98 protein-coding genes, 3 rRNA genes and 3 riboswitches (2 of these 104 only partly in view) are annotated in these 115,343 nt (G+C 69.7%); of the genes, 62 read left to right on the top strand and 39 right to left on the bottom strand.

Features of this window, described 5'->3' with window-relative positions:
* From AMIS_RS01910 to AMIS_RS01920, 3 genes are all read right to left on the bottom strand, one after another.
* Nucleotides 1-344, bottom strand: the 5' portion of a protein-coding gene (locus AMIS_RS01910) for an MFS transporter (protein ID WP_014440497.1). Its footprint begins 850 nt before the window's first position; 344 of the gene's 1,194 nt are visible here — the first part of the coding sequence; the start codon lies at nt 342-344; the stop codon falls past the left edge of the window.
* A gap of 81 nt (nt 345-425) precedes the next feature.
* A complete protein-coding gene (locus tag AMIS_RS01915) occupies nt 426-1,055 on the bottom strand; it encodes a futalosine hydrolase (protein ID WP_014440498.1) in 630 nt (209 codons plus the stop codon).
* Nucleotides 1,052-2,980 (bottom strand): MFS transporter, encoded by a 1,929-nt coding sequence (locus AMIS_RS01920; RefSeq protein ID WP_157434712.1) that lies wholly within the window; start codon nt 2,978-2,980, stop codon nt 1,052-1,054. The genes AMIS_RS01915 and AMIS_RS01920 overlap by 4 nt, the downstream gene beginning before the upstream one ends.
* A gap of 53 nt (nt 2,981-3,033) precedes the next feature.
* Between AMIS_RS01920 and AMIS_RS01925 the strand changes: the two genes are divergently transcribed.
* A complete protein-coding gene (locus AMIS_RS01925; RefSeq protein ID WP_041829510.1) occupies nt 3,034-3,903 on the top strand; it encodes a DUF3027 domain-containing protein in 870 nt (289 codons plus the stop codon).
* 9 nt (nt 3,904-3,912) lie between these two features.
* Here the strand turns inward: AMIS_RS01925 and AMIS_RS01930 are convergent, their stop codons facing one another.
* Complete coding sequence (locus tag AMIS_RS01930) at nt 3,913-4,119, bottom strand: DUF2530 domain-containing protein (RefSeq protein ID WP_051042370.1); 207 nt, start codon at nt 4,117-4,119, stop codon at nt 3,913-3,915.
* 235 nt (nt 4,120-4,354) lie between these two features.
* Here AMIS_RS01930 and AMIS_RS01935 point away from each other — a divergent pair, with 235 nt between their 5' ends.
* From AMIS_RS01935 to AMIS_RS01950, 4 genes are all read left to right on the top strand, one after another.
* Entirely contained in the window at nt 4,355-5,791 is a 1,437-nt protein-coding gene (locus AMIS_RS01935; protein ID WP_014440502.1) for an NCS2 family permease, read from the top strand.
* Nucleotides 5,792-5,898: 107 nt separating this feature from the next.
* A complete protein-coding gene (locus AMIS_RS01940) occupies nt 5,899-6,348 on the top strand; it encodes a MarR family winged helix-turn-helix transcriptional regulator (protein ID WP_386934434.1) in 450 nt (149 codons plus the stop codon).
* 87 nt (nt 6,349-6,435) lie between these two features.
* Complete coding sequence (locus AMIS_RS01945) at nt 6,436-7,881, top strand: MFS transporter (RefSeq protein WP_157435227.1); 1,446 nt, start codon at nt 6,436-6,438, stop codon at nt 7,879-7,881.
* A gap of 95 nt (nt 7,882-7,976) precedes the next feature.
* Nucleotides 7,977-8,429 (top strand): hypothetical protein, encoded by a 453-nt coding sequence (locus AMIS_RS01950; protein ID WP_014440505.1) that lies wholly within the window; start codon nt 7,977-7,979, stop codon nt 8,427-8,429.
* 145 nt (nt 8,430-8,574) lie between these two features.
* On the opposite strand, the gene AMIS_RS01955 is transcribed toward AMIS_RS01950, so the two are convergent.
* The 4 genes from AMIS_RS01955 to AMIS_RS01970 form a co-directional block, all read right to left on the bottom strand.
* Nucleotides 8,575-9,090, bottom strand: coding sequence for a 2'-5' RNA ligase family protein (locus AMIS_RS01955; RefSeq protein WP_083888560.1), 516 nt, complete (start codon nt 9,088-9,090; stop codon nt 8,575-8,577).
* Complete coding sequence (gene sepH, locus AMIS_RS01960; RefSeq protein ID WP_014440507.1) at nt 9,039-10,106, bottom strand: septation protein SepH; 1,068 nt, start codon at nt 10,104-10,106, stop codon at nt 9,039-9,041. Before sepH ends, AMIS_RS01955 begins: the two co-directional genes overlap by 52 nt.
* A gap of 242 nt (nt 10,107-10,348) precedes the next feature.
* Nucleotides 10,349-11,473 carry a phosphoserine transaminase gene (gene serC / locus AMIS_RS01965; protein ID WP_014440508.1) on the bottom strand — a complete coding sequence of 375 codons (1,125 nt, stop codon included), beginning with the start codon at nt 11,471-11,473 and terminating at the stop codon, nt 10,349-10,351.
* Complete coding sequence (locus tag AMIS_RS01970) at nt 11,470-12,576, bottom strand: citrate synthase 2 (protein ID WP_014440509.1); 1,107 nt, start codon at nt 12,574-12,576, stop codon at nt 11,470-11,472. The genes serC and AMIS_RS01970 overlap by 4 nt, the downstream gene beginning before the upstream one ends.
* Before the next feature lie 234 nt (nt 12,577-12,810).
* Between AMIS_RS01970 and pdxH the strand changes: the two genes are divergently transcribed.
* The 6 genes from pdxH to AMIS_RS02000 all read left to right on the top strand — a co-directional run bounded on the left by pdxH (nt 12,811) and on the right by AMIS_RS02000 (nt 17,445).
* Nucleotides 12,811-13,452 carry a pyridoxamine 5'-phosphate oxidase gene (gene pdxH / locus AMIS_RS01975; RefSeq protein ID WP_041830431.1) on the top strand — a complete coding sequence of 214 codons (642 nt, stop codon included), beginning with the start codon at nt 12,811-12,813 and terminating at the stop codon, nt 13,450-13,452.
* On the top strand, nt 13,425-14,735 hold the full coding sequence (locus AMIS_RS01980) for an MFS transporter (RefSeq protein ID WP_041829512.1): 1,311 nt from the start codon (nt 13,425-13,427) through the stop codon (nt 14,733-14,735). Before pdxH ends, AMIS_RS01980 begins: the two co-directional genes overlap by 28 nt.
* 10 nt (nt 14,736-14,745) lie before the next feature.
* Nucleotides 14,746-15,666, top strand: a complete 921-nt coding sequence (locus AMIS_RS01985) for an aldose 1-epimerase family protein (RefSeq protein WP_014440512.1) — start codon at nt 14,746-14,748, stop codon at nt 15,664-15,666.
* Entirely contained in the window at nt 15,666-16,274 is a 609-nt protein-coding gene (locus AMIS_RS01990) for a nitroreductase family protein (RefSeq protein ID WP_014440513.1), read from the top strand. Before AMIS_RS01985 ends, AMIS_RS01990 begins: the two co-directional genes overlap by 1 nt.
* Nucleotides 16,275-16,332: 58 nt before the next feature.
* A complete protein-coding gene (locus AMIS_RS01995; protein ID WP_014440514.1) occupies nt 16,333-16,629 on the top strand; it encodes a type II toxin-antitoxin system VapB family antitoxin in 297 nt (98 codons plus the stop codon).
* Nucleotides 16,630-16,710: 81 nt separating this feature from the next.
* On the top strand, nt 16,711-17,445 hold the full coding sequence (locus AMIS_RS02000) for a DUF4230 domain-containing protein (RefSeq protein ID WP_014440515.1): 735 nt from the start codon (nt 16,711-16,713) through the stop codon (nt 17,443-17,445).
* A gap of 8 nt (nt 17,446-17,453) precedes the next feature.
* Here AMIS_RS02000 and AMIS_RS02005 read toward each other — a convergent pair whose 3' ends face one another.
* Nucleotides 17,454-17,657, bottom strand: coding sequence for a PspC domain-containing protein (locus AMIS_RS02005; RefSeq protein WP_014440516.1), 204 nt, complete (start codon nt 17,655-17,657; stop codon nt 17,454-17,456).
* A 156-nt stretch (nt 17,658-17,813) separates the two neighbouring features.
* Between AMIS_RS02005 and AMIS_RS02010 the strand changes: the two genes are divergently transcribed.
* The 5 genes from AMIS_RS02010 to AMIS_RS02030 all read left to right on the top strand — a co-directional run bounded on the left by AMIS_RS02010 (nt 17,814) and on the right by AMIS_RS02030 (nt 25,455).
* On the top strand, nt 17,814-19,727 hold the full coding sequence (locus AMIS_RS02010) for a DUF5941 domain-containing protein (protein WP_014440517.1): 1,914 nt from the start codon (nt 17,814-17,816) through the stop codon (nt 19,725-19,727).
* Between the two features lie 625 nt (nt 19,728-20,352).
* On the top strand, nt 20,353-21,648 hold the full coding sequence (locus AMIS_RS02015) for an ABC transporter ATP-binding protein (RefSeq protein WP_014440518.1): 1,296 nt from the start codon (nt 20,353-20,355) through the stop codon (nt 21,646-21,648).
* A gap of 36 nt (nt 21,649-21,684) precedes the next feature.
* Nucleotides 21,685-22,212, top strand: a complete 528-nt coding sequence (locus AMIS_RS02020; RefSeq protein WP_231859208.1) for an ATP-binding protein — start codon at nt 21,685-21,687, stop codon at nt 22,210-22,212.
* Between the two features lie 91 nt (nt 22,213-22,303).
* Complete coding sequence (locus AMIS_RS02025) at nt 22,304-23,047, top strand: HAD family hydrolase (protein ID WP_014440520.1); 744 nt, start codon at nt 22,304-22,306, stop codon at nt 23,045-23,047.
* A 44-nt stretch (nt 23,048-23,091) separates the two neighbouring features.
* Nucleotides 23,092-25,455: a glycoside hydrolase family 65 protein gene (locus AMIS_RS02030; protein ID WP_014440521.1), complete on the top strand. Its 2,364-nt coding sequence runs from the start codon at nt 23,092-23,094 to the stop codon at nt 25,453-25,455.
* Nucleotides 25,456-25,520: 65 nt separating this feature from the next.
* Here AMIS_RS02030 and AMIS_RS02035 read toward each other — a convergent pair whose 3' ends face one another.
* Complete coding sequence (locus tag AMIS_RS02035) at nt 25,521-26,537, bottom strand: coiled-coil domain-containing protein (RefSeq protein WP_014440522.1); 1,017 nt, start codon at nt 26,535-26,537, stop codon at nt 25,521-25,523.
* Between the two features lie 6 nt (nt 26,538-26,543).
* A riboswitch (cyclic di-AMP (ydaO/yuaA leader) is annotated at nt 26,544-26,676 on the bottom strand.
* 207 nt (nt 26,677-26,883) lie between these two features.
* Nucleotides 26,884-27,023, top strand: a riboswitch (cyclic di-AMP (ydaO/yuaA leader).
* 3 nt (nt 27,024-27,026) lie between these two features.
* Between AMIS_RS02035 and AMIS_RS02040 the strand changes: the two genes are divergently transcribed.
* Nucleotides 27,027-28,040, top strand: a complete 1,014-nt coding sequence (locus tag AMIS_RS02040) for a coiled-coil domain-containing protein (RefSeq protein ID WP_014440523.1) — start codon at nt 27,027-27,029, stop codon at nt 28,038-28,040.
* A gap of 28 nt (nt 28,041-28,068) precedes the next feature.
* Here AMIS_RS02040 and AMIS_RS02045 read toward each other — a convergent pair whose 3' ends face one another.
* Both AMIS_RS02045 and AMIS_RS02050 read right to left on the bottom strand, forming a co-directional pair.
* Complete coding sequence (locus AMIS_RS02045; RefSeq protein WP_014440524.1) at nt 28,069-28,842, bottom strand: ABC transporter ATP-binding protein; 774 nt, start codon at nt 28,840-28,842, stop codon at nt 28,069-28,071.
* On the bottom strand, nt 28,835-29,731 hold the full coding sequence (locus AMIS_RS02050) for an ABC transporter permease (RefSeq protein WP_014440525.1): 897 nt from the start codon (nt 29,729-29,731) through the stop codon (nt 28,835-28,837). Before AMIS_RS02050 ends, AMIS_RS02045 begins: the two co-directional genes overlap by 8 nt.
* 223 nt (nt 29,732-29,954) lie before the next feature.
* On the opposite strand from AMIS_RS02050, the gene AMIS_RS02055 reads away from it, so the two are divergent.
* The 3 genes from AMIS_RS02055 (at nt 29,955) to AMIS_RS02065 (ending at nt 31,604) form a co-directional block, all read left to right on the top strand.
* Complete coding sequence (locus AMIS_RS02055; RefSeq protein ID WP_051041793.1) at nt 29,955-30,521, top strand: TetR/AcrR family transcriptional regulator; 567 nt, start codon at nt 29,955-29,957, stop codon at nt 30,519-30,521.
* 103 nt (nt 30,522-30,624) lie between these two features.
* Nucleotides 30,625-30,984, top strand: coding sequence for an Atu4866 domain-containing protein (locus tag AMIS_RS02060; protein ID WP_014440527.1), 360 nt, complete (start codon nt 30,625-30,627; stop codon nt 30,982-30,984).
* 59 nt (nt 30,985-31,043) lie between these two features.
* The gene (locus AMIS_RS02065; protein WP_014440528.1) at nt 31,044-31,604 is read left to right on the top strand and encodes a hypothetical protein; all 561 of its coding nucleotides are present in this window, start codon (nt 31,044-31,046) and stop codon (nt 31,602-31,604) included.
* 88 nt (nt 31,605-31,692) lie between these two features.
* Here the strand turns inward: AMIS_RS02065 and AMIS_RS02070 are convergent, their stop codons facing one another.
* Nucleotides 31,693-32,163 (bottom strand): cysteine dioxygenase, encoded by a 471-nt coding sequence (locus AMIS_RS02070; RefSeq protein WP_041829513.1) that lies wholly within the window; start codon nt 32,161-32,163, stop codon nt 31,693-31,695.
* Between the two features lie 382 nt (nt 32,164-32,545).
* Here AMIS_RS02070 and AMIS_RS02075 point away from each other — a divergent pair, with 382 nt between their 5' ends.
* The 3 genes from AMIS_RS02075 to AMIS_RS02085 all read left to right on the top strand — a co-directional run bounded on the left by AMIS_RS02075 (nt 32,546) and on the right by AMIS_RS02085 (nt 35,082).
* On the top strand, nt 32,546-33,631 hold the full coding sequence (locus AMIS_RS02075) for a neprosin family prolyl endopeptidase (RefSeq protein ID WP_231859209.1): 1,086 nt from the start codon (nt 32,546-32,548) through the stop codon (nt 33,629-33,631).
* A gap of 136 nt (nt 33,632-33,767) precedes the next feature.
* Complete coding sequence (locus AMIS_RS02080; RefSeq protein WP_014440531.1) at nt 33,768-34,289, top strand: sigma-70 family RNA polymerase sigma factor; 522 nt, start codon at nt 33,768-33,770, stop codon at nt 34,287-34,289.
* 73 nt (nt 34,290-34,362) lie between these two features.
* On the top strand, nt 34,363-35,082 hold the full coding sequence (locus AMIS_RS02085; RefSeq protein WP_014440532.1) for a zf-HC2 domain-containing protein: 720 nt from the start codon (nt 34,363-34,365) through the stop codon (nt 35,080-35,082).
* A gap of 9 nt (nt 35,083-35,091) precedes the next feature.
* On the opposite strand, the gene AMIS_RS02090 is transcribed toward AMIS_RS02085, so the two are convergent.
* Nucleotides 35,092-36,540: a DHA2 family efflux MFS transporter permease subunit gene (locus AMIS_RS02090; protein ID WP_014440533.1), complete on the bottom strand. Its 1,449-nt coding sequence runs from the start codon at nt 36,538-36,540 to the stop codon at nt 35,092-35,094.
* Nucleotides 36,541-36,583: 43 nt separating this feature from the next.
* Nucleotides 36,584-37,060, bottom strand: a complete 477-nt coding sequence (locus AMIS_RS02095) for a response regulator transcription factor (RefSeq protein WP_014440534.1) — start codon at nt 37,058-37,060, stop codon at nt 36,584-36,586.
* 274 nt (nt 37,061-37,334) lie between these two features.
* Between AMIS_RS02095 and AMIS_RS02100 the strand changes: the two genes are divergently transcribed.
* On the top strand, nt 37,335-38,342 hold the full coding sequence (locus AMIS_RS02100) for an NADPH:quinone reductase (RefSeq protein ID WP_014440535.1): 1,008 nt from the start codon (nt 37,335-37,337) through the stop codon (nt 38,340-38,342).
* On the opposite strand, the gene AMIS_RS02105 is transcribed toward AMIS_RS02100, so the two are convergent.
* From AMIS_RS02105 to pseB, 6 genes are read right to left on the bottom strand one after another with little or no spacing between them, the layout of a single operon-like run.
* Nucleotides 38,320-39,327 (bottom strand): PseG/SpsG family protein, encoded by a 1,008-nt coding sequence (locus tag AMIS_RS02105; protein WP_014440536.1) that lies wholly within the window; start codon nt 39,325-39,327, stop codon nt 38,320-38,322. The two genes, AMIS_RS02100 and AMIS_RS02105, sit on opposite strands and share 23 nt — an antisense overlap.
* Nucleotides 39,324-40,049, bottom strand: coding sequence for a cytidylyltransferase domain-containing protein (locus AMIS_RS02110; protein WP_014440537.1), 726 nt, complete (start codon nt 40,047-40,049; stop codon nt 39,324-39,326). The genes AMIS_RS02105 and AMIS_RS02110 overlap by 4 nt, the downstream gene beginning before the upstream one ends.
* On the bottom strand, nt 40,046-41,476 hold the full coding sequence (locus tag AMIS_RS02115) for a methyltransferase domain-containing protein (RefSeq protein WP_231859367.1): 1,431 nt from the start codon (nt 41,474-41,476) through the stop codon (nt 40,046-40,048). Before AMIS_RS02115 ends, AMIS_RS02110 begins: the two co-directional genes overlap by 4 nt.
* Nucleotides 41,477-41,481: 5 nt before the next feature.
* Complete coding sequence (locus tag AMIS_RS02120) at nt 41,482-42,318, bottom strand: hypothetical protein (protein WP_014440539.1); 837 nt, start codon at nt 42,316-42,318, stop codon at nt 41,482-41,484.
* Between the two features lie 3 nt (nt 42,319-42,321).
* A complete protein-coding gene (locus AMIS_RS02125) occupies nt 42,322-43,440 on the bottom strand; it encodes a DegT/DnrJ/EryC1/StrS family aminotransferase (protein ID WP_014440540.1) in 1,119 nt (372 codons plus the stop codon).
* Nucleotides 43,440-44,420 carry a UDP-N-acetylglucosamine 4,6-dehydratase (inverting) gene (gene pseB / locus AMIS_RS02130; protein WP_014440541.1) on the bottom strand — a complete coding sequence of 327 codons (981 nt, stop codon included), beginning with the start codon at nt 44,418-44,420 and terminating at the stop codon, nt 43,440-43,442. The genes AMIS_RS02125 and pseB overlap by 1 nt, the downstream gene beginning before the upstream one ends.
* A gap of 187 nt (nt 44,421-44,607) precedes the next feature.
* On the opposite strand from pseB, the gene AMIS_RS02135 reads away from it, so the two are divergent.
* From AMIS_RS02135 to AMIS_RS02175, 9 genes are all read left to right on the top strand, one after another.
* Nucleotides 44,608-44,850 (top strand): acyl carrier protein, encoded by a 243-nt coding sequence (locus tag AMIS_RS02135; RefSeq protein WP_014440542.1) that lies wholly within the window; start codon nt 44,608-44,610, stop codon nt 44,848-44,850.
* Entirely contained in the window at nt 44,847-45,578 is a 732-nt protein-coding gene (locus tag AMIS_RS02140) for an SDR family NAD(P)-dependent oxidoreductase (RefSeq protein ID WP_014440543.1), read from the top strand. The genes AMIS_RS02135 and AMIS_RS02140 overlap by 4 nt, the downstream gene beginning before the upstream one ends.
* Nucleotides 45,575-46,798 (top strand): AMP-binding protein, encoded by a 1,224-nt coding sequence (locus AMIS_RS02145; protein WP_014440544.1) that lies wholly within the window; start codon nt 45,575-45,577, stop codon nt 46,796-46,798. The genes AMIS_RS02140 and AMIS_RS02145 overlap by 4 nt, the downstream gene beginning before the upstream one ends.
* Complete coding sequence (locus AMIS_RS02150) at nt 46,795-47,829, top strand: LuxE/PaaK family acyltransferase (protein WP_014440545.1); 1,035 nt, start codon at nt 46,795-46,797, stop codon at nt 47,827-47,829. The genes AMIS_RS02145 and AMIS_RS02150 overlap by 4 nt, the downstream gene beginning before the upstream one ends.
* Nucleotides 47,826-49,016, top strand: coding sequence for an acyl-CoA reductase (locus tag AMIS_RS02155; RefSeq protein WP_014440546.1), 1,191 nt, complete (start codon nt 47,826-47,828; stop codon nt 49,014-49,016). Before AMIS_RS02150 ends, AMIS_RS02155 begins: the two co-directional genes overlap by 4 nt.
* Complete coding sequence (locus tag AMIS_RS02160) at nt 49,016-51,301, top strand: hypothetical protein (protein WP_014440547.1); 2,286 nt, start codon at nt 49,016-49,018, stop codon at nt 51,299-51,301. The genes AMIS_RS02155 and AMIS_RS02160 overlap by 1 nt, the downstream gene beginning before the upstream one ends.
* A 71-nt stretch (nt 51,302-51,372) precedes the next feature.
* Nucleotides 51,373-52,677, top strand: coding sequence for a sensor histidine kinase (locus tag AMIS_RS02165; RefSeq protein ID WP_041829515.1), 1,305 nt, complete (start codon nt 51,373-51,375; stop codon nt 52,675-52,677).
* 12 nt (nt 52,678-52,689) lie between these two features.
* A complete protein-coding gene (locus tag AMIS_RS02170) occupies nt 52,690-53,334 on the top strand; it encodes a response regulator (protein WP_014440549.1) in 645 nt (214 codons plus the stop codon).
* Nucleotides 53,335-53,405: 71 nt separating this feature from the next.
* Entirely contained in the window at nt 53,406-55,604 is a 2,199-nt protein-coding gene (locus tag AMIS_RS02175) for an MMPL family transporter (protein WP_014440550.1), read from the top strand.
* Nucleotides 55,605-55,792: 188 nt separating this feature from the next.
* Here the strand turns inward: AMIS_RS02175 and crcB are convergent, their stop codons facing one another.
* The 4 genes from crcB to AMIS_RS02195 all read right to left on the bottom strand — a co-directional run bounded on the left by crcB (nt 55,793) and on the right by AMIS_RS02195 (nt 60,767).
* Nucleotides 55,793-56,152 carry a fluoride efflux transporter CrcB gene (gene crcB / locus AMIS_RS02180; protein ID WP_014440551.1) on the bottom strand — a complete coding sequence of 120 codons (360 nt, stop codon included), beginning with the start codon at nt 56,150-56,152 and terminating at the stop codon, nt 55,793-55,795.
* A complete protein-coding gene (locus tag AMIS_RS02185; RefSeq protein WP_014440552.1) occupies nt 56,149-56,511 on the bottom strand; it encodes a fluoride efflux transporter FluC in 363 nt (120 codons plus the stop codon). Before AMIS_RS02185 ends, crcB begins: the two co-directional genes overlap by 4 nt.
* A gap of 242 nt (nt 56,512-56,753) precedes the next feature.
* Nucleotides 56,754-58,271: a calcium-binding protein gene (locus AMIS_RS44545; protein WP_014440553.1), complete on the bottom strand. Its 1,518-nt coding sequence runs from the start codon at nt 58,269-58,271 to the stop codon at nt 56,754-56,756.
* Nucleotides 58,272-58,421: 150 nt separating this feature from the next.
* Nucleotides 58,422-60,767: an exo-alpha-sialidase gene (locus AMIS_RS02195; protein WP_014440554.1), complete on the bottom strand. Its 2,346-nt coding sequence runs from the start codon at nt 60,765-60,767 to the stop codon at nt 58,422-58,424.
* A gap of 271 nt (nt 60,768-61,038) precedes the next feature.
* Between AMIS_RS02195 and AMIS_RS02200 the strand changes: the two genes are divergently transcribed.
* Genes AMIS_RS02200 through AMIS_RS02210 form a run of 3 tightly spaced genes read left to right on the top strand, consistent with a single transcriptional unit; the run spans nt 61,039 to nt 67,101 of the window.
* Complete coding sequence (locus AMIS_RS02200) at nt 61,039-66,171, top strand: polymorphic toxin-type HINT domain-containing protein (RefSeq protein WP_231859210.1); 5,133 nt, start codon at nt 61,039-61,041, stop codon at nt 66,169-66,171.
* A gap of 49 nt (nt 66,172-66,220) precedes the next feature.
* A complete protein-coding gene (locus AMIS_RS02205; RefSeq protein ID WP_014440556.1) occupies nt 66,221-66,715 on the top strand; it encodes a DUF6301 family protein in 495 nt (164 codons plus the stop codon).
* Nucleotides 66,712-67,101 carry a TY-Chap domain-containing protein gene (locus AMIS_RS02210; protein ID WP_014440557.1) on the top strand — a complete coding sequence of 130 codons (390 nt, stop codon included), beginning with the start codon at nt 66,712-66,714 and terminating at the stop codon, nt 67,099-67,101. Before AMIS_RS02205 ends, AMIS_RS02210 begins: the two co-directional genes overlap by 4 nt.
* A gap of 164 nt (nt 67,102-67,265) precedes the next feature.
* Here the strand turns inward: AMIS_RS02210 and AMIS_RS02215 are convergent, their stop codons facing one another.
* Nucleotides 67,266-69,308: a VCBS repeat-containing protein gene (locus AMIS_RS02215; protein WP_157434713.1), complete on the bottom strand. Its 2,043-nt coding sequence runs from the start codon at nt 69,306-69,308 to the stop codon at nt 67,266-67,268.
* Nucleotides 69,309-69,721: 413 nt separating this feature from the next.
* On the opposite strand from AMIS_RS02215, the gene AMIS_RS02220 reads away from it, so the two are divergent.
* Nucleotides 69,722-70,786 (top strand): ALF repeat-containing protein, encoded by a 1,065-nt coding sequence (locus tag AMIS_RS02220; protein WP_231859211.1) that lies wholly within the window; start codon nt 69,722-69,724, stop codon nt 70,784-70,786.
* A 71-nt stretch (nt 70,787-70,857) separates the two neighbouring features.
* On the opposite strand, the gene AMIS_RS02225 is transcribed toward AMIS_RS02220, so the two are convergent.
* From AMIS_RS02225 to AMIS_RS02255, 7 genes are all read right to left on the bottom strand, one after another.
* The gene (locus AMIS_RS02225) at nt 70,858-71,814 is read right to left on the bottom strand and encodes a right-handed parallel beta-helix repeat-containing protein (protein WP_014440560.1); all 957 of its coding nucleotides are present in this window, start codon (nt 71,812-71,814) and stop codon (nt 70,858-70,860) included.
* On the bottom strand, nt 71,811-72,746 hold the full coding sequence (locus AMIS_RS02230) for a hypothetical protein (RefSeq protein ID WP_157434714.1): 936 nt from the start codon (nt 72,744-72,746) through the stop codon (nt 71,811-71,813). Before AMIS_RS02230 ends, AMIS_RS02225 begins: the two co-directional genes overlap by 4 nt.
* Nucleotides 72,743-74,299, bottom strand: a complete 1,557-nt coding sequence (locus AMIS_RS02235) for a hypothetical protein (protein ID WP_014440562.1) — start codon at nt 74,297-74,299, stop codon at nt 72,743-72,745. Before AMIS_RS02235 ends, AMIS_RS02230 begins: the two co-directional genes overlap by 4 nt.
* Before the next feature lies 1 nt (nt 74,300).
* Nucleotides 74,301-75,317: a pseudaminic acid synthase gene (gene pseI / locus AMIS_RS02240; RefSeq protein WP_014440563.1), complete on the bottom strand. Its 1,017-nt coding sequence runs from the start codon at nt 75,315-75,317 to the stop codon at nt 74,301-74,303.
* Complete coding sequence (locus tag AMIS_RS02245; protein ID WP_014440564.1) at nt 75,314-75,766, bottom strand: GNAT family N-acetyltransferase; 453 nt, start codon at nt 75,764-75,766, stop codon at nt 75,314-75,316. Before AMIS_RS02245 ends, pseI begins: the two co-directional genes overlap by 4 nt.
* Nucleotides 75,767-75,770: 4 nt before the next feature.
* Nucleotides 75,771-76,832 carry a glycosyltransferase family 2 protein gene (locus AMIS_RS02250; RefSeq protein ID WP_014440565.1) on the bottom strand — a complete coding sequence of 354 codons (1,062 nt, stop codon included), beginning with the start codon at nt 76,830-76,832 and terminating at the stop codon, nt 75,771-75,773.
* A gap of 99 nt (nt 76,833-76,931) precedes the next feature.
* On the bottom strand, nt 76,932-79,202 hold the full coding sequence (locus AMIS_RS02255) for a putative bifunctional diguanylate cyclase/phosphodiesterase (protein WP_014440566.1): 2,271 nt from the start codon (nt 79,200-79,202) through the stop codon (nt 76,932-76,934).
* Between the two features lie 100 nt (nt 79,203-79,302).
* Here AMIS_RS02255 and AMIS_RS02260 point away from each other — a divergent pair, with 100 nt between their 5' ends.
* Nucleotides 79,303-80,841, top strand: a complete 1,539-nt coding sequence (locus AMIS_RS02260) for an APC family permease (RefSeq protein WP_231859212.1) — start codon at nt 79,303-79,305, stop codon at nt 80,839-80,841.
* Here AMIS_RS02260 and AMIS_RS02265 read toward each other — a convergent pair.
* Complete coding sequence (locus AMIS_RS02265) at nt 80,838-81,338, bottom strand: hypothetical protein (protein WP_157434717.1); 501 nt, start codon at nt 81,336-81,338, stop codon at nt 80,838-80,840. The two genes, AMIS_RS02260 and AMIS_RS02265, sit on opposite strands and share 4 nt — an antisense overlap.
* Before the next feature lie 260 nt (nt 81,339-81,598).
* Between AMIS_RS02265 and AMIS_RS02270 the strand changes: the two genes are divergently transcribed.
* From AMIS_RS02270 to AMIS_RS02295, 6 genes are all read left to right on the top strand, one after another.
* Nucleotides 81,599-83,185, top strand: a complete 1,587-nt coding sequence (locus tag AMIS_RS02270) for an alpha/beta hydrolase (RefSeq protein ID WP_014440569.1) — start codon at nt 81,599-81,601, stop codon at nt 83,183-83,185.
* Nucleotides 83,186-83,342: 157 nt separating this feature from the next.
* A complete protein-coding gene (locus tag AMIS_RS02275) occupies nt 83,343-83,930 on the top strand; it encodes a TMEM165/GDT1 family protein (protein WP_014440570.1) in 588 nt (195 codons plus the stop codon).
* Between the two features lie 12 nt (nt 83,931-83,942).
* A complete protein-coding gene (locus tag AMIS_RS02280; protein ID WP_014440571.1) occupies nt 83,943-85,154 on the top strand; it encodes a tetratricopeptide repeat protein in 1,212 nt (403 codons plus the stop codon).
* Nucleotides 85,155-85,313: 159 nt separating this feature from the next.
* Nucleotides 85,314-85,988 (top strand): tetratricopeptide repeat protein, encoded by a 675-nt coding sequence (locus AMIS_RS02285; RefSeq protein WP_014440572.1) that lies wholly within the window; start codon nt 85,314-85,316, stop codon nt 85,986-85,988.
* Nucleotides 85,989-85,997: 9 nt separating this feature from the next.
* A complete protein-coding gene (locus tag AMIS_RS02290; protein ID WP_014440573.1) occupies nt 85,998-86,384 on the top strand; it encodes a RidA family protein in 387 nt (128 codons plus the stop codon).
* Nucleotides 86,385-86,554: 170 nt separating this feature from the next.
* Nucleotides 86,555-87,181 carry a LamG-like jellyroll fold domain-containing protein gene (locus tag AMIS_RS02295; protein WP_157434718.1) on the top strand — a complete coding sequence of 209 codons (627 nt, stop codon included), beginning with the start codon at nt 86,555-86,557 and terminating at the stop codon, nt 87,179-87,181.
* Here AMIS_RS02295 and AMIS_RS02300 read toward each other — a convergent pair.
* Nucleotides 87,168-88,355, bottom strand: a complete 1,188-nt coding sequence (locus AMIS_RS02300; RefSeq protein WP_231859213.1) for a glycoside hydrolase family 18 protein — start codon at nt 88,353-88,355, stop codon at nt 87,168-87,170. The genes AMIS_RS02295 and AMIS_RS02300 overlap by 14 nt on opposite strands.
* A gap of 116 nt (nt 88,356-88,471) precedes the next feature.
* On the opposite strand from AMIS_RS02300, the gene AMIS_RS02305 reads away from it, so the two are divergent.
* Together AMIS_RS02305 and AMIS_RS02310 are read left to right on the top strand one after the other, a co-directional pair.
* Entirely contained in the window at nt 88,472-90,541 is a 2,070-nt protein-coding gene (locus tag AMIS_RS02305; RefSeq protein ID WP_014440576.1) for an alkaline phosphatase family protein, read from the top strand.
* 6 nt (nt 90,542-90,547) lie between these two features.
* Complete coding sequence (locus AMIS_RS02310; RefSeq protein WP_014440577.1) at nt 90,548-91,735, top strand: NHL repeat-containing protein; 1,188 nt, start codon at nt 90,548-90,550, stop codon at nt 91,733-91,735.
* On the opposite strand, the gene AMIS_RS02315 is transcribed toward AMIS_RS02310, so the two are convergent.
* Nucleotides 91,704-92,534 carry an SDR family NAD(P)-dependent oxidoreductase gene (locus tag AMIS_RS02315; RefSeq protein WP_014440578.1) on the bottom strand — a complete coding sequence of 277 codons (831 nt, stop codon included), beginning with the start codon at nt 92,532-92,534 and terminating at the stop codon, nt 91,704-91,706. The two genes, AMIS_RS02310 and AMIS_RS02315, sit on opposite strands and share 32 nt — an antisense overlap.
* Before the next feature lie 144 nt (nt 92,535-92,678).
* Between AMIS_RS02315 and AMIS_RS42235 the strand changes: the two genes are divergently transcribed.
* On the top strand, nt 92,679-93,869 hold the full coding sequence (locus AMIS_RS42235; protein WP_157434720.1) for a hypothetical protein: 1,191 nt from the start codon (nt 92,679-92,681) through the stop codon (nt 93,867-93,869).
* A gap of 98 nt (nt 93,870-93,967) precedes the next feature.
* On the opposite strand, the gene AMIS_RS02330 is transcribed toward AMIS_RS42235, so the two are convergent.
* Nucleotides 93,968-94,630, bottom strand: a complete 663-nt coding sequence (locus AMIS_RS02330; protein ID WP_014440582.1) for a DedA family protein — start codon at nt 94,628-94,630, stop codon at nt 93,968-93,970.
* Between the two features lie 340 nt (nt 94,631-94,970).
* Between AMIS_RS02330 and AMIS_RS02335 the strand changes: the two genes are divergently transcribed.
* The 6 genes from AMIS_RS02335 (at nt 94,971) to AMIS_RS02360 (ending at nt 103,887) form a co-directional block, all read left to right on the top strand.
* Nucleotides 94,971-95,789 carry an RNA polymerase sigma factor SigF gene (locus AMIS_RS02335; protein WP_041829519.1) on the top strand — a complete coding sequence of 273 codons (819 nt, stop codon included), beginning with the start codon at nt 94,971-94,973 and terminating at the stop codon, nt 95,787-95,789.
* Between the two features lie 167 nt (nt 95,790-95,956).
* A complete protein-coding gene (locus tag AMIS_RS40185; protein ID WP_157434721.1) occupies nt 95,957-96,481 on the top strand; it encodes an ATP-binding protein in 525 nt (174 codons plus the stop codon).
* Between the two features lie 545 nt (nt 96,482-97,026).
* Nucleotides 97,027-98,541, top strand: a 16S ribosomal RNA gene (locus tag AMIS_RS02345).
* A gap of 359 nt (nt 98,542-98,900) precedes the next feature.
* Nucleotides 98,901-102,021, top strand: a 23S ribosomal RNA gene (locus tag AMIS_RS02350).
* A 101-nt stretch (nt 102,022-102,122) separates the two neighbouring features.
* A 5S ribosomal RNA gene (gene rrf / locus AMIS_RS02355) occupies nt 102,123-102,239 on the top strand.
* The 16S, 23S and 5S rRNA genes sit together here, the layout of an rRNA operon.
* A 98-nt stretch (nt 102,240-102,337) precedes the next feature.
* Nucleotides 102,338-102,428: riboswitch (ZMP/ZTP riboswitch) on the top strand.
* A gap of 22 nt (nt 102,429-102,450) precedes the next feature.
* Nucleotides 102,451-103,887 (top strand): glycine hydroxymethyltransferase, encoded by a 1,437-nt coding sequence (locus tag AMIS_RS02360; RefSeq protein WP_014440585.1) that lies wholly within the window; start codon nt 102,451-102,453, stop codon nt 103,885-103,887.
* Between the two features lie 74 nt (nt 103,888-103,961).
* Here AMIS_RS02360 and AMIS_RS02365 read toward each other — a convergent pair whose 3' ends face one another.
* Complete coding sequence (locus AMIS_RS02365; protein ID WP_231859214.1) at nt 103,962-104,948, bottom strand: LacI family DNA-binding transcriptional regulator; 987 nt, start codon at nt 104,946-104,948, stop codon at nt 103,962-103,964.
* A 120-nt stretch (nt 104,949-105,068) separates the two neighbouring features.
* Here AMIS_RS02365 and AMIS_RS02370 point away from each other — a divergent pair, with 120 nt between their 5' ends.
* The 9 genes from AMIS_RS02370 to AMIS_RS02410 all read left to right on the top strand — a co-directional run bounded on the left by AMIS_RS02370 (nt 105,069) and on the right by AMIS_RS02410 (nt 114,803).
* On the top strand, nt 105,069-106,103 hold the full coding sequence (locus AMIS_RS02370) for a sugar ABC transporter substrate-binding protein (RefSeq protein WP_014440587.1): 1,035 nt from the start codon (nt 105,069-105,071) through the stop codon (nt 106,101-106,103).
* A gap of 3 nt (nt 106,104-106,106) precedes the next feature.
* A complete protein-coding gene (locus AMIS_RS02375; protein ID WP_014440588.1) occupies nt 106,107-107,120 on the top strand; it encodes an ABC transporter permease in 1,014 nt (337 codons plus the stop codon).
* A complete protein-coding gene (locus tag AMIS_RS02380) occupies nt 107,117-107,881 on the top strand; it encodes an ATP-binding cassette domain-containing protein (protein ID WP_014440589.1) in 765 nt (254 codons plus the stop codon). Before AMIS_RS02375 ends, AMIS_RS02380 begins: the two co-directional genes overlap by 4 nt.
* 11 nt (nt 107,882-107,892) lie before the next feature.
* Entirely contained in the window at nt 107,893-108,777 is an 885-nt protein-coding gene (locus tag AMIS_RS02385; RefSeq protein WP_041830438.1) for an NAD(P)H-binding protein, read from the top strand.
* 146 nt (nt 108,778-108,923) lie between these two features.
* Nucleotides 108,924-110,822, top strand: a complete 1,899-nt coding sequence (locus AMIS_RS02390; RefSeq protein ID WP_231859215.1) for a putative bifunctional diguanylate cyclase/phosphodiesterase — start codon at nt 108,924-108,926, stop codon at nt 110,820-110,822.
* The gene (locus tag AMIS_RS02395) at nt 110,819-111,709 is read left to right on the top strand and encodes an ABC transporter substrate-binding protein (RefSeq protein WP_014440592.1); all 891 of its coding nucleotides are present in this window, start codon (nt 110,819-110,821) and stop codon (nt 111,707-111,709) included. The genes AMIS_RS02390 and AMIS_RS02395 overlap by 4 nt, the downstream gene beginning before the upstream one ends.
* A 30-nt stretch (nt 111,710-111,739) precedes the next feature.
* Nucleotides 111,740-112,333 (top strand): TetR family transcriptional regulator, encoded by a 594-nt coding sequence (locus AMIS_RS02400; RefSeq protein ID WP_014440593.1) that lies wholly within the window; start codon nt 111,740-111,742, stop codon nt 112,331-112,333.
* 17 nt (nt 112,334-112,350) lie between these two features.
* The gene (locus AMIS_RS02405; RefSeq protein ID WP_014440594.1) at nt 112,351-113,238 is read left to right on the top strand and encodes an ABC transporter ATP-binding protein; all 888 of its coding nucleotides are present in this window, start codon (nt 112,351-112,353) and stop codon (nt 113,236-113,238) included.
* Nucleotides 113,235-114,803: an ABC transporter permease gene (locus tag AMIS_RS02410; protein ID WP_014440595.1), complete on the top strand. Its 1,569-nt coding sequence runs from the start codon at nt 113,235-113,237 to the stop codon at nt 114,801-114,803. The genes AMIS_RS02405 and AMIS_RS02410 overlap by 4 nt, the downstream gene beginning before the upstream one ends.
* Before the next feature lie 31 nt (nt 114,804-114,834).
* Here the strand turns inward: AMIS_RS02410 and AMIS_RS02415 are convergent, their stop codons facing one another.
* Nucleotides 114,835-115,343: the end of a Na+/H+ antiporter gene (locus AMIS_RS02415; protein ID WP_014440596.1), read on the bottom strand. Its footprint extends 1,144 nt past the window's final position; the window shows 509 of its 1,653 coding nt (coding positions 1,145-1,653); its start codon lies beyond the right edge, outside the window; its stop codon occupies nt 114,835-114,837.

A 115,343-nucleotide genomic window follows, 5' to 3' on the forward strand; every position in this document is an offset into this window, starting at 1 on the left:
AGGCCGACGCCGTAGGCCAGCAGGATGGCCGTGAACACCGCGTTCGGCGTGGCGAGAGTGGCCCCGGCCAGACCCGCCGAGACCAGCAGCAATCCGGAGGCGAGAGCGTACCGGCTGCCCCAGCGGGTGGCGATCCGGTCGGCCAGCATCGAACCGCCGGCCGCGGCCACGCAGACCAGCAGCAGGATCGCCGAGACGAACGTGTCGTCGATGCCCTGCCGGTCCTTGAACGCCGGGAGCGCGGTGACCACCGCGGCATAGCCAAGACCCTGAGCCGCGTAACCCGCGCCGATCAGCCGGGCCCGGGACGCGGCCGTCATCCCGGTACCGCTCTCGTCGTCCATCGTGCCTCGCTTCGCCGGGATGAAAGCGTGCTGTTCAGCGCAGCATGCCGCCCGAAAGTGACGAGGGCAACAGATTGACTGTTACGAAATGATCAGCGCGGGAGCGGCGGCCCGGAGCGCAGCGAACGCCTCGGCCATCCGCCACGCCGACCGGTCCCGCGGCCCCACCGCGTTCGAGATCGTCCGCAGCTCGGCGAAGGGCACGGAGGCAGCGGCGGCAGCGCTCGCCACCCCGAACCCCTCCATGGCTTCCGCGACCGCCTCCGGGAAGCGGTCCGCCAGCCGGTCCGCGGTCGCCTGCGTGCCGGTCACCGTGCTCAGCGTCAGGACATCGCCGGTGATCGCGTGCGGGAGGGTCGCGCTCAGGGCCTTGAGCAGCACCGGATCGCACTCCAGCACGCTGCTGCCGAACCCCAGCTCCTCCACCGGCAGGAACCCGTCCGGGGTCTCGGCACCCAGGTCAGCCGCGATGCTGCGGGTGGCGAGCACGGTGCCGCCGACCGGGACCCGACCGGCGAACCCACCGGCGATCCCGGCGCTGATCACGGCTCGGTAGGCGCCTGTCGCGAGCAGGCGCGCGGTTCCGGCGGCGGCGGCCGCCGGGCCGACGCCGACGGCGTCGACCACGATCAGATCGGGGTCGAGACCCGCGCGGATCGCTGCGGCCTCCGCGTCAACCGCGGTCACCACCAAGATTTTGTACGGGGTCACGAGTCCTCACCGGCATCAGGATCGACATCCCGCGAACCGTAACCCGTGCCGGAGGGCCGGTAGACGTGGTATCCCGGCGGCGCTCCGGCATTTGTCGGCCGGGGTGGTGTGGTGCCGCTGCCGTCGCCGCCGCGGTATCGAACCGTGGGCGGCTCCGCCTCGGCCTCCTCCCGCCGGGTGGGCCGCTCGGGTCGCGTGGGCCGCTCCGGGTGGGGCGGCGTCCACGTGGTCTCGGGTGGTGCGGCCGGCGCCTTCGCCTTGCGGCGGCCGAACCAGCGCTTCCGGCTGGGCGGCGGCTCGATGAGCGTCGTATCCGGCCCGCGCCGCCCGGCCGTGGTGTCGGCGTCGCGCTGGACGGCCGTGGTGTCGGTTTGACGCTGCGCGCCTGCGGGATCGGTCCGACGCTGCGCGCCTGCGGGATCAGTTCCGCGCTGCGCGCCTGCGGGGCCGGTTCCGCGCTGGCTGGGCGCCGCAGTGGCCGCCGACACGGGTGCGGTGTCGGCCCAGGGATCGACCGCTTCCATGACGGGCTCACGGGAGGGGTCGTCACCGCGTACCCCCGGGGGGTTGTCGGGACGGCCGGACAAGCGCTCGTTGTGCAATCGGGCGGCCGCCCACGCGGCGCGTGCCGCGGCGAGCACCGCCAGCAGCGCGGCGAGCCCGATGCCCATCCTGCCGGGAAGCGGGATGATGCCGAGGCCGCCGCCGGCCACCCAGGCCAGCATGAGCGCCGTCTCCGAGTGGGCGAACGCGGTGGCCCGCTGCTGCTCCGGGACGCGCTCCTGGATGCTGGCGTCGACCGCGAGCTTCGCGATGCCGCTGAAGATCGCGGTGAGCAGGGCCAGCAGGGTGACCATCGCGAGGTTGTAGAAGATCGTGGTGAGCACGGCGACGCCGGCGGTCACCACCAGACCGCTGGACTGCAGCGCGAGCGGCCGGCGGATGCGCAGACCGGTGCCGGCCGCGGTGGAGAGGAACGTGCCGACGGCGAGCGCGCCACCGACCACGCCGACTGCGGCGCCCCGGTTCAGCTCGAACCCGAGGAACGAGCTGGGCAGGTCGTTCCCCATGATCGCGAAAGTCAGGAAAAGCAGCAGGAAGCCGTAGAGAAGGCGCAGGCTGGAGCTGCCGATCAGGCTCGCCAGGACCAGGCGCTCGGCCAGCGGGCGGCCGGAGCCGGCGGTCCGGAAAACCGCACGCCACGCGCGCGGCATCTCCTCCGGCGGATCGGAGTCGGCGCGCGGCGGCAGCTTGAGCGCGATCACCACGCCGACCATGAAGATGATCGTGGCGACGCGCAGCGGCCACTGTGGCCCGAACTTGAACGCCAGCAGGCCGATCGGCGCCACCACGATGCCGGCGAACGTCCCGTACACACTGGCTCGCGCGCCCACCTGGGACAGGCCCACCCCGGCCGGGAGCAGGCGTGGCACGGCCGCTGATCGGGCCACGCCGTAGGCCCGGGAGAAGGCGAGCACGGCGAACGCGGCCGGATAGAGCCCCCAGCCGAGCAGGTTGTCCGACATCACGTAGGCGAGGAAGGCCCGGCCCAGCATCGTGACCGCCAGCGCGTAGCGCCGCCCGTGCCGGAAGTGGTCGAGCAGCGGCCCGACCACAGGCGCGAGGAGCGCGAACGGGACCATCGTGATGAGCAGGTAGAGCCCCACCTTGCTGCGGGCCTCGCCGAGCGGGACGCTGAAGATCGTCCCGGCGAGTCCGATGGCGATGAGCGCGTCGCCGGCGCAGGAGACGGCGTGCAGGTCGAACAGCCGGATCATGCCGACCTCGTTGGCGGCGCCGCGCGCCCGGGCCGTGCCGACCCGGCGGGTGGCCCAGGCGCTTCCGCGCATCGAGCCACGCACCACCAGCCGGACGGCCTTCACGCCGGTGCCGACGGTGCGTCCGAGTGTGGGAAGCAGCGGCATGACAACCATCCTGACTGATGCTCGCCCCTCCCGTCGCCCTCCACGCGCGGTATATGGGGACTCGTTGCGGTGCACCGGGTGGGGTAGGCAACAATGGGCGGGTGACCTCCAGGACTGCCGCCCGCGCCGCCCGACTCGACCAGGTCTGTGCCGATGCTGTCGGGGTGGCTCGTGGCGCCATCACCGAAGTGGACGCGAGTGACGTCGGTGAGCACCTCGAGGTGATCGCCGAGGGTGACCGGCTGGTGACCCATTTCTTCGAGAGCCACCTCGCCGGTTACCAGGGCTGGCGCTGGGCGGTCACGGTGACCCGGGTCCCGCGCAGCCGGCACGTGACGGTCTGCGAGACCGTGCTGCTGCCCGGCCCCGACGCGCTGCTCGCGCCCGGCTGGGTGCCGTGGAACGAGCGGGTCCAGCCCGGTGACCTCGGTGTCGGTGACCTCATGCCGACCGCGCCCGACGACGACCGGCTCGCTCCGGGCTATGTGCTCAGCGACGACCCGGCGATCGAGGAGGTCTCCTGGGAGCTCGGCCTGGGCCGTCCCCGGGTGATGTCCCGCGAGGGCCGGGCCGAGACCGCCCAGCGGTGGTATGACGGCGACGCCGGCCCGGAAGCGCCGATCTCCACCGCCGCCCCGCGCAACGCCCGCTGCGGCACCTGTGGCTTCTATCTGCCGCTGGCAGGTTCGATGCGCCCCATGTTCGGTGTCTGCGGCAACCTCTACGCGCCGGACGACGGCCGCGCGGTCAGCGCCGACCACGGCTGCGGCGCGCACTCCGAGGCGCTGCTCACCGCCCCTGAGCAGCCGGTCGAGGAGCTTCCCACGGTTTACGACGACAGCGAGGTCGAGGCCATGGCGGTCAGCCGTGGGCACGGCTCGGTGGAGTCGGGCGAGCCGGCCGAGGATTACGGCCACAGCTAGAGTCAGGTCCTAGTCGGTGACCCGGAACTCCGGGTGGGTCAGTGTGCGGCGGCGCTTGCGGTTCCGGTCGTGCACGACCATCGTCAGCGTGCCCGGGATGCCCCAGAGCAGGCCGGCCAGGCTGATCTCCACCCAGTGATCGGGCGCCCCGGCGAGCCAGGTGAGCAGCAGGGCGACGGCGAAGGCAGCCGTGCCGGCGAGGGCGAACGGGACCATCGGCGGGTCGAGCGGTTCGGGCCGCGGTTTCGTCCCGACCACCACGCCGAGAACCTCATCGGCTTTCGCGCTCTTCGTGGCGGGCGACAGGTCACTCACTCCGTCAGGGTACGACCATTACGCACCGCATCGGGAAGGCGCGTGAGAGTTGTAACATCACTCCGCTTTTACCGAGGTCATCAGGTTTGAGAGCATGCGGCCGTCCCCTCGTGTTGAGAGATCCCGGAAGGGTCGTATGTCCATAGCTACCGAGCCGACGAGCAAGTTCGATCGGTTCTTCGAGATAACCGCCCGCGGCTCGACCCTGAGCCGGGAGATCCGCGGTGGCATCGTCACGTTCTTCACGATGGCGTACATCGTCGTGCTGAACCCACTGATCCTCGCCGGGGGAACCGACTCCACCGGCGCGCAGCTGCCGATCGCCGCGCTGGCGGCCGGCACCGCGCTCGTCGCCGGTTTGATGACCATCCTGATGGGCGTGGTCGCACGCTTCCCGCTGGCGCTCGCCGCCGGCCTCGGCGTGAACGCGCTCGTCGCGTACGAGATCGCGCCCGAGATGACCTGGGCCGACGCGATGGGCCTGGTCGTCATCGAGGGTGTGCTGATCGCCATCCTGGTGCTGACCGGCCTGCGTACCGCCGTGTTCCGGGCGGTGCCGACCCAGCTGAAGACCGCGATCGGCGTGGGCATCGGTCTCTTCCTCATGATCATCGGCCTGGTGGACGCCGGGTTCGTGCACCGCGTGCCGGACGCCGCCAACACCACCGTCCCGGTCGAGCTGGGCATCGGCGGCAAGCTGATGACCTGGCCCTCGCTGGTCTTCGCGGTCGGCCTGCTCTTCACGCTGGTGCTCTTCGTCCGCAAGGTGAAGGGCGCCATCCTGATCGGCATCCTCGGCACCACCGTCCTGGCGATCATCGTCGAGGCGATCGCCGGGGTCGGCTCGGTCGTCACCAACCCGCACGGCTGGTCGCTCAACGTCCCGACGCTGCCCGACAAGATCATCGACACCCCTGACCTGTCGCTGATCGGGCAGTTCAACGTGCTGGACTCGTGGTCGACGGCCGGCTGGCTGGTCGTGCTGATGTTCATCTTCACGCTGCTGATCACCGACTTCTTCGACACCATGGGCACGATGGTCGCGGTCGGCCAGGAGGGTGAGCTCCTCGACAAGGAGGGCATGCCGCCGCGTACCCGGGAGATCCTGCTCGTCGACTCGGTGGCCGCGGCCGCCGGTGGCGCGGCCAGCGTCTCCAGCAACACGTCGTACGTGGAGAGCGCCTCCGGTGTCGGCGAGGGCGCGCGGACCGGCGTGGCCAGCCTGGTCACCGGTGTGCTGTTCCTGTTCGCGATGTTCTTCGCGCCGCTGGTCAAGGTGGTGCCGTTCGAGGCCGCGTCGACCGCGCTCGTGGTCGTCGGCTTCCTGATGATCAGCACGGTCACGAAGATCGACTGGACCGACTACACCATCGCGGTGCCGGCGTTCCTGACCGTCACGCTGATGCCGTTCACGTACTCGATCTCCAACGGCATCGGGGCCGGGGTCATCTCGTACGTGATCCTGAAGGCCTTCACCGGCAAGGCCCGGGAGATCCACCCCATCCTGTACGGGGTGGCCGCCCTGTTCGTGCTCTATTTCGCCCGGGGACCGCTGGAGTCCTGGGTTCTCTGAATCCTCGGTTGTGTTCCACCGTCACCGGTTGCGCTAGCGTGCCGGTGACGGTGGTCATACGGGTTATCCGATGTCGTTAGCCATGCTCATTAGCTAGGCTAAGTAACGTGATGGAGCGGGTGGTGACGACGGAACGCGCGACAGCGGAACCGCTTGCCAAAACGCTGCGGGACGCGATCACCCGGCTCGGCCGCCGGGTCCGGCAGGCCCGGCCGGTCGGCGATCTCACGTTCAGTCAGCTCTCCGCGCTGACCAGCCTCCAGCTGGCCGGCGAGCTGACCCCTCGTGAGCTCGCCGACGTGGAGCGGGTCCAGCCTCCGACGATGACCAAGATCGTCGGCAAGCTGGAGGACCGCGGGCTTGTCGCACGTAAAGCGCACCCCACCGACGGTCGCCAGGTCATCCTGGCCGCCACCGAGCAGGGGAAAGCCGTCTACGCGCAGTACGAGCAGGACCGTAACCAGTGGTTGGCACAGGCTCTCGACCGTTTGAGCCCGGAGGAACGGGAAACCCTTGCACACGCCGCGGAGATTCTGCAGCGCGTCGCACGGGGCTGACGCCCTTTCGTGTCGTTCCGCTTCGTCACACGACGATGACGCGTACGACGAAACGTTGGGGGCCCATTGAGCGCCACATTCCGGTCTCTGCAGGTTCGTAATTACCGCCTCTTCGCCGGCGGGCAGCTGGTGAAGCTGATCGGCGTGTGGATGATGTTCACGGCCCAGGACTGGCTGGTGCTGGAACTCTCCGACAACTCACCCGGCGCGCTGGGGACGGTGACGGCGCTCCAGTTCGTACCCGTCATGCTCCTCACCCTGGTGAGCGGCCGCCTGGCCGACCGTTACGACAAGCGCAAGCTGCTGGTCGCGGCGAACGCCGCCTTCGCGTTCTTCGCCGTCGCCTTCGCGGTGCTCGTCACCAGCGGCGTGGTCGAGCTCTGGCACGTCTACGTCTTCGCGCTCCTGCTCGGCATCGCCAACGCGGTCGAGACCCCGGTCCGGCAGGCCTTCGTCTCCGAGCTCGTCGAGCTCCCGCTGCTGCCGAACGCGCTCGCGCTCTCCGCGGCCACCTTCAACATCGCCCGGATCAGCGGACCGGCGCTGGCGGGCGTGCTGCTCGCGGTGCTCTCCACGCCCGGGGTCTTCCTGATCTCGACGGTGCTGTCGATCGCGCCGGTCTTCACCTACATCTGGATGCGGCCGGACGACCTCTACCGGTCGGCGCGGGTCAAGGGCGCTCAGGCCCGGGTCATCGACGGCCTGCGGTATGTCGGCAAGCGGCACGATCTGGTCCTGCCGATCTGCCTGATGGCCGTGATCGGCATGATCGGTTTCAACTTCCCGGTCACGCTGGCCGCCCTCGCAAAGATCAATTTCAACGCCGGTCCGTCGTCGTTCGGGCTGCTCACCACGTGTCTGGCGATCGGGGCGCTCGGTGGGGCGCTGGCCGGGACGCGGCGGCGGGCCCGGCCCGGGGTGTACCGGGTGATCGGCGCGGCGCTGCTCTTCGGCGTCTTCGAGGTGGCCGTCGGGTTCTCGCCCAACTTCCTGGTCGCGGCGATCCTGCTGGTCCCCACCGGGTTCTTCTCGATTTATCTGGCGCAGGGGGCGAACCACCGGGTGCAGATGGGCGTGGACGGGGAGTACCGCGGGCGGGTCATGGCCCTCTACGTGCTGGTCTTCCTGGGCACCACGCCGATCGGGGCGTCGCTGTCCGGCTGGTGGGGCGAGCACTTCGGGGTGCCGTCGAGCATCTGGGCGGCCGGGGTGGTCAGCTTCGTGGCCGCGGTGGGCGCGCTGGTGTGGCAGTTGCGGGTCAGTGGGGATCGGCTCGAGGTGCGCGACCGGCGGGTGCACGTGGTGAGCGCTCCGGCGCCGCCCTCGGGCGCGTCGCAGGGTGGGCATGCCGAGCCGGTGGCGGAAGCCGGCCCTTCGACGGAAGCCGGCCCTTCGACGGAAGCCGGCCCTTCGACGGAAGCCGGCCCTTCTACGGAGGCCGGTCCTTCAGCTGAGGCCGGCCCTTCGACTGAGGCCAAGTCGGCGGCGGAGGCCGGCCCCGCGGCGAAGGCCGAGCCCGTGGCCCGCGTCTGACGTGGCGTTTTGTGGCTTTTGGGCCCTGACGTTGGCAGTCCGAGTCCACCAAACGGGTATACCGGCTCCGACCGTCAGGCTCTAGCGTCGAACTCGTGGCGATCGCGCACATTGCTGTGCTTTCAGCGGCGTTGTCAGCGCTGCTGATGCTGCCCTGCGCGGCGGTGGCCGTGCTCGACCCCCAGACGCGCGGCGTGCGCCGCCTGCTCACCCGCGACGGCCGCCGGGAGCTGCGCTCCCTGCGCCGCCTGGACCGGGCCCTCCAGGTCCGCGACCCGGTCACCCCCACCGGTTCACCATCCATCGAGCAGATTGCGTACGACCTGCGCCGTCTCGACAAGCAGCGCCGCAGCGGCCCGACCCGCTACTCGGAGGTCTGGTCGGCGGCGGTGCTGAGCGCCTACGACGCCCGGCTGCAGCTCGCCTGCCGATGCCTGGGCCTGCCCGAACACCTGCAGCCGCTGACGGGCGTCGACCGTGAGATCGAGCGCCTGCGGGTGGAGGCGGAGCTGCAGGCGGCAGGCATGCTCCTGCGCACCCGCTCCTAGCCGCCCAGGGTCGCCGCCCGCGTGTGGATGTCGGGCACGCTCCGCACCTCGACTCCCCACGCAGCGCCGGAGTTCGGGTCGGCGGGGGAGGCCGAGGGACCGTGCCCGCGCCAACGGGATCCGGGGCGGAGGCGACCGAAGTCGATCAGGGCAGCGTCCACTCGCCGATCCGCGAATAGGTCCCCTCGGCGCTGCGGACCAGTGACACCCCGCGGACCCACCACTCCGGACCCGCGTAGTCCGCCAACCCGTTCAGGATCGACGCGGAGTACCGGTACGAGACCGTCAGGTGCGGCTGGAAGTCCCGGTCGTCGATCGGGAAGCCGGCCAGGCACCCGACCACTCGATCACGCAGCGCACCGAGCGAGGCCACGTCCCCGCCGAGGCCGGCCCAGACCACCGACCGGAACCGCCCGCCGCCGGTCAGCCGCAGCGTGAACGGGTCGCCGAGCGACGCCTGCCCCAGCGCCGGCGCGACCAGGGCCGGGTCGGCGTCGCCGAGGAATGCCAGCGTGACGTGCCACTTGTCGGCGCGGGACCGGATGCCGGGCACCGAGGACGCGAGATCCCGCCGGACGTCCTCCGGCGGGAAGATCGCGACGAACAGGCTCAGGAGGACTCCCGGGCGGCCGGGCCGCCCCCGAACAGCACGTCGTCCCAGCTGGGCAGACGCTTGCGCGGTTTGTTCTCCTCGGTCTCCGTGCTGGCCGGCGCGTTGCCCTGACCGACGGTGCGGCGCGGGCGCAGCACGGCCAGCGACGGCACCGCCGGAACCTCTTTCGGCAGATCGGCGTCGTCGTCGAACGCGGAACCGGCGCCACCGCCGAGCAGCGCCGCGGCGCCACCGGCGACCGGACGCCGGGCGGCCGGGGAGACCGGCTCAAGGCCGCGGCCGGAGCTGCCCTCGAGCGGCCGGTCGAGCGAGGCGAGCAGGGCGTCACGCCCGGCGCGGATCGGGTCGCGGTTGCGCGACGGCGAGGCGTCGGACGTGGTCGGCAGGCCGTGACCGCCGCGGGCCGGCTCGGAGCTGCGGGCCGGACCGGGCAGGCCGTGGCCGCCGCGCTCCGGGGCCGGCTCCTGGCCGAGGATCTGGGTGGGCCGCTCGGCGCACAGGTACTGCGCCATGTCGTCGTGCGGCGAGACCACCTGGCGGCCCTTGTCCAGGTCCCAGATGGCCTGGGCGGTGGCTTTGCCGGACGGCCAGGTCGCGACGATCCGCCAGGCGCCGTCGTCCTTGCGGAACGCGTCCCAGGAGATCTTCTCGGTGTCGATCCCGTGCTGCGCGAGCCGGCTGTCGACCACCTCGGCGAGCGGCTGGCCGGTGTCCGACGTCTTCAGCCGGGTGCGGCGGGCATGCTGCGCGAGCATGGCCCGCTCCTGCAGCACCGGACCGGCGTAGCGGAGCACGCGGTCGACCGGCACGCCGGCGATGCGGGCGACGTCCTCGGCGGACTCGCCGGAACGGATGCGTGACTGGATGTCGCGGGGGGACAGTGAGGGTGTCATCTCCGGTGACAGGACCGCCACCGCCGTCCCGGTGCCGGAGCTCTGGCCGCCTTCGGTCAGCACCCCGCTCACCCGGTCGTCGATGGGAAGCGCCAGGAGCCGGCCGACCTCATCGGCGAGCACCAGGGCCTGACCGTCCTCGGAGAGGGCGACGAAGCGTACCGGCCGCATGCGTTGCCTCCGTCTCGTCGCGTTGGCCTGATGTCCCGAGAGTCAGCTACCCGGGCGCGTTTCGGAACACGGTACGCGCCTTGGTCACCCTATGGGGGTAAGCCACGCCGTCGAACTCGCTGACCAGGGAAGATGATCTTCACTCTCTTCCATGACCAAACGCTATCTAAACCCAAAACCCATTTATTGGGTACGGGTGACGGGCCGTTCACCGCAATGAGGCCCGTCACCAGCAAGATTTCTTACAGTCGTTCCACCACGTGATCGATGCACGCGGTGAGAGCCGCCACATCCGTGGGATCGACGGTCGGGTAGAGCGCGACCCGGAGCTGGTTGCGGCCGAGCTTGCGGTACGGCTCGGTGTCCACCACGCCGTTCGCCCGGAGAACCTTCGCGATCGTCGCGGCGTCCACGCCCTCGGCGAAGTCGATCGTCGCGACCGCCGCGGAGCGCAGCGCCGGATCGGTCACGAACGGCTGGGCGAAATCGGACTTGTCGGCCCAGCCGTAGATCGCGGCGGCGCTCTCCGCGCTGCGCTTGACCGCCCAGGACAGGCCGCCCTGCGCGTTCATCCAGTCCACCTGTTCGGCGGCGAGGAAGACGGTGGCCAGCGCCGGCGTGTTGTACGTCTGCTCCAGACGGGACTGCTCGATCGCGGTCACCAGGTCGAGGAACTGCGGGATGTACCGCTTGCTCGCCTTGACCTCGTAGGCCCGCTCGATGGCGGCCGGCGACAGCAGGGCCAGCCAGATCCCGCCGTCCGAGCCGAGCGCCTTCTGCGGGGCCAGGTAGTAGACGTCGGTCTCGCGCACGTCGACGTCGAGGCTGCCGCCGCCGGACGTGGCGTCGGTGAGCAGCAGCGCGCCCGGGTCGGCGCCGGCCACCCTGCGGACCGGGACGGCCACGCCGGTGGAGGTCTCGTTCTGCACGGTGGCGTAGACGTCGACGCCGGCCTCGGCGGTCAGATAGGCGGCCTGCCCGGCGGGCGCCCGGTGCACGGTCGGCTCGGCCAGGAACGGCGCGTCGGTGACGGCCTGCACGAACTTGGCGCCGAACTCGCCGAACTCGGCGAACTGAGCCTTCTGGCGGACCAGCCCGAACGTGGCGACCTCCCAGAACGCGCTGGTGCCGCCGTTGGCGAGGATCACCTCGTACCCGTCGGGGATGGAGAAGAACTCGGCCAGGCCCCGGCGCAACCGGGCGACCTGGTCCTTCACCGTTTTCTGCCGGTGCGAGGTGCCCATGAAGGTGCGGGACACCGCGGAGAGCGCCTCGACGCCTTCCGGCCGGACCTTGCTCGGCCCGGAGCCGAACCGTCCGTCGACGGGTTTGATCGTGTCAGGAATCCGGATGTCAACCACGGTCACACATTATGCGTGAGGTGGCTCCAGCCCTCGACCTCCTGCGGCTTGCGGGGCGCCGGTCCGACGTACGCGAGGCCGGGGCGCAGGATCCGGCCGAGCCGTTTCTGCTCCAGGATGTGCGCGCTCCACCCGGCCACCCGGGCGCAGGTGAACATCGAGGTGAACATGTGCGCCGGCACCTCGGCGAAGTCGAGGACCACGGCAGACCAGAACTCCACGTTGGTGAAGAGGTACTTCTCCGGCCGGCGTTCCTGCAGTTCGGCGAGGGCGGCCGCCTCCAGCGCCTCGGCCACCTCGAAGCGAGGGGCGCTCAGGTCCTTGGCGATCCGGCGCAGCACCCGGGCACGCGGGTCCTCGGCCCGGTAGGCGCGGTGCCCGAAGCCCATCAGGCGTTCGCCGCGGTCGAGGACGTCCTTCACGTACGAGGTGGCGTCTCCGCTGCGTTCCACCCGTTCGAGCATCTGCAGCACCCGGGTGGGCGCGCCGCCGTGCAGCGGTCCGGAGAGCGCGCCGATCCCGGAGGAGATGCAGGCGGCCGCGTCCGCGCCGGTGGAGGCGACGATCCGGGCGGTGAACGTGGAGGCGTTCAGCCCGTGCTCGGCCGCCGCGATGAAGTACGCGTCGACGGCCTTGATGTGCCGCGGGTCCGGCTCGCCACGCCAGCGGCGCATGAACCGCTCCACGATGGTCTCGGCCTTGTCGATGTCCTTCTGCGGGACGGCCGGCAGGCCCAGCCCGCGGGCCGCCTGCGCCACGAACGAGAGCGCCGTCACCGACACCCGGGCCAGGTCGGAGCGGGTCTGCTCGTCGGTGATGTCGAAGAGCTGGGACAGGCCCCAGTACGGCGCCAGCATCGCGACCGCCGACTGCACGTCGACCCGGATGTCGCCGGAGTGCACCGGCACCGGGAAGGGCTCGGCCGGCGGCAGGCCGGGACCGAACTTCCCGTCCACGAGCAGGCCCCAGACGTTGCCGAACGAGACCTGGCCGATCAGATCCTCGATGTCGACTCCGCGGTACCGCAGCGCGGCGCCGGTCGGATCTGGCTCGGCGATCTCGGTCTCGAACGCGATGACGCCCTCGAGTCCCGGCTTGAAGTCGGACACGGCACTCCCTGGGAAACAGGACGGTGGAGCGGGTTTGCGGTGGGTGATTCATCTTGCCCGCCGGGTAACCGCCGGTCGAGGCGTCGCGGTTGTGCTCTCGGTGACACCCATCCTGGTTCAACTGACGTTTCGCCACCGGCGACTTACCGTCGTTTGCGTCTTGGGGTTACCTCCGATTTCTATACAGCGGTGAACGGAGCGCAAGTGGCCGAGGAAGCGCCGTCGCCGGCCGGGATGCGCCGCGACTACACCGAGTGGCCGTTGCTGCTCGAAGACGGGCTGGCCGGGGACTGGACCAGCCAGTTCGCGGCGTGGTTCGCCGACGCGACCACGTTCGGGTTGCCCGAGCCGAACGCGATGGTGCTCGCCACGGCCGACGCGGCGGGACGTCCGTCGGCCCGGACCGTGCTGCTCAAGGGTTATGACGCGAGCGGTTTCGTCTTTTTCACGAATTACGAGTCCCGCAAGGGCACGGAGCTGTTCGTCAACCCGTACGCGAGCCTGGTGTTTCCGTGGTTCCCCATGCAGCGGCAGGTGACCGTGGCGGGGGTGGTGGAGCGGGTGTCGCGCGCGGAGACCGAGGAGTACTTCCAGGCCCGGCCGCGCGGCTCGCAGCTCGGTGCCTGGGCCAGTCCGCAGTCCCGGGTGCTGACCGCCCGCGCCGACGTGGACGCGGGGCTGGCGGCGGCGGTCGCGCGGTTCGGCGAGGGGCCGATTCCGGCGCCGCCGCACTGGGGCGGGTTCCGGGTGATTCCGGACAGCGTGGAGTTCTGGCAGGGGCGGAGCAGCCGGCTGCACGATCGGCTGCGGTTCCGGCGCGACACCGTGCCGGGCGACGCGGACGGCAAATGGGTGGTCGAGAGGCTCGCCCCGTGAGCCAGGTCGCCGAGAAGAAGCCGAAATCCTGGATGATCGACACGCGGCCGCTGCGGGTGGTCGCGTACCGGCGGATGTGGATCGGCAACGGGGCCTCGTTCTTCGGGTTCCAGTTCACCGCCGTGGCCGTGCCGGTGGAGATGTACGCCATCACGGACTCGACCACCTGGGTCGGTCTGATCGGGGTGGCTGCCCTCGTACCGTTGCTGATCTTCGGTCTGTGGGGTGGCGCGGTCGCCGATGTGGTGGACCGGCGCCGGTTGCTGCTGGCCAGCTCCGTGATCACCTGGACGTCCACGCTCGGGCTGCTGGTGCAGGCGGTCGCCGGGTTGCACAGCCCGCATCTGCTGCTGGCGCTGACCGCCGTGCAGTCGGCCGGTTTCGCGATCAGCTCGCCGGCCCGCAACGCGATCATTCCGCGGATCGTCCCCGGTGACCTGGTACCGGCCGCCAACACGCTGAACTACACGACCACCACCGCCGGTGGCGTGCTCGGCCCGCTGGCCGCCGGCCTGATCATGGGGATCTGGTCGACGGAGGCGGGCGTCGAGGTGGCGTACGCGGTGGACGCCCTGCTCTTCACGATGACCTTCTGGGCCACCTGGCGCCTCCCGGCCATCCCGCCGATCGAGCGCGAGGAGGGCGACGAGAAGCCCTCGGCCGGACTGCGCGGCATCGCGGTCGGGCTTAAGTTCCTGGTCACCCAGCCAGTGCTGCTGCTCTCGTTCGCGATCGACCTGATCGCGATGATCTTCGCGATGCCCCGGGCGCTCTTCCCGGCGGTGGCCGAGAACCAGTTCGGCGGCGGATCCGCGGTGGGCTGGCTCTACAGCGCGATCGCGATCGGCTCGCTGCTCGGCGGTCTCACCTCCGGCTGGATCAGCCGGGTCCGGCGGCAGGGTCTGGCCCTGGTCGTCGCGGTGGTCGGCTGGGGTGTGGCGATCGGCTTCTCCGGCCTCGCCACCCACCTGTGGCTGATGGTCCTGCTGCTCGCCGTGGCGGGCGCGGCCGACCTGGTCAGCGCGGTCTACCGGCAATCGATCATGCAGACGTTCGCGCCGGACCGGCTGCGCGGGCGGCTGCAGGGCGTGTTCACCGTCGTGGTGGCCGGCGGTCCCCGGCTCGGTGACCTGCGCGCCGGTGCGACAGCCGACGTCACCGGCGTGACCGGCTCCTGGGCGGGCGGGGGATTCGTCGCGGCCGGCCTGGCCGTGGCACTGGCCGCCGTGTCTCCGGCACTGATCCGATACCGGCCCGCCTCCGAGAGTTCCGAGGACCGATAGTGTCGCGGGTATGAGCGCAGAGGCAGCCGCTAAATCCGGCATCCAGTGGTCGATCGAGGCAGACGGGCATCGTGCCGTCCTGACGGAGGTCGGCGGCACGCTGCGCGCCTATTCCGTCAACGGCGCCGAGCTGCTCGACGGCTTCGGCACCGACGAGATCGCACCGGGTTCCGCGGGTCAGATCCTCGCGCCGTGGCCGAACCGCATCCGGGACGGGCACTACCAGTTCGAGGGCCAGACCTACCAGCTGGCGCTGACCGAGCCGGCCCGGCACAACGCCATCCACGGCCTGGTCAACTGGTCGCGCTGGCGGCTCGCCGAGCAGTCCGCCGGCGCGGTGACCCTGGAGTACGAGCTGCCCGCCCAGGTGGGGTACCCGTGGTCGCTGGTGCTGCGCAGTCACTGGTCGGTCTCCGCGGACGGCCTGCGCTGCGTGCAGGACGTGGTGAACACCTCCGGCTCGAACGCGCCGTGGGGTTACTCCGTGCACCCCTACCTGCGGCTTGCGGGCGTGAGCGTGGACGACACGGTGCTGCACGTGCCGGCCCGGTCCCGGCTGCTCGCCGACAACCGGCTGCTGCCGCTCGGCGCGAACAAGGTGGCCGGCACCGAGTTCGACTACAACGAGCCGCGCCGGATCGGCAGCGCGGTGCTGGACACCACGTTCGGTGACATCGACTTCGACGCGGACGGGATCACCGCGGTGACCCTGTCCTCCGGGGATGCCGGCTCCAAGATCGTGGTCTGGGCGGACGACAAGTTCAAGTACTGGCAGGTCTTCACCGGTGACACGCTGCACGGCGAGCGGCACCGGCGCGCCGTCGCGGTGGAGCCGATGACGTGCCCGCCGGACGCGTTCCGCAGCGGGCGTGACCTGGTCGTGCTGGAGCCGGGTCAGACCTGGACGACGTCCTGGGGCATCCGGGCCTGATGGAGTTCGACGAGGTCGTCCGGCGGCGCCGGATGGTGCGGGGGTACGACCCTGACCGCCCGGTGCCGCCCGCGCTGGTGGACAAGATCATCAAGCATGGGCTGCGGGCGCCGTCGGCGGGTTTCTCGCAGGGCTGGAGCTTTCTGGTCCTGACGGCGGCAGCGGATCGTTCGCTGTTCTGGGGGACTCTGTCCTCGGGCTCGAACAGCTGGCTCGATCGGATGTCGACCGCGCCGCTGGTCATCGTCGCGTTGTCCAACAAGTCCGTATATATCGATAGATATGCGGAGGCGGACAAGGGATGGACGGATCGGGACGAGTCGCGCTGGCCCGTGCCGTACTGGGACATCGACACCGGATTCGCCTCGCTGCTCATGCACCTGACCGCGGTCAACGAGGGCCTCGGCTCGTGCTTCATCGGGCTGCCGGCCGACCGTGTCGGCGCGTTCAAGCAGGCCTTCGGCGTGCCCGAGGCATTTACCCCGATTGGCGCGCTGACCGTGGGGTACCGAGGTGACGACAAGAGGTCTCCGTCACTGAGGCGCGGCCACCGTCCGGTGGACGATGTGGTGCATCATGGCCGGTGGGCTTCGACCGGCGAGGTCTGACACTCGCGCGGTTACCCTGGCATGCGGTGGAACATTCTGACGGAAAGGGGCAGCCGCCGTGATCTTCAAAGCGGTCCGGGACGGAGCCCCGTACCCCGATCACCACACGACGCTGAAGGCGTGGGCGGAGATTCCGCCGCGACCGATCCGGCTCGCCGACCTGATCACCACGAAACGGGAGCTGGCGCTCGACAAGCTGCTCGCCGAGGACTCCACGTTCTACGGCGATCTCTTCCCGCACGTCGTGGAATATCACGGGGCGCTGTACCTGGAGGACGGGCTGCACCGGGCGCTGCGGGCGGCGCTGCAGCAGCGCAATCAGATCCACGCCCGTGTTCTCCTGGTGGAGGACTGATCCGACCGCCCTTTGATGGGCTGAAGGCTGTTCCTGGCTCTCCGGATGCGGATTGTCGTACCCCCTCCGTACCGTGGGGTTATGGCCAACTCACCGGATGTCGACGAACCGACCAGGGAGTACCCGGCCGTGCCCGATCAGGACGCGACGGCTGCTCCCACCGATGTTCGCCGGAGCGGCTTCGCCCGGCTGCTGATCTTCACGGGTTTCGTCTTCGCGCTGATGGTCGCGGGCTGCCTCGGCCTGCGGGCGATAAACGTGCTGCCGACGTTCGACAACCCGTTCTCCGATCAGACCGTCGACCGCAGCCAGCCCGTGCTGCTGCAGTCCATGCGGGACCTCAACCGTTACGTCGCGGCGGACGGCACCTTCCAGGTCATCGTCGATCTCCAGCAGGACAAGGAGAACATCCCGGACTTCCTGGTGAACCGGCGGACGCTCTTCGTCGGTTCCGGCACGGTCGAGGCCTACGTCGACTTCGGCGCCCTCAGCGGTGACGCGCTGAAAGTCGACGAGACCAAGAAAACGATCGAGCTGACGCTGCCGGCGCCGGCGCAGTCGACGGCCGCCCTCGACATGGCGAAAAGCTACGTCGTCGCCGAGGAGCGCGGGTTGCTCGACCGGATCGGCGACGCGTTCGGCGACGAGCCCAACAAGCAGCAGCGGGTCTATCAGCTGGCACAGGAGCGGATCACCGAGGCCGCCCGGTCCAGCGGGATGGACCAGCGGGCGAGAGACAACACCCAGCGGATGCTGGAGAGCCTCTTCGCCCGGCTGGGTTACACCACCGTGACGGTCACGTTCGCCAATCCCTGATCAGCGGGTCACTCGCTGGGCATCATCGCCCAGAGCACCAGGTAAGCGATGAACTGCGGGCCGGGGAGCAGGCAGGACAGCACGAACAGCAGCCGGACCGTGCCGGCTCCCAGGCCGAAGCGCTGGCCCAGGCCGGCGCAGACACCGGCGAACATGCGGTTGTGGCGGGGGCGGGTCAGAGTGCGGGTCTTGACGGCGCGGGACACGTTCATCCACTCCTTCTGCGGTGACCGTGGCGTTCTGCCACGACCACTTCGACGGTAGGTACGGAAACTTCGGCGGCCCTCGGCCTACAGGGGGATACCGGTGGTCCAGCTCCCGTAAGGGTGACCCGTACCCGGGTGACGCCCGCTGTTAACCTTTCGGCCGTGACGTTGGCCCTTCTCTACTCCCCGGCCGGAACCGCCCTTCCGGAGAGTGAGGCGGCCCAGCTCGCCGCGGAACTCGACGCCGCGCTGCGGGCAGCCGGCGCGTCCTCGGTCGTGCGGCTCGCTTCCGTGCCGGTGCACGCCGGCGCAGCGGGCTCCCCGTCCGCCTCGATCAACCAGCAGCATGGGGTCGCCCGGCTGCGGGAGCTGGTCCACCAGGCGCGCACCTCCGGTGAGCAACTGCTGATCTGCCCGGACAACCTGGTCGCACACCCCAGCCTGCTGTGGATGCTCGCCACCGAGCCGGCCGGCCGCAGCACCGTGCTGGTGATGGCCGACGCCGCCGGCGACCTCAAGGAGGACCGCGGGCGGATCGTGCCCGCCACGCCCGGCTCCGGGACCGCCCGCTTCCTCGGCGCGATGTGCGTCGCCCCCGCCGACCTGCCGCTGCTGGAGAAGGCCGCCGACCGGCCCGACCTGCTCGCCGCGCTGCTCGACGACGGCCTGGTCCCGATCGCCACCCGGCCCCGGACGCTGCGGGCCCAGCAGGTGCGCACCCCCGCCGAGCTGGTCTCGGCACGGGCGGCGGTCGCTGCGGTGGACGAGGACGCGGCTCGCCTCCGGCTCGCCGTCAAGGAACAGGACGACTTCTTCACGACGTACGCGGTGAGCAGCTGGTCGCCGATCGTCACCCGGGCAGCCGCCCGGCTGGGTCTGACCCCGACCGCGGTGACCGGGCTCTCGGTGCTGTTCGCGGGCGCCGCGGCCCTGGCGTTCTGGCAGGCGTCCCGGCCGCTGATGATCCTCGGCGGGATCCTGCTCTACCTCGGGTTCGTGCTCGACTGCGTGGACGGCCAGCTCGCCCGCTACACCCGGAACTTCGACGCGTTCGGCGGCTGGCTCGACACAATGGCCGACCGCGCCAAGGAGTACGCGGTCTACGCCGGTCTCGCGGCCGGGGCGGAACGGATCGGTCTGCCGTACGCCTGGCCCCTCGCCATCGCCGCGATCGTCCTGCAGACCGCCCGGCACATGACCGACACCTGGTACGGCGCCCTGCACGACGAGGCGGCCGCCCGGCCCGTCCAGCAGGCCACGGCCGGTGTCGGCGCCCGCCTCACCGCGGCCTCGGTCGCGGCGCAGAGCCAGCGCGGCTCACTGATCTACTGGGGCAAGAAGATCGTCGTCTTCCCGATCGGCGAACGCTGGGCCCTGATGTCCGTGCTGGCCGCGGTCACCAACGGCCGGATCGCGCTCGCCGCGGTGGTCGGGTTCGGTCTGCTCGCCGCCGCGTACACGCTGGCGCTGCGCTCGCTGCGGGCACTCTCCATGCGGGTCTCGGTGCTGGACACGGTCGACACGATGCGCCACCGCGACGACGGTCCGCTGGTGCGAGCCGTCCTCAGCCGGGTCGGCGCGGGACGCCCGCTTGCGCTTGCCGCGCTTTTCACCGGGTACGCCTTGGCTGCCGTCCTGGTGTTCCTCACCCTCGACCCGTCCCGCTATCCATGGCTGCTCGCCGTCGTGGCCGTCCCGGTCGTGCTCAGCGGCTTCCCGGCCCGCACCCGGCACGGCGGCGCCCTGGACTGGCTGGTGCCGGCCGCCCTGCGCGCCGCGGAGTACCTGGTCGTGGTCGCCGTCGGCCTCTACGGCTCGGTGCCGCCCGCGGTGGTGTTCCTGCTGCTGTTCACGCTCGCGCTGCGGCACTACGACCTGACCGCGCGGATGGAGAAGGGCGCCCCGGCGAGTGGGGCCGGTGGTGCGGTGCTCGGCTGGGACGGGCGGGCGCTGCTGCTGGCGCTGGCGGCCCTGCTGGGCTTCGCGACGGCGGGGACGGCGGTGCTGGCGGTGCTGGTGCTGGCGTCGTTCACCGTCACGGCAGTCCGAGACTGGCACGCAAGCCGCGCCCGCTGACCCGTTCCCGCTGACCCGTTCGCGCTGACCTGCTCGCGCTGCCCTGCGCCCGCTGACCCGTTCGCGCCGGCCTGCCCTCGCTGCCCTGCGCCCGCTGGCCCGCTCGCGCTGCCCAGCGCCCGCTGCTCTGCTCGCGCTGGCCTGCTCGCACTGATCGGTTCCGGTTTGGTCGGCCCCGGCCGGGTCGGCTCGGGCTGAGCGACTCCCTTCCTCGGGTCCGCCGCGAATCTTGGCGAGCGCTGGTCGTCTGGCGAGCGCTGGTCGTCTGGTGAGCGCTGGTCGTCCGGCGGGCGACTGGGAGCGCGGTGGGGTGGGGTTCGGCTGGAGGGGACGCCGGGGCCGGCGCCGGGATGCGCCGGCGGGAGGAGCGTCAGGTGTGGCGGTGGCGGGACCCGCCGGTGCGGTGGGGGAGTGCGAACGCGTACCGGATGGGTGTCGTTTTTTGCGCTTTCTTTGTGTGTACGTGCACAGTCGATCTCCCGGCGTTCAGATCTCGGTAATCGATTCATCACTATCCGCGAATGGCACTTTCGACCGATGGCAGGGCATTGACTCCACTCGCAGAGTTAGTGCCTGATTGCCGACCGTCGTGGGATCGGGATCACACGATCGCAGGAGGTTGACGGTGTCCACCGTCGCGCTCAAGAACGTCACCAAGATCTGGCCAGATGGCACCTATGCCGTCGACAACCTCGATCTCGAGGTCAACGACGGTGAGTTCATGGTGCTGCTCGGGCCCTCCGGTTGCGGGAAGTCGACCGTGCTCCGGATGATCGCCGGGCTGGAGGACCCCACCGAGGGGGACCTCCTGCTGAACGGCGAGCCGGTGCTCGATCTTCCGCCGCGGGAGCGCAGCATCGCGATGGTGTTTCAGGATTTTGCGCTCTATCCGCACATGACCGTGGGCGAGAACATCGGCTTCCCCCTGAAGCTGTCCGGCGTCGAGCCGTCCCCGCGGCAGGAGCGGGTGGACGCCATCGCCGGCGCGCTCGGCATCGGCGAGGTGCTCGGCCGGCGGCCCAGCCAGCTTTCCGGCGGGCAGCGGCAGCGGGTCGCGATGGGGCGGGCGATCGTGCGCCGCCCTGGGCTGTTCCTGATGGACGAGCCGCTTTCCAACCTGGACAGCGGGCTGCGCGCCGAACTGCGCGCGGAGATCTCCAGCATGACCCGGGAGCTGGGCGTCACGACCATGTACGTGACGCACGACCAGGCCGAGGCGCTCACCATGGCGGACCGTGTCGCGATCATGCGCAAGGGCGTGCTCCAGGACGTCGGCACGCCCACCGAGGTCTACCGCCGCCCGGCCACGCTCTACGTCGCGGCGTTCCTCGGCTCGCCCCGGATGAACCTGCTCGAGGCGTCCGTCTACGTCCACCTCGATCAGTACATCGTGCTCAACTTCGGCGACCAGAACCTCTACATGCCGTGGAACGACCCGCGGTCGCGCGCGGTGATGCGCTACCACGGCGAGCGCATCGTCGTCGGGATCCGGGCGGAGGCGCTCACCCCGGTCGCGCCGGACACCCAGGGGCACGTCCTGCAGGGCCGGATCCGCTATCTGGAGCACCACGGGCACGAGTCGCTGGCGTTCCTGGACGTCGGCGCGACGGCGATCGTGGTCGACGAGATGAGCAACCCGGTGCACACCCAGCCGCCGGTCGAGGGCGCGCTCAAGCGGATCGGCGGCGCGCTGCAGCGTCTGACACGCCCGGGACCCGTCGAGATCGATCCTCGGCCCACCGGACGGGTGAGTGTGCTCAACGACCCCGGCCGGCACCATCGGAAGCCGGCCGAGCTGTCGGTGCGGCTGGCGCCGTATCCGGCGGTGGGACCTGGGCATCCGCTGGCCATTTCGGTACGGATGGAAGCACTCCACTTCTTCGACGAGCGAGGTGACCGGATTGATGTCGGTTGGCGCTGAGTGCCGGATCAAGGCCACTTCCGGGCAGGATCACCGATGCCCCGTGCCACCGGTCGGCCACAGCGCGTAGGCTGCACGACGGTGGAGGACAGGATCGGCCAGAGCGTGCGTTCGGCTCCGGAGCGGGAGCCGAGGGCCGATGGTGTCCGCCAACCGGCCGGTCCGCTGCTCCTCGATCGTGCTTTCGGCCAGGAGGACATCACCGTTCTCCGGCACGAGGTGACCTCCCGGCTCGTCCCGCTCCCCTTGAGTGCCGATCGCCGGCATGGGTACATCCTGGCCGTCAACGAGGTCATCACCAACGTCGTGCTGCACGCGGGCGGCAACGGCCGGCTGGTGCTGCGCGTCGAGGACGGTTCGGTGTGGTGCGTCGTGACCGACTCCGGCCCGGGCATTCCCGGTGGTTACCTGGACGAGCCGCAGGCGCCGGAGGCCTTCGAGGTCGGCGGGCGCGGCCTGTGGCTGGCGCACCAGTTGTGCGACGACGTGACGACCGCGACCGGGCCTATCGGTACCTCGATCGGATTGCGCATCTCCTTGGATGGCACGCCGGATTCCCGATGAAACAGCAGGTTGAACGACCTGTGAACCATCACGTAAATGTGAAGAGGCCCTTCCGCTCTCGTCCCGCTTCGCGTCCGGCTACATTGGGCGCGTGCTCGGACTTCCTTCACAGGTGAACGTTTGCCTTTTCGATCTTGATGGCGTGCTGACGCAGACCGCGCTGGTGCACAACGCGGCGTGGAAACAGACGTTCGACTCGTTCTTGGAATCGTGGTCGGCCCGTCACGGTGTGCCATTCGTGCCGTTCGATTCAGGCGCCGATTATCACCAATATGTGGACGGCCGCCAGCGCGCCGACGGGGTGCGCACCTTCCTGGCCTCCCGGGGCATCACCCTGCCCGAGGGCACTCCTGACGACACCGGAGACCAGGAGACGGTCAACGGCGTCGGCAACCGCAAGAACGTGCTCGTGCTGCAGAAGATCAAGGAAGGCGCCGTCCAGGTCTACCCCGGATCGGTGGAGTACCTGAAGGCGGCCAAGGCGGCCGGGCTCCGGCGTGCGGTCGTCTCGGCGAGCGCCAACTGCAAGGACGTGCTGGAGGCCGCCGGCATCGCCGATCTCCTGGAGGTCCGGGTGGACGGCCTGGTCGCCCGGGAGCAGGGCCTGCCGGGCAAGCCCGCGCCGGACACCTTCCTGTACGCGGCGAAGCTGCTCGGCGTGGAGCCGGAGCACTGTGCCGTCTACGAGGACGCGCTGGCCGGTGTGGCGGCGGGACGGGCCGGCGGCTTCGGCATCGTCATCGGCGTCGACCGGGTGGGCCAGGCCGAGGCGCTGCGCACCAACGGCGCGGACGTGGTCGTGACCGACCTCGCCGAGCTCCTTACCGACAACTGACAGTAAATCTGACTCGACTTCTGAAGACCTCGAGAGGCACGACCGTGATCCGTGAACGGGCCTATCCCGTCGACCCATGGCATATCCGGGAGACCCGGCTGGACCTGGAGCTGCTGGCCCAGTCCGAGTCGGTGTTCGCGCTCTCCAACGGCCACATCGGGATACGCGGAAACCTGGACGAGGGCGAGCCGCACGGCCTGCCCGGCAGCTACCTGAACTCGTTCTACGAGCTGCGGCCGCTGCCGCACGCCGAGGGTGGGTACGGGTTCCCTGAGTCCGGCCAGACGATGGTGAACGTCACCAACGCCAAGCTGATGCGCCTGCTCGTCAACGACGAGCCGTTCGACGTGCGTTACGGCGAGCTGCGCTCCCACGAGCGCTGCCTGGACCTGCGGGCCGGCACCCTGGAGCGGGTGGTGGAGTGGGTCTCCCCGTCCGGTCAGGGCGTCCGGGTTCGCACTGTTCGTCTGGTCTCGTTCACACAGCGGGCCGTCGTCGCCTTCCTCTACGAGGTCGAGCCCCTGGAGGGCTCCGCCCGGCTGATCCTGCAGTCCGAGCTGGTGGCGAACGAGCAGCTGCCGCCGGTGAGCAAGGACCCCCGGGTGGCCGCCGTGCTGGACCGGCCGCTGCAGGCCGAGGAGATGATGGAGCAGCGCGCCGGCGGCATCCTGGTGCACCGCACCAAGGCCAGCGACCTGCGGATGGCCGCGGCCATGGAGCACCTGGTGGAGACGCCGGGCCGGCACGCCATCACCACCGAGGGCCACCCCGACTGGCTGCGCACCACCGTCGCCTGCCGGCTGGAGCCCGGCCAGAAACTGCAGGTGGTCAAGCTCGCGGCGTACGGCTGGTCCAGCATCCGCTCGCTGCCCGCCCTGCGTGACCAGGTCGGCGCCGCGCTGGCGAGTGCCCGCCTGGACGGCTGGGAGGGCCTGGTCCAGCAGCAGCGGGAGTACCTGGACGCCTTCTGGGACCACTCGGACGTCAAGGTCGAGGGTGACCCGGAGGTGCAGCAGGCGGTCCGGTTCGGCCTCTTCCACACCCTGCAGGCCGGCGCGCGGGCCGAGCAGCGCCCGATCGGCTCCAAGGGCCTCACCGGGCCGGGATACGACGGCCACACGTTCTGGGACTCCGAGACCTTCGTTCTGCCGGCTCTGACGTACACCCAGCCCTCCGCGGCGGCCGACGTGCTGCGCTGGCGGCACTCGACGCTGGACCTGGCCCGGGAGCGCGCGCAGACGCTCGGCCTGTCCGGTGCGGCGTTCCCGTGGCGGACGATCCGGGGGCAGGAGTGCTCCGGGTACTGGCCTGCGGGCACCGCGGGCTTCCACATCGGCGCGGACATCGCCGACGCGGTCCGGCGGTACGTGCAGGCCACCGGTGACTACGACTTCGAGCGTGAGGTCGGCCTGGAGCTGCTCGTCGAGACCGCCCGGTTGTGGCGCTCGCTGGGTCACCACGACCGGCACGGGCGCTTCCACATCGACGGCGTGACGGGTCCGGACGAGTACACCGCCGTGGTGAACGACAACATCTACACCAACCTGATGGCGCAGCAGAACCTGATGACCGCGGTCGAGGCCTGCAAGCGGCACCCGGACCTGGCTCGCAAGCTCGGGGTGGACGACGAGGAGGCGGCGTCCTGGCGGGATGCGGCGGCCGCGGTGCACATCCCGTACGACAAGGAGCTCGGCGTCCACCAGCAGTGCGAGGGCTTCACCCGGCTGCAGGAGTGGGACTTCGAGAACACCCCACCCGAGGGCTACCCGCTGCTGCTCAACTTCCCGTACTTCGATCTGTACCGCAAGCAGGTCATCAAGCAGGCCGACCTGGTCATGGCGATGTACATCCGGGGCGACGCGTTCACGCCGGAGGAGAAAGCGCGCAACTTCGCGTACTACGACGCCCGGACCGTCCGTGACTCGTCGCTGTCCGCGTGCATCCAGGCGGTTCTCGCGGCCGAGACCGGTCATCTGGAGCTGGCCCACGACTACCTGGGCGAGGCCGCCCTGATGGACCTGCACGACCTGCACCAGAACGCCCGGGACGGCGTGCACGTGGCGTCGCTGGCCGGTACCTGGATCTCGCTGGTCGCCGGTCTCGGCGGCATGCGGGACTTCAACGGGCAGCTGAGCTTCGCGCCGCGCCTGCCCAGCCGGATCAACAACCTGGAGTTCTCGCTGCTCTGGCGCGGTCTGCGGCTGCGGGTGAACGTGACGGCGGACGAGGTGACCTACTCGCTGCGCAACGGTGGCGGTTCGGCCCGGCTGACGCTCGTGCACCACGGCAAGGAGACCGAGGTCACCCAGGTGCGCCCGGTGACCATGCCGATCCCGCCGGCTCCTCCGGTGGGGTCCGCGCCGTCCCAGCCGCACGGGCGGGCGCCGGTGCGCCGCGCGGTGCACTGAGGCAACGAGAAAAGCCCCCGTCCTCAGCGTGAGGACGGGGGCTTTTCCGATGCCTGAGGCGTTCCCTAGAGCAGGGAGACGTGCACGTGGTCGGTGTGGTCACTGACGCCGTGGTACGCCTTCCAGCCCGACGCCGGGAACCAGATCTTCTTGTACCAGATGACGTAGTAGATCCCGAGCTCGTCGGCGTTACGCACCAGGAACGCCATGAGGTCGTTGCCGTACTTCATCATCTTGTCGTTGTGCGCCGACGAGAATCCGCTCTTCTGCAGCGACCAGTCACAGGCCCGGCCCTTGGGGTGCTCGAACGGCCCGCCGTCACGGTGGCAGCCGACGAACATGTCGAAGCCGGCCTTCTTGACCTCTTTGTACATGTGCAGCGTGCGCTTGGTGATGCAGCCGTTCGTCGTCGGGTCCTTCTGGTTGCAACCCTCCGGCGAGAAACCGCCGCTGGAGTTCCGCGGGGCCGGGTCGGCCTGCGGGGATTTCGCCACCACGAAGCCCTCGGTGAGGGCATTGCCGCCCACCAGTTGCAGGGCTTTCTCCGCGGAGTCCTTCTGCTTCTTCATGAGCGAGGCGTTCTTCTTCTGCGCCTTGACCTCGGCGTCGAGTTTCGCCTTGCTCTCGGCGACCGTGGCGATCGCCTCGTTCAGCTCGTGCAGTTTCTCGTCGTGCAGCTTGTTGATCTCCTCCAGGGAGATCGCCTTGTGCAGGAAGTCGTTCGACGAGTTCGCACCGAGCAGGAAGCCGACGGCGCTCAGGTTGCCCGTCACGTACTGCTCGCGGGCGATCGAGTTCACCTCGGGGATGAGCTTGTCGCGCCGGGTCTCCGCGGCCTTGATCTCGACGTTCAGCTTCGCCTGGGCCTTTGTGGACTTCGTCACGGCAGCCTTGGCCGAGACGTAGCGCCGGTTGGCCGCCTCGATGACGTCGGAGAGGTTGGCGTCGTCGTCCTCTTCCTCCGCGGTCGCGGACGAACCGTTCGGCTCGGCGGAGGCAGGGGTCACCGGCGCCACGAACAACGTCGTAGCCACCAGTGGTGCCAGGGCAAGCATCAGCCACCGGCGGGGACTTGCGGTCATCAACAGTTCCTTCCTAGTCACCGCCGACCGAGTTAGCTGACGGGTTCGGGACGGAAGCAATCCCTACCGCCCGAAGGCGGACTCACCCCACTGACTTGGTTCCCCGGCTCACCTCACGGTGATTAGGCGGCGGCCTGCCGGCTCCTCGGGGGCGGTGCCGTCCTGGCAGGACCGGCGACGAGTTTACCCGAGGAATGGCGCGGTATCAGGGCGGCGAGACGGCCAAAACTGTTACCAGGCAGCGACTTTCCGTAATCAAATCACCTCGCGTGTCCGGGTAATCGCGGAACGTACGAGAACTGTCGATCTGTTGATTGAGTGGGTATGGTCGGTTCCGGTTCCCACCCGGGGACCGCCGCCTAATCGCCCTCGCGGCGAGCCGGGGAACCATATTTCCTCGGGGTGAATCCGCCTTTTGAAGGTGGTAGGGATTGCTTCCGTCCCGAACCCGTCAGCTAACTCGGTCGGCGGCCGACGGAAGGATTCCTTGTGCAGCGAAAGACTGCGCGGCGATTGGCGGCCGTGATGGGGCTGCTCCTCGCCGTGTGCGGGCTGGCGGTCGTGGCGTCACCGGCCACCGCCGCTCCCGGTGACAACGGTGACGACGGCGAGGGCGGCTCCAAGTCTCTCGTCGAGCAGCTGGAGGACGCCTCTCGCGGTTACGTGGAGGCGAAGGCGAAGCTCAAGTCCTCCAAGAAGAAGCAGACCGAGCTGACGGCGGAGCTCAAGAAGCTGGACGCCCAGGTCGGCCCCCAGCAGGCGGCCCTCGACGAGATCGCCTCCCAGGCATACACGTCGGGCCGGATGGGCGGGATGAGCGCGCTCGTCAACGCGAGCGACACCGGCAGCTTCATCGACCGGACCATGATCCTGTCGACCGTCGCGGCCGATCAGAACGCCGCGATCGAGGAGCTCAAGACGACCCTCGACTCCCGGCGCAAGGCCAAGCTCACCCTCGACGCCACCATCAAGGACCAGCAGAAGCAGGTCAACGTGATGGCGAAGAAGAAGCTGCAGGCCGAGACCGCGCTGAAGAAGGCGAACCAGGGCGCCGACGCGTCGTCGTCGAGTGACGGCGGTGGCAGCGCCAAGGCCGATCCGGCGCCGAGCGGCTCAGGGTCCGGCTGCACCGAGAAGGACCCGACCAGCAGCGGCTGCCTCACCCCGCGCACCCTGCACGCGCTGAAGCAGGCCCAGAAGGACGGGTTCACCCGGTACGTGCACTGCTTCCGCGAGCAGAACAGCGGTGAGCACCCGAAGGGCCGGGCCTGCGACTTCGCGGCCGACAAGAACGGCTTCGGCGGGGACGCCACGGGTGCCAGCAAGACCTACGGCACCAACCTGGCGAACTACTTCATCAACAACGCGGACGCGCTCGACGTGCTCTACGTGATCTGGTACCGCCGGATCTGGCTGCCGAGCAGTGGCTGGAAGTCGTACAGCGGAGCGGGCGGCGACCCCTCCAGCGACCACACCAACCACGTGCATCTCTCGGTCCGCTAAAGATCAAAACCCCTCGGGGGTACGGGTCCTACTTGCGCATGTAGGACTCGTACTCCCGCATCACCTCGTCGGTGGGGCCGTCCGCCCGGATCAGGCCGGACTCCAGCCAGATGCACCTGTCGCAGGTGTCCCGGATCGACTGCTCACTGTGGCTGACCAGGAAGACCGTGCCGGCCTCGGCGCGCAGCTCACGCACCCGCGCCTCGCTCCGGCGGCGGAACTTGGCGTCACCCGTCGCCAGCGCCTCGTCGATCAGCAGCACGTCGTGCTGCTTCGCGGCGGCGATCGAGAACTTCAGACGGGCGGCCATGCCGGACGAGTAGGTCCGCATCGGCAGCGACGAGAAGTCGCCGCGCTCGTTGATGCCGGAGAACTCGATGATCCCGTCCTTCTTCTCCTTCACCTCGGCCGGTGACATGCCCATCGCGAGGCAGCCCAGCTCGACGTTGCGATCGCCGGGGAGCTCGTTCATCAGGGCCGCGTTCACGCCGAGCAGGGAGGGCTGGCCGGCCGCGTAGATCGCGCCCTTGGCCACCGGGAGCAGACCCGCGACCGCGCGCAGCAGGGTCGACTTGCCCGAGCCGTTGCTGCCGATCAGACCGATCGCCTCACCCCGGTACGCGGTGAAGCTCACACCTTTGACGGCGTGCACCTCGCGCACATTCGCCGATTTCGTACCGGTGACCATGCGCTTGAAGCTGGCGAGCGGGCTGCCCGTGCCCGGAGCGGCCGAGCCGAACACCTTGTAGATGATGTGGGCGTCGTCAGCGACGACGGTGGGGATGAGTTCGTTGTCAGCCACGGCCGTAGCCCTTCTCTCCGCGCCAGAAGTAGGTGAATCCGCCGATACCCACGACCACGCTCCACGCGAGCGCCTCGAGCCACAGCACGACCGGTGAGCCGGCCAGCGTGACGCCCTCCAGCAGCGCGTGGCGGAACAGCTCGATGAAGATCAGCATCGGGTTCGCCTCGACCAGGGCGAGCTGCCAGCCGTCGAGCTTGTCCTCGAAGAGGGTCACCGGGTAGAGGACGGCGGACCCGTACATCCAGAAGCGCATGATGAACGGGATCAGCTGCTTGATGTCGCGGTTCTTCGAGCCGTACCGCGCCATGAACATCGCCAGGCCGGTGTTGAAGAACGACTGCAGGGCCAGCAGCGGCAGCAGGAGCAGCCACTGCACGGTGATCGGCTCGCCGGTGATCAGGACGATGCCGATCAGCACGACCAGGGCCACCACGAAGTTCCGGATCTCCACCAGGGCGACCGAGAGGGGCAGGCTGGCCCGCGGGAAGTGCAGCGCCCGGATCAGGCCGAGGTTTCCGGTGATCGCGTTCTGTCCGCCCTGCACGATCGACTGGGTGAACTGGAAGACGAAGACACCGATGCAGAGGTACGCCGGGAAGTTGTCGACACCGCGGCTGGTTCCGATGATCACGCCGAAGATCAGGTAGTAGACCGCGGCGTTGATGATCGGTGTGAGCACCTGCCACACCGTGCCGAGCTTCGTGCTGCCCAGCGAAGACGTCATCTTCGCGCTGGCGTGTGCCCGGATGAAGTGCCGGTAGGACCACAGCTGACGCGTGTACTCGGGGAGGCTGGGAAGCCGCCCGGACGCCGTCAGGCCGTGTCGGCGAGCGAGCTCCTTGGGCGAGAGCCCGGTGCCGGTCTCGGCGACCGCCGTCTCTGGCATGGGGTGGTGCTCCGATCTAATCGGCCCGGCGGAGGCGGGGGGCTCCGGTGGCTTGCTCGAGGACACAGCTAGCAAGCATGACAGGCGCTCGCCGTCCCCGTTGGAACGGGTTCGTATCGACGTGCCAGAACGCTAGCTGACCAAACGGCGGAACGCAACCGTTACGTCGTAGCGTTATAGTGACTCTGTGGCGACAACTAAGCGCGCACCTGCCGGAGCGGCGGTGCTCCGAGGCGATATCACCGTGGCGATCCGTAACGCGGTGATGAACGAGTTGGCGGAAGTCGGCTATGGCCGATTGTCCATCGAGGCGGTGGCTCGCCGTGCGGGGGTGGGCAAGACCGCGATCTACCGGCGCTGGAGCAACAAGCTCGAGATGGTCATGGAGATCGTCTCGGACGTTGCCGAGCGCAAGGTGCCGCTTCCGGACACCGGGAGTTTCGCCGGCGATCTCGAGCTGCTCATGATGATCGTCAGCCGGGCGCTCCAGCACCGGATAGCGTCCCAGATCATCCCGGATCTGATGGCCGAGGCGGCCCGCAACCCGCAGATCGCCGAGACCCTCCAGCGGGCGCTCCGCACGCATCAGCAGGCTCTCGCCGAGAAATTGGTGGGCCAGGCAGTCGCACGCGGCGAGCTTCCCGAGGGTACGGATGCCGGCCTCGCCGTCGACATGATGCTCGGGCCGCTCTACTGGCGTCTCGCGATCGCGCGGGAGCCGGTCGCCGACGACTACCTGGAGAAGCTCGCGCTGGCGGTGACCGGGGCGCTGCGGGCCGCGCACCCGTAAGTCACCCGGTTCGCACCGGTTCGCAACTCAGGAACCGCTGGGAAGCGTCCCGCGACGGCCGAAGGAAGGGGCTGACCCCGACCGCCGTCCGAAAGTGGTGACGATGACCACCCCCAGCGAGCCCCACGTCGACTTCACCGTGCTCGACGCCGCCGCCCTGCTCGCGATCGCCATGGGCGGCGCCGCTGACGTGTCCGCGCGCCCGCTCAGCGGCACCCCGAAGGTGGTGCGGGATGCCGCCCTGGTGGGCGCCTGGCGCAGCCCGGACGGGACGGTCCAGCTGCGTCTGCACACCGACGGCACGTACGCGGGAGCGGTCGCCGGCCGCCGCCAGGCCGCCCGCGGCACCTACGACATCAAGGACGGCGACGTGGTGCTGCACGACGTCTCCGGCCTGAACACGCCGGTGCACGTCCTCGACGGCGAGCTGGAGATGGCCGGGCACCGGCTGCTCCCGGTCTGAACTCCTCAACCCCGGGCCTCCTTGGTCGATCAAGAGGAGACATCGACCCGGGGGGACGGATGCGCACTATCAAGATCGGTATTGCCCTGACGGCGCTGCCGCTGGTTCTCAGCGGCTGTGCGGCGCTCGGCCTCTCCGACGACTCCGGCGCCTCCACGGCGGTCCAGGAGAGCGGCGAGAGCTGGATGCAGGTGGACGCCGGTCAGGCGACGCCGAGCCCGGTCCCGACGCGGGGCAAGGCCGTCGTCACCGCCGAGCCCTCGGTCTCCGCGCCCACCCCGGACCCGAGCTGCACCAAGATCTGGCCGCGGACCGACCCGGTGTTCATCCCGGTCGAGGTCACGCCCGGCGCGGGCTCGCTCAAGGTCGAGTGGCCGACCCAGTACGACTCCGGCTACCGGGTCACGGCCGTGCCACAGGCGCTGGTCAGCGGCGCTCAGCCGGAACCGGAGTGGCAGACCGTGGCGGCCGGAACCGGCTGCTCGGTGAGTACCACGATCACCGGTTTGACCTCGGGCGCCGCGTACATCGTCTGGCTGGACGCCCCCAACACCGGGCACGACATCGACGGCACCCGGCACCTGTACAGCGGCCGGTCAGGAGTTGTCTACCCGAAGTGATGGGCCGCCGGCCAGGCGGCGAACCCGCCGGCCAGGCCGGTGGTCCGGTGGGCGCCGGGCGGAGGCGTGCCCGGATCGGGCGCGGCGGTCACCACTGCGCTCCCGCCCGCTCGACGGTGAGGACCTCGAGGCCGGCCGGGCCGAGCCGGTACTTCGTCATCGTGGTGAGCGCCGGGCCGTAGACGTGCACGCTGACCGCCGGCTGGGTGGACAGGTTGGTCATCCGGTGCACGTGGTGCTCGCCGAACCGGCGTCCGGTGCCTTCGCCGAGCTCGCGGGAGACGACCCGCGCCGTGCCGCCGCCGGTGCCGACCGTGTCCTCGGTCAGGGTGCCGCGGAAGACGTGGAACGCGCCGGCCGAGCCGCCGTGGTCGTGGATCTCGGTGCCCTGTCCCGGCAGCCAGGTGAGCAGCCACACCTCGTAGTCGTCAGTGACCGCGAGCCGGTGGTACCACCGTTCGTCCGCGTCGAAGCGGGGCGCCACCGGCCACCTTTCGGGCGAGGCGGCGAAGCCCTGCGCGATGGCGAGGTGATCGAGACGGACACCGACCGCGGTCATCAGATCGCTCCTTCTCATATATACTCCATTGGTCTAGTAGGTTTTACCACACGGATCACCACCTTGGTCCGCAGATGCGCAGAACCGTGACCCGAAAGAGCCTTGTCGGCCTTTGCCTCTTTCTCGAACTGGCGCGAAAAACTTCGTTCCGCAGTGGGTCCAACACGCTCTGTCGTGACATCTGGGTGTTCTGTCACCAGATCGGCCTACCCCTACCGGCGGAACGGCGGAATTGCTGCTCAGGGCCATACTCGCGGCATCGAGATGGCTATATGGTGAGTCCCGCCGCTCCACCGGCGCCGACATTCCCCCGGGCGCCATCCCCGCTGACGGTGCTCCTTCGACGACCCGAAGCTCTTGGCGATGTAACGAGGACGGACACGTGTTGAAGTCACGCCGCGGTCTTCTCGCGGCCGGTCTCACGGCAGCTGTGATCGGCACGATCGGCGTCGTGTCGACGCTGAACGCCGGCGCCGAGCAGATTCCCGGCGCCCCGGAGTCCGCCGCGGCGGCGTCCGAGCCGGCCCCGCAGGCGACCACCGAGGAGCCGCTCCTCACGCCGCCGGCGAAGCTGCCCTGGGGTGCGCGCCCGCACAGCATCCGGACCGGGCAGGACGGCGCCAGCAGCAAGTCGCTCAAGACGGCCGGCCTGATCGCGGCCGCGCCCGACGAGGAGAGCGAGGAGCGCGCCGAGGACCGCGCGCCGAAAGGCCGGACCTCACGCACCACGTTCGTGAAGTCGGAGAAGACCACGGTCCTGCCGCCGGAGCCGCCGGAGCCGCCGCCGACGTCGGACGCGAGCGCGCCGACCACCAAGCCGACGGTGAACTACCTCTACAGCGTGGGCTCGCAGGCCGCCGTCTCCGACGGGGCGTACGCGAGCCTGACGATCAGCAAGCCCACCCTCGCCAAGACCGATTACCACTCGCTCGCCGAGCTGGCCGTGCAGTCCGCGGACGGATCCCAGATCGTCGAGGTGGGCTGGACCGTCGACCGCACCGTGAACGGCGACGACGACCCGCACCTCTTCGTCTTCCACTGGGTCGACCGGAAGCCGACCTGCTACAACACGTGCGGCTTCGTGCAGTACAGCAAGAACATCTTCCCCGGTGACGTGCTGGCCCAGGACAAGTACGCGCGGTTCGGCATCCAGTTCTTCAACGACGCCTGGTGGATCGCGTTCGACAGCGAGTGGGTCGGTTACTTCCCCGGCAAGCTCTGGGGAGACGAGTTCACCAAGACCGGCCTCGTTCAGGTCTTCGGCGAGGTCGCCGCGGCCACTCCCAAGCCGTGCACCGAGATGGGCAACGGCCGGTCGGCCGAGGACTCCACGTCGGCCCGGGTCGGCAGCGTGTCCTACCTGAACGGTCCGGCCGTCGCGATGAACATCAGGGCCACCAGTGAGGTCTACGCGGTGTCCAAGCTGACCTCCCGGACGTTCCGGTACGGCGGGCCCGGCGTCTGCTGACACATCGCCCGCTGACGATGCCCGGTCCCTCGTACGAGGACCGGGCATCGATTGTTTTGGGGACAGCCGTGAACCGGTCCGCGTGCCACGATGTACATCCGGGTGGCCGGGCGGAACCCGAGGGGAGCTGGCGCCGATGAAGCGACGGGTGAGCCCCGACGAGCAGCTGATGACCGCGCTTTACACCGAGCACTACTCAGTCCTGATCAACTTTGTGTCCCGATACGTCTCGGACCGGCACAAAGCGGAGGACCTGGTGCAGGAAACTCTCCTGCGGGCCTGGAAGCACATCGACCATCTCGACCCGGAACCGGGCCGGACCAGGTCGTACCTGCTCACCATCGCTCGTAACGTGGTGACCAACGCGTGGCGCGCGGAACAGCGCAGGCCGCGGCTGGTCGCCGACGAGAACGCGGTCAATTCGGTGCCGTCGGCGGACAATGTGGATCAGATGGTGGAAGGCTGGCTGGTGGCCGAGGCGCTGGAGCGTCTCTCGCCGGAACATCGGGCGGTCATCCAGGCGATGTACTACGAAGGGCAGAGCGTGGCTGATGCGTCACGCAAGCTCTCGGTGCCGGAAGGCACGGTCAAATCGCGCGCGTACTACGCGGTCCGCGCGCTGCGCACCGTCTTCGAGGAGATGGGGATGCTTCGATGAGTGAGCGAAGTGAACTCATCCATGGGGCTCAGCTCGGAAAACACGAGGACCCGGAGCGAAGCGGAGGGGCATCGTGAGTGACCTTGACGAGCACGGCAGCCTGCATCGGCTGCTGGGTGGATATCTGCTCGGCGGTCTCGACGAGGCCGACACCGATCGCCTCGACGAGCATTTGCGGGACTGCGCGGACTGCCGGGCGGAACTGGACCGGCTCGCCCCCGTACCGGAAATGTTGCAACACCTGCCGGACGCGCGGCACTCCGGTGGTGGCGCTCCGCTCGCGGTCAGTCCGGCCGCGCGGCCGAGCCCGCAGAACATCGAAGGCCTGCTCAGCCGGATGCGAGCCGAGAAACACAAGGAAGTGCGGGTCAACCGGACCCGCTGGCTCGTCGCGGCAGCGGTCGTGCTGATCGCGGCCGCCGCGATCGGGTACGGGATCTTCACCGGTGGCCGGACGCCGCAGGGCCCGCCGGAAGCGCTGCCGAGCGCGGAGCTGATCACCGCTCGGTTCGAGGCGGCGCCGGGCAGCAGCCTGACCGGGACCGCGGCGATCACGCAGAAGAGCTGGGGCGTCGCCGTGGCGCTCGACGTGGCCCGGATGAGCGGCGACGCGCCGTTCCTGTGCGTGGTGCGGAACAAGGCGGGCGCGACCGAGCAGGCGGCGGTCTGGGGCGACACCCCGGACGGCAAGGCGAAGGTGAGCGGTGCCAGTTCGTTCCCGGTGAACGACGTCGAAGCCATCCTGATCACCGACAAGAGCGGCAAACTGATCGGCACCGCCCCGGTGGTGTGACGCCGGGGCTCACCGATGCACGGGCGGGGACGCCGGATCGCAGAACGTGTGAGCCGGCGTCCGTCGCGTGGGGGCACGACCCGGGACGGTCAGGTACGCCACGAGGCTGCCCGCCACCATCAGACCGGCGCAGATCAGCATCGTGCGCTGGTAGACCGGTTCGAGCGTGGCCGCCTCGGTGAGCGAACCCCCGCCGAGGCCGGCCGCCAGCGGCAGAACCGCCACGGCGAGCAGCCCGGCGGCCCGGGCGACGGCGTTGTTCACGCCCGACGCGATGCCGGCGTACGCGTCGTCGAGCGCACCCAGCGCCGTCGCCGTCAGCGGGGCCACCAGCAGCGTCAGCCCCAGCCCGAAGACCAGCACAGCGGGGAGGACACGCGTCCAGTACGGCGCGCCCGGCCCGATCGTGGACATCATCAGCAGCCCGGCGGCGCAGATCAGCGGGCCGGCGGTCATCGGGACGCGGGGACCGATCCGCTGGCCGAGCGCGCCCGCGCGGGCCGACAGGGTGAGCATCAGCAGGGTCATCGGCAGCAGGGCCAGACCCGCCGTCAGGGCCGGATATCCGGACACCACCTGGAGGTTCAGCACCAGCAGGAAGAACACTCCGCCGTTCGCGGCGTACACCAGGAAGGTCACCAGGTTCGCGCCGCTGAACGCCCGGGTGCGGAAGATCCGGATCGGCAGCATGGCATCCGCGGACCTGGCCTCGATCAGCACGAAGGCCGCCAGAGCGAGCACGCCGACGGCCAGCGAGAGGACCACGGCCGGGTCATCGGGCCCGGAGCTGGGCCAGGCCGTGAAGCCGTAGGTGAGGCCGCCGAGCCCGATCGCCGAGCTGAGGACCCCCGCCACGTCGATCCGGCGGGCGGCGTTCTGATCAGACGATTCGGGTACGTGCCGAGCCGTCATCGCGATCACCAGGGCCGCCGCCGGCACGTTGATCAGGAACAGCGCACGCCAGCTGCCGAGCTCCAGCAGCCAGCCGCCGAGCAGCGGGCCGAGCGCGCCACCGATGCCACCCAGCCCGGACCACGCGCCGATCGCCTTGGCCCGGTCCTCGGCCACGAACGAGGCCTCCAGGATCGCGAGCGCGCCGGGGGTGAGCAGCGCGCCGCCGACACCCTGCAGCACCCGGGCCGCGATCAGGATCTCGGCGTTCGGCGCCAGGCCGCAGAGCAGGGACGCGAGGGCGAACCAGGCCACGCCGGTCTGGAAGACGCGACGACGGCCGAAACGGTCACCGAGCGAGCCGCCGAGCAGGACCAGTGAGGCGAGGGAGAGGGCGTACCCGTTGACGATCCACTGCAGGCCGGACGCCTCGGCGCCGAGCTCCCGGGCGATCGTGGGCAGCGCCAGGTTGACGATCGTGGCGTCGATGAAGGCCAGGCTGGATCCGAGCACCATGGCCAGCAGGATCCAGCGGCCGGCGGGGGTGCCGTATCGAACCGGGGACATCCCGCGACCCTACGACGTGCCGGGCCGGGCGCGAGGCGGCAGGTCAGGCGATGCGGCGGATCGAGGCAGGCAGCTCTACCCGTTCGGGCACCGACTGCCGGGCCGCGAGCATCGCCATCCGCGCCGCCGACGCCGAGCGCAGGGCCGGTGCGGGACACTGCCGGAGCAGCGATTCGAGGCGGGCGGTCAGCTCGGCGCGGCTGAACGGTTTGGGCAGGTAGTCGTCGGCGCCCGCGTGCAGCGCCGTCATGATCTGCTGCCGCTGCACGTCCGCGCTGACCACCATGATCGGCAGCGATTCGATCCGCGGGTCGTTGCGGATCGTCCGGCAGAGGTCAATGCCGGACAATCCAGGCATCCGGACGTCGATCAGGGCGGCGTCCACCCCGCCCTCGGTCAGGGCGGAGAGGGCCTCGGCGGCGTCGGCGGCGGTCACCACGTCGTACCCGAGCCGGTGCAGCGCGAGGGTGAGCAGGTCCCGATGGTCTGCCTCGTCATCTGCGATCAACACGGTGGGCACGGCGGTACCTCCGAAGCGGTGAAGTGCTTGCACCTGTTGTTCGGCAATTGAGCCGCACCCCTGAGCCGGAAATAGGGATCCAGATACCCAAGATTTCGGCATATATGCGGGTTATCCACGCCACGCCGCTGGAGTCACGCGCCGATCCCGCAGCGCTGGAGCCACCCGGAGCAGCTGGTTCCCGCGCCTGCCCAGTCGGCTCCCCGTGCCGGCTCGCGGGCGTCCGCTGCCGCGAGGCGCCGGGTGCCCGAGTCGGAGAAATAGAGTGAGGGCCATGCGTGCTGCCGTTTTCTCCGAGCCCGGTCCCGCCGCGTCCGTTCTTCGCATCACCGACCGTGATCTGCCTCGGGTGTCCGCCGGCGAGGTGCGGGTCCGCATCGTCTTCTCCGCAGTGAACCCGACCGACACCGGCACCCGGGCCGGCCGTGGGGTTCCGGACGGTGTCTCGCCGCCGCGGGTGCCGCACCAGGACGGCGCCGGGGTGGTGGACGCGATCGGTGAGGGCGTGCGCGGCCTGGAGCCGGGTGACCGGGTCTGGGTCTGGGACGCCGGCTACGGCCGGGCGGACGGGACCGCCCAGGAGTACGTGGTGCTGCCCCGCCACCAGGTGGTCCGGATGGACGACCGGATCCCGCTGGAGGTCGGCGCCGCCCTGGGCATCCCGGCTCTGACCGCGCACCGCTGCCTGACCGTGGCTGCCGACGGGCCGCAGCGGCTCGCCCCGGGCGCGCTCGCGGGCCGGACGGTCCTGGTCGCGGGTGGCGCCGGCGCGGTCGGCAACGCGGCGATCCAGCTGGCCGCCTGGGCCGGCGCGACGGTGCTCACCACGGTCTCCTCGAAGGAGAAGGCCGAGCTGGCGTCCGCGGCCGGCGCCCACCGGGTGATCAACTACCGGGAGGAGGACGTCCGGGAGTCGATCGGTGGCGCCGCGCCGAACCTGATCGTCGAGGTGAGCGCCGCCAACCTGGAGCTGGATCTGGACGTGGTGGCGCCCGGCGGCAACATCGCGATCTACATGGGCGGCACGGTCAGCGTGCCGAGTTTCGCGGCGATGGTGAAGAACGTCAGCCTGGACTACGTGCTCACCTACACCACCACGCCCGGGGAGAAGGCGAACGCGGTGGCCGCGGTCGCGGAAGCGGTGAACGGGGGCGCGTTCCGGGTGGGTCCGGAGGCCGGTCTGCCGATTCTCCGGTTCCCGCTGGAGCGGATCGCCGAGGCCCATGAGGCGGTCGAGAACCACGCCGTGGGCAAGGTGATCATCGAGGTGACCGCGCTGTAGCCAGCAGGGCGTCGGCCACCCGCACGACGCCGAGGCCGTCCACCGCGGACCAGCCGCGCGTGGCGATCCCGGTCCGTGACTCGGGTGAGGTCAGCAGGGTTCGCAGGACGTCGGCGGAGGCAGGCTCGAACGCGCCGAGACGGCCCAGACCTGCGGCGTAGCCACGGGCGACGGTCCGCTCGTACCCCTGGATCTGGTTGTCGACCACCCAGATCAGGGCGGCGGCGCGGCCGAGGCAGAGCAGTTCCCAGGTGGACGTCCCGCTGGCGCTGATCACCAGGTCGGCGCTCATCAGGAGTTTCGGCAGGTGGTCGGTCGGGCCGATGATCTCGAAGTGCTGGCCCGGCCCGGCCTGGACGGCGAGCAGTTCGGCGCGCAGGCTCTCGTCGGCGGCGATCACGGTGGCGTCGAAGCCCGCCGCGGTCTCGGTGAGCAGGCGCGCCACCTGCGGCGCCGCGCGGTAGGCGTCGGTCCCTCCGAAAAATGCGACGACCTTCGGGGTACGGGTGGAAGCGTGCACAGGAGCAGAGGCCGGCCGGAGTTCCCGCACCGCCGAGCGCAGCAGCGCGTAGTCGAGCCCGGCCAGCCGCACGTCGCCGTCGTGGAGCACCGCGTCGAGGTTCTGGTCGACGTAGATGTCCGCGGACTGCCCGCGCGGGTCACCGTCCACGATGGCCAGCACCGGCAACCCGGCGGACCGGACCGCGGCGCTCTGCTGCGGCGGCAGCGTGTACGAGTCCACGACCAGCGCCGACAGCCCGAGTCGTTGCGCGGCGGCGACCAGGCCCACCGCGTCGTAGGGCGCCGGATGCCAGGGCAGTCCGCGCTGTTCCAGCTGCGCCTCGGCCCAGGCCACACCACCCAGGTCGGCCAGGAAGTGCACGTCGGCGCCGCGGGCGGTCAGCTCCTCGGCGAGGGCCACGCACCGCACCAGATGGCCGACCCCGGTACGCGGCCCGGCGTCGCACCGGATCCCGATGTTCACGCCTGGTCCAGTTCCTTCTGGCGCACGTGCGCGTTGAGCGCAGCGAGCTCGGGCTGCACGTCGAGCCAGCTCGCGAGGGTGCGGACGGCGACCGGCGCGTCGCCGAAGTGGTCGATCACCGCTTCGATCAGTTTCCAGTCGTCCTCGGTGTCGAGGGTGAGCCGCAGGTAGGACAGGTCCGGCTGAGCGGTCAGCCCGATGACGTCGAAGTCGGCCGGGTGCGAGTAGATGTACGACGTCACGTGCGTGCGGTGGTGGTCGTACGCCAATTTGTCGATTTCCTTGAGCACGGCGGCCCGGACCACCTCGACGTCCAGGCCGCGCGGCAGCGTCCGGGCGATCGAGGTGGTCAGGTAGTCGACGCCGGCCGCGGAGAAGACGCGTGCGGCCCGTGCGACCAGGTGCGGGTCGAGCAGCGGGCAGTCCGCGGTGAACCGCAGCACGGTGTCCGCGGACCGGGTCTCGAGCACGCCGAGGAACCGGGTCAGCACGTCGTCAACAGGCCCGCGGTGGCAGGCCACGCCGATCCGCGCGCACTCGTCGGCCACGGCGTCGTCGGCCGCCTCGATCGTGGTCGCGACGACCAGGTCGTCGAGGACCCCGCTGTCCCGCGCGGCGCGCACCACGCGGTCGAGGACGGTTCGCCCGCCGAGGCGGCGCAGCACCTTGCCGGGAAGCCGGGTGGAGCCCATCCGGGCCTGAATGATGCCGAGGGTGGTCATTGCTGTCCTTTGTGGAGTCGATGGCGCGCCTTGCGGGCGATGCCGAGCCCGGCCTTGGCGGCGCGATAGGCGAAGGAGCCGCTGAACGCGGCGATCTGGACCTTGGCGCGACCCAGTTCGGCGTCCCGCTTCTCCAGCTCGGTCTCGAAGAAGCTGCCGCGGGCCTCGGCGTCGGCGAGTCGCCGGCGCAGGTCGGTGAGCTGCTGTTCGTGGTCGCGGCGGGAGCCCGGTGCCGCGGCGGGCTCGGGAGCCGGGGGTGCGGCCTCCAGCCCGGCCGCCCCGGCCAGCACCTCGGTCAGCCGGGCCACGTCGGTGATGGCCGGCCAGGGGTGTGCGTAACCGCCGAGCGTGAGGGTGCTCGCGAAGCGGGCGAGCGCGTCCGGCTGCTCCGGCCGGGACTCGTCGAGCAGGGTGTATCTGTCGTCCTCCACCAGCACGTTGTCGGCGGTGGCGGCGGGAAGCGCGGCCGTCCAGCCGGTGAGCAGCCGCCGCAGCGCGGGCAGGTCGTGCCCGAGCGCCGCGGTGAGCAGCAGCTCCTCCAGCAGCCGTCCGGCCGGAAGGGAACCGGTGCCGGCCACGACCGTTCCGCCGCGCAGATAGCTGACCGGTGGCACCGGCACGACAGGCGTCGGCCGCCCGGCGAGCTGCGCGACGGCGAGCCAGGCGGGCGCCAGTTCGGCGCCGAGGCCGCGGCGGACCGCTGCGGAGGCCAGGCGGCGCGGGTCACTGAGGACGGCTTTTCCCTGGTACGCGGTAGCCACCGCCCCCGAGGCGAGCGCGGCGAGGGCGTCCAGTGGCCCGTAACGAAGGGTCTCCGGCGTGACCAGCAGGGACGGTTCGGCCTGGGACGGCCAGGCGGCGGCGAGACCGGAGACCGGCAGCCCTTCGGCGCCGAGCGCGGCGGCGAGCCGGTCCGGGCGGCCGGGCGCGGTGCCGAACTCGCCGAGCGGACGCCATTCCGCGGCCGTCGCGGCGCTGGTCAGCGCGGTGACCGTGCCCGGGTCGACGAGACGGTGCACACCCAGCTCGTTCTCCACGGTCAGCAGCAGGGTGCCGCCGGGGCGCAGCGCGCGCTTGAGCACGCGGACCGCCTCGGCCCAGTCGAGCTGCGGGCCCTCCGGCGAGCAGAGCCGGGAGGTGCCGTCGAGGGCGACCACGACGTCGTACCGGTCGGTGTCGGTGATCTTGGCGAGGGTGCCGCAGAGCACGGTGAAACCGCGGTCAGCGAGCGCTTCGGCGTCCGGCTGCGAGCGGACCAGGCAGGTCACGGTACGGCCGTCGGCCAGCGTGTCGAGCAGGCCGGTGTGGTGCGGGCCGGCGACCAGCACCCGGGTTCCGGTGGGCAGCCGTCCGAGCAGGTGACGGTAGAGCTCCCCGCCGACGGGCGCGCGCTGCTCGGCGTGCTCCGGCATCTCCCCGCCGATCATCCGGATCACCGCTGATCCCCCGTGGTCCAGCCGAGCGTGGCGCGCAGCTCGGCGGGGGAGGCCAGGTAGCCGTCACCGAGCTCGGCCAGCGCGATCCGGCGGGCGGTGCCTGGGTCGGGAGCGGTTCCGTGCAGCTCGGCCCACTCCCGCCGGATGCGCTCGGCGGTCGGCGCGTCCTCCTTGGCGAGCTGCATCGGGTTGCCGTAGACGGCCGGTTCGCAGCCGGCCGCCACGCCGTAGAAGACCGCGCTGCTCAGGCGGTTGGAGGCGACCCGCTTGTGCCGGCGCAGCTCGGCGAGCTGTTTGTGCAGGAATCGGGTGTCGGTACGCATGCGCATGTAACCCCGGTAACCGTGGCAGATCACCCGGCCGGCGCGCTCGTAGGCGGCTCGGATCCGGGCGTCGGAGTACTCGTGCCAGTACAGGCAGAACGTGATCGGGCCGGGCTCGGTCGCGACGATCTCGTCGATCAGCCGGCGGTGGTCGCCGTCGACCTTCTGGCCCTCCCAGCCGTGGAACGGATACCAGATCGTCCCGTCCCGTTCCGGCTGTTGTCCGTCCTCCGGCTGTTCGTCGTCCGCGAGGGAGTTCAGCAGGTAGAGGAAGGGCGAGCCGATCACCGTGGCCATCGGGCGGTTCATCGACCAGGCCCGCCGCCGCGTGCGCTCGGACCAGACGAAGATCGGCCGGCCGGGCGCGTACGGCGTACCGGCGCCCAGCCCGTCCACCACGTTCCAGCCGTGCTGCAGGTACCCGTCGATCCGCGGCGGATCGGCCGGGTCCAGCCCGCAGTACTCAGCGAGGACGTGGGCGTGCCCGTAGAAGTGGTTGCCGTGGTGCACCCGCTAGCTCCCGAGGATGCCGCGCAGCGTCTCGACCACACGGTCCTGGTCGTCGTCGCTGAGGTCGGCGAAGAGGGGCAGGGAGAGCTCCTCGGCGTAGAAGGCCTCCGCGTTGGGGCACATGCCCCGCCGGTATCCGAGGTCTTCGAAGACCGGGTGCCAGTAGACCGGGATGTAGTTCACCTGCACCCCGATGCCGGCCTCGCGCATCCGGTCGAACACCTCGCGGCGGCGGCCGTCCAGGACGCGCACCGGATAGAGGTGGCGCATCGGGTCGACCTCCGGCCGCTGCGTCGGCAGGCGCAGACCTGGCACGCCGGCGAGCAGCTCGTCGTAGCGTGCCGAGAGCTGCCGGCGCCGCTCCTTGAACGCGCCGAGCCGGCGCAGCTGGGCGCTGCCCAGAGCGGCGAGCACGTCCGGAAGCCGGTAGTTGAGGCCGAACTCCGGGACCTCGTACCACCAGGCGCCCTCGTCCGGGTTGCGGAAGTCCTCGCGGACCACGCCCACCGTCCGGAACGCGCGCAGGCGTGTGACCAGCTCCGGCCGGATCGACGCGACCGCGCCGCCCTCGCCGGTGGTGAAGTTCTTGGTCGGGAAGAACGAGAACGTGGTCAGGTCGGCGAGCGAGCCCACCGGCCGTCCCCGGTCCAGCGAGCCGATCGAGTGCGCGGCGTCGCCGAGGATCAGCGCGCCGCTGCTCTCGCCGACCTTGCGCAGCCGGTCGTAGTCGGCCGGGACACCGGCGTAGTCGACCGCGGCGATCACCCGGGTGCGCTCGGTGAGGGCGGCCTCCACGGCGGCCGGGTCGATGTTCGCGGACTCGTCCTCGATGTCCGCGAAGATCACCTTGGCGCCGAGCATGGCCGCGCCGGACGCCGTCGCGACGAACGTCATCGGCGTGGTGACCACCTCGTCGCCCCGCGTCACACCGGCCGCCGCGTACGCCGCGTGCAGCGCCGTGGTCCCGTTCGTGACCGTGACGCAGGGCGCGCCGGCGACCTTCTCCAGATCGGCCTCGAAGCCCGCCACCCGCGGCCCGGTGGTCAGCCAGTCGCTGCCCAGCGCCGCGACGACCGCCTCGACATCGGCGGCGTCGATCGACTGTCGTCCGTAGGGCAGCATCAGTTCTCCGCGAGCAGGGCGCGCATGTCGTCGACGGTGAGCCAGAGGTCGTTGTTGTCGGAGCGGTAGTTGAACCCGTCCGGGACCGGCTCGCCGCCCTCGGGCGCCTCGTAACCCCAGCTCGCGGCGACCGGCTGAACCACGTAACGGTCCTTGAAGCGCAGCGTCCGGCGGCTGTCGTCGGCGGCGATCATCTCTTCGTGCAGCTTCTCACCGGGCCGCATGCCCATCTCGTGGGTGGGCGCGTCCGGCGCGACGGCCTCGACCAGGTCGAGGATCCGCATGCTCGGGATCCGCGGCACGTAGAGCTCGCCGCCGCGCATCACGTCGAACGAGTCGACGACGAACTGCACTGCCTGGTCCAGGCTGATCCAGAAGCGGGTCATCCGCTTGTCGGTGATCGGCAGGCTCTTGCCCTCGGCGGCCAGCTTGCGGAAGAACGGGACGACCGAGCCGCGGCTGCCCATCACGTTGCCGTACCGAACCACGGCGAGCCGGGTCGGGTGGGTGGCGGCGTAGTGGTTGCCGGCGATCACGATCTTGTCGGCGGCCAGCTTGGTGGCGCCGTACAGGTTGATCGGGCTGGACGCCTTGTCGGTGGAGAGCGCGACGACCTTCTTCACCTCGGCGGTGATCGCGGCGTCGATGACGTTCTGGGTGCCGTTGATGTTGGTGGCGACGAACTCGGAGGGGTTGTACTCCGCGGTGTCGACCTGCTTGAGCGCGGCGGCGTGCACGACGTAGTCGATGCCGTGCATGGCCCGGGCCAGGCGCTCGCGGTCGCGGATGTCACCGATGAAGAACCGCAGCCGGGGGTCGTCGCCGAACATCTGGCGGACCTCGTACTGCTTCAGCTCGTCACGGGAGAACACGACGATGCGAGCCGGGTCGAGGTGGGTCAGCGCGTACTTCAGGAAGGCCTTGCCGAACGAACCGGTGGAGCCGGTGACAAGGATCGAGGAGCCGGCGATTTCAGACACGTTTTTCTCCGGGGGATCAGCGATAGGCCGGTACGAGCCGGAAGCATAACCAGAGGATCGCGCAATTCCAGACGCGCAGAGAAACGCCAATGCGAGTTCATTTTCAGTTAAGGCGGGATTGGTCGCGACGACCCGTCGACTGCGGGATTGTAGGACTCCTCTAACCACCCCCCATTGGAGTTAACCAGTGAGTGAGCTGCAGAGACTACGCGACGCGTTCCGTACCGCGCTCGATCTTCCGGCGGACGCGCCCGTGGACGACCTGCGCTACCAGGACAACGAGAAGTGGGATTCGCTGGCCCACATGTCGTTGGTCGCGGCGATCGAAGATGAATTCTCGGTAATGATCGACACTGATGATGTCATCGGAATGTCCAGTTTCGCCGAGGCCGTGCGAATCCTTGGTAAATACGGGGTGGACGTCAAGTGAGTGTCGCCCTGGTTACCGGGGCGTCGCGCGGCATCGGGCGGGCCACCGCGCATCGCCTCGCCGAGCAGGGGTACGACCTGGTCCTGCACGGGCACGGCGAAGCCGGCGTGACCGAGGCGGCCGAGTCGCTGGCCGCCAAGTTCGGCGTCACCGCGGTTGCCGCCGCCGGTGACATCGCCGACCCGCAGACCAGCAAGGCCCTGGTGCGGCTCGCGTTCGAGACGTTCAAGCGGCTCGACGCGCTCGTGATCAACGCGGGCACGCACGCGGCCGGCATGCTCGGGATGACCGCCGACGCCACGATCGAGCGGCTCTTCGCGGTGAACGCGGCGGGTGCGGCGTACACGCTGCAGAACGCGGTCCGGCTGCTGACCCGGTCGCCGGGCGCGTCGGTCGTGCTCACCGCGTCGATCACCGGGACGCACGGCGTCGCCGGTCAGGCCGTCTACGCCGCGTCCAAGGCCGCCGTGGCCGGGCTCGCCAAGTCGGCCGCCAAGGAGCTCGGCCCGCGCGGTGTGCGGGTCAACGCGGTCGCGCCCGGCTTCATCGCCACCGACATGCTGGACACCCTCGATGACGCCGGTCGCGCCGAGCGGATCGCCGGGACGGCCCTGGGCCGGCTCGGCGCCGCCGAGGACGTCGCCGACGTGATCGCCTTCCTCCTCTCCGACCAGGCCCGCTTCGTCACCGGACAGGTGATCGGAGTGGACGGGGGACTGACGCTGTGAACCTGTTGCACCCGGACGCCCGCGTCGTCGACGCGGCCACCGGCGACGTCCTCACGCGCGAGCTCGTCGACGGTTTCCGCGACGAGTTCGCCGGGGAGCGGCTGGCCTTCCTGCCGATGCCGACGACCGTCCCGGCCATCGCGAGATATCTGGCGGCGCTGCAGACGCGCACGCCCGTCGTGCTGCTCGACCCGGACGCCGACCACACCGAGCTGATCCAGCGGTACATGACCGACGAGGTGCACCCGGACCTGGCGCTGCTGCTCACCACGAGCGGCTCCACCGGCAACCCGAAACTGGTCCGGCTGTCCCGCTCGGCGGTGCTCGCCAACGCCGAGCAGGTGGCCGAGTCACTCGGCGTCACCGGCGACGACGTGGCGATCACGACGCTGCCGCTCTTCTACTCGTACGGGCTGTCGGTGCTCCACTCGCACCTGCTGCGCGGCGCCACGGTGGTGCTGGAGCGCACCGGGATCATGCAGCGCGATTTCTGGTCTGCGCTGGACGAGCACCGGGTCACGTCGATGGCGATGGTCCCGTACCAGTACGAGATGCTGCGCCGGCTGCGCTTCGATCCGGCGAAGCACCCGTCCCTGCGTACCCTCACGCAGGCCGGCGGCAGGCTCCGGGCCGAGCTGATCTCCGAGTTCGCCGCGAAGATGGACGCCGCGGGCGGCCGGTTCTTCGTGATGTACGGGCAGACCGAGGCCGCGCCCCGGATGGCGACCCTGCCGCCGGACCGGATCGCCGACAAGCTGGGCTCGGTCGGCCTCCCGATGCCCGGCGCCACCTTCACGATCGAGGACGACGAGGTCGTCTACCGCGGTCCCAACGTCATGATGGGGTACGCGGAGAGCGGCGCCGACCTGGCCCGCGGCGACGAGCTGGGCGGCGTGCTGCGCACCGGTGACCTGGGCCGGCTCGACGAGGAGGGCTTCCTCTTCATCACCGGCCGGCTCAAGCGGATGGGCAAGGTCTTCGGCGTCCGGATCAACCTGGACGACGTCGAGCGCGAGTTCCCGGTGTCCGCGGTGGCCGGCGACGACAAGCTGCACGTCTTCGCCGAGGGCATCACGGCGGACGACGCCCGCGCGCTGCGCACCAAGATCTCGGAATGGCTCGGCACCCACTTCACCGGGGTGGACGTGCGCCCGATCGAGGCGCTGCCCCTGCTGCCGAACGGCAAGACCGACTATCGGGCGCTGGAGGCGTCGCTGTGAGTGTCTTCACCCTGTCGCAGTCCGAGAAGGAATCCGTCCTGCTCAAGGAGCTCTCCGCTCTGACCGAGCATCACCGGGAGCGGTGCGAACCCTACGCTCGGATCCTTGACGCATCCGGCTTCGTGGCGGCCTCCGCGGTGTCGGAGCTGCCCTATCTGCCGGTCCGGCTCTTCAAGAACCTGGAGCTCAAGAGCATCCCGGACGACGAGGTGTTCAAGGTCCTGACGTCCAGCGGCACGACCGGCGAGGTCAGCCGGATCTACCTGGACAAGGCCGCCGCCGCCGAACAGCAGCGACGCCTGGCCGCCACGGTGCAGACCGTGCTCGGCCCGAAGCGTCTCCCGATGCTGCTCGTCGACACCAAGGCGATGCTCAAGGACCGCCGCTCGTTCAGCGCCCGTGGCGCCGGCGTGCTCGGCATGTCGACCTTCGGCCGGGACCACGTCTGGGCCCTCGACAACGACGGCGCCGTCGACCTCGACGCGATCCGTGGATTCCTGGAGAAGCACGGCGGCCAGCCGTTCCTGATCTTCGGCTTCACGTACCTGGTCTGGCTGCACCTGTACGAGGTGGCCCGGGACAACGGGCTCGACCTCGGCAACGGCATCCTGATCCACTCCGGCGGCTGGAAGAAGCTGATCGACCAGGCGGTCTCGCCGTCCGCTTTCCGGGAGGCGCTCGCCGGCGTCGGGCTGACCGACGTGCACAACTACTACGGCATGGTCGAGCAGATCGGCACGATCTTCCTGGAAGGGCCGTCGGGCGGCTCGCTGTACTGCCCGGACTTCGCGGACGTGGTGGTCCGCGACCCGGAGACCTGGGCGGAGCTTCCACCCGGGAAACCGGGCCTGCTGGAAGTGGTGAGCACGCTGCCGACCTCGTACCCCGGGCATGTGCTTCTGACCGAGGACCTCGGCGTGGTGCACGGGATCGACGACGGGGACTGGCCCGGAAAACGGTTCTCGGTTCTCGGCCGGCTGCCCCGCGCCGAGGCCCGGGGCTGCTCGGACACGTATCGGAGCGCGGCATGAGCGTCACCTTCAGATTCGGCACGCCGGGCGACCTGACCGCGCCCTCCGCGGACCGTCTCACCGTCGGCGACCCGCGGATCGTCGACTTCCTCGCGAAGCTGGCCCGCAAGCTGCTGGCGCCGGCCGTGGCCCGCAAGCACCCGGAGCTCGGCTCGCTCGGTTACTTCCTGCGCCCGGCCGAGCTGCACCGGGCCGTCGAGAAGATGCGGCGGGACGACGCGCTGATCTTCCCCCGGGGCAACGTCTTCCACCTGCCACCGGCCAACGTGGACACCATCTTCGTCTACTCCTGGGCGCTCTCCGCCCTGGCCGGCAACCACAACGTGGTGCGGATCTCGTCGCGGTCGGCAGGCGCGGCGGAGACGATCCTGGACGCTCTCGGCGAGGTCGCGGCGGACGCCGACCCGATCGTCGCGCGGACCCAGCGGATGGTCACCTACGGTCACGACGACGCGATCACCGGCGCGCTGAGCACGTGGTGCGACCTGCGGGTGATCTGGGGCGGCGACAACGCCGTGGACACGATCCGCAAGCTTCCGCTGCGGCCGTCCGCGCGGGACCTGACGTTCCCGGACCGTACGTCGTGGGCCGTGCTCTCGACGGCCGGTTGGCGCGCCGCCGACCCGGCTGCCCGGCGCGCGGCGGTGGTCGGCTTCGCCAACGACGCCTACTGGTTCGACCAGGCCGCCTGCTCGTCGCCGCGGACCGTCTTCCTGGTCGGCGGGGACGGTGACGAGGTTCGCGCCGAGTTCCTCACGCTGCTGCTCGAGGTGGTCGACGCCCGTGGCTGGGTCGTCGATCCGGCCATGGCGGTGGAGAAGCGGGTGAACGCGTACGGGCTGGCCGCGATCGGGGCCGCCGGGGCGCTGGACTTTCCGGACAACCGGATCACCGCGCTGACCCTGACCGGTACCGAGGCCGCGCCCCGCTACTGGATCGGCGCCGGGGCGTTCCCGTTCGCCGAGGCCGGCTCGCTGCTCGACCTGGTGCCGGCGATGAACCGGCAGGACCAGACCGTGAGCCACTTCGGGTTCACCCCGGCCGAGCTGCAGGCGTTCGCCACCGAGCTGGGCGGCCGGGGCGTGGACCGGATCGTGCCGTTCGGATCGGCGCTGACCTTCGGCGCGATCTGGGACGGGTACGACCTGCCGGCCGAGTTCACCCGGCTGACGGTGCTGCAGCCCTGATGACGACTCTTCTCGAAGCGGCGCCGGTGACTGCCCCGGCGCCGCACCGGGACCGGCGCCTCTGGGCGGTCGTCCCCTGGCTGCTTCCGGCGATCTCCGCGTTCTGGGTGCTGCATTACTACGCCACCCCGGACCGGGCGATCGCGATCTACGCGGTCTATCTGCTGCTCGCCGTCGTGGCGCCGGGCACGCTCGTCTTCCGGGCGGCGTTCGGCAGCCGGGGCAACCTCCCCGAGGATCTCGGGCTCGGGGCGGCCACCGGCCTGCTGGTGCTGCTCGCCGGCTGGGCGATCGCCGCCGCGACCGGGCTGCAAGCCCTGCTGATCGGCTGGCCGGCGCTGGTCATGGCGCTCTTCGCCGCGGTGCCGCGACTGCGCCGGCACTGGCGGACCGGTCCGGGCGAGCCGCTGCCGCTCGGCTGGTCGGCCGGGATGGCCGTGGTGGTGTTCCTGGTGACCGTCTGGGGCGCGACGGTCTTCCGTACCGTTCCGCTGCCGCCGTACACCGTCGAGCTGTACCCGGACCTCTACTACCACCTCGCGCTCGTGCACGAGATGACCCGCTCGATGCCGTTCCAGGTGCCGCAGCTGGCCGGCGAGACGCTGAAGTATCACTACCTGTCGGACGCCGACATCGCCACCGGCAGCATGATCACCGGAATCGAGCCGCAGCTGGTGTTCCTGCGGCTCTGGCTGATGCCGGTCGCGGCGATCGCGGTGCTGGTCTTCGCGGCGCTGGCCCGCAGCGTCAGCGGTCGCTGGTGGGTGGCGCCGATCGCGGCCACGATCGGGTTCGTCGGCCAGTCGATCACCGTCGGCAACGTCGCCAGCCCGCCCGGCATCGGACTCCCGATCACGCTGCTCAGCCCGTCGCAGACGTACGCGATGCCGTTGATCGGCCTGTTCGTCCTGGTCGCCGTGGACGTGCTGCGTGGCCGCCCGCTGCGCTGGGCCGGCTGGACGATGTTGCCGCTGCTGGCGCTGGCCTGCGCCGGCAGCAAGTCGAGCGTGCTGCCGCCGCTCGCGGCCGGTCTGCTGCTCGCCGGCGCGGTCACCCTGCTGATCACCCGGAAGGTCCCGTGGACCACCGTCGCGCTGCTCGGCGTGGTCGGCGCCGGCATGCTGGCCGGGCTGAAGCTCTTCGCCGGTGGCGGCGCGGGCACGCTGGAACCGCAGTTCCTGGCGACGATGCGGTGGTTCCTGCCCTACCAGGAGATCATCGGCATCCCCAACGACGTGCAGTGGGGCGGGCTGGTCCCGGACGGCCTGGAGACGGCGAGCACCGCGGCGCGCTGGTTCGTGGCCTGGGCGGTCATCTGGTGGTTGATCGTCCAGTCGCCGCGGCTGGTCGGGCTGGTGCTGCCACCCCGCAAGCTCCGGGACGACCCGGTGCCGTGGCTGCTCGGTGGCATCGTCATCGCCGGGGTGCTGGGCATGTGGCTGCTCTGGCACCCGTCGGCGAGCCAGATCTACTTCTTCAACGCGGTGCTGCCGTTCGGCGGGGTGCTGACCGCCTGGGCCCTCGCCGACCGGGTGCGCGCCTGGTGGGTCCCGGTGGCCGGTGCGGTCGCCGGCGGGCTCTGGGAGATCTTCGCGCCCGAGATGACCCTTCCGGCCGAGAAGACCGCCGGCGCGTGGGCGTGGGCGATGGCCGTGCCGCTGCTGCGCACCGCGGCTCTGGTCGCGGTGGTCGCGCTGGTCGCGGTGCTGATCTGGCGCGGACGCGCGGCCCGGGCGCTGCCCGTCGCGCTGATCGCCGCGATCGCCGCCGCGGGCACGGTGGGCGCGGTGTCCCGTACCGTCGAGGGCCTCGGCGAACCCCCCGCGGTCAAGGCCCGGGCCAACGTGGCGGTCACCGCGGCCGAGATGAAGGCCGCGCTCTGGCTCTACCGCAACGCCGGCGCGGACGATCTGGTCGCGACGAATGTGCACTGCATGCCGATGAAGACCAAACAGTGCAACGCCCGGGCGTTCTGGGTGGCCGGGCTGGGCGGGCACCGGACTCTCGTGGAGAGCTGGGCCTATACGGACCGGACGGTTGCCGCCAACGGGGTCAACGACCTGAAATACTTCTTCCAGCCGGCGCCCGACCCCGAGGTGTACGCCCTGAACCAGCGCGTCTTCGAAAAGGGTGACCCGGCGGACGTGGCTCGTCTGCGCGAGGAGTTCGGCGTGCGCTGGCTCTTCGCCGACACCGCCGCCGGCAAGGTCTCCGGACCGAAGCTGAAAGCCGTCGCCGAGGTCGCTCACCGAAGCGGAACGGTGACCATCTACCGGCTTTACTGAGGTTATCCCTACCGTCGATCGGGCGGTCCGCAGGATCGGAAGGGGTGGCGCCGATGCCTAGTGTCGATGGCATGACAACGACCTACGCCGGCGCCACCGCCGCACCCGCTCCTGCTCGGCGGTTCCTGCGCCAGCTGGGTGTCGATACGCAGTACGTTCTCCTGGGCTTCCCGATCGGCCTGATCACGCTGGTTCTCTGCATGACCGGGTTCGCGCTCGGGATCGGCACCGTGGTGATCTGGATCGGGGTGCCGATCATGGTTGCCACGCTGTTCATGTCACGGGGCTTCGCCGTCGTCGAGCGGGCCCGGATCGCCCCGGTCCTGGGCCGCGAGGTGACGCACCCGGTCTACCGCACGGCCCGGACCAGCGGGTTCTGGCGCCGGTCGATGGCGCCCCTGGGCGACGGCCAGGCCTGGCTCGACATGGTGCACGGGATCTTCCGGTTCATCCCCAGCACGATCGGTTTCAGCTTCGTCATCACCTGGTGGGCCTGCGCGATCGGCGGCCTCACCTACCCACTCTGGGACTGGACGCTGCCGCACCCGGAGAGCAACAACGAGCTGCCGGAACTCCTCGGCTTCGACGACAACGCGTTCACCCGGATCCTGTTCTACGTCGTGATCGGGCTGATCTTCTCGGCGACGCTCTACCCGGTCGTGCGGATGGCCGCCCTGCTCGAAGCCGCCTTCGGATACAGCCTGCTGAACGGCGTCGACCGGCTCCGGCGGGAAGTGGCGCAGGCGAACGCGGCCCGGGACGTGGCACAGGAGCAGCGGGCCGCAGCGGTCTCCGCCGAGGCGGTGGCGCTGCGCAAGCTGGAACGTGACATCCACGACGGCCCGCAGCAGCGGCTGGTCCGCCTCGCCATGGACCTGGGCCGCGCCGAGCAGCAGTTCACCACCGACCCGGACGCCGCCCGGGCCACCGTCGCCGAGGCGCTCAGCCAGACCCGGGAAACCCTCGACGAGCTGCGCGCCCTCTCCCGCGGCATCGCCCCGCCGATCCTGGTCGACCGGGGACTGCGGGCGGCACTGACCGCGCTGGCCGGCCGCTGCACGATCCCGGTCGACCTGGACGCGCCGCCGCTCGACCGGCTCGACCCGTCGATCGAGTCCACCGCGTACTTCGTGGTCGCCGAGGCGCTCACCAACGTCGCGAAGCACAGTCACGCCACCGAGGTCCAGGTGAGCGTGCAGCGTAACGACACCGGCCTGCTGGTGACCGTCGCCGACGACGGAGTGGGCGGTGCCAGCCTCGCCAAGGGCCACGGGCTCGCCGGTCTCGACGACCGGGTGCGGGCGGCCGGCGGGGTGCTCGCCGTGGTGAGCGCCGACGGGGAGGGAACGCGGCTCACCGCGGCATTGCCGATCTGACACGATGGCGGCATGCGGGTAGTGATCGCCGATGACGCGGTGCTTCTGAGAGAAGGCCTGGTCCGGCTCGTCGAGGAGAACGGCCACACCGTGGTGGCGGCCGTCGGTGACGGGCCGTCCCTGGTGGCGGCGGTCAAGCAACACCGTCCGGACGTCTCGATCGTGGACGTCCGGATGCCGCCGTCACACACCGACGAGGGGCTGCGGGCGGCGGTGGAGGCCCGTACGGCGATTCCCGGCAGCCCGGTGCTGGTGCTCTCCCAATACGTCGAGGTCTCGTACGCCGACGACCTGCTGGCCGACCGCCGCGGAGCCGTCGGCTATCTGCTCAAGGACCGGGTGGCGTTCGTCGCCGACTTCCTGGACGCGCTGAACCGGGTCGCCGAGGGCGGCACCGTGCTCGACCCCGAGGTGGTCGGCCAGCTGCTGGTCCGCCGGCGCCGCGACGATCCGCTGCGCAGCCTCACCCCGCGCGAGCGTGAGGTGCTCAGCTCGATGGCCGAGGGCCTGTCGAACACCGCGATCGCCCGGAAGATGGTCGTCACCGACGGAGCGGTGGAGAAGCACGTCCGCAACATCTTCACGAAGCTCGGCCTGCACCAGGACGAGGAGCAGCACCGGCGGGTGCTGGCGGTGCTGACCTACCTCCAGACGTAGGGCTAGCACTACCTCGGAACGGGGTGCACGCTGGATCGTCGGCCCACACCGCAATCAATAGCGTTTTCCCCATGGAGAACAGGGAAAACGTCAAAGGTTTCGCGGCTCGTGTCGCGATGTGGAGCGCCCGCCATCGCGCGCTCGCGATCATCGGATGGATCGCCTTCGTCGCCGCTACGGTGATGCTGAGTTCACTGGTCCCCACCGAGGAGGCCAACCACGCGCTGTCCGGCCACGGTGAGTCCGGCAAGGCCGACCGGATCGTCGAGGAGGCCGGCTTCCCGCCCCAGCCCTCCGGCGAGATGGTGCTGATCCAGAACCGGTCGGGCAGTGACCGGGTGACCGCTGCGGAGGAGGTCACCCGGGCGCTGTCGTCGGTCGCCGAGGTCGGCGAGGTGCAGGCGCCCATCCAGTCGGCCGACGGCCGGTCCACGCTCGTCACGTTTGACATCACCGGCGACCGGGAGACGGCGAGCGAGCGGGTCGGGCCGGCGCTCGACGCGGTGGCCGGGATCCAGGCCGCCCACCCGGAGCTCTACATCGCCGAGGCCGGCGACGCGAGCGGTGACAAGCTGATCGGCGACGAGCTGGAGGCCGGCCTGACCCGGCTGTCGATGCTCTCCATCCCGGTCACCCTCGGCATCCTGCTGGTTGCGTTCGGTGCCGTGGTGGCCGCGCTGCTCCCGGTCCTGCTGGCGATCATGTCGGTGGTCGCGGCGATCGGCCTGATGGCGGCGGCCAGCCGGTTCGCGCCGGTGGTCGACGAGACCACCCACGTGATGCTCTTGATCGGGCTCGCGGTCGGCGTCGACTACTGCCTCTTCTACATCCGCCGGGAACGCGACGAAAGGCGTAAGGGCGCCGACCCGCACCGGGCCCTGGCGATCGCGGCGCAGACCTCCGGACGCTCGATCTGGATCTCCGGCCTCACCGTGATCGTGGCGATGGCCGGCATGTTCTTCACCCAGGACGTCACGTTCGTCAGCTTCGCCACCGGCACCATCCTGGTGGTCGCGACCGCCGTGCTCGGATCGCTGACCGTGCTGCCCGCCCTGCTGTCGGCGCTCGGTGACCGGGTCGACGCGATCAAGATCCCTGGCCTCTACCGGCGTGACAGCAAGGGCCGCTTCTGGAACGGGCTGCTGAAGGTCGTACTCGCCAAGCCGTTGATCTCCGCGCTGGTCGCGGTGGCGGCGCTCGGCGTGATCGCGGCGCCGGCCCTGGAGATGAAGACCAAGGGCCAGCAGATCCAGGACGTGGCGCCGGACTCGCAGGTCGTGCAGGCTTTCCTGGCGATCGGGGAGGCGTTCCCGAGCAAGACCACGCCGGCTCGGGTCGTCGTGTCGGCCGACTCGGTGAAGACGCCGCAGTTCGAGGCGGCTCTAGAAGACTTCCGAGATGTCGCCCAGAAAACCGGCGGCAAGCTCGTCGAGCCGATCGACGTCGAGGTCAACCCGGCCGGCAACGTCGCCGTGGTCGCGGTCGGTCTCACCGGCAAGGAGGGGGACGCGGCCTCCCTCGCCGCGCTGAAACTGCTGCGTGACGACGTCGTGCCGGACACCTTCGGGCAGATCTCCGGCGCGACCACGCTGGTCACCGGCAACACCGCGGAGAGCGTCGACTACAACGAGCGCTACGACGAGAGCCTGCCGTACATCTTCGCCTTCGTCCTCGGGCTGGCGTTCATCCTGCTGCTCGTCTCGTTCCGCTCGGTCGTCGTCGCCCTCACCGGCGTGGTGCTCAACCTGATCTCGGTGGCGGCTGCCTACGGCATGCTGGTCTACGTCTTCCAGTACGGCCACTTCGAGAAGCAGCTCGACTTCGTCGCGGCCGGCGCGATCACCAACTGGATGCCGCTGTTCCTGTTCGTCATCCTGTTCGGCCTCTCGATGGACTACCACGTCTTCGTGGTCAGCCGGATCCGCGAGGGCCACGACCGCGGCCTGCCGATCCGTGAGGCGGTCCGCGAGGGCATCGGCACGACCGCCGGCGTCATCACCAGCGCGGCGGTGGTCATGGTGGCGGTCTTCGCCCTCTTCGCGACACTGCCCCTGCTCGCGACGAAGGAACTCGGCGTCGGCCTGGCCGCCGCGGTGCTACTGGACGCGACGCTGATCCGCGCGGTCCTGCTGCCGGCGGTGATGGCGCTGCTGGGCCGGGCGAACTGGTGGCTGCCGCGCGGCCTGCGCTGGCTGCCGGAAGTCGCCCACGAGCTGCCGGCGCCGTCGCAGCCGGCCGCCCGGGAGCCCGAGCTGACCCCCGTCGCCTGACGCTTCGCCGCCTCCTCGCCTCCTCGCCTCCCGCCCCCGCCTCCGCTCGCCACCGCCTCTTGTCCCGCCCCCGCCGCCCGTCGGTCGCCGCTTTCGCGGACCCTGGCGCGATCTTGGATGAAACTCCCCGTCGGGGTGGGGATGAGTGCTCAAGGTCGCTGGGGGCGGGGAGGGTGGGGGACGGTGGGTCAGGGCAGGGCGTGGGCCAGGGCTGTGCCGAGGTGGGCGGCGCCCAGGCCGGCCAGGACGCTGAGCAGGACGTAAGCGGCGGCGGCTGCCTGTTCGCCGCGGCGGGCCAGGGCGAGGGTTTCCCAGCTGAAGGTGGAGTACGTGGTCAGGGCGCCGCAGAAGCCGGTGCCGAGCAGTGCCACCAGGGCGGGTGAGAGCGGAAGGCCCAGGACCAGGCCGAGGATCAGGGAGCCGGTCACGTTGACGGTCAGCGTGCCCCACGGGTAGGCCGCGCCGAAGCGGGAGCGCAGGAAGCGGTCGGTGAGGTAGCGCAGCGGGGCTCCCACAGCGGCACCCAGCGCCACCAGCAAGGCGGTCACCGGCAACCGGCCCGGGCGGTACGCAGCGATCCCGCGGTGGCCGCACCGGCCCAGGCGGCGAGCAGGCAGCCGAGCAGGGTGGCGGCCAGGTAGGGCAGGCCTGCTGTCTCCACCTGCACGGTCGCGGTGGAGAAGGTGGTGTAACCGCCGAGCACGCCGGTGCCCAGGAGGAGACGGAGCATCCGGTGCTCGGTCCGGGTGTAGAGGACGCCGATGAGGAAGCAGCCGGTCACGTTGACCAGCCAGGTGGCCCACGGCGAACCGGACAGGACGGTGGAAACGGCCAGCCGCGCCAGGGCGCCGAGCGCGCCACCGGCCGAAACCGCGGCGATCGAGCGCCGGTCCAGGTCAAGGTCCATAGCTTCACCGACGGTAGCGCATCGGGTGCCGGCGGCCGGGGGGACGTGGCGGCGTCCGCCCCGGCCGGATCCGGGCGCTCAAGACCGGGAAGGCGGCACCGGCTGGGCGTTCTGACAGTCCACTGTAGGCGAGGATCTTGAAACGACCGTATCCGGCCCCGGCAAGTTTCCGGCGCGCAGTGCAGGGGTGCACCACGCCGGCCCGCCCGGCGCCGAGGCGGCCGCCGGGCGGACACGGGAGATCACCGCTCGCAGCCGACCAGGCTGTCCCGATCGATCCGGGCGGTGACGCACTTGTCGCCGGCAGGGGTGGCGTTGTCGCCACCGTCGAGCAGATTCGGCTCGTCCGTGGGACCGGTGGCACCCCGGACGACAAGGGTGTCGTCACCGGCCTCCCCGTACAGCTTCGCGCCGCCGGCGTACGCGGTCAGGGTGTCGTTGCCGCCCCGGCCGTGGAGGGTGGTGCTCAGGCCGCCGCCGGTGAAGACGTTGTCGGCCTCGTTGCCGATGAAGCTCACCGGTCCGGAACCGGTGCTGGCCTCGGCGCCCTCGAAGGAGCCGTCGATGATGTCGCCCTCGTTCAGCCCGGAGCCCGCCGCCGAGCCGTTGAGGTCGATCGAGATGGTCTCCCAGGCCTCCGGGTAGTACAGCATGTCGAAGCCGGTGCCGCCGCGCAGCGTGTCCTGCCCGTAGTAGGCCACGTCGTACACGCGGCCGTCCCCGGTCACCTTGTCGTTGCCGCTGCCGGCGTCGATCACGTCCTTGCCGTCCTCCCCCACGATGACGTCGTTGCCGCCGCGGGCGTTCACCACGTCGTCACCGGCGCCGGCGGAGATCTTCTCGGCGCGGTCGGTGCCGGTGATCCGGTCGCTGCCCCGGCCGCCGAGGAGAACCTCGAAGTCGGCGGCGAGGGTGTCGCGCTCGCCGGCGGCGCCGTCGTTGCCCGTGACGCCGTCCAGGGTGATGCTCACCCCGGTGGTCCGGGACGCGTAAGTGATGGTGTCCTCGCCGGTTCCGCCGCTGAGGTAGTCGGCGTCCGGCCCGGTGAACTGCCGGGCGACCACCCGGTCGACGCCGGCGCCGCCGTAGCTCCGGTCGCTGCCCGCGCCCGGGTCGAGGACGTCGTTGCCGGTGTCGCCGCTGAGGTAGTCGGTTCCGGTGTCCCCGGACAGGCCGTCGTTGCCGGCCCCGCCGTAGAGCTTGTCGTTGCCCGCGTGGCCGTTGAGGCTGTCGTTGCCGTCTCCGCCGTAAAGCCGGTCGTTGCCGGCGTTCCCGCTGAGGCTGTCGTTGCCGCCGAGGCCGTTCAAGTAGTCGTTGCCGAGGCCACCCAGCAGCCCGTCGACCGCCGAACCACCGGTCAGCTTGTCGTCGCCGGTGCCACCGTCGGCCGTCAGCCGGACGTTTGTGCGGTTGACGACGGTGTCGTTGCCCCAGCCGACCGCAATCCTGATGCCTGCCCAGCCGCGCGACGAGGAGCAGATCACCCTGGTGCGGTCGCCCTTGACGGCCTTGCAGCCCGTCCCGGCCTTGATCGCGACCCGGTCGTCGAGGACCAGCTTGCTGCCGGATCGGCTGATCGAGACGCTGTTCGTCTGGCTGGCGGCGGCGGTGTACGAGACGTGAGCGCCGGTCGAGTCGGTCACCACCCGGACGACGCCGCCGGTGGCGGCCTGGGCGGGCGCAGCGGTGAGACCGAGTGTGAGTGTCAGCGGGCCGAGCAGGGCCGCACCGGCCCCGGTCAGCCACTTGGAAGGTGACATCGTTTCTCCCCCCGTGGGCGTTGCTGTACCTCAGCACGCCGGGCGGACCGTAACAACCCGCCTTATCCACTGGCCGACATCGGCGTGACTCCACAGTGAACGGCGAAGCGCTTCGTGGGCTCTCCCGTCGCCGGGGGAGCCCACGGTCGCTCACGGCGTGAACAGGACGTCGTCCACCAGGTACTTGTCGCCGGTCGTGGCAGTGCCGTTGCTGGCGAAGCTGTAGCCGGAGAGCGCGGAGACTTTGTTGGTGTACGGCACGTTCGTCGCCACCGTCACCCCGTTGACCTGCAACGACGCCTTCGCTGTGTCGGCCGTGACCCGGATGGTCGACCAGGTGTTCTCGGTGACCGTTCCGGGACCGGCCAGCGTCACCCACTTGGTGCCGTCGTACCGGTTGATCCGCCCGTCCTGGGCGACTGCCAGGTGGTAGGCGTTGACCGTCTGCCCGGCGGCGTCCTTGCCCATCACGTCGAAGAGGAAGCCGAGCAGGCTGAGCGGCTTGAGCCGGAATTCCAGGCTCTTCGTCGCGCCCGCCGTCCCGGCCCAGTTCACCCGGGAGATCGCCTGCGCGTTGGTATCCACGATGACCAGTGCGGAGGCGCTGTCGTTGTCGGCCAGCTCAGGGGCGCGCTGCGTCTGCCAGCTCTGCACGATGTCGGTGAAGCCACGCGGGCGGTTGTTCACCGGGTCGTTCTCGAAAGAGTTGATCGAGGAGTAGAGCTCCAGCTCGTTCAGGAAGGAGCAGTTGTCGCCCAGGGCCGCATCGCACTTGTCCGACGCGTCCACCTCGACCTTGACGAACCGGGCGGTGGCGGAGAGCGGGAAGTACTCCATCGCCAGGTGGGTCCGGTTCGCTGCGGTCGCCACCGGGTTGCCCCAGTTGACACCGTCGGCCGAGAGGTAGACGCGGCCGGTGGACTGGCGGCCGTTGCGCAGGCTCAGGCCCACCTTGGTGAGCGGGTACGAACGGTCCAGGTTCAGCACGTACGTGCCGGCGCCGTTCGCGTTCACCGCGCTCGACCAGTACTCGGTGCTGCCGTCGAAGGCACCGTCGGCCCTGGCCCGCGGGTGTCCGGGTACGGAGGACGTCATGTCACCACCGACGGTGATCTTCCCCTTGCGGTACTTGGTGGCCAGGTCGATGCGGCCCACGTCCGGGGTGAGCACGTCGATCCAGCGCCGCCAGACCCGGGTCTGCTTGTCGATGGTGAACCGGTTCCCTGATGTCGTGGTGCACGCCCAGGTGACGTCGCAGTTGTCGCCGACCACGATGGCACGGTTCGCGGCGACGTAGTCCATGCCGCCGTAACCGGTGGAGCCGCGGTGCCGGTCACCATCGGTGGGACAGTTGCGGTAGGTCAGCTGGCCGACCCAGCCCGTGCCCTCGCCGTTGGTGGAGATGGCCACCCAGTTGTCCGGACGTCCGCCGCGCAGCACCAGCACGCCGTTCGGCATGAGTTTGAGGTCGGGTGCCACCCCTTCCAGCGCCTTTGTGGTGTCGTTCATCGGGTCGTAGCCGTACGGGAAGGACACGCTCAGGTCCTGCAGCGGCTTCCAGGTGGCGCCGTTGTCGGCTGAGGTCGTCCAGACCGGCGTGACGACGTCGTTCAGGGCGCCCGAGCTGTCCGCGGCGTGGTGCCGGATCACAGCGATCAGCTTGCCGTTCGGCAGCTGGGCGAGGCCTGTCTCGTTGTAGGAGTTCCCGGCGTCGTCCGGGGCAACGACGGCGCGCCGGACGAAGGTGCGCCCGCCATCGGTGCTCGCCTGCAACTGCACCCGGTAGCTGCCGCTGTCGGTGTACTTGCCGTAGACCGCCATCACGATGTCGCCGTTGGCCAGCTCCAGCGGAACGCTGGCGCTCCGGCCACCCTGCCAGTAGGAACCCATGTCGAAGAGGGCGTCCTCCGACGTCCAGGTCCGCCCCTCGTCGGTCGAGCGGTACGCGGTGAAGCGCACGTTCCGGCCGACGTTGTAGGGCGCGGCCTGCGTCTTGAAGGAGTACGCGAGCAGTGAGCCGTCCCGCAGCCGGATGGGGGCCGAGGGTGCCGCGCCGGCGCTCTCGTCAGCGTAGGTAGCGGCCGGGAAGGTCTCGCCGCCGTCCACCGACTCCACCTGGGCGACCTTTCCGTTGACGCTGGGTTCGTCGCGGGTCAGGCCGAACCGGGCATGCTGCCGGCGTACCGGCGTTCCGTCCCCGTTCACCGTGTCCAACCCGAGCACGCTCGGGAACGCCGCCTGCACCGGCGTGCTGCCGGCCGCGTCGTCGCCGGGCGGGTCCCACACGGTGCCGAACTCGCTGGCGCCGCCGACGTTGAGGGCGTATCCGGTGGGGGACTGCCCGTCGGAGCCCGCGGGCGTGCCGTTGACTGCGGTGGCGCAGGTCGGATCCTTCGTGGGTGCCGCGGTGGCCGGCGCAGCCGGTACGGCGCCGAACCCGGCCACCGCGATCGTCACCGTCGCGGCGGCCAGGGCCGATCGGGTCTTTCGCTGCATTGGTACTCCTCCCCGTGTGTTGCGTGACCGGGACGTTAGGTGACATCGATGGACGGCAAGTTAATGGTTGACGATATTTAAGGGTGACGGTCTTTTGGTTCGGTGTCGTACGTTAAACGGCCGTCCCGCGCCGTCAGGAGCGTGAACAGGTAAGACGTTGGAACGCTGCCCTTCGACGCCGGCGGCCGCTCCGATCCGCAGTGGACCTCTGCCGAGCGAGGCGAGATGTATCGCTTCGCAAGCGCATTGATTTTCGTACGTACGTGTGTTGATGTTGCGGGACGTCGAATTCGCTGGTGTGAATGGAATATCAGCCGCAGCAGTCCTGTGCTGGGGCCGGTATTCCATGCGGGTCGGCGCGAGGTTCGTGTTGTCTTCACGGGGAGAATTCATGTTCCGCGCCCTTCGGCGTTCATTTCCGGGACGTCACTCGTCGGCTGCCCGCACCGTACGAATTCGAGATGTCCTGACCGCGGCTCTCGCCGGTCTGCTCGTCCTCCTTCTGGTGCCCCAGGCAGCCGCGGCGCGGTCGCACGGGAAGACCGGGGTCACGTCGGGGCCGTTGACGATGGCGCAGCTCGTGGCGATGGAGCGGCAGCGCGAGGCGGAGCGGGAGCAGCGGCTGCTCGCCGCCAGTCCGGCGGACGACTTCGAGCTGAACAAGATGCTCATCCAGGACCTCGCCGACTATGACGAGGACCCCGAGGTCCGCGCCGCCGCGGCAGCGGTGCTCCGCACCGACGACCCGGTGGAGTTCGCGGCGTTCCTGGACAACGCGCTGCCGGTCTACCGGGCGGCGGCCGACCGGCGCAAGAAGCGGGTCGCCGAGGCGAATCGCGCGATCGTGCAGCGGTGGGCCGAGGAGGGTGGCCCGATCGTCCGCCAGCGCGCGGCAGCGGCGCTGGCCTCCAACAGCGACACGAAGATCGCCGACTTCGTCAACATCGGCAAGGCCGCCGCGGAGGCCGCTGACCAGCAGGCGGAAGTGAACGCCGCGGATCAGGCCAAGCTGATCCAAGCTCGCGTCGAGCAGATCGTGGCCGCCGGCGGCTACGAGGTACGCAGCGCCGGTCAGATGGCTCTGGACAGCGAGGACCCGGCCACGATCGCCGAGTTCTACAACGCCGGTTACCAGGCCGCGATGGCGCGCGACACCGAGGCGCAGAACCAGATCAAGGCCGCGCTGGAGGCCCGGGCCAAGGCGGTCGCGGATGTGGTCGATCTGGCCGCACGAGCGACCCAGGCGGCGCAGGCCCGTAAGACGATCATCGAGTCGAGTGTCGCGGCGACCAAGTCGCTGACGGTCACGGCGAACTCGATGTTCTTGTCGAACAAGTACTCCAAGCAGGCCGACGCGACCTACGCCGCGGACATCCCGATCCGTAAGGCGGGCGGGCAGACCCACACCGCCGACATCAGCCGCCTGCGCGCCGACGCGTGTGCCGAACTCACGGTCACGACGCGGAATGCGGACCAGGTGGCCGCCCACGCGGGCGTGGCGGGAACCGCTGCCGAGACCCTCGTGCGGACCGGTCTGTCGAACGGTGTCGCCTGGGCAGAGGTGGTCACGGCGCAGAAGGACGCCGCGGAAGCGGCGAAGTTCGCGGCGCAGACGGCCTGTAGTGCCACGCAGGCCACCGAGGCGGCGGCCAAGACCCTGGACGCCGACCGCAACGCCACCGTGGAAGCCGGCAACGCGGTCAAGTACCGCCAGGCCGCCGAGCGCGAGCAGGCGGCGGCGGCGAAGCTGGCGGACCAGGCGGAGAAGCTTGCCCTGGCGGCAGAGCAGGCCGAGGCGGACGCCCGCAAGGAACGGCTTCGCGCGGAGCAGGAAGCCCGCGAGGCGTGGGCGAAGGCCGACGACGCCAAGGCTCATTACGAGCGCGCGGTCGCCCAGCGCAACATCGCGCGGGAGCAGATGTCGATCGCCGTCTCCCAGATGGCGGTCGCTCGCGAAGCGGCGAGCCGGGCGGTCGAGCAGGAGAAGATCGCAGCGAGCAAGGGCGAGAAGGCGCGGCAGGCGTCCGACGAGCTCAACGCCTCGGCCAAGCGGTTCCAGACGCTGATGGGCGAGTCGACCCAGGCCGTGAAACGTGCTCAGCAGGCCGTCAAGGACCTCGACGCCAAGGAGTACGAGCACGCGACGCTCGAGCAGGAGGCGATCGCCAAGAAGGGCACCGCCGAGGGCGAACGGGCGGCCGCGCAGGCGAAGATCATCGAGGCTCAACTGCCCGGCGCCCGGAACGCGGCGTCATCAGCGAAGGCCGCCGCTGCCACGGCATCGGCCGCGGCGTCAGCCGCGTCGGCGGCCGCGGATCGTGCGGCGGCGGCCGCAGCCGCCGCTCGGGCTGAGGCAGACGCTGCCGCCGCGGCGGCAGCGGGGGCGCGCCGTGACGCCGAGGCGGCGGGCGCCGCGGCGGGCCGGGCGATCGCCGACGCGCAGCGGGCCAATGAACTCGCACGCCAATCGGTGAATGTGGCCCGCGCGGCGGTCAACCATGCCACCAAGTCGAAGGCGAACGCGGAGCTGACCAAGACAGCCGCCGACGCGTCGACGTACGAGGCGGGTATCGCGCAGTTCCAGAGCCGGCTCGCCGGCCGTACCGCGATCAACGCCCAGGTCAGCGCGATGGCGATCGCCGACCCGGCGGCGTCCGCGATCGACCTCGCCAGCTGGTACAGCGACACGGACAACGACGCCGCGATGGCGTTGGACATCGCCAACGAGGCGATGCTGGTCGGCGCGGAGCGGAGTGCCGCTGCGCAGCAGCACGCGGCCGACGCCGAGGCGGCCGCGGCGCACGCCGCCACGCAGGCACAACTGGCGCAGGCCCAGGTCAAGCCGGCGTATGAAGCAGCGGCGAAGGCGGCCAAGGACGCCGAACGGGCCATCAAGGCGAGCAAGCGGGCCATCGACGCCGCGACGCGGGCGGTCAAGGAGGCCGAGGGCGCCGTCACCGCGGCCAAGGACGCGACCAAGGCGGCGCAGAAGGCCGCCGGTTACGCCCAGGGCGCGCAGCGTATGGCGATCGAGGCCGGGCACGACGCGGCGGTCGCCCGCCAGGCTGCCAACGCCGCTCGCGGCTACGCCAGCACGGCGAATGCCGCTGCGAGGAACGCCGACAAGATCGCCAAGCAGATCGCGGCGACCTCCAAGAGCGCCAACCTCGTGTCGGAGTCGATGAAGAAGTCGGCCGCTGACATGAACACGTTGGCGACCACGCTGCGCGGCTCGGTCAAGGAGATGGCTGACGCCGAGGCCAAGGCCGAGATGACGGCGTGGGTCAAGGAGTGGACCGACTGGCTCAACAAGACGGTCGACAGCTGGGACTGGCTGCCCAAGGACGCCCGCGAATACCTCAAGGGCCTCGGGCAGGGCGTCATCGACGACCTCGGCGGCCTGTGGATCATGGGCAACTGCGGCAAGGAGCTGGTCACCCTCGACCCGTCGACGGCCTGCGGCATGCTCGTCGAGGGCATCAAGGAGCTGTTCAAGAACCCGGGCTCGCTGATCCACCTGGACGAGTGGAAGAACGGCGAGTACGCCAAGTTCTTCGGCCTGGTCACCTACGACGTCGCGACGATCGTGATCCCGACCAAGATCAGCAAGGTCGCGAAGGGTGTCGACCTGCTGCAGGACGGCCTGACCAAGAGCATCGCCAAGATGCTCTCCGGCGACCTGCTGCACGGCATCAAGAAGTTCGGCATGCCGAACATCAGCAACGCGCTGAAGGAACTCGGTTCGGTCAACCTCAGCAAGCTGATCGATCTCGACATCGACATGCCGAAGCACTTCAAGTTCGACGCGCCCGAGGTCAAGGCGATCAAGGACGTCATCGACGTGGGCGGCTTCTCCGCCCTCGAGAAGGCTCTCCGGAGCCTTGACGAACTCGACATCGACCTGGACCTCGGCGACGTCCTCAACGGTCTCCTCGAGTCGTGCAAGAAGACCAACAGCTTCGCCCCGGACACGCGGGTGTTGCTGGCCGGCGGTGCCACCAAGAAGATCGCGGCCATCCGCATCGGCGATCGGGTGCTGGCCACCGACCCGCTCACCGGGAAGACAGCGGCCGAAGAGGTCACGGCGCTGCACCGGAAGGTGGACGAGGAGTTCGCCGACGTCACGGTCGAGGAACGGGACGGCAGCCGAGCGACCATCCGGACGACGGCGCAGCACCCGTTCTGGAACGCCACGGAACGCCGGTGGAACTACGCTGCGGACCTGCAGTCCGGTGATGCCCTCCTGGCGCAGCGCGGTGCCGCCACCGTGGTCGGCGTGCGCCTGCACTCGGGCGCGCGGTACATGCACAACCTGACCGTGTCGGACCTGCACACGTACTACGTGCTGGCCGACCGGACGCCGGTCCTGGTGCACAACTGCGAAAGCGATGTGCCGCGATACGGCGAGGCTGACCTGCGCAGTGCCTATCCTCCGCGAACCTCCGAGCGGTACGGCCTGGAGCGGTTGCTCGGTCCGGACAACCGCTTCCACTTCCCGGGCGATCGAGAGGGCACGTTCCGCGACGCGCAAGGTGCCTTGAAGGACATCAAGACCGGCCAGGCGGTCACCGACGACAACCTGCCGAACACCAAGACGATCGACTTCCGTGCGAAGCCGGACGCGACATCGGTGGAGCGCCTCGTTCCGCAGGACAAAGGCCTCCCCGAATCGGTGCAGGATGCCGCGGACGCCCGAAATGCCATCGACGCGCAGCGCAAGATCATGTGGGATACGAAGCTGGCGCCCATCGCGGCCAAGCTGAAGTTGCACAAGATCGATGTCGACGAGTCCAGCCTCAGTCCGGACAACATGCCGAAGCTGCTGCAGAATGCGGAGGCGCACCTCGACGCCAAGGAACTCGGTGACCTGGGCACGGTCGGCCGCCAGTACAACTTGCTGGCCACGACCCTTCGCCAGCGGAGTGAGGACCTCGGCACCGCGGGTGGCGCCTACGTCGCCCGCATGGAGTACTCGAGCGCCAAGACGGTCACCCAAGGCACTGGCCTCCGCGGAACCCCCGACAACCTCGACCGGATCCTGTTCGAGGACAACGGCCTCAACAGCAGAATCATCGTGATCGAGGAGAAGGGCGCCGGCAGCGGCCTGGGTTCCCGCATGGTCGACAACCCGGACCCGAACGGCCCGAAGAAGCTGCGAGCAGAGCAGATGAGCACCGAATACCTACGACACTTCCTGCAGAAGGACAACAAGCTCGGGCCCCTGCTCAGCGCAAACCCGACCTTGCGCAACAAGTTCCAGCAGGTCCTCAACGGCAAGAACCCGGACCAGATCGTCTACCTGCGCGCCACGACGTCACCAGCCGGCGTGGTGACGGTGACGCGGTACCTCATCGACGGTGAAAGACTCGGCTTGGGCTCGATCTCCGTTGCCGGAACCCCGTAGAGCAGGATTGCGGTAGCAGGACTCGACCGACATTCGGCAAGGAGATCACATGGCAAGCTGGCTGAAAGCCGACCCCGGAGCGGTCCGGTCCATGCTGGCCGGCATGAGGGACACGCAATGGTCTTGGCAGGAGACCGACGTCGACGATCTGTGCCGGCGGATGGGCTGGACCTTGCTGGATGTGGTCGCAGGCACCATAGCTGTCGCGGACGCCGGCTTGGGTGTGCCCGGACGTCAGGTCCGGTTCTTGATCCGTGACGGGTACGTCGACGACATCTGTGTCCGGATCACCGAGCTCGTCCAGGAAGACGGACGCGACAGAGACCGTTTCGTCGGCGACGCCTTCGCCGATGCCGCCGCCGAAGGTGTGGCGGCATTCGGCGAACCGACTGTTCGGAAGCACACGAAGCTGCCGACGGTACGTTGGCGACTGGACGACGCCTCCACGGTTCTGGTCGAGAACCTCGAGAACATCGTGACGGTCACGTGGGCGAGCAACAGGTTCCAGGACCAATGGGACGAGGTCACCGAGGCACTGGCGTGAATGCATCGTCGTGGGCGGAGCTGACCGAGCAGCTCGCCGACCGTCTTCCGCGGTTGGAGCTCGGCGACGTCGTCATCCTGGAGGCGCCCGGTAACCGATACACCGAACTCTTCCAGCTGACGGACGGGCTCGCGCTGGATGCGGTCTCCAACACCTTCCTGCCGCCGGAAGGTCAGCTCGCCGCCGAGCAGGAGGCCGCGATGCGGGCGAAGGGCTGGCAGCCACCGGACGAGCCGGACCAGCCCAACTGGTGGCTGCTGTTTCGGAAGTGGCCGCTGCACAGCCGTGACGCCACGAGGATCGCGGAGCTGATGGTGTCGACGTTGCACGATGTCTACGGCGTCACCGGCCCGTCCGAGGTCGAGGTGCGCGCTTTCAAGCAGTGAGGAATCCGCCCCGGACGGGAGCCCCCGGTCGGAAACTCGACCGGGGGCTCCCGTCTGTCACGATCGCAGCAACACCTTCCATACGCTCAGGGTCTGCCCCGAGGAACACGGGACAGACCCTGAGCCGAACGTGGAGCGCTGGTGGTACTGCCCGCCGCGCGGGTCTAGCAGTTGTTACCGATCAGGACGCCGTTGCGGCTGACACCGCCGAGCTTGACCTCGTAGCTGGCCAGCGTGGAGCCCGTGGCGCAGTTGTGGGTGTAGCGGCCGAGGTCGTCGGCGCCGCTGCCGTTGTAGTCGCCGGCGACGGGGATGTCCTTGCAACCGCCCCACTTCAGGCCGTTGAGCAGGTAGGCCCGGCCCTTCACGTTGTAGGCCCGCCAGACCGACCCGTTGGTGCAGTCCTGCTGGTGGAAGCCGAAGTCGTCGCTGTTGTCGCCGTTGAAGTCACCGACGACGGGGGTGTCGGTGCAGCCGCCGGCCCGCAGGCCGCTGAAGAGGGTGGCGTTGGTGCGGACGCTGTACCCGTACCAGGTGGAGCCGACGCCGCAGTCCCGACGGTAGAGGCCCAGGTCGTCGGAGCCGTCGCCGTTGAAGTCACCGGCGACGGGGATGTCGCTACAGCCGCCCCACTTGAAGTTCAGCTTGATGTTGGCCCGCTGCTTGACGCTGTAGGCGCTGAAGGTCGAGCCGGTCGAGCAGTTCTGGGTGTAGAGCCCGATGTCGTCGGAGCCGTCGCCGTTGAAGTCGCCCACCACCGGGAGGTCGCCACCGTCGCTACCGCTGATGGCGAACCCGCCGATGATCTGCTGGCCGGTCTTGAGGCTCTTGAGGTGCCACGTGCCGTTGCTCTTGCGGTAGAGGCCGAAGTCGTCCGAGCCGTCGCCGTCGAAGTCGCCGACCACCGGGACATCAGAGCCGTTTCCGCCGTAGACGTGCTTGGTGAGCAGCTGCTTGCCGTCGCGGACGTTCTTGATGGTCCACTGGCCGAGGCTCGTACGGTAGGCGCCGATCTCGGTGTGGCCGTCGCCGTTGAAGTCGCCCGCGAACGGGACGTCCGTCAGGCCCGCCTTCTTGTCGAGATCGCGTGCCACGTCCTGGCCCTTGAGGAGGAACTGCTGCAGAGCGAGCGTGGTGTTGGCGGTGAGCGCCTTGTCGGCGGCGGCGACCAGGTTCGGCGACAGGCCCTGAGCGCGGGCGGCGTCGCGGATCGCGGTGACGCGGGTGCGGTAGTCGGCGAGCTCCTTGGCCGCGGCGGCCTTCTCATCAGCGGTGTTGGCCGCGGCGCCGCCGGTGAAGATGAAGTCGTGCAGTGCCTGCGCCAGGGTGGCGTCGGAGGCGTTGAGCGCGGCCTGCGCGGCGAGCTTGACCTCGGTGCCCTTGGCGTTGTCCTTGATGTGCAGGACGTACTGCCGGTTGGGCGCGTCGATGAGTTCCTGGGTGACCGGGAGCAGCAGCAGCTGGAGCAAGGACCGCTTCGCGGCGGCCAGCGCCTCGGCGCGGAGCCGGGCGGCCTCTACCTCGTCTGCTTCCTTGAGCTTGCGGTCGAGGTCCTCCTTGGCGGCCTCGGCCGCGCCGGTGGTCAGGAACCGGGTCCACTCGGTCTGGGTGCTGCCCTCCGCCCATGCGGCCCGGGCCGCCGCCTTGACGGAGCTGCCCTCCTCCGCCTTCTCCCAGACCGCGACGATGAACCTGTAGTCGTCCTTCTCGATGAGCGCGGTGTCCGACGCGTCGAGTCCGACGGTGACCAGCACCGAGCGGCGCAGCGCCTGCGCCTGCTTGGTGGCGATCTCCACCTGGTTGTCGTCGTTCGCGGCGGCGAAGATGCCCGAGACGATGAAGTTGTACGCGGCGTCGGACTCTTCGGCGGCGTAGGCGCGCAGGGCCTCAGCCGACACGAAGCTGCCTTCCCTGGCCCGGCGCCAGATCTCGAAGACGAACTGCTGGTCGTTGAGCAGCAGCATCTCGCTGTCCGGGTTGATGGCCAGCGCTCCGGCGGCCTTGATCTTCTCAACGTCGTCGGCCAGGAAGGTGGGGTCGGCCGCGGCCGCGGCCGCGGCCGCGGCCGCGGCGGCGGCCACCACCGGTGCCTGGGGCGCGGCCACAGCGGCGGCCGGCACCAGCATCATCGTGGTAACGGTCAGTCCCGCGGTGAGAGTGGCGGCGAGGCGCACTCGCAGGCGATTGTTGGAATTGCTTACGGACACAGAAGAAGCTCCCCCGTGACGAAGCCGGCCAAGCCCTACAGGTGACAGATGAATCCGAGTTGAGGGCATGGTTAACGGCTGGTGACGCCTATTGCGCCAGCTCCGGACATTTACTGGACTCGATTACAAAGCGGGCTTGACCAGCTCCGAATCGAATACATGCACAATGAGGGTGATGCATGGACTGAACATTCGTCGATATGACATATGTCTCTCGGTCGTTGCGCCAGGTGCGGCGCTTCCCTCATAAATGCGGCGCCGATTCCCTTCCCCGTGATGATCCATTGCTGCTTCAATGTGCAACAGGCATCTATCCGGGTCGCTGGAGCGGCCCGATGTGCATGCCGTCATCTCATCCTGCGCCGACGGGATTCGAGCTCTACGGGGGACTTATGTATCGCGCTGGTCTACGCATGTCGGTCGTGTTGGTGCCGGTGCTGCTGTGCTCGCTGGCGGCCGGCCCAGCGGTCGCCGCGTCGGTGACCGCTTCCACGGCCACCTCGGTTGCCTCCACTCAGGAGGCCCAGTACCGGGTGATGGCGCGGCGGCTGAAAGACCTGGACCCGCGGTGGGAGGTGCGATCCGCAGCGCGGACGGCATACATCAGCGACAAGGTCGACGCGGCGACGAAGTTCTTCAGCACCGGGGGCGGGTACATGGAGGCCCGCAGTCGCGCGACGGCGAGCGCGACGCGCAACAATCTGCTGATCTCCCGGGCGATCGCGACCTCCAGCCCGACCGTCTCACCGATCGTCCACCTGACCGCGACCCGGGCGCAGTACGGAACTCTCGACGAGAAGGACCGCTACGTGCGGACCGGACTCCCCGAAGCCAAGAAGCTGGATGCCGCCAACTCGCCGGTGGAGCAGGCGAAGGTGCAGGCGCAGTTGGACCGCGACTACGTGACGAGCCTGGCCGCGCACGCCTCCGGCGCCTGGGTGCGGGCAGCAGCCCAACGAGCGGTCCAGCTCGGTACCGACAACGACATCGCCGAGTTCTTCAAATACGCTTGGGCCAGCGCCGCCGCTTGTGACCTTCAAGCGTTCCGGCTGGAGCTCGACGAGCAGGAAGCCACCTACCGCCACGAACTCGAGCGGCTTCTGGTGCTGGCACGGGACGCGCAGACCGCCTATGAGCAGGCTGCCGACGCGGCCAAGGTCAAAGCAGCCGAGGAGGCCCGGTTGGCATGGAACAACGCCGCCGACGTGGCAGCGTCCACGCAGGCGACCTGGGCAGCGAATCAGGAGCTCGCGGCCTCGCAGGCGCAGGCCTGGAAGGTGGTGTACGACTTCGCACTGAAAGCCACCACCGAACAGGACTGGGCGAGCATCGCCGAGCGAGCCACGGGCACCAGCACCTCGTGGACCGGTGAGGTGACCTGGGCCCAGGAGCAGGCGAAGGTGTGGACGGAGCTGGAGCGGACGATCCGGGCCAGTGCCACCGCCATCCCGGTGACCACCCCGGACGCTCAGGGCTGACGCCTATCGACGGCGAGCCGGCCCAGCTGCGGCTGGGCCGGCTCGCCGTCGGTTGCGTGGCTCGGAACGGATCAGGCCGTGGCGATCGTGATGTCCCGCAGTGCCACTCCGGGCGCCTGCTCGACCATGACGGGCGACCAGGACGCGCCGGTGCCTGTTCCGGCCAGACGGCAGTCGCGCACGACGGTGTCCCGGTAGGCCAGGACGCTCACCACGCCGTCGATCTCGCTGCGGCCCCACCCGGCGATGCGGACCGCGTAGAGCGGCCCGTTCCAGCGGACGTCCACGTCGCTGACCGTGATGCGCGCGCCGATGTCCGGCGTGGACACGAAGCGGTCGGTGTTGTCCCCCGGCAGTAGGCGGAAGCCCATCTCCACGTCGTGCAGGACCGCGCCGTGAACCGTCACGTCGTGCACCGAGCTCAGGTAGAAACCCTCGATCGCGCCGCTGACCCGCAGGCCGGAGACGGTGAGCCGGTGCGGGTGGTAGGTCGGGCCGGCGATCGACGAGACGTCCGCACCGACCGCGCCCCAGTGCACCGCGAGGCCGGTGTATCCGCCGGTCACCTCGACGTCGTGCAGGGTCACGTCCCGGACCGCGCCCATCACGCCGACGCCGTTCGCCGTACGCAGCGAGTCGTGGTCGACGCGGACCCGGCGCACCTCGACGCCGCTGATCCACGACGGCTCGGAACGGTAGAGGTACTCGCCGATGGTCAGCCCGGTGCCGCGGTCGCCGCCGTGCTCCCCGGGGTCCGACGGTGCCGGGACCAGAGTCAGGTCGCCGATCGTGACGTCCGAGCCGAGGACGTGCAGCACCGGGTGCCCGGTGCGGCCGGCGGCGACGAGCGTGGTGTCTGCTGCGGACGTGCCGGTGACGGTCCAGCCGCCCGGCACGAGCAGGCCGTCGGCGAGCACGTGCCGTCCCGGTGGCAACTCCAGCTTGCCGGGTGACTCGGTCTCGAGCAGGTCCTGCAGGATCCGGTGGTTCGTCACCGGATCGGTCCCGAGCGCCGGGCGGTGTATCACTTCGCCTCCAGAACACGCCAGGACAGGTTGGGCTGCGGCGAGGCTGCGGCGAGCAGCACCGGTCCGGTGGGCGGAGCGGCCAGCCGGATCTCGTCGCCGGCCACCTCCACCGCGATCGGGGTGCCGGTGATCAGGTCCGCCGCCAGCACACCGGCGAGCGGTCCGGGCCGGTAGGGCTTGGCCCGGACGACGATCCGCCGGGCCGCCCGGACAGCCTTGAAGGCGGCTCGGGCCGGACGCCGTTTGGTGAGCTTGTTGCGCGGGGTGAGCGGCAGCGGGGGAGCGGACGGCACCACATCCGTGGTCAGCCGGTGAACGGTGCCGGCTCCGGGCTGCAGCACGAAGAAGTCGCAGCCGGAGAAGCCCGTGGGGCCGGTGACCGCGGAAACCGAGTCGATCGCTCGTACCCCGATGCTGTTGATCCGCAGGCCGACCACCGGCCTGGTGGAGAGCCGCCCGGCCGCCCACTCCGGGGGTGTGGTCTGGCCGAGTTCGACCATCAGCAGGCCATCGGCGTTCAGCTCGCCCTCGGCCAGGTCGAAGGAAAGGGTGGCCTCCGCTCCGGCGGCGCCGCGCCACCCCTGCCGGCGTGCCAGCACCGCGCCGCCGCGGATCCGGCCCTGTGACCGCACCGCGACCACCCGGGGCAACTCCGGGGCGGTGCGCGAAGGGCGGACGCGGTCCGCCCACCAGCGGGTGGCGACCTCGTCGAGTCCGATGGAGACGGTCACCCGGACCGGTCCGCCGGTGCCGTGCACCTTGACCGCGACCGCGCCGAAGTCGCCGGTGACCCGCCCGACGATGCCGCGACCGCGGACCATCTGGTCGGCAATCGTCAGCGCCTGGTTCATCCCGGTGGCGAGCTGCATCGGGAGCTCGGCCGGAACGGCCGGCTCGTCGAAGTCGGTGCGGAAGTAGGCGCCCACACTCATGAGAGGTCGGTCCGGGTCAGCATCGGCTCACGCCGGGTCCACATCCGCTCCACCGTCTCGAACAGCGGGTCGGCGTCGCTCTCGATGTGCCGGAACGTCGCCCGGACCGTCTTCAACAGCGTGTTAACCGGCCAGACCTCCCACTGCGGCACCTGCGGGGTTACCACGTCGGCGCCGCTGCGGTAGAGCCAGAGCCAGAGCCGAGCCCGGCGTACCTGCTCCTCGGAGACCAGCGTGGCACCGTCGCGCAGAGCGGTGAGGCTCTCGTCGAGGGTCTTGAAGTACCCGTCCGTCGAGTCCACCACCGTGGAGAGCCCGCAGGAGCTCCACTCGGACCAGCCGGCCTGGATCACCGGGATGCCGTATGCGGGAAGCTCGTTGCTCACGCTGCCACGGACCGTGACGCCCAGGTCGGTGAGGCTCCAGAGCGCGTTCTTGCTGATCGAGGCACTGGGCTTGAAGACCATGTGCTTCGACTTGACGTGCTCCTTGGCCAAGGCGTCGAAGAAGCCGCTGGAGTCGTAGAGCGCCTGACTCGGGTGGTCCAGGAACATCCACTGGGCGTCGTCCCGCTGAGCCGCCCAGGCCGCGGTCTCGGTGAACCAGTCGGCCAGGCTCGGGAAGAGTTCCCGGTTGGTGCCGAGCGCGTCCGAGACGGCGTGGTTGAAGACGGCGACGATCGGCTTGTCCGGATCGAAGCCGAACCGGGCCGCGGTGTGGGCCCGGAGCACGGCACGCTCGGCCGGGTTGTTCAGGTCGACCGAGGCGGTCGCGCCACCGCGCCACCAGCTGGGCCGGCCCAGGTTGACCTTGGATCGCCAGGCGATCAGCTCGGTGGCCCGGCGCAGTTCCTCGTGACGCGGCCAGAGCTTCGTCTCGAAGACGTCGGCGATCTGCCTGGTCAGCTCCTCGCGGAACGTCCCGGTGTGGGTGTCGTTCTCGGGGAAGAGCGCGTACGCCTTGAGGCACCCGGTCTGCTGGGTGTGGATAACCGGCACGCCGGAGCGCCGCGCCACCTCCACCGCCAGACCCCACTGGTCGTAGTCCACGTGGCTGGTGACCAGCGCGACCACGGGCTGCTTGAACTGCTCCTCGTAGAACGCGGCGAGGCCGTCGCCGTACCGTTGCCGCTCCTGCGGAGGCTGGGGCCGCAGCCGCGGCAGTTTCGCGAGCCGCGCGTCGGTCGCGGCGACGTAGCCGGACGTGTCGAAGGTGGGCTTGCGGTCCGACTTGCGCACCACGTCCCAGACATCGATCGTCTCGGCGGCGCCGTACGCGCTCGCAAGCTGACGCACCAGCGAGACGTTGAAGCCCTGCCACAGGGTGTTCCGCCAGGCCTCCTCCACCCCGGTGAAGACGATCAGCTTCGCCGGCCGGAACCGGCGGATCGCGTTGGCCACCGCCAGGTTGCGCAGTGTGACGCGCAGATCCTGGTGGAATGCCTCCACCAGGATCACGGCGTCGTCCTCGGCCGGCGTCAGGTTCTTCTGCCAGAAGACCTCCGCGGCGGTCAGGAAGTGCTTCCACTCCTGCTTGTTAGCTTGTAGCCACACGTCAGACCAGATCCCAGGTGAGTGGTGTTCCCTTGGCGGCGTCGGACTTGAAGACGCGGCCGATTACGGTGCCGATCTCGTCCGGCTCGAGCCCGCCGGTCGGTCGGATGGAGCGGACGTTCGCCTCGGTGACCGGCTCGCCCGCGACCACGTCGGCGACGACGTAGAGCGAGCGGCGGAACCGCAGGCTCTCCTTCTCCGCGTCGGTCGGGCCGATGCGGGTGGTGCCGAGCGACTGCCAGGCTCGCTCCGACTCCACCACGAGGCTGGCCAGTTCGGCCGGGTTGAGCGAGAACGCCGAGTCCACGCCGCCGTCCTCGCGGTCCAGCGTGACGTGCTTCTCGATCAGCACGGCGCCGAACGCGACAGCGGCGATCGGCACGCCGATGCCGAGCGTGTGGTCGCTCAGGCCGATCGGCAGGCCGAGCGCCTCGCGGAGCACCGGGATGCGCCGCAGGTTGGTCTCCTCCGGCGGGGCCGGGTAGGAGGCGGTGCAGCTCAGCACGGTGATGTCGGTGGCGCCGGCACCCTGCGCGGCCTCGACCGCGGACGTGATCTCCCGGAGCGTGGCCATGCCGGTGGAGATGATGATCGGCTTGCCGGTCGACGCGGCCAGGCGGATCAGCGGCAGGTCGGTGATCTCCGAGGAAGCGATCTTGTACATGGTCGCGTCCAGCTTCTCCAGCAGCTCCACCGCGGTGCGGTCGAACGGGCTGGAGAACGGCGTGATGCCCCGCTCGCGGGCGCGCTCGAAGATCGGCGCGTGCCAGTCCCACGGCGTGTGCGCGCGCTCGAAGAGCTGGTAGAGGTAGTCGCCGCCCCAGAGGTCGTGCCCCTGGGAGATCTGGAAGCGGGGGTGCTTCACGTCCACCGTCATGGTGTCGGCGGTGTAGGTCTGGATCTTGATGGCGTCGGCGCCGGCATCGGCCGCGGCGTCCACCAGCTGGAGGGCCCGGTCGAGCGAACCGTTGTGGTTGCCCGACATCTCCGCGACGATGTACGGCTTCGAATTGCTCATTTCGCTCTCTCTGTCCAGACGACCGTCTTCGGCACGCCGTCGACGAGCCGTTCATATCTGCGGACCTCGCGGAAGCCGAAGCGCCGGTGCAAGGCGAGGACCTGTTTGTTCTCCTCGAGCGTCTCGCCGCCGAGCGTGTCCAGGCCGAGGACACCGAACGCGTACTCGACCGCTTCCTTCTCCAGCCGCATCCAGGCGGGGAGCAGCCGCGGGCCGAGCCCTTCGACGTCGAGGTAGAACGACCACGTGGCCCCGTTGAAGATCACCACGCCGGCCGGAGTCCCCGACTCATCCTCATATATGAGGACCCGTCCGGTCTGGGTGGACCACCAGGCGGCATGCTCAAGAGGCTGGATCTCGTGGGTGGTGAGACTGACGGCGCGCACGGCTGGATGGTTGCGCCAGCTCAGTACGAGGTCGCGGTCGGAGTCACGGGCGGGACGTAGCACGCCGTCAACGTAGGGAGGTGGCTTTGACCCGCTGTGGCGGTGAGGGGAGGTCCGGGGAAACCGCAGGTGTCCGTTCGGTGGATCGGCGCCGGAGACCCGCCACCCGGTAACCCGTGCGCAGCGCCGAGTACATGACGTAGCTGTTCGCGGCGACCAGCCGGTGCTTGATCCCGGGAGTCCCGGCGGGCGGCAGATAGCCCTCCGGCCGGTGCTGCCGGTAGAGCCGGGCGATCCTGCGGAAGAAGGCCCGCCGGCGGCTCGGGTGCACCCGCGACTCATTGCCGGCGACCACCAGCAGGTGACTGATCATCAAGGTGAACAGCCGGACACGCAGCGCCGGGTCCACGCCCGCGGAGTCCACCCAGGCGTGGAGCCGGTCCCACTGCTCGAACGCCTCGAAGTGCCGCTCGCTGCGGGTCGCGGTGATCGCCCCGAACCGGCCGACCCGGTAGTGGTAGCAGACCCGGTCGAGCACTTCGACGCGCTCGGCGGCGAGCAGCACCGGGTTGCTGAACGGGACGTCCTCGTACCACCCGGCGGGGAACCGCAGGTCGTGCTTCGCGAGGAAGTCCCGCCGCATGATCCGGTTCCAGGCGGTGTGCTGCACGCCGAGCAGGCGTTCCACGGTGGCCGGGCCACGCAGCAGCGGTGAGCTGGCGTCGGTGTCCAGGCGGCCGTTCTCGTGCACCCGCAGGTGGTCGATGAGCAGGACGTCCGGTTCGGTCTCGCGCAGCCGCTCCAGCACCGCCCGGATCGAACCGGCGGGCAGCCAGTCGTCGCTGTCCACGAACCACACGTACCTGCCGCGGGCCTCCGCCAGACCGGCGTTGCGGGCCAGGCCGAGCCCCACGTTGTTGGCGAGGTGGAGGACTCGCACGTCACCGTGGCGGGCGGCGTACCCGTCCAGCATCGACCCGCACGCGTCGGGTGAGGCGTCGTCCACCGCGATGACCTCGACCTGCGAGTTCTCCTCGGCGGTCAGTCCGGCGCGGATCGACTCCAGACACTGGTACAGGTAGCCCTCGACCGCGTAGACCGGCACTACGACGGTCAGCAGAACGTCCATGACGGCAAATGTCGACCCCGCACGTGAAGTACAGGGGAACCAGACCTTTCAAGGATCTACGTCACAGGCAATTCTCGCGGTCCAACGGGCGAACACCCGTTACTTCCCGAAGAGAAGATCCTGCATCGCCTCGGTGGTGAGAGGCTCGGCGAAGTAGTAGCCCTGGCCCAGCTCGCAGTTGCCGCCGGCCAGCTCGCTCAGCTGCCCGGCGTCCTCGATCCCCTCGGCGATCGTGGACAGCTGCAGCGCCTGTCCGAGCTGGATGATGCCGTGGGTGAGCGCCGCCGCGGCCGGTTCGTCGCCGACGTCGTCGACGAAGGACTTGTCGATCTTGATGATATCGACCGGGAACCGCCGCAGGTACGCGAGTGACGAGTACCCGGTCCCGAAGTCGTCGATCGCCAGCCGCACGCCGAGCGCCTTCATGGCGTGCAGCCGGCGCAGCGTCTCCGGGCGGTGGTCCACGATCAGCGACTCGGTCAGCTCGATGACCAGGCAGTGCGCCGGCAGCCCGCTCTCCTCCAGCGCGGAGCTCACCACGTCCGGCAGATCGGCCCGGTCCAGTTGCACGGCGGAGAGGTTCACACTGACCGTCAGTGGCGCGTCGGCGGGCCGCTGCGCGTTCCACCCGGCGGCCTGCCGGCACGCCTCCCGCAGCACCCACTCGCCGATCGGCACGATCATGCCGGTCTCCTCGGCGAGCGGGATGAAGTCCAGCGGCGGGATCATCCCGCGTTCCGGGTGCTGCCAGCGGACCAGGGCCTCCAGGCCGGAGATCTCCCCGGTCCGCAGCCGGACGATCGGCTGGAACCGCAGCTGGAACTCGTGCCGCAGCACCGCACGGCGCAGGTCGGCCTCCATCTCCAGGTGCTTCTGGAAGGACTCGCGCATCACCGGGTCGAAGACCGTGAACTGGTCCTTGCCCTGCTTCTTGGCCTCGAACATCGCGAGGTCGGCCCGGACCAGCAGTTCCTGGGCGTCCTCCTCGCCGGTCACGCCGTACGCCACCCCGACGCTGCAGGTCACGAACGTCTCCCGGCCGTCGAGGTCGAACGGCTCCCGTATCGCCGCGACGATCCGCCGGGCGACCGGCACGGCCGCCTCCACCCCGGTGACGTCCGGCAGCAGCACCGCGAACTCGTCGCCGCCGAGCCGCGCCGCGGTGTCGTCGGTGCGCAGGCACTCCCGGATCCGGTCGGCGACCGCGGCGAGCAGCCGGTCACCGGCGTTCGGCCCGAGCGCGTCGTTGATCACCTTGAACCGGTCCAGGTCGATCAGCAGCGCCGCGGCGCCGCCGGTCCGGGACGTGACCAGGGCGTTCTCGGTACGGGTCATGAACAGCGCCCGGCTCGCCATGCCGGTCAGCGCGTCGTGGAACGCGTGGTTCATCTCGCGCAGCGTGCGGGCGTCGGTGATCGCCAGGCTGACGTGCTCGGCGAACGCCTGGAGGATCTCCCGCGCCGGCTTGTCCCATTCGCGGACCCGGGCGTACGAGCCGACGAACAATGCGCCGATCACCACGCCGTTCTCGTGCACCGGCACCGCCATGATGCTCTTGAGCCTGGCGCGGACCACCTCGGGTACGGCGATCGGCGAGCTGGCGTAGTCGTCCACCGCGATCAACTCGTCGCCCATGATCGCGAGTCCGGCGGCGCCGAGCGCGGCGATCGGCACCTGCTGCATCCGCACCACCGCGTCGTCGGGGATGCCGTGCGAGGCGACGAGGCTGGTCCGGCTCGGGTCGTCGCCGTCCAGGACGGTGAGCCCGGCCATCTCGACGTCCATCAGCTCGGCCGCCGCCGTGGTGATCATCTCCAGGAGCCGGGGGAGCGGCTCGCGCCGGGCGATCGCCCGCTGCACCGTGCTGAGCTCCTCGAAGAGACGCTGGCGACGCTGCAGCGAGTCGATCAGGCGGCCGTTCTCGGCGGCCTGCCGCCGTTCCGCCTCGACCAGCTGGAGGGTGTGCAGACTGAGCTCGAGCACCTGCGCCATGCCGCGGAGCAGGCAGATCTCCTCGATGGTGAACCCGCCGGCCCGCCGGCCGAGCACCAGCCCGCCGGGGGAGACGCCACCGATCGGGGCGTGGGCGATGGCGTACGTGTCCGCGCCGATCAGCAGCGTGCCCCGCCGACCGGCCGCCGCCTCGCTGACCGCGTACGCGGGGACGGCGTCGGCCGTGAGCCCAACCACGGCGGCCACGCTGCCGTCGACCACCAGCACCGCGAGGTCGGCGCCGAGCGCGCGGACCGCACACTCCACGGCGGCACGCTGGGCGGCGGCTTCGTCGGGCCGGTCCGCGACGACGGCGAGGAACTCCGTCAGTTGCTCAGTCGCTAGCACGGTGATGCTGTCGGCGGTGTCGGGACTCACCTGAGAAAAACCGGTGAGTCGCGTGCCAACCTGGTCACGAACGGTCAGTGAATCGCTACTAAACGTTGCATGCATGGTGCTGATGGGACTGAATGGACCCGTGGACACGCCTGAGGACGATCCGCGCGCGCTGGCCACCGGCCGCATCGGCGTGGCCTCGGTCTCCTTCTTCGGGCTCGCCGCCGCCGCGCCGGTGGTCACCCTGATCACCCTCGTTCCGGTGTCCCTCGCCGCGGGCTCGGGTCCGCTCGTGCCGCTGAGCTTCGCGGCGCTGGCCGTGCTGCTCGTTCTCTTCTGCGGTGGGTACGCGGCGATGATCCGTCGCCTGCCGAGTGCCGGTGCCGCGTACACCCATGTCGCCCGCGGCCTGGGCCGCCCCGCCGGCCTGGCCGCCGCCTGGCTGGCGCTCGCCGGGTACCAGGCGATCCAGTTCGGTCTGTACGCGCTGGCCGGCGCCGCCGCCACACCGCTGGCGCGAAGCTGGTTCGCGACGGCCGGCGCGGAGTGGACCGTCCCGTGGTGGGCCGGCGCTGCCGCGTGCTGGGCCCTCGTCGCGCTGCTCGGCACCATGCGGATCGAGGTGGCTGCCGGGGTGGCCGGCCTGCTCGCGGTCGCCGAGGCCGCGGTCCTGGTCGGCGTGGGCGCCAGCAATCTGCTGGCGCCGGCAGGCGGGCGGATCACCGCCGAGTCGATCCGGGTGGACGCCGCGACGATCGACCGGCCGGTGCTCGGGCTGCTGCTGGCGGCCGGGGTGCTGGCCTTCGCCGGGTTCGAGAGCGCCGGCGTCTATGCCGAGGAGGCGCTGCGGCCGCGGCGGACGGCCGGGTTCGGCGCGTACGGCGCGGTGGTCCTGATCGCCCTGCTGCTCGGCGGGCTCAGCTGGTCGATGATCGTGGCAGCCGGGCCGGACCGGATCACCGCGGTGGCCGGCGCCCGCGGCGGTGACCTGCTCTTCGCCCTGGCCGGCGAGCGGTTGCTGCCCTGGGCGGTGACCACGGCCCGGGTGATCCTGGTGGTCGGCGTGCTGGCCGGGGTGCTGGCGCTGCATCACGCGATGGCCCGTCACCTGCACGCGATGGGCCGCGAGGGGGTGCTGCCGTCGGTGCTGGCCGGCGCCGGTCGCCGGACCGGCGCACCGCGGGCCGCCTCGCTGACCCAGACGCTGGCGGTCGGCGCCGCGCTGGCCGGGGCCTATGCGGCGGGCGCTGATCCCGGGCCGGTGACCGCGCGCTGGATGATCCTCGGAGGCGCGTTGAGCATCCTGCTCCTGCTGCTGGTCACCGCGCTGGCCGCGCTGCTGCACCTGAACCGGGCGCCCGGCGGCGAGAGCGCCTGGGGGCGTTTTGTTTCGCCCCTTCTGTCCACTGTGTCCCTTGGTAGCCTCGTCTACCTGGCTTTCCGGGACCTGCCGGAAATCCTCGGCCTGCCCGCGGGCTATCCGCTGGTGCGCGCGGTTCCGGCGGCGATCGGCGGATGCGTCGTGCTGGGGCTGGCGCACGCGGCGCTGGTCAGGTGGCGGTGGCCGGAGCGGTACGCGGGTATCGGCCTCTGCGGGACGGCGGTGGTCGTCACCCCGTACCCGAAAATCCCTGAGCAGCGGACTCCCGGCGCGCACCGCCCGGAGCGGGTGGAGTTCTAGCCGAAGAAATCCTGAACCTGGGTGAGCGTCAGGTACCCCTGCTGCTCCAGCTCACGCGGGATGGACGGCAGCGACTTCGCGGTCACCGGCACCTCGTCCGCGTCGCCCGGCGCCGGCGACGGGTCCGGGGTGGGCGGAAGGTCGGCCAGCGCCATCGCCTCCCGGATCACCTCGAACATGGTCCGCACCTCGGTGGTGGCCCGCCGCGCCAGCTCGTCCGGTCCGGCGCCGGCCGGTGGCAGCTCGCAGGTGAAGTTCGCGCGTAGCAGGTCGTCGACGCGGTGGATGTCGGCGCTCGGGCGCAGGTGGTCCAGGCGCCCTTCGGTCACTATCCCCAGCTCGCATCCGTGCAGGCCGGAGCCGTGCCACCAGCGCTGCCAGTGCGGGTCGGCGTCGAGGGTCTGCACCGCGTGCTGGAGGGCTACCAGGTAGTGCCGCGGAGCGTGACCGTCCCGAGTTGCCGTACCCAGCCGCGGGTGGATCCAGAACTCGTCCATGTTTCGCATGGTGACAGGCCGAGCGGCATAAGGGGGAAATTTCGGGCGCGCGCGTCGCGGTTTCGGTCGCCGAAACCGGTGCGTCCGGGCGCCGCGACGGCGCTGGGCGTACGGCGGCGTGGTTGCGGCCCTGGGGGTGCTCGCGCTGTTGATCCAAGCCGGTCTCAATCGGGCAAAAGCTTAGAAAAGATCGGCGTGGACGCCCGCTCCCTGTCCGATTCACCGCAAAATGGGGAGTGAATCGGACATAAGGGGCGAAGATGAGAAGACTCTGGGCGGCCGCCACCACGGCCGCGCTCTGCGCCACCGGCGCCACGGTGACGGCGGCGCCGGCCGAGGCCTCCGGCGGCGGGCGCACCGCGGCGGCGATCACCTGGGGCCCCTGCACCGAAGCGACGCTCAAGGCGCAGAACGCCGAGTGTGGCTTCGTGACCGTGCCGATGGACCACGCGAAGCCGGACGGGCCCAAGATCCAGCTGGCCGTCTCGCGGGTCAAGCACACCGTGCCGCAGGAGAAGTACCAGGGCGTCATCCTGGTGAATCCCGGTGGCCCCGGCGGCGCCGGGCGGAGCATGGCCACGCTCGGGGCGCACGTGCCGAAGGGCGGCGGCGCCGGGTACGACTGGATCGGCTTCGACCCGCGTGGCGTGGGCGCGAGCACGCCGAAACTGGTCTGCGACACGAGCTATGCGGGGTACAACCGGCCGGCGTACGTGCCGGTCACCAAGGAGATCGAGAAGGCCTGGCACGCCAAGACGAAGGCGTACGCGGCGGCCTGCGCCAAGGCCGGCGGTCCGCTGCTGGAGCACCTGCGCACCGAGGACTCGGTGCGGGACATCGAGGCCCTCCGGATCGCCCTGGGCGCTGACAAAATCAACTTTTACGGCTTCTCGTACGGGACGTACCTGGGCCAGGTCTACGCCACCACGTTCCCGGACCGGGTGCGCCGGATGGTCCTCGACGGCGTCGTCGATCCGGGCCGGGTCTGGTACCGCTCGAACCTCGACCAGGACATCGCCTTCGACCGGGCGATCAAGGTGTATTTCGCCTGGATCGCCAAGTACGACGCGGTCTACCACCTCGGCCGGACCGGTAAGGCCGTGGAGAAGCTCTACTACCGGCATCTCGGCGAGGCGGCCACCCGGCCGATCGGCGGAGTGATCGGCCCGGCCGAGCTCACCGACGTCTTCCTCCAGCCCGGCTACTACATCTTCGGCTGGGAGGAGACCGCGCGGGCGTTCTCCGCCTGGGTGCACCGGCGGGACCCGAAGCCGTTGCGCAAGCTCTACGACGACAACCACCCGCAGACCGCGGACGGCGACAACAGCTACGCGGTCTACCTGGCCGTCCAGTGCACCGACAGCAAATGGCCGTCGGACTGGCGGCGCTGGGCGAAGGACAACTGGCGGGTGCACCGCAAGGCGCCGTTCGAGACCTGGGGCAACGCCTGGTACAACGCCCCGTGCCGGCACTGGGCCGCCCGCCCGGGCCGCCCGGTCGACGTGACCGGGACGAAGATCCCGCCGGTCCTCATGATCAGCGAGACACTCGACGCGGCCACCCCGTTCGCCGGGGCGATCGAGGCGCGTCGCCGGTTCCCGCAGTCGGTGCTCGTCGAGGGCGTGGGCGGAACCACGCACGCCGGCTCGCTCTTCGGCAACGCGTGCATCGACGGCACGATCGCGGACTACCTCGCGTCGGGGGCGCTCCCGAAGCGGCTCGACGGCAACCGGTCCGACCGGGAGTGCGCGCCGATCGCCCAGCCCACGCCCACCACGGCGGTCGGGCGCAAGGCGAAGGAGCGGCTCAGCCTCATGCGCTATGCTTCGTGGCGCGAAGGGGAGTAGCTCCCAATGTCGCGGTCGACACACTGACGCTCCGGCGTCCGGCCGCGCGGCCTTTCCCAAAGGCGAGCGAGACCTTCGACCAGGCCGTAACACTATTGCGGCCGGGTCGAGGTCGCCCTGCGCCTGAGCCCCGGTCGCCATCAACCGGGAGTCATCTGTGGAAGGTTTCCTCGCCGCGCTGGGCATCAGCTTTGCGGTGATCTTCGTGGCTGAGCTGGGCGACAAGTCGCAGCTCATGGCCATGACATTCGCTACCCGTTTCAAGCCCGTCCCGGTGCTCATCGGCATCACCGTGGCGACCGCCCTCGTGCACCTCGTGTCGGTCGGCATCGGGTACGGCCTGGGGGCCACCCTGCCGACCGGCTGGATCTCCCTGGTGGCGGGCATCGCGTTCCTCGCCTTCGGTGCCTGGACGCTACGCGGCGACAAGCTCACCGACGAGGAGAAGAGCAAGGCGGAGCGCTCCACCGGCTCGGCGATCCTGGCCGTCGGTGGGGCGTTCTTCCTCGCCGAGCTCGGCGACAAGACCATGCTCGCGACGATCACGCTCGCCACCCAGCACGGCTGGTTCGGCACCTGGATCGGCTCGACGATCGGCATGGTCGCCGCCGACGCGCTCGCCATCCTGGTCGGTCGCTACCTCGGCCGGCACCTCCCGGAGAAGGCCATCAAGTACGGCGCCGCCGCGCTCTTCGCTATCTTCGGCATCTGGTTGATCGCCGAGGGTGTGATCGAAGTCCGATAGGAGGCGCGGAGCGTGACCCGATCCGTCGAGATGGCCCGGATCCAGCTGGTCCGCGGTGAGCCTGGCGCCGCCGCGGAGCTGCTCGGTCCGGTGCTCGCGGCGGAGCCGGACGACGTCACCGCTCTGATCCTGATGACACACGCCCAGCTCGCCCTCAAGAAACCGGAGCTGGCCGAGGAGATGGCTCGCCGCGCGGTGCGCAACGCGCCGGAGTGGGCGGACGCGCTCGCCGCGCTGAGCCGGGTGCTCACCGCGCTCGACCAGCACGAGGAGGCGATCGCCACGGCGCGGCAGGCGGTGCTGCGCCAGCCGGAAAACCCGTACCGGCACAACCGGCTGGCATGGGCTCTGCTGGAGGAGGGCCGGGACCCGGTGGGCGCCGAGCACGCGGCCCGCGAGGCGGTGCGGCTCGGCCCGGACGAGTCCGACTTCCGGATCACGTACGCCATGGTGATGAAGCAATTGAACCTGCGGGACCGGGCCCGGCAGGCGCTGCGGGACGCGCTGGCCCTGGACCCGGAGAACGCGGTGGCCCTGCACGAACTGGCCGCGCTGGACGTCGTGCACCACCATCCGTTCGCGCTGGGCCGCCTCGCCCGGGGAGCGTCCGGGCTGGTCGGGGCGTTGCGGACCGATCCGAGCCAGCAGGCCAGCCGGTTCCTGCTGGACGTCGCCCTGCGCCAGTTCCTGGTCTACACCGCGATCATCCTGACCCTCCTGGCGTACCTCGGCTGGCGTCTCGCGGACTCCTCGACCGGGTCCGCCCGGGTGATCGCGGCGGCCGCCGCGCTGGCGCCCGCCGCGTACGCCGGTTTCTTCGTCGCCCGGCTCGACCCCGCGCTGCGCGGCTATCTGCGCGGCCTGCTCGCCTCCGGGCGTCAGCGGGTCGCGGTGATCGCGGCCGGGGTCGCCGTGGCGCTGCTGCTCCTCGCGATCGTGGCGCCGGCCGGGTGGCTCTCCGCGCTGCTCGGCACGGCCGCGGCGACCGGGTTCGGCGTCCGGCTGCTGACCGCTCCGGCCGACGGGCCGGGCGACTCCGGTCGCGGCCTCTCCACCAACTCGCTCTGGCTGATCGTGGGCGTCTGCGCCGCGGCCACGCTGGGTCTCGCGATCACCGACGCGGCCGATCCGGCGTGGCGGTTCGCCGCCCTGATGGCGGCGCCCGCGGCCGCCGCGACCTGCCTTCTGGTGATCTTCCGCCGGAGGAAGCTCGCCGGCCGATGACGATCCTCCGTCGGATGAGGCTCGCCGGCCGGTGATGATCTTCCGGCGGATGATGCTCGGCCGACGGTGATGATCTTCCGGCGAAATGTCTCAGTTATTCGCCTTCGCGGTCGATGATGACCGTGTGACCCCCAGCTACGTGCGACGCGGAGTGGCCCGATGACCGAGCTGGCCTCGTCAGCCCGGACGGCGGCCACCGACGCCCCGGCGCGTGCCTTCGCCGACCCGGCCGACCTGAGCGTGGCACGTGCCGCCGCCCTCTTCGAACACCTGCAGCCGGACCGTGCCGCCACGATTCTCGAACCGGTCCTGGCCGCCCACCCGCAATCGGTGGCCGGTTGGATCCTGATGGCCCGGATCCGCCTGGTCCTGGACCAGATGGACACCGCGCTGGAGGCCGCCGTCCGCGCGATCGAGCTGGCGCCGGACGATCCCCGCCCGCTCGCCATCGCCAGCCGGGCGCTGACCCTGCTCGGGCGGCACGACGAGGCGATGTCGATGGCGTACCGGGCGGTCGTCGTCGAGCCGAAGAACCCGCTCTGGCACGACCGCGTGGCCTGGGCGCTGCTCGCCGCGGACCGGCAGCTCGCCGACGCCGAGCAGGCCGCGCGCACCGCGATCGGGCTGGATCCGAACGAGGCGCACTACTACTTCACCCACGGCATGGCCCTGGCCGCGCTCGGCCACGTCGACCAGGCGCGCCAGGCGCTCGCCACCTCGCTGCGGCTCGAGCCCGGCAATCCGGTCGCCAAGCACCGGCTGGAGGTCCTCAACGGCGAGGCCGAACCGGTGGCCGAGAAGAAGAAACGCGGCTGGAAGCTGTTCGGCCGCTAGTCTGCCCGGATGGCTGAGCGGTATGCGATCTCGTCCGGTTCGGCGTACGAGGAGAAGTACGGGTACGCCCGAGCGGTGGTCGACGGCGACCGGGTGCACGTCTCCGGCACGACCGGCTTCGACTACGCCACGATGACCATCTCGGACGACGTCGCCGAGCAGGCCGAGCAGTGCCTGCGCACGATCGACGCGGCGCTGACCGAGGCCGGTGGCTCGATCGCCGACGTGGTCCGGGTGCGGTACCTGTTGCCGGACGGCGCCGACTTCGAGGCCTGCGCCCCGGTTCTGAGCCGCTGGTTCGGCGCGGTGCGACCGGCCGCCACGATGATGGTCGTCGGCCTGCTCGACCCCCGGATGAAGATCGAGATTGAGGCCGAGGCTCGCCTTACCCGGTGACCTGACCGGAATTACGTCGGACCAATCGCTATGCGTCCGATAATTCGGTTATGCGATGCATGTTCGCCGCAATTCTCGTTGCCGCGATCGTCGCCGGTCCCGCACCGGCTCGCGGGGAAAAGCCGGCGCCCGGGGATGATCGGGCGCGCGGGGATGATCCGGCGTCTTCGGTGACCGCCCGCTACGGCTTCAACGGGTGGCCCACCTCGACCGCCGACGAGTCAGGCAACGGCCACCACCTGCGCATCCTCTCGTTCGGCGGCGGCCGGCTGCGGCTCGTCGAGCACGGTCCCGGCACCGCGCTCGCCTTCCCCGGCAAGTGCACCGACCCGGTCTGCCCGCACGTGGTGCTGCAGAGCACCACGTCGGCCGACCTGAACCCGGGCAGCCGCAACCTCGCCTACGGCGCCGACGTCCTGCTCCCGCCCGGACAGACCAGCACCGGCCAGAACGTCCTGCAGAAGGGCTACTCGCGAACCAGCAGCCAGTACAAACTGCAGATCGACGGCGCCGCCGGCCATCCCAGTTGCGTGCTCGTCGACCAGCTCCGGCCGACGATCCGGATCGCCCGCAGCCGGATCAGCACCGCGGACGGGCGCTGGCACCGGATCCGCTGTCAGCGCACCGGCGACCGGCTGGAGATCTACGTCGACGGGGTGCCGTACGGCGGGACCAGCGTGCCGGTCACCCTGTCGGTCAGCAACAACCGGCCGCTGAGCATCGGCGCGAAGGGCCCGTACCGCGACAACGACCAGTTCAACGGCGTGCTCGACAACGTCTGGGTCAGGATCGGCTGAGGGCGGTCAGCAGCCGGGCGTCCGGGGTGTCGCCGGAAAGCTCCCAGGCGAACAGTCCGCCGAGCCCCCGCTGCCGGGCGAACGTGACCTTCTCAGTGATCGTCTCCGGGGTGTCGTACGACCACCACTGCGCCCCGCATCGGGCGTACGCCTGCCCGCCGGCCGTCCCCGTCGGCGGGCAGCGGTCCACCAGTACGTGGTAGTCCTCGATGCCCTTGCCGTAGCGGCCGGGCGCCGGCCCGGTGGCCGTCGCGCCCGGTTCGGCGCCGTCCACCCCGGTCCAGCCACGGCCGTAGAAGCCGACCCCGATCAGCACCTTCGCCGCAGGGACACCGAGCGCCAGCAGCTCCGCGACTGTCGACTCGGTGGTCGCCGCCGTCCGGGGGATGCCGGGATAGGCGCTCAGTGCGGAGTGGGCCGCGGTCCGGCGATCGTCCGGTCCGGTGCTCGCGCCGAAGTAGTCGTACGTCATCGCGCCGAGCCAGTTCGCGTACCGGGCCGCCCCGGCGTAATCGGTGGCCCGCAGCTTTCCGACGTCGCCAGGCACCGCAGCGGTGATCAGGGCGTCCGCGCCGAGCGACGCGCGCAGCGCGGCGAGCACCGCGGTGAGCGCGCCCGGCCCGCTGGCGTCGCAGGAGACGCCGCAGGCATTCGGGTACTCCCAGTCCACGTCGATGCCGTCGAACAGCCCGGACCAGCGCGGATCGTTGATCAGTGCGCGGCAGGACGCGGCGAAACCGGCCGGATCGGCGGCGGCCCGGGTGAACCCGGCCGAGCCGCTCCACCCGCCGAACGACCAGAGCACCTTGAGCCGCGGGTTCGCCGCCTTGAGCTTGCGCAGCTGCCCGAAGCTGCCGAGGAGCGGGGCGCCGGCGCTGTCCGCCACACCGTCCACGCTGTCGGCGGCCTCGATCGGCTTACGGTAGGCCGCCCACGGGTCGCCGACCGCACACCGGCCGTCGTCGACCTTGCCGAACGCGTACTTCAAATGGGTGAGCCGGCGCGCCGCGCCGCTCTCCTGCACATTCTTCACCCGGAAACCGCGGCCGTAGACGCCCCATTCGGTGAAGTACCCGGCCACCACCTGCGCAGGCGTGGACGAGGGAGACGGACGAGGTTCACCTCCGCAGGCGGCAACGGCGAGCATGAGTACGGGTACGAGTAACGCTGACACCAAGCGCACCGGGCCGAAGCTAGCCGCCATACCCGCCATACCGCCCCTCAACCACTCGAACGTGTCGTTCACGACCTCGTGGGTCATGACAAGCGCGGCTGTGCAATCGTCGAACAGTGGCACTGAGCTGGCGTACCGAGGTGCGGGCATTGTTCGCCTGGCGGCGCGTCCTGAACCGGCTGCGCGCCGTTCTGCGCAGTGCACTGACCACCTTCGTGGTCCTCACCCTGACTCTCTGGCTGATGCCCGGGGTGGCCAGCACCGATCTTCTCGACATCCTCGGCCTGGTGGTGCTGGTCGCCGTGGTCGGCGCGGTGCTGCGCCCGCTGCTGCTGCTCGGGATCACCGCGCTGGGCGGGTGGGGAGCGATGCTCCTCGGCGTGGTCGCGCAGGTCGCGGTCATGGTGATCGCGCTGGAGCTGGACCCGGCCGAGCAGATCAGCGGCCTGCCCACGCTGGTGGCCGCCGCGATCCTGGCGGTCGTGGTGGCCGCCCTGCTGGACTGGATGGCGGACAGCGGCAGCGACGACACGTTCGTCCGGGAGGCCCGCCGCCTGATGCGCGGCGTCCGGCGCCGCGCCGCCCGCCGGGCCGGTGGCCCACTGATCACGTTCCGCCGGCCGCGACCCGGCGCCGAGCCGGGCCTGCTGATGGTGCAGCTCGACGGGGTCGCCGAGCCGGTGCTGCGCTGGGCGATCCGGGCCGGCAACCTGCCGACGCTCGGGCACTGGCTGCGGACCGGCACCCACACGATGCGCGGCTGGCACACCGGCCTGCCGTCGACCACGCCGGCCTCGCAGGCCGGCATCCTGCACGGCGCGAGCCGGCAGATCCCCGGTTTCCGCTGGTACGAGAAGGAGACCGGCAAGCTGATGGTCTCCAACCGCCCGCGCGACGCGGCGATCATCGAGACCCGGCTGAGCGACGGCCGAGGGCTGCTCCGCGACGGCGGGGTGAGCATCAGCAACGCGTTCAGCGGGGACGCGGCGACGAACCTGCTCACGGTCAGCCACGCGGCGCTGCCCGGCCGGTCGGCCCGCGGCTGGGCGGCGTTCATGGCCTCCCCGTACGGCTTCACCCGTGCCCTCGTCCTCGGCGTGGCCGAGGTCTTGACCGAGCTGCACCAGGCCCGCCTCCAGCGGCGGCGCAACCTGCAGCCCCGGGTCAGCCGGTCCGGCGCGTTCCTGGCCCTGCGGCCGGCGTCGATGCTGCTGCGCGACGTGAACGTGTCGCTGATGGCCGAGCAGATGGCCCGCGGCGTGCCGGCGATCTACTGCGACCTGGTCGACTACGACGAGGTCGCCCACCACGCCGGCCCGGCCCGCCCGGAGTCGATGCGCCAGCTGGAGAGCCTGGACCGGATGCTCGGCGTCCTGGAACGCCTCGCGCCGGAGGCCGCCCGCCAGTACCACCTGGTGGTGCTCTCCGACCACGGGCAGAGCCAGGGCGCCACGTTCCGTCAGCGGTACGGCGAGACCCTCGACGAGGTGGCCGACCGCCTGGCCGGATCCGACCGTGCCGCCGGCCCGCAGATGCCGGCCGAGGAGGAGGGCAAGGTCGAGCCGGAGAACACGCCGCCACCGGCCACGCCGCTGCTCGTGGTCTCCTCCGGCAACCTGTCGATGATCTACCTGACTCGCTTCCCGCACCGACTGAACCGGTCCGCGATCGATCACGTCTATCCGCAGCTGATCGACGGGCTGGCCGCCCATCCGGGTATCGGCCTGGTCGTGGCGCAGACCGAGGAGGGGCCCGTCGCGTACGGGACGGACGGCTCCCACCGGCTCCGCGACGGCACGGTGACCGGGACCGACCCCCTTCTTCCGTACGGGCCGTCCGCCTGCCACGACCTGCTGCGTCACCAGAGCGCGGCGCACGTCGGCGACCTCGTGGTGATCAGCGCGGTGGACCCGGTCACGCACGAGGTGGCCGCGTTCGAGGAGCTCGTCGGTTCACACGGCGGCCTCGGCGGCTGGCAGACAGACGCGGTGCTGGTGCACCCGTCCGGCTGGCCGACCGCCCGGGAACTGGACGGCCCGGACGCCGTCCACCGGCAGCTCGTCGGCTGGCTCACCATGCTCGGCCTGCGGAAACCGGACAAGGCGGTCCTCGGCGCCGACCCGCTGCACGTCGAGGACCTCGATCCGGGCCGGACCGCGCGACTTTCCCCGAGCCGGGATGGTTAGTGCTATGTGCGTTTTCTCGCCGCTCTACTGATCGCATTCGTCCCGGCTGCCCCCGCGCCGTCCGGCGCTCCGGCCTTCAACGGGACGGTCCACGCGATCGCGTACCGGGGTGACACCGTGTACGTGGGCGGGGCCTTCACGACCGCGACCTGGGCCGGACGCAGCTATCCGCGGCAGCGGCTGGCCGCCTTCGACGCCCGGACCGGCAAGCTGCTGAACTGGGCGCCCGCCGCCGACGCGACGGTGCGCGCGCTGGTGGCGACCGGGGACGGCGTCTACGCGGCCGGCGACTTCCACGCGATCTCCGGCCGCCGGCGGGACGCGCTCGCCCGGCTCAGCCCGATCAGCGGAACCGTTGATCCGTTCGCCCATGAGGTGAGCGGCACGCCGTACGCGCTGGCGGCCGGTCACGGACGCCTCTACCTGGGCGGCAGCTTCACCACGGTGGACCGGGTGAAACGCCGCAACCTCGCCGCCTTCGACCTGGACACCGGGCGGCTGGACGAGCGCTGGCGGCCGACCGCCGACGACCGGGTGCGCACCCTCGCGGTCAGCGGCGGCGAGGTCTTCCTCGGCGGCGCGTTCCACCGGGTCAACGGGGTGCGCAACACGCTGCGACTGGCTGCGGTGAGCGGTACCGCCGGCACGCTGGACCGGTATTTCCGGCCGGCCGTGGCCGCCGAGGTCAACGCGCTGACCGTCGACTCCGGTGGGGTGTACGCGGCAGCCGGCGGCCGGGGCGGCCGGGCCGTCGCGTTCGCCCCGGATGGCTCGATGCGCTGGCAGCGGGTCTTCGACGGGGACGCGGTGGCGATCACGAGACGGCACGGCGTCACCTACGTCGGCGGCCACTTCGACCGGGCCTGCCTCACGCCGCGCAACGGTCCGAAGGGTGCCTGCCTGGACGGCTCCGAGCCGCGGGTGAAACTGGCCGCGGTCACCGAGAAGGGACATCTGGCCGGCTGGGCGCCGCAGGCGAACGGCGTGATCGGCGTCCGTGTGCTGGGCTCGGGCACGAAGGCCGGCTCGATCGACGCGGGCGGCGACTTCACCACCGTCGGCGGGTCGACGCACGCCCGCTTCGCGCGTTTCATTTTTGAAACCCCGGGCCGGATCTCTGGAACCCCGGCCCCGGCCCCGATCACTGGAACCCCGGTCCCGGTCACTGGAACCGGCGGGCCACCCGCTCGCTGATCGCCCAGTAACGAGCCGGGGCGATCCTCGTCAGCCAGTCGCCCGCCCTCGCCTCCCGGGTGATCACCAGGCGCGGCCGCCGGGACTGGATCGCCGCCACGATCTGCCGGGCCGCCTCCTCCGGCGGCATCGTCAGCGCCGCCTCGGCGAACCGGCGGGCCTGCGCCGCCTGCTCACCCGCCGGATCCAGGCCGCTGACCCGCGCGTTCGCCGCGATCCCGGTGCGGATGCCGCCCGGATGCACCACCGTCACCCCGACACCACGTGGTCCCAGCTCGTGCCGCAGCCCTTCGGTGAAGCCGCGGACCGCGTACTTGCTCGTCGCGTACGCCACCTGCCCCGGCGGCGCGAGGAGCCCGAACAGGCTCGACATGGTGACGATGTGCGACCCGGGACGCTCCAGCAGCTGCGGCAGGAACGCCTTGGTAGTCCGGATCACCGCGTGCAGGTTGATCTCCAGCAGCCAGTCGATGTCAGCCATGCTGTTCTGCTCGAACGTCCCGGTCAGCGTCACCCCGGCGTTGTTGATCAAAAGATCGGCCGGGCCGTGGCGGCCCAAGACCGCCCCGGCCAGGTCCTGCCGGTCGCCCCCATCGCTCAGATCGACGTGGTACGTGGATACGTCCGCCGCCCCGATCTCCCGTGCCAGTGCCGCGACCCGTTCCAGGCCGTCCGCGTCCCGATCGACGAGAGCCAGCACCGAGCGCCGTTTGGCGAGGTCGAGTGCGAGAGCGGAACCGATCCCGCCGGCCGCCCCGGTGATCACGCAGGTGCGCCCCGCGAAGGTGAACCGCTGCATCTCAACTCTTCCCCGTCAGTCCTGCCCTGCTCTGATATCCGCTGCCCTGCTCTGATATCCGCTGCCTACGAACGGCACAGGATCCGCATAGCCCAACTGGTCAGTCTTTCTCCCGGTAGCGCCGCACACAACCGAGGAGCTCCGATGACTCAGCACGATCCGTACGCTCCGGGCCGCCCGTCCGGGGCACATCCCCGCGCCCCACACGCCGAGCGAGCAACGTGGCCGGCCGAGGTCCCCGACCCGAACTCGGTGCCACTCGACTGGTCCCCGTCCGCAGGCGCCGTCCCGCACCCGTCCTTCCCGGCCGAGCCCTCCGTCCCGCACTCGTCCTTCCCGGCATCCGGCGAACCGGGTGGCGCGCACGCCGCCTGGCCCGCTCCCCCCGCGGAGCCGGGCGGCGCGCACGCTTCCCGGGAACGCCCGGCAAGCGGCCGGGACCCGTGGGCGGCCGACGGCGTCAACGCCCCCGGCGCCTGGCCGGCCGCGTCCCCGCCCGTCGACCCCGGCACCGGCTGGAACGACGACACCCGCGCCTCCTGGCACCCGCCCACGGCTCCGAGCCAGGCCCCCGACACGCCGCCGTCCTGGGGCCACCCCTGGAACGCCCATGTCCCCGACTCGGTCCCACCCTCCTGGAGCGGCCTCGCCGACACGATGCCGCCCACCCGAGATACCGGCGACCAGCCGACCACGACGTGGCACATGCCGCCGGAAGCCACCGAACCCACCACCGCATGGCACGCGCCGACAGCGTGGGTCACGCGGAATCCCGGCACCACGGACCTCCCGGCCGCGGCGCCCGGCCATCCGACGGCGATGCCCGTGTACCCCGCCGCAGCGCCGTCCGCCCCGCCGACGCCTTCCGTGCCCGAGCCGGATCCGCACGCACCCGAGACCGAAGCACACGGTGTGCCTTTGTCTCCGGGCCGAGGAGCACACGGTGAGCCCGCCCTCCCGACGCCGGGGGCACACGGTGAGCCCGGGGCGGTGCCTTCTGGAGATCCTTTGGCAGAGCCGCGGCTCGGGGCGTCGGATCTCGGTGAGGGGCGGCGGGCTCGGCGGAGTTCCAAGGTTGCGCTTGTCGCGGCCCTGGTGGCGGCTGCTCTCGGCGGCGCCGGAGTGGGCGCGGGGGTGACCGTGGCTGTCAGCGGGGACAGCAGTTCCACCGCGCCGGCTGCTCCCGGCGGCGCCCAGGGGCCCGGCCAGCAGCAGAACGGGACCCAGCAGAACGGGACCCAGCAGAACGGGACTCAGCAGAACGGGCAGGGCGCTCCCGGCGAGCAGGCTCCGGACGGGCAGGTGCCGGCGGCGCAACCCTCGCAGGGCACCTGAGGACTTTGTTCAGGGGATAGGAGACGAAGACGGTTCCCGCAGTGGGCGGCGGGAACCGTCTTCGTTGCGTCTGGGGAGGGGCTCAACCCCGTACCCGATCAGGCTTTGCTCTCCTCGACCGTGGCGGCGAGGCGGGCACGGCGGCGGCGGATGTAGCGGACGTGCCAGAAGGCGTATCCGCCGACGGCGAGGGCGATGACCACGAACGCCACCCAGGTGTACTTGTGGGCGTGCGCCATGATCTTGACGATGTGGACGCCGAGCAGGTGGGCGACCGTGCACCACCAGCCGACCCAGAGGGCCGCGCCGATCGCGTTGTAGAGCAGGAACGTGCGCCACGGCATCTTGGTGATGCCGGCGATCACGCCGTTGAGCTGCCGCAGGCCGTCGATGAACCGGGCCACCACGATGATCCGGTTGCCGCGGCGGGCGAAGAACTTCTCGGCGCGTTCCAGGCGCTCGGGGGTGACGAAGATGTACTTCCCCCAGCGGTGCACCGCTTTGCGGCCGCCGCGCAGGCCGATCCAGTAGCCGATGTTGTCGCCGACCACCGCTGCCACGAACGAGATGACCGCGACGAACCAGATGTTCATCCGGCCGGCACCGGCGTAGATCGAGGCAGCCACCATGATCGTCTGCCCTGGTGCGGGAACGCCGAAGCTCTCCACACCGATGACGCCGCCGATGGCCAGGTAGCCCCAGCGGTCCAGGATCGGGGCAACGCTGTCCAGAAACCCAGGGAGATCGGCAGAAGGTGGCATCCGCTACACGGTAGCGCCAACGGGGAGCGACACCACAGGGACCTGTTCCCCCACCGGTGTCGGACCTTTTAGCCCGATCGTGTGTCGCCGCTCACCCATTCCCGGAGTTTTGACCTGCGATCTTGACAGATGTATACCCGAAATGCCCTTCATTGTTACGGTAAATGACTCATACTTTCGGCTAGTCATCTCTAGACCTGTCAGTTAGAGTCTGCATAACCGAACGGCCAAGTGTGCCCGGCCGACGTTTAGTCGACGTCGTCCGCTGGATATGGACGCCCTAACCGACACGGGCCCCAAGAGGGCCGGCTCTCCGGGAAGGTGTCAGGGAGGACCACGAATGACCGTGACCGAGACGAAGACGAAGACGGCGGTGCCGTCGTCGACTGCCGCCAGCGCCGCGGCTCCTGCGGACAGCGCGGCCGAACTGCTCAGCGCCCTTGCGGCCATGCCGGCCGGCCACCCGTCCCGCGCATCGCTGCGGGACCGGGCGATCGAGGCCTGGCTTCCGCTGGCCCGTCACCTCGCGCACCGCTACTCCGGTCGCGGTGAGCCCACCGACGACCTGATCCAGACTGCGACCGTCGGCCTGATCAAGGCCGTGGACAAGTTCGACCCGGAGCGCGGGGTCGACTTCGCGGGCTACGCGATTCCGACCATCATCGGTGAGATCAAGCGTCACTTCCGGGACCGGACCTGGTCCGTACGGGTGCCGCGCCGGTTGCAGGAGCTGCGGCTGGCGATCACCGAGGCGAACAGCACGCTGACCCACTCGCTGGGCCGGTCCCCGACAGTGCCGGACATCGCGGCGCACCTCGGGATCACCGAGGAAGAGGTCCTGGAGGGCCTGGAGGGCGCGCGTGCCTACAACGCGACGAGCCTCTCCACGCCGATCTCCGCGGACGGCAACACCGAGCTGGGCGACACGCTCGGCGGTGAGGACCACGAGTACGAGATCGCCGAGACTCGCGTCGCCCTCGGTCCTGCTCTCGCCATGCTCGACGAGCGGGAGCAGAAGATCCTGACGCTGCGCTTCTACGGCAACCTGACCCAGTCGCAGATCGCCGACCAGATCGGCATCTCGCAGATGCACGTCTCCCGGTTGCTGACCAAGGCTCTGACCAAGCTGCGCGGCCAGCTGGCCGCGGACTCACTCTGATTAACCCTCCCCGGTAACAAGGAAGCCGACTCGGGTTCTCCCGGGCCGGCTTCCTTGTTCTGTATCGCCGGTGGATCACTCGGTTCCGTGGGAATCCCTCCGGGCGATGCAGGATGTGAGCTGGTCGGGCCAGTGCGAATCACGGGGGAACGGGCAGGATGGACGGCATGACCGCGCTCCCCGCTTCGGCGCCGTACGACGGTGCTGTCGAGCTGGGGCGGTGGACGGTCGACGACTATCACGGTTTGCGGCATCTGCGGACCGCTCTGCGCCGGGCGGTCGAGGAGGTCGGCGGCGCCGGCTCATCGGCTGACGGCCCGGGCTATGCCGATGGGAACGCGGCCTCGGCGGGTGAGGGCTTGCGCTCTGCCGGCGAGGGGTCGGCGGGTCCGGGCTCGGGCTTGCTGGATGAGGACGACGTGGCTGAACGCATCGCCGTGGTCGCCACCGAGTTGGCGACGAACGCTCTCCGGCACGGGCGGCCGCCGGTGGAGGTGCGCCTTTCCCGGGTGGGCGAGCGCCTGGTGCTGGACGCGTCGGATCACGACCTCCGCGCCGAACCGCAGTTCGACGTCGAGCGGCCACTCGGTCAGGGCGGGCTCGGTCTGCTGCTCGCGCGGACCTTCGCGATCGAGGTCGGCTGGTACCGAGACGCCGCCGCCAAACATGTGTGGGCGAGCTTCCCGGCCTGATTCCTCTCCAAGATCTACGGTGCGTAGTGGCCGATGTACCGAGAATGCAATTTTGGCTCAGTTATCGACCTTGAACCCATCGGTCACAGGCGCCACGGATGGGGGAGGGGGCCGATTTGGCGTTGCGGGGACGGCCGGGTAAAGTTCTACGAGCCGGCAGGGAAACGGGCGAGCAAGCGGGGCCAGAAGTCAGGGCCCAGCGCAGCGGCCGTCCTGCCAAACCCCGAGATTTGATCACGGCCCAGCGTCGTGTAATGTTTCGCGGGGCTCGAACGGAGTTCGGATCGTCGAATTCACCGACTGCGCAGTTTGCAAACAGGCGGATTTGACGGAACGGAAAACGAGCGAGTAAAGTTGAACGAGTGCCCCGGAGAACGGGCCGCGAAATGCGGAACGGTTGATGGTGTGCGGTTGTTCTTTGAGAACTCAACAGGGTGCTTGATAAGCCAGTGCCAATTATGGCAATACCCCGGCCTGTCTTCGGATGGGTTGGAGATTCCTTTGGCAACATATCATGTTGCTGGGAATCAGATTTTCCACAGATTTTGTTGGAGAGTTTGATCCTGGCTCAGGACGAACGCTGGCGGCGTGCTTAACACATGCAAGTCGAGCGGAAAGGCCCTTCGGGGTACTCGAGCGGCGAACGGGTGAGTAACACGTGAGTAACCTGCCCCGAACTTTGGGATAACCCTCGGAAACGGGGGCTAATACCGAATACGACACGCCTTCGCATGGGGTGCGTGTGGAAAGTTTTTCGGTTCGGGATGGACTCGCGGCCTATCAGCTTGTTGGTGGGGTAATGGCCTACCAAGGCGACGACGGGTAGCCGGCCTGAGAGGGCGACCGGCCACACTGGGACTGAGACACGGCCCAGACTCCTACGGGAGGCAGCAGTGGGGAATATTGCACAATGGGCGGAAGCCTGATGCAGCGACGCCGCGTGAGGGATGACGGCCTTCGGGTTGTAAACCTCTTTCAGCAGGGACGAAGCGCAAGTGACGGTACCTGCAGAAGAAGCGCCGGCCAACTACGTGCCAGCAGCCGCGGTAAGACGTAGGGCGCGAGCGTTGTCCGGATTTATTGGGCGTAAAGAGCTCGTAGGCGGCTTGTCGCGTCGAATGTGAAATCTCGGGGCTCAACTCCGAGCTTGCATTCGATACGGGCAGGCTAGAGTTCGGTAGGGGAGACTGGAATTCCTGGTGTAGCGGTGAAATGCGCAGATATCAGGAGGAACACCGGTGGCGAAGGCGGGTCTCTGGGCCGATACTGACGCTGAGGAGCGAAAGCGTGGGGAGCGAACAGGATTAGATACCCTGGTAGTCCACGCTGTAAACGTTGGGCGCTAGGTGTGGGGACCCTCTCCGGGTTTCTGCGCCGCAGCTAACGCATTAAGCGCCCCGCCTGGGGAGTACGGCCGCAAGGCTAAAACTCAAAGGAATTGACGGGGGCCCGCACAAGCGGCGGAGCATGCGGATTAATTCGATGCAACGCGAAGAACCTTACCTGGGTTTGACATCGCCGGAAAACTCGCAGAGATGTGGGGTCCTTCGGGGCCGGTGACAGGTGGTGCATGGCTGTCGTCAGCTCGTGTCGTGAGATGTTGGGTTAAGTCCCGCAACGAGCGCAACCCTCGTCCCATGTTGCCAGCATTCAGTTGGGGACTCATGGGAGACTGCCGGGGTCAACTCGGAGGAAGGTGGGGATGACGTCAAGTCATCATGCCCCTTATGTCCAGGGCTTCACGCATGCTACAATGGCCGGTACAAAGGGCTGCGATACCGTGAGGTGGAGCGAATCCCAAAAAGCCGGTCTCAGTTCGGATCGGGGTCTGCAACTCGACCCCGTGAAGTCGGAGTCGCTAGTAATCGCAGATCAGCAACGCTGCGGTGAATACGTTCCCGGGCCTTGTACACACCGCCCGTCACGTCACGAAAGTCGGCAACACCCGAAGCCGGTGGCCTAACCCGTAAGGGAGGGAGCCGTCGAAGGTGGGGCTGGCGATTGGGACGAAGTCGTAACAAGGTAGCCGTACCGGAAGGTGCGGCTGGATCACCTCCTTTCTAAGGAGCATTCTTCTGCCGAAAGGTGGACAGAAATCCTGCACCAGCCGAATGTGTTGGTGAGGAGCTCATAGGCGGAGACACTGGTTAGCTGAAGCCGGCAACGGCCTGAATCCTCTAGTACACACGCTTTGCGTGCAGGAACGAGCTCGGGTGCGGCTGGTGGAAGCGATAAGCACCCTGTTGGGTATCTGAAAGAACAACCTTGCCGGCTGGGCCGGTGGTTGTTTTTCAATGCCAGGCATGACCTGGCGCTCCATACCGATTGCCTGAGGGCTTTGCTGGTGGTGCGCCTTGATGGTTGTGGGTTGGTCGTTGGTTGAGAATTGCACAGTGGACGCGAGCATCTTGTTTTCTGTGGTTAAGTTGTCAAGGGCGAACGGTGGATGCCTTGGCACCAGGAGCCGATGAAGGACGTGGGAGGCCGCGATAGGCCTGGGGGAGCTGCCAACCTAGCTGTGATCCCAGGGTGTCCGAATGGGGAAACCTGGCACGAGTCATGTCGTGTCATCCGCACCTGAATTCATAGGGTGTGTGAGGGGAACGCGGGGAAGTGAAACATCTCAGTACCCGTAGGAAGAGAAAACAACCGTGATTCCGTGAGTAGTGGCGAGCGAAAGCGGACGTAGCCTAAACCGGATATGTGTCATAGCTGTCAGGCGTTGCATTTCCGGGGTTGTGGGACCTGCTTATCAGGACTGACATTCTGATGAAGAGTTACAAAGTTATAGGTTAGTTGAACGGTGTGGGAAAGCCGGCCGTAGAGGGTGAGAGCCCCGTAAGCGAAAATCTATGACCTCTTTGCAGTGTTCCCGAGTAGCAGCGGACTCCTAGAATCTGCTGTGAATCTGCCAGGACCACCTGGTAAGGCTGAATACTTCCTGGTGACCGATAGCGGACAAGTACCGTGAGGGAATGGTGAAAAGTACCCCGGGAGGGGAGTGAAATAGTACCTGAAACCGTTCGCCTACAATCCGTCGGAGCCTTAGCGGTAGTGATACTGCGGGGTGACGGCGTGCCTTTTGAAGAATGAGCCTGCGAGTTAGTGGCATGTGGCGAGGTTAACCCGTGTGGGGTAGCCGTAGCGAAAGCGAGTCTGAATAGGGCGCCCAAAGTCGCATGTTCTAGACCCGAAGCGGGGTGATCTAGCCATGGGCAGGTTGAAGCGTGGGTAAGACTACGTGGAGGACCGAACCCACCAACGTTGAAAAGTTGGGGGATGACCTGTGGTTAGGGGTGAAAGGCCAATCAAACTCCGTGATAGCTGGTTCTCCCCGAAATGCATTTAGGTGCAGCGTCGCGTGTTTCTTGCCGGAGGTAGAGCACTGGATGGTCTAGGGGGCCCACAAGCTTACTGAAATCAGCCAAACTCCGAATGCCGGTAAGTGAGAGCGCGGCAGTGAGACTGCGGGGGATAAGCTTCGTAGTCGAGAGGGAAACAGCCCAGATCGCCAGCTAAGGCCCCTAAGCGTGTGCTAAGTGGAAAAGGATGTGGGATCGCATGGACAACCAGGAGGTTGGCTTAGAAGCAGCCACCCTTTAAAGAGTGCGTAATAGCTCACTGGTCAAGTGGTTCCGCGCCGACAATGTAGCGGGGCTCAAGCACACCGCCGAAGCTGTGGCATTCACACTTTGCTCGACTCAATCTTTCGGGGTTGAGCCCAAGCGTGTGGATGGGTAGGGGAGCGTCGTGTTGCGGGTGAAGCGGCGGAGTGATCCAGCCGTGGACGCTACACGAGTGAGAATGCAGGCATGAGTAGCGAATGAAGGGTGAGAACCCCTTCCGCCGGATGACCAAGGGTTCCAGGGGCAGGCTAATCCGCCCTGGGTGAGTCGGGGCCTAAGGCGAGGCCGAGAGGCGTAGTCGATGGATAACGGGTTGATATTCCCGTACCCGCGTAGAAGCGCCCAAGACGAACCTCATAGTACTAACTACTTGATCAATTCAATGGCTTCGGCCGGCGATGCGGGAGACTAGGACCTCTGTGGGTAGTAGTTTAGCGATGGGGTGACGCAGGAAGGTAGATGAGCCCGGCCGGTGGTTGTGCCGGGGTAAGCGTGTAGGCCGGTGTGTAGGCAAATCCGCACACCATACAGGCTGAGACGTGATGCCGAGCCGTTCTGGTGAAGTCATTGATCCTATGCTGCCGAGAAAAGCCTCTAGCGAGCTTCGAGCGGCCCGTACCCTAAACCGACACAGGTGGTCAGGTAGAGAATACCGAGGCGACGGGTGAACTGTGGTTAAGGAACTCGGCAAATTGCCCCCGTAACTTAGGGAGAAGGGGGGCCGGACGCGTGAAGCCCCTTGCGGGTGGAGCGTGGTATGGCCGCAGAGAGCAGGGGGAAGCGACTGTTTACTAAAAACACAGGTCCATGCGAAGTCGTAAGACGATGTATATGGACTGACGCCTGCCCGGTGCTGGAACGTTAAGGGGACCTGTTAGCCCGTGAGGGCGAAGCGGAGAACTTAAGCGCCAGTAAACGGCGGTGGTAACTATAACCATCCTAAGGTAGCGAAATTCCTTGTCGGGTAAGTTCCGACCTGCACGAATGGCGTAACGACTTCCCCACTGTCTCAACCACAGGCCCGGCGAAATTGCAGTACGAGTAAAGATGCTCGTTACGCGCGGCAGGACGGAAAGACCCCGGGACCTTTACTATAGCTTGACATTGGTATCCGAATTTAATTGTGTAGGATAGGTGGGAGCCGGTGAAGCTCGGACGCCAGTTCGGGTGGAGGCATTGTTGAAATACCACTCTGTTGGGTTTGGGTATCTAACTTGCGGCCCTGATCGGGTCGAGGGACAGTGTCTGGTGGGTAGTTTAACTGGGGCGGTTGCCTCCTAAAGGGTAACGGAGGCGCCCAAAGGTTCCCTCAGCCTGGTTGGCAATCAGGTGTTGAGTGTAAGTGCATAAGGGAGCTTGACTGTGAGACTGACGGGTCGAGCAGGGACGAAAGTCGGGACTAGTGATCCGGCACTTGCGTGTGGAAGCGGTGTCGCTCAACGGATAAAAGGTACCCCGGGGATAACAGGCTGATCTTCCCCAAGAGTCCATATCGACGGGATGGTTTGGCACCTCGATGTCGGCTCGTCGCATCCTGGGGCTGTAGCAGGTCCCAAGGGTTGGGCTGTTCGCCCATTAAAGCGGTACGCGAGCTGGGTTTAGAACGTCGTGAGACAGTTCGGTCCCTATCCGCCGTGCGCGTTGGATACTTGAGAAGGGCTGTCCCTAGTACGAGAGGACCGGGACGGACGAACCTCTGGTGTGCCAGTTGTTCTGCCAAGGGCACGGCTGGTTGGCTACGTTCGGAAGGGATAACCGCTGAAAGCATCTAAGCGGGAAGCCTGCTTCGAGATGAGGTATCCCACCACCTTGAGTGGGTAAGGCTCCCAGGAGACTACTGGGTTGATAGGCCGGAGATGTAAGCACGGTAACGTGTTGAGTTGACCGGTACTAATAGGCCGAGGGCTTAACCACTCTAAACATTGCGCTTGCGTCCACTGTGTGATTCACAGCAAACGAACAACCACCCCGGTTGATTTTCATCGGGTTGCTGGTTGCGGTTTGTTGGCAGTTGTTTCGGTGGTCATAGCGGTGGGGAAACGCCCGGTTACATTCCGAACCCGGTAGCTAAGCCCTCCAGCGCCGATGGTACTGCACTCGGGAGGGTGTGGGAGAGTAGGACGCCGCCGGACTCAACGTAGAAAAGGCCCACCCGGTCACCCGGGTGGGCCTTTTTCTGTTTGGTGGAGGAAAATCACGGCGCCGGTCCGTGCGGACAGCCGGTATGCTTGGCCCGGGCCGTGACTGGCGCGTTCGGATGGTTGACCATCGGGGAGCGGCTCCGTCGAGACGACGACTTGCCGTGCGCCTGGGCCTCTTCGCTACGTGATAGGGAGGTCCACTGTGTCTAACTCAAACCATGCTGAGCTGAATGCTGAATCCACCGCTTTCCGCGCTGCGCTCGAGGTGGTCCGCTCGGTTGAGCCCCGGATCGCCGACGCGATCGCCCAGGAGCTCACCGACCAGCGCGAGTCGCTGAAGCTGATCGCCAGTGAGAACTACGCGTCGCCGGCCGTGCTGCTGGCGATGGGCAACTGGCTGTCCGACAAGTATGCCGAGGGCACCATCGGCCGCCGCTTCTACGCCGGCTGCCAGAACGTGGACACCATCGAGTCGATCGCTGTCGAGCACGCGAAGGCCCTGTTCGGCGCGCCGTATGCGTATGTTCAGCCGCACTCCGGCATCGACGCGAACCTGGTGGCCTACTGGGCCATTCTTGCCGACCGCGTCGAGGTGCCCTACCTCAAGAAGTTCGAGAAGCGGCAGATCAACGACCTGACCGACGCCGAGTGGGCGGAGCTTCGTCAGGCGTTCGGCAACCAGCGGCTGCTCGGCATGTCCCTGGACGCCGGCGGTCACCTGACCCACGGGTTCCGGCCGAACATCTCCGGCAAGATGTTCGACCAGCGCAGCTACGGCGTCGACCCGGCGACCGGCCAGATCGACTACGCGAAGCTGCGGGAGACGGCGAAGGAGTTCAAGCCCGCGGTGATCGTGGGCGGCTATTCCGCGTACCCCCGGAAGGTCAATTTCGCGGCGATGCGCGAGATCGCTGACGAGGTGGGCGCGACCTTCATGGTCGACATGGCGCACTTCGCCGGTCTGGTGGCGGGTGGCGTGTTCACCGGTGACTTCAACCCGATCCCGCACGCGCACATCGTCACGACCACCACGCACAAGAGCCTGCGCGGACCGCGCGGTGGCGCAGTCTTCTGCCAGCCGGAGCTGTCGTCGCAGGTCGACCGTGGCTGCCCGATGGTGCTCGGTGGCCCGCTGCCGCACGTGATGGCGGCCAAGGCCATCGCGTTCGCGGAGGCGCGCCGGCCGGAGTTCTCGTCGTACGCACAGCAGATCGTCTCGAACAGCCAGGCGCTCGCCGAGGGTCTGCTCAAGCGTGGTGTGCAGCTGGTCTCCGGTGGCACGGACAACCACCTCGTGCTGCTCGACGTGCACCCGTTCGGCATCACCGGCCGTCAGGCCGAGCAGGCGCTGCTGGACAGCGGCATCGTCACGAACCGCAACGCGATCCCGTCGGACCCGAACGGCGCGTGGTACACGTCCGGCATCCGGGTCGGCACCCCGGCGCTGACCAGCCGTGGCCTCGGCGCCGCGGAGATGGACCAGATCGCTGAGCTGATCCACACGGTGCTCAGCAACACCAGCCCGGCCGAGGGCTCGAAGGCGAAGTTCACCCTGGACCCGGCGCTGTCCGACCGGGTGAGCAAGCAGGCGACGGAGCTGCTGGCGCCGTTCCCGCTCTACCCCACGGTCAGCCTCTGACCTGTTTTCCGAACCGCCTCTCCCCTCGGGAGGGGCGGTTCGTCGTTTCTGGCGGAAGGCGGCAATCGCCGCCCCTAGATCGAGATTTCTCCGCTGCCTCGCGCGATGAGGGTCGTCGCCACCCGGATCACGCGCGGCGGGCCGTCGTGCCCGTCGATGCGCTCGAAGAGGGCGCCGGCGGCCACGCGGCCGATCCGCGCCGGGTGCTGCGCCACCACGGTGACCGCGGGTTCCAGCAGGTCGGCGAGGGGGAAGTCGTCGAAGCCGACGAGCGCGACCAGGTGATGCCGGCCGAGCCGACGCAGCGCCCGGACTGCCCCCACGGTAATCAGGTTCTGACTGGTGAAGAGCGCCGTCGGCGGGTCGGGCCGGCGTAGCAGGGTGATCGTGGCGCGCTCGGCGGCCGCTTCGCCGCGGATGTCGTGCACCACCGGTCCGGGCCGGTCGCCGAGCGCTTGCAGATAGCCGCGGAAACGTTCGCGGGCGGTCGGTATCCGCTGGCAGTCGCCGAGGAACGCGATCCGCCGGTGGCCGTGCGCGACGAGATGCCGGACCGCCGCGGCGGCGCCCGCGATGTTCGTGGAAACCACGGTGTCGGCCAGGAATCCGGTCGGCTGACGGTCCACGAAGACGATCGGGGTGCCGCTGAACCGGCTCAGGTAACCCTGATCAGAACCGGTCGGGGCGACGATGAGCCCGTCGGTCTGCCGTTGCCGGAACGCGCGTGCCAGCTCTCGCTCCCGGCGCTCGTCCTCGCCGAGGCTGCCGGTCAGCACGTGCACCCCGCGGCTGTGCGCCTCCTCTTCGATCGCCCGGTGCAGCACGCCGGAGAACGGGTTGGACACGTCCTCCAGCAGCACGCCGATCGTCCTGGTGCGACGGTCGTTGCGGCGCAGCATGCTGGCGCCCAGGTGGGGGCGGTAGTCCAGGGACTCGACGGCGGCGCGTACCCGGGCGGCGAGGTCCGGGGTGACCGTGGGCTCGCCGTTCACCACGCGCGAGACCGTCTTGAGGCTCACACCGGCGGTGCGTGCCACGTCGTTCATCGTCGGCCGTGCCATGACGACTCCCCGCATTGATCACTCAACGCAACAGCTTGGAAACTCATTGTTGACACTGCGGGTGGCCGGGCGTCTACTCCAAGACAACGTTGTCTCTCGATGTCCGGTTTCGGAGGAGGCATGCGCCAGCAGTCGAAGCTTCTCGCGGCCGCGGGTTGCGCGGTCCTGATCCTGGCCGGCCTGAGTGCCTGCAACCGGGGCACCGGCGAACCGGTCGTCGGCCTGATCACCAAGACCGACACCAACCCGTTCTTCGTGACCATGAAGAAGGGAGCGCAGCAGGCGGCCGACGAGCAGGGAGTCGACCTGCAGACCTTCGCCGGGAAGGTGGACGGCGACAACGAGGCGCAGGTGCAGGCGATCGAGAACCTGATCTCCTTCGGCGCCAAGGGTTTCCTGATCACACCGAACGACTCGAAGGCGATTGTCCCCTCCATCGACCGGGCGAAACAGGCCGACATGCTGGTCATCGCGCTGGACACGCCGGTCGATCCGCCGGATGCGGTGGACGCCACGTTCGCCACCGACAACTTCGAGGCGGGCCGCCTGATCGGGGAGTGGGCCAAGGCGAAGTTCTCCACCGGCGGGACGCAGGCGCGGATCGCGATGCTCGACCTCAACCCCAATCAGGTCTCCGTGGACGTGCAGCGCGACCAGGGGTTCCTGGAGGGCTTCGGCGTCGACATCGGTGACCCGGCCCGGATCGGCGACGAGAACGACCCGCGGATCGCCGGGCACGACGTCACCGACGGCAACGAGGAGGGTGGGCGTACCGCGATGGAGAACCTGCTCCAGAAGGATCCGACGATCAACCTGGTCTACACGATCAACGAGCCCGCGGCGGCCGGCGCGTACGAGGCGCTCAAGGCGGCCGGCCGGGAGCGCGAGGTCACGATCGTCTCGGTCGACGGGGGTTGTCCCGGTGTCGACAACGTCGCGAAGGGCGTGATCGGGGCGACCTCGATGCAGTTCCCGATCAAGATGGCGCAACTGGGTGTCGAGGCGATCGCGCAGTACGCCAAGGACGGCACCCGCCCGCAGAACACCGCCGGCAAGGACTTCGTGGACACCGGCGTCCAGCTGATCACCGACGACCCGCAGGCCGGCGTGGAGGCGAAGGACTCCGCGTGGGGCAGGCAGAACTGCTGGGGCTGAGTCATGGCGACCACGACCGCAGACTTCGAGACCCGCCGTCACGACTCGTTCGGCCTCCGGGTGCAGCACCTGTTGCACGGCAATCCGGTGCTCGGGCCGCTCGCCGTCCTGGTCGTGGCGATCATCGCGTTCTCGATCGTCAACGTCCGGTTCTTCTCCGCGGCGAACCTCTCCCTGGTGCTGTTGCAGGTCACCGTGATCGCGACGCTGGCGCTGGGGCAGACCCTGATCATCCTGACCGCCGGCATCGACCTCTCGGCCGGTGCGATAGCGGTCTTCTCGTCGATCCTGATGGCGCTCTTCTGCACCGACGCCGGGATGCCGGCGCCGATCGCGCTGCTGCTCGGTTTCGCCTGCGGCACGGCGATGGGCGCGCTGAACGGTCTGCTGGTCACCCGGATCAAGCTGCCGCCCTTCATCGTCACGCTCGGCACGCTGACCATCTTCTTCTCGCTGAACGCGGTGGTCAGCAACAGCGAGACGGTACGGGGCGCGGACATGCCCGGGCTGATGACGTGGACCGGGCAGTCGATCCCGATCGGCGACTTCCGGCTCAGCTACGGCTCGATCATCATGCTGCTGCTGTTCGGGTTCTTCGCGTACGCGCTGAGCTCGACGGCGTGGGGCAAGCACGTCTACGCGACGGGTGACGACGTGGAGGCCGCTCGGCTGGCGGGTATCCGTACCGGACGGGTGCTCTTCTCGGTCTATACGACCGCCGGCCTGCTCTACGCGATCGCCGGCTGGATCCTGATCGGCCGGCTCGCGTCGGCCAGCCCGAACGTCGGCACCGAGTACAACCTCGACTCGATCACCGCGGTGGTGCTCGGCGGCACCAGCCTCTTCGGCGGCCGGGGCGGGGTGATCGGCACCCTGATCGGAGCGCTGATCGTCGGTGTCTTCCGCAATGGCCTGCAGCTGGCCGGCGTCGAGGTGGTCTGGCAGGGCTTCGCGATCGGCCTGCTCGTGCTGATCGCGGTCTCGATCGACCAGTGGATCAGGAAGGTGAAGACATGACCCCGGTCCTGGAGGCCAAGAACCTCACCAAGCGGTACGGCCGGGTCGTCGCGATCGACGGCAGCGACCTGGAGCTGCTCCCCGGCGAGATCCTCGCGGTCATCGGCGACAACGGGGCCGGCAAGTCCAGCCTGATCAAGGCGCTCTCCGGGGCGCTCGTGCCGGACAGCGGCGAGATCCGGCTGGACGGCGAGCCCGTGCGCTTCCGTAACCCGATGGACGCCCGGTCGGCCGGCATCGAGACCGTCTACCAGACCCTTGCGGTCGCCCCCGGCCTGGACATCGCGGACAACCTGTTCCTCGGCCGGGAGGAGCGCCGCTCCGGCCCGCTGGGAACGATCTTCCGGATGCTGGACCGCAAGCACATGCGGTCGGAGGCCCGGCGGCACATGACCGAGCTCGGCGTCGGCACCCTGCAGAACATCGGTCAGGCGGTCGAGTCGCTCTCCGGCGGTCAGCGCCAGGCCGTCGCGGTGGCCCGCTCGGCCGCGTTCGGCAGCAAGGTGGTGATCCTCGACGAGCCGACTGCGGCGCTCGGGGTGAAGGAGGGCAACCGGGTGTTGCAGCTGATCCGCGACGTCCGGGACCGGGGCCTGCCAGTGATCCTTATCAGTCACAACATGCCGCACGTCTTCGAAGTCGCAGACCGGATCCACATCCAGCGGCTCGGCCGGCGGATCGCGGTGATCACCCCGCAGTCGCACAGCATGTCGGACGCGGTCGCCATCATGACGGGTGCGGCACCACCGCCCGGTGAGTGATGCTGGACGGCATGACTATCGGAATCACAGGTGCCACCGGCAATGTCGGATCCCGTGCGGCCCGCCTGCTGATCCAAGCCGGGGAGCGGCCCCGGCTGGTGGTCCGGGATCCAGCGAAACTGGATCCCGGGATCGACGGGCTGGCTGACGTCATGCGCGGAGACCTCCTCGACCCGGCGTTCCTCGACACCGCGCTGGACGGGCTCGACGCGCTGCTCTGGATCACCCCGGAGAACTTCACCGCCGCCGATCCGCTCGCGGACATGATCACGATGGCTGAGGCAGGCGCGACCGCCGCGCACACCCATCGGGTACGCCGAGTCGTCCTGATCAGCAGCGTCGGCGCGGAACGGCGGCACGGCGCCGGCCTGATCGACGGACTGGCCCGGTCCGAGGAGGCGTTCGCGGCCACCGGGGTGGACCTGACCATCCTGCGCAACGGGTACTACTTCACGAACCTCTTCGGCAACCTCGATGAGCTGCGCGACGGCCGGCTCACCACGACCATGCCGGCGGACCAGCCGATGCCCTGGGTCGACCCGCGGGACGTGGGCGACGTGGCCGCCGCCCGGCTGCTCGCGCCGAACTGGTCCGGCACGGTGGTGCAGGCGGTCCACGGACCGGCCGACCTGACCTGGGCGGACGTCGCCGGGATCGTCGGCGCGGCGATCGACCGTAAGGTCACCCTGGACGTGGTGCCGGACGAGGTGCTGGCGGCGGGTCTCGGGCAGGCCGGGCTCACCGAGGCGGCGGTGGCCGGGCTGGTCGGGATGACCAGCGGCCTGCGCGGGGACTTCACCCCCGAACAGCCACGGACGCCCGTCACGACCACACCGACCACCCTCGCGGCGTGGGCGGCCGGCACGCTGGCGCCGGTGATCTCCGTCAAGGGCTGAGCCGGGGCGTCGGTGTTTTTCCTCAGGGGCCGAGCCGGGGCGTCGGTGTTTTCTCTCAAGGGTTGAGCCGGGGCGTCGATGAGACGCGCATGTGGCCCCGCCGAGCATCCAGGCGCCCGCACGTCCGGAACGGCTCCCGTCTGTTCGTGACGTACGCGGCGGCAAGCCTCGTGCCCGTGGTGGCCCTCGGAGCGCTGGTCTTCGAGGGCTACCGCCAGGACGCGGCGGAACAGGGCCGGGAGCAGGGGCTGGCCCAGGCGGCGATGATCGCCGAGATGGCCGTCGCGCCCTCGCTCAACGCCGGATACATCGGCGCCTCCACCAGCATCGAGGACGGCCTCACCGCGGCACAGTCCGAGGGCATGCACGACTCCACCGAGCAGGCGATCTTCCGGGGATCGCTGCTGCGCCTGCGCCTGCGTGCGTTCTCCGGCCGGGTGATCTTCTCGGATGACGGTTCGACCAGCGGCGGCGTGCCGGTCACCGATCCGGACTTCCAGGCCGCGGCGGCCGGCCAGCCCCGGGCCGAGGTGATCGACACCGAGGTGATCCGGGTGCTGCGGCCGCAGGTGGCGAGCGCGTCCGGGCAGTCGGTCGGGGTGCTGGAGGTGTATCTGCCGTACCAGGCGGTCGCCGATCGTTTCCACGCGCAGGTCAGCCGTACCTGGTGGCGCATCGGCGCCGGACTCGCCGCGCTCTACCTGGTGCTCGCCGTGCTCGCGTGGTGGACCACCCGCTCGCTGAGCCGGTATGCGGCCCGCCAGGAGTACCAGGCTCTGCACGACACCCTGACCGGCCTGCCGAACCGGGCGGCGTTCCGCACGCACGCCGAGGCGGTCCTCGCCAAGGGCGGGACCGGCGCGATCGTGCTCGTCGACCTCAACCGGTTCAAGGAGGTCAACGACACCCTCGGCCACCACGCCGGCGACGAGCTGCTGCGGGTGGTCGCCGACCGGATGAGCGCGGCTCTCGGACCGGACGACCGGCTGGCCCGGCTCGGCGGCGACGAGTTCGCCATGCTGCTGCCGCGCCGGGACGCCGCCTCCGCTGTCGCCCTGCTCGCCGAGGTGCGCGACCGGGTCTGTGCGGAGATGGTGCTGGACGGGGTGCCGCTGAGCATCGAGGCCGCGTTCGGGGTGGCGCTCTACCCCGCGCACGGCACCGGCGTGGAGGAGCTGAAGCAGCGCGCCGACTCCGCGATGTACCAGGGCAAGCGCGGCACCAACGGCATCGTCGTCTACTCCGGCGCCACCGCCGGGCAGCCGCACCAGTGGCTCGTCGTCCAGGCCGAGCTGCGGCACGCCCTGGAACGCGACGAGCTGATCCTGCACTACCAGCCGAAGGTGGCCCTGCCCGGCGGCGACGTCTGCGGTGTGGAGGCGCTGGTCCGCTGGCAGCACCCGGAACGCGGGCTGCTGCCGCCCGGCGAGTTCCTGCCCGCCGCCGAGCACTCCGGCCTGATCGTCCCGCTCACCGAGTGGGTGCTGCGCCGTGCCCTCGCCGACCAGCTGGGCTGGACCGCGACCGGGCACGACTGGGCGCTCTCGGTGAACGTCTCGGCCCGCAACCTGGAGGTGCCCGGCTTCGCCGGCCTGGTCCTGGACCTGCTCGCCGAGGCGGGCATCCCGTCGCACCGGCTGGTCCTGGAGGTCACCGAGACCGCGCTGGCCGCCGACGCGGACGAGGCGGCCCGGGCGGTCGCCGAGCTGAGCGCCGCCGGCGTCGGTGTCTCGGTGGACGACTTCGGCACCGGTTACACCAACCTGTCCCACCTGCGCGGCCTGCCGATCACCGAGATCAAGATCGACCGGTCCTTCGTCACCGACGTGGTGCGCGACCCGGAGAGCCAGGCCATCGTCCGCTCGGTGATCGAGCTCGCGCACGGGCTCGGCAGCCGGGCCACCGCCGAGGGCGTGGAGACCGAGGAGGTCCGTCGCTGGCTCGCCGATGCCGGGTGCGACGAGGCCCAGGGTTACCTGTTCAGCCGTCCGGTGCCGTGGACGCAGATCTCCGCTCAGCCGCATCTCGAAGGGGTCAGCCGATGAGGATCCGCCGGGCGCTCACCGTCCTGCTCCTGCTCGCGGCCGGAGGCTGTGCCACGAGCACACCGGAGGAGGAACCGGGCGGCGGCCTCGACATCACCGGTGGCGTGACTGTCGATCAGGCGCTGCACGACCGGTTGCCGCAGGCTGTCCGGGCGCGCGGTTCGATCCGGCTCGTCACGGATGCGAGCTATGCGCCGATGGAGTACTACGCGGCCGATGGCCGTACCATAATCGGGTTTTCTCCTGATCTTGCAACCGCGCTCGGCGGAGTTCTCGGCGTGCGGGGCGAGATGGTGGCGGGCGAGTTCAACGGAGCGCTGGACGAGGTCGCGGCCGGTGAGTACGACGGGGTGCTCTCGTCGATGACCGACACCGCCGAGCGGCAGACCGAGGCCGATTTCGTGAACTACCTCAGCACCGGAACCTCGATCGTGGTGCAGCGCGGCAACCCGGAGAAGATCACCAGTTTCGAGGACCTCTGCGGGCACACCGTCGGTACCGAGCGCGGCACCCTTCAGGAGGAGATGCTCCAGCGGCTGCAGCCGACCTGCGAGAGCCGGCCGCTGGTGATCGACAGTGAGCCGACGAACGCGGACGCCCTCCTGCTGCTGCGCACCGGCCGGGTCAGCGCCGTGCCGGTCGACTTCCCGCCCGCCGCGTTCCTGGTGAGCAACGAGCGGACCGGCGCGTTCTACCAGCTCGCCTCGGACGCCCAGTACGAGCCCGGCCTCTTCGGCATCGCGGTGGCCAAGGACAACACCGCGCTGCGGGACTGTCTGCGGGAGGCGCTCCAGCGGCTGATCGACTCGGGCGTCTACGCCGATCTGTTGTCCCGCTGGAACCTCGCATCGAGCGCTGTCACCACGGCGACAATCAACGGGGAGTGAAACTACACGTCTGTGTAGTACGCTGCACGTGTGAGTAGTGCTGCCAGCGACCTGACCGCCCGCGCCCGGATCCGTGACGCCGCGATCGCGCTCTTCACCGAGCGCGGCATCGCCGGCGCCACCGTGCGCGACATCGCGCAGGCAGCGGGTGTCTCCTCCGGCCTGCTCCGGCACCACTTCGGGTCGAAGGAGGGACTGCGCGACGCCTGCGACGAGTGGGCCCTCGCGCGCGTCGCCGAGCTGCAGATCCGGTTCACCGAGTCGCAGGCCATCGGCCCGCTCACGCCCGACATCATGGGCCTCCAGCAATACCTGGTCCGCTCACTGATGGACGGCTCACCGCGCAGCCTGGCCACCTTCGAGGAGACCGTGCGGCGCGGCGAGGAGTGGCTGGCCTCGACCGGCATGAAGACCGGCGACCCCCGGGCCTTCGTCGCGGTCCTCGGCGCCATGAAGATGGGCATGTTCCTGATGCGCGACCAGCTCACGGCCGTGCTCGGCGAGGACGTCGGGGCCATGCCCGGTTACCTGCGCATGCTGCGGGCCTCGATCGAGGTCTTCTCGCAGCCGTTGCTCACCCCCGAGCAGACCGACCAGGCGCTGGAGGCGCTCGATCGGCACTAGTCTTCCTGGGAGCTGACATGGCCATTGAGGTCGAGGGGCTGATCAAGAGATTCGGTTCGGTCACCGCGCTGGACGGGCTCGACCTGCACGTCCGGACCGGTGAGGTGCACGGTTTCCTCGGGCCGAACGGCGCGGGCAAGACCACCGCGATCCGGGTGCTGCTCGGGCTGATGCGATCCGACGGCGGCACCGCGCGGCTGCTCGGCGGCGACCCGTGGGCCGACGCGACAGAGCTGCACCGCCGCCTCGCGTATGTGCCAGGCGACGTCACGTTCTGGCCCTCGCTCACCGGCGGCGAGGTGATCGACCTGCTCGGGCGGCTGCGCGGCGGGCTCGACCCGAAACGCCGCGACGACCTGATCGAGCGGTTCGAGCTGGACCCGCGCAAGAAGGGGCGCACCTACTCCAAGGGCAACCGGCAGAAGGTGGCGCTCGTGGCGGCGCTCTCCTCCGACGTGGAGCTGCTGCTGCTCGACGAGCCGACGTCCGGGCTCGACCCGCTCATGGAAGAGGTGTTCCGTGAGGTCGTTCTCGAGGAGAAGCGGCGCGGGGACCGCACCGTTCTGCTCTCCAGCCACATCCTCTCCGAGGTCGAGGCGCTCTGCGACCGGCTCACGATCATCCGGGCCGGCCGGGCCGTGGAGACGGGCACCCTCGACGACCTGCGGCACCTCACCCGCACCACGATCCGCGCCGAGCTGACCGGCCCGGTCAACGGCCTCGCCGGCATCACCGGGGTGCACGACCTGACCACCGAGGACGGGCGGGTGGCCTTCGACGTCGACGCGGACGCGCTGGAGCCGGCGCTGCAGACCCTCGTCGCGGCCGGCGTGCGCAGCCTGATCAGTCAGCCGCCGTCGCTGGAGGAGCTGTTCCTGCGGCACTACACCCGGGACTCGCAATGACCGGCACGCCGCGGCTGCTGCGCCTCGCCCTGCGCCGCGACCGCGTGATCCTGCCGCTCTGGGTGCTCGGGCTCGGCCTTTTGCCGTACGTCTACGCCTCCTCGTTCCAGACGCTCTTCGCCACCGAGGCGGAACGCGTCGACTACGCCCGGATCAGCGCCGGCAACGCCGGGTTCGTGGCCCTCTACGGGCCGCTGCACGGCGACAGCCTCGGTGAGCTGGTCGTCTGGCGGGGCGGTTTCGTGCCGGTCATGGTCGGGCTGGCCGCGCTGCTCACCGTCATCCGGCACACCCGGGCCGAGGAGGAGGCCGGCCGCACCGAGCTTCTCCGGGCCACCGTTACCGGGCGGTTCGCCCAGCTCGCCGCGGCGCTGATCCTGACCTGCGGCGCGGCGCTCCTGACGGGTGCGGTCGTGGCCGTCACGACGATCGGCGTCGGGCTGCCGGTCGCCGGTTCGCTCGCGCTGGGGGCGGTCTTCACGCTCAGCGGCTGGATGTTCGCCGGCGTCGGGGCGGTCGCGGCGCAGCTCACGGCCAGCGCGCGCAGCGCCCGCTCGATCGCGGTGGTGGCGCTCGGTGGGGCCTATCTCCTGCGGCTCGTGGGGGACATCTCGGACAGGGCGGAGTTTGTGGCGTGGCTGTCACCGATCGGCTGGGTCCACCGCGTCTTTCCCTATTCTGCCTCCGGTGAGGACTGGAGGCCCGCGATGCTCGCACTGGGTTTCACGGTCGCTGCGGTGGGCGTCTCGGCGTACCTGATGGCCCACCGCGACATGGGTGCGGGCCTGCTCGCCGCACGGCTCGGACCACGCGCCGCGGCCGCGTCGCTGCGTTCGCCGCTTGCGCTGGCCTGGCGGCTGCATCGTGGGCTGCTTCTCGGGTGGGTCGCCGGGTTCGCCGCGCTCGGGCTGGTCTTCGGGGCCGTCGGCAGCAGCATGGTGGAGCTGGCGTCCGACTCCGAGGGGGTCGACGAGATGTTCTCCCGGATCGGTGGGAGCGGGGAGGTCACCGATGCGTACTTCGCCACCACCGCGGCGATCTGCGGGCTGATCGCCGCGTGTTACGCCGTGCAGGCCGCCCTGCGGATGCGGGACGAGGAGCAGACCGGGCATGCCGAGGCGGTGCTGAGCACGTCGGTCGGGCGGCTGGCCTGGGCCGGGTCGCATCTTCTCTTCGCCCTGGTGGGGCCGGCCGCGGCGCTGCTCGCCGAGGGGGTGTTCGCGGGTGTCGTGCACGGGACGCCCGGGCCGGTGGTGGGGGCGTCGCTGGCTCAGTTGCCCGCGGTGTGGGTCCTGGCCGGGGTGACGATGCTGTTGATCGGCACGCTTCCCCGGCTGGCTTCGGTGGCCTGGGCGGTGATCGGTGTGTGCCTGCTGCTGTTGCTTGCGGGGCCGCTGCTGGAGCTCGACCAGTGGGTGCTGGATCTGTCGCCGTTCACCCATGTGCCGCATCTGCCTAGCGGTTCGGTTGGCCTGGCGCCGCTGGTGGTGCTCAGTGGGGTGGCTGTGGGGCTGGGCTTGGTGGGGTTGGTTGCTCTTCGGCGGAGGGATGTTCGGGCACTCTAGGGGGCCGGCTTTTGAGGGCCGGCCCCCACGGTCAGTGGCTGGCGTTGCGTTTGGGGAGGATCAGTTCTTCGTGGTCCAACTCGCGGTTGAGGACTCGCAGGCTGTCGTCGTTGAGGTGGCCTGCGTCCCGCCAGCGGAGCAACTCGTCGCGTTCGGCGTCGATCACTGCCTGGCGGACCATCAGGGCCGCCTCGTACTGCGGTGAGATCGGGACGTCGGACGACTCGGACTGTTCCAGCATGTCGAGGCGGCGGCGGTAACGGTCGAGGCGGACCTGCAGCTGGCGGCGCATCGTCTCGATGGCCTCGTCCTCGACGTTGTCGTGCTGCTGTTCCTGGATGTCGTCGAGACGGTCCAGGGCGGCACGCACGGCTGCCGAGCGGGCCTCGTTGCGCTCCCGGGCACGGTCGGTCTGGTTGGCCCGCAGACCGAGCTTCTGCACCAACGGGGCGAAGGTGAGGCCCTGGCCGACCAGGGTGACGAGCACGACCGCGATGGCGCAGAAGTGCAGCAGCTCGCGATCGGGGAAACCGGCCGGCA

Origin of the sequence: Actinoplanes missouriensis 431 (assembly GCF_000284295.1) — a bacterium.
Classification (GTDB): Bacteria; Actinomycetota; Actinomycetes; order Mycobacteriales; family Micromonosporaceae; genus Actinoplanes; species Actinoplanes missouriensis.

What these genes read in the sequence shown, in the direction of transcription:
- AMIS_RS02200 (WP_231859210.1), top strand. Translation starts at nt 61,039, where the DNA reads ATGTTGCGGGACGTCGAATTCGCTGGTGTGAATGGAATATCAGCCGCA.
- AMIS_RS02265 (WP_157434717.1), bottom strand. Translation starts at nt 81,338, where the DNA reads ATGGACGAGTTCTGGATCCACCCGCGGCTGGGTACGGCAACTCGGGAC.
- AMIS_RS01980 (WP_041829512.1), top strand. Translation starts at nt 13,425, where the DNA reads ATGGGTGGTCGAGAGGCTCGCCCCGTGAGCCAGGTCGCCGAGAAGAAG.
- AMIS_RS02380 (WP_014440589.1), top strand. Translation starts at nt 107,117, where the DNA reads ATGACCCCGGTCCTGGAGGCCAAGAACCTCACCAAGCGGTACGGCCGG.
- AMIS_RS02285 (WP_014440572.1), top strand. Translation starts at nt 85,314, where the DNA reads ATGACCGAGCTGGCCTCGTCAGCCCGGACGGCGGCCACCGACGCCCCG.
- AMIS_RS02160 (WP_014440547.1), top strand. Translation starts at nt 49,016, where the DNA reads ATGACGACTCTTCTCGAAGCGGCGCCGGTGACTGCCCCGGCGCCGCAC.
- AMIS_RS02065 (WP_014440528.1), top strand. Translation starts at nt 31,044, where the DNA reads ATGCGCACTATCAAGATCGGTATTGCCCTGACGGCGCTGCCGCTGGTT.
- AMIS_RS01935 (WP_014440502.1), top strand. Translation starts at nt 4,355, where the DNA reads ATGTCCATAGCTACCGAGCCGACGAGCAAGTTCGATCGGTTCTTCGAG.
- AMIS_RS02005 (WP_014440516.1), bottom strand. Translation starts at nt 17,657, where the DNA reads ATGAACGTGTCCCGCGCCGTCAAGACCCGCACTCTGACCCGCCCCCGC.
- AMIS_RS02020 (WP_231859208.1), top strand. Translation starts at nt 21,685, where the DNA reads ATGCCCCGTGCCACCGGTCGGCCACAGCGCGTAGGCTGCACGACGGTG.
- AMIS_RS02220 (WP_231859211.1), top strand. Translation starts at nt 69,722, where the DNA reads ATGTCGGTCGTGTTGGTGCCGGTGCTGCTGTGCTCGCTGGCGGCCGGC.
- AMIS_RS02155 (WP_014440546.1), top strand. Translation starts at nt 47,826, where the DNA reads ATGAGCGTCACCTTCAGATTCGGCACGCCGGGCGACCTGACCGCGCCC.
- AMIS_RS02370 (WP_014440587.1), top strand. Translation starts at nt 105,069, where the DNA reads ATGCGCCAGCAGTCGAAGCTTCTCGCGGCCGCGGGTTGCGCGGTCCTG.
- AMIS_RS02115 (WP_231859367.1), bottom strand. Translation starts at nt 41,476, where the DNA reads ATGATCGGCGGGGAGATGCCGGAGCACGCCGAGCAGCGCGCGCCCGTC.
- AMIS_RS02050 (WP_014440525.1), bottom strand. Translation starts at nt 29,731, where the DNA reads ATGCCAGAGACGGCGGTCGCCGAGACCGGCACCGGGCTCTCGCCCAAG.
- AMIS_RS02090 (WP_014440533.1), bottom strand. Translation starts at nt 36,540, where the DNA reads ATGTCCCCGGTTCGATACGGCACCCCCGCCGGCCGCTGGATCCTGCTG.
- AMIS_RS02195 (WP_014440554.1), bottom strand. Translation starts at nt 60,767, where the DNA reads ATGCAGCGAAAGACCCGATCGGCCCTGGCCGCCGCGACGGTGACGATC.
- AMIS_RS02250 (WP_014440565.1), bottom strand. Translation starts at nt 76,832, where the DNA reads ATGGACGTTCTGCTGACCGTCGTAGTGCCGGTCTACGCGGTCGAGGGC.
- AMIS_RS02315 (WP_014440578.1), bottom strand. Translation starts at nt 92,534, where the DNA reads ATGCAGCGGTTCACCTTCGCGGGGCGCACCTGCGTGATCACCGGGGCG.
- AMIS_RS02330 (WP_014440582.1), bottom strand. Translation starts at nt 94,630, where the DNA reads ATGCCACCTTCTGCCGATCTCCCTGGGTTTCTGGACAGCGTTGCCCCG.
- AMIS_RS01985 (WP_014440512.1), top strand. Translation starts at nt 14,746, where the DNA reads ATGAGCGCAGAGGCAGCCGCTAAATCCGGCATCCAGTGGTCGATCGAG.
- AMIS_RS02125 (WP_014440540.1), bottom strand. Translation starts at nt 43,440, where the DNA reads ATGCTGCCCTACGGACGACAGTCGATCGACGCCGCCGATGTCGAGGCG.
- AMIS_RS02175 (WP_014440550.1), top strand. Translation starts at nt 53,406, where the DNA reads ATGGAGAACAGGGAAAACGTCAAAGGTTTCGCGGCTCGTGTCGCGATG.
- AMIS_RS02385 (WP_041830438.1), top strand. Translation starts at nt 107,893, where the DNA reads ATGACTATCGGAATCACAGGTGCCACCGGCAATGTCGGATCCCGTGCG.
- AMIS_RS02185 (WP_014440552.1), bottom strand. Translation starts at nt 56,511, where the DNA reads ATGGACCTTGACCTGGACCGGCGCTCGATCGCCGCGGTTTCGGCCGGT.
- AMIS_RS02070 (WP_041829513.1), bottom strand. Translation starts at nt 32,163, where the DNA reads ATGACCGCGGTCGGTGTCCGTCTCGATCACCTCGCCATCGCGCAGGGC.
- AMIS_RS02035 (WP_014440522.1), bottom strand. Translation starts at nt 26,537, where the DNA reads ATGACCGCAAGTCCCCGCCGGTGGCTGATGCTTGCCCTGGCACCACTG.
- AMIS_RS02230 (WP_157434714.1), bottom strand. Translation starts at nt 72,746, where the DNA reads ATGAGTGTGGGCGCCTACTTCCGCACCGACTTCGACGAGCCGGCCGTT.
- AMIS_RS02410 (WP_014440595.1), top strand. Translation starts at nt 113,235, where the DNA reads ATGACCGGCACGCCGCGGCTGCTGCGCCTCGCCCTGCGCCGCGACCGC.
- AMIS_RS02405 (WP_014440594.1), top strand. Translation starts at nt 112,351, where the DNA reads ATGGCCATTGAGGTCGAGGGGCTGATCAAGAGATTCGGTTCGGTCACC.
- AMIS_RS02080 (WP_014440531.1), top strand. Translation starts at nt 33,768, where the DNA reads ATGAAGCGACGGGTGAGCCCCGACGAGCAGCTGATGACCGCGCTTTAC.
- AMIS_RS01990 (WP_014440513.1), top strand. Translation starts at nt 15,666, where the DNA reads ATGGAGTTCGACGAGGTCGTCCGGCGGCGCCGGATGGTGCGGGGGTAC.
- AMIS_RS02110 (WP_014440537.1), bottom strand. Translation starts at nt 40,049, where the DNA reads ATGACCACCCTCGGCATCATTCAGGCCCGGATGGGCTCCACCCGGCTT.
- AMIS_RS02170 (WP_014440549.1), top strand. Translation starts at nt 52,690, where the DNA reads ATGCGGGTAGTGATCGCCGATGACGCGGTGCTTCTGAGAGAAGGCCTG.
- AMIS_RS01925 (WP_041829510.1), top strand. Translation starts at nt 3,034, where the DNA reads ATGGGGACTCGTTGCGGTGCACCGGGTGGGGTAGGCAACAATGGGCGG.
- AMIS_RS02000 (WP_014440515.1), top strand. Translation starts at nt 16,711, where the DNA reads ATGGCCAACTCACCGGATGTCGACGAACCGACCAGGGAGTACCCGGCC.
- AMIS_RS02165 (WP_041829515.1), top strand. Translation starts at nt 51,373, where the DNA reads ATGACAACGACCTACGCCGGCGCCACCGCCGCACCCGCTCCTGCTCGG.
- AMIS_RS02395 (WP_014440592.1), top strand. Translation starts at nt 110,819, where the DNA reads ATGAGGATCCGCCGGGCGCTCACCGTCCTGCTCCTGCTCGCGGCCGGA.
- pseI (WP_014440563.1), bottom strand. Translation starts at nt 75,317, where the DNA reads ATGAGCAATTCGAAGCCGTACATCGTCGCGGAGATGTCGGGCAACCAC.
- AMIS_RS01930 (WP_051042370.1), bottom strand. Translation starts at nt 4,119, where the DNA reads ATGGTCCCGTTCGCCCTCGCCGGCACGGCTGCCTTCGCCGTCGCCCTG.
- AMIS_RS02100 (WP_014440535.1), top strand. Translation starts at nt 37,335, where the DNA reads ATGCGTGCTGCCGTTTTCTCCGAGCCCGGTCCCGCCGCGTCCGTTCTT.
- AMIS_RS02375 (WP_014440588.1), top strand. Translation starts at nt 106,107, where the DNA reads ATGGCGACCACGACCGCAGACTTCGAGACCCGCCGTCACGACTCGTTC.
- AMIS_RS02335 (WP_041829519.1), top strand. Translation starts at nt 94,971, where the DNA reads ATGACCGTGACCGAGACGAAGACGAAGACGGCGGTGCCGTCGTCGACT.
- pdxH (WP_041830431.1), top strand. Translation starts at nt 12,811, where the DNA reads ATGCGCCGCGACTACACCGAGTGGCCGTTGCTGCTCGAAGACGGGCTG.
- AMIS_RS02270 (WP_014440569.1), top strand. Translation starts at nt 81,599, where the DNA reads ATGAGAAGACTCTGGGCGGCCGCCACCACGGCCGCGCTCTGCGCCACC.
- AMIS_RS02060 (WP_014440527.1), top strand. Translation starts at nt 30,625, where the DNA reads ATGACCACCCCCAGCGAGCCCCACGTCGACTTCACCGTGCTCGACGCC.
- sepH (WP_014440507.1), bottom strand. Translation starts at nt 10,106, where the DNA reads ATGCGGCCGGTACGCTTCGTCGCCCTCTCCGAGGACGGTCAGGCCCTG.
- AMIS_RS02205 (WP_014440556.1), top strand. Translation starts at nt 66,221, where the DNA reads ATGGCAAGCTGGCTGAAAGCCGACCCCGGAGCGGTCCGGTCCATGCTG.
- AMIS_RS44545 (WP_014440553.1), bottom strand. Translation starts at nt 58,271, where the DNA reads ATGTCACCTTCCAAGTGGCTGACCGGGGCCGGTGCGGCCCTGCTCGGC.
- AMIS_RS02365 (WP_231859214.1), bottom strand. Translation starts at nt 104,948, where the DNA reads ATGGCACGGCCGACGATGAACGACGTGGCACGCACCGCCGGTGTGAGC.
- AMIS_RS02290 (WP_014440573.1), top strand. Translation starts at nt 85,998, where the DNA reads ATGGCTGAGCGGTATGCGATCTCGTCCGGTTCGGCGTACGAGGAGAAG.
- AMIS_RS42235 (WP_157434720.1), top strand. Translation starts at nt 92,679, where the DNA reads ATGACTCAGCACGATCCGTACGCTCCGGGCCGCCCGTCCGGGGCACAT.
- AMIS_RS40185 (WP_157434721.1), top strand. Translation starts at nt 95,957, where the DNA reads ATGACCGCGCTCCCCGCTTCGGCGCCGTACGACGGTGCTGTCGAGCTG.
- AMIS_RS01920 (WP_157434712.1), bottom strand. Translation starts at nt 2,980, where the DNA reads ATGCCGCTGCTTCCCACACTCGGACGCACCGTCGGCACCGGCGTGAAG.